This is a genomic window from Pseudoxanthomonas sp. UTMC 1351 (assembly GCF_040948865.1).
Lineage (GTDB): Bacteria > Pseudomonadota > Gammaproteobacteria > Xanthomonadales > Xanthomonadaceae > Pseudoxanthomonas_A.
In genome coordinates this window covers 1-115,343 of sequence record NZ_JAVGJT010000013.1, presented here as the reverse complement: position 1 = coordinate 115,343, position 115,343 = coordinate 1, and the positions used below count along the sequence as shown (strand labels likewise).

The window sequence follows — 115,343 nt, the reverse complement described above, 5'->3', positions numbered from 1 at the left end:
AGGCCGAGTGCAGTGCTGGACTATTGAAGGGACTGGTGCATGAAATCGCACACGCGAAGTTGCTTCGCGACCATCCCGATCTGCATGCCTGCGATTTCTACCTGTGCGGGCCACCGGCGATGTTGTCGGCCACGCGCCAGTTATTGCAGCGGCTTGGCGTGGCTGAGGAGCGGATTGCGTTTGACGATTTCAAGATATAGCAGTGGCGTTCGCATGCACGGCTTTTGTCGTTGTAGGAGCGGCGTCCCGCCGCGAGCTCTTGCTGTCAGACCGTGGCAAAAACGAAGCGATTGAAGCCTGCCGTTCGCCATCTGGACGCGCTGCGGCGCGTTCTGGATCGGGCTCACCGAGCGGCTATCGGGGCGCGGAGCGGCGTCCCGCCGCGAGCTCTTTTCTTCGGATCGCCCCAGAAGCGAAGAGCTCGCGCCGGGACGGCGCTCCTACAGGGTTTCGGCTCAATGCCCGTGATGCGCGTAATCGCTCAACTGGCCTTGCTTGTCGACGGAAGACACCACATACGGCTGCACCCGTCCATCGGGAACTTCCATGCCAGGCGAGCCCAGCGGCATGCCAGGCAGCACCAAACCTTTCACGTCAGGTTTTTCCGCCAACAAACGCTTGACGTCCGCCGCGGGCACGTGGCCTTCCACGAAGTAGCCGCCGACTTCCGCGGTGTGGCAGGACATCATGCTCGGAGTGATCCCCAGGCGCAGTTTCACCGGCTGCAGATCATCGGAATTGCGGACTTCCACCGTGAAACCAGCGGTGCGCAGGTGGTCCACCCAGGCGCCGCAGCAGCCGCAGCTTTCGCTCTTGTGGACGAGCACCTTGGGCAATGGTTTGGATGACTGTGAACGCGAAGTAGAAGGCTTTGCCGATGTGGCGGATGCTGCTTGCGCAGATGCCAGCGGCAACGTTTCGGTGGCGGTCTTCGCGATATCCATTGCGGGATTTGGCGCAGCACCGCAGGCGGACAGCGCGATGGCGGCTGCTGCAATGCTGGCGAGACGAGTAATTCTTCGGGGGAACATATCAGGACTCCTTTTGTGGCTGATTGCGATCGATCTGCATTTGGCGATTTCATATCAGGTGTTCGTTAAATCCAATAATCCCGTCATCCCGGCGCATGCCGGGACCCAGCGCCTTACCTTCCGGATGGTGGCTACCCTGGCTAATTAAACGGCTAGCTAAGTCGCTCGGTCCCGGCATGCGCCGGAGGCGCTCTTCAACAGCCGAATGGCTGGTCATGACGACAGAGAGTTTCATTGGGAACCTAATGCTGGTGACCATCGTCTTCATGACCATCATGAGGTACTGACGAAGTATCTTTCCTTTCTTCCGGCGAACCGGACTCAGCTTTCGCTTCCTCATGCGAATGCGGTGAGGAATCAGTGTGCGGATGAGGGGCTGGCTTTTCGCCACCATGATGATCGGCATCGCCATTCATGCCCTTAGGATCAGGCATCGACTCACCACCCCCATGCGAATGCCCGCCACTTTGCGCCACCATGGCCTTGTATTGTTCAGGATCCAGCTTCGGCAGTTCTTGCAAGAAGGCGGCAAGGTTCCAGATGTATTCGTCCTGCATGCTCTTGCCCCAGGCCGGCATGCCGGACAACTTGATGCCGTGCTTGATCACCCAGAAGGCTTCCGCGGGCGACGTCGCCATCTTGGTCAGGTCGGGCGGTGCAGGGTAGAGGCCTTGGCTGAGCTCAGTCTCTGTCATGCCTGGAGCCAGATGACAGCCTGCGCACATGGCCTGGTAATTTCCGGAGCCTTGCACGACGCGTGCCCGGTCGCTCAGATCCGGGACCTGGATCGAAGCGGCACGTGTCTGGATGGAACGGTCGCGGACGGTTCCGAAGAATGCATAGACCGGACGCGTGTGCGGTGCATCCGCGCCCACGTTGTAAGCACCCGACCAGACGATTCCGGCAGCCGCCAGCACGACTACCACCAGAGTGAACAACACGAGTAACGGTTTACGTTTGGTCGATGACATCGCGACGTCCTCCCTCAGAACCAAATGCGTACGCCCGCGACCACGCGCGTATCGCGCACGTCTTCGCCGGCCGCGCGGTGGTAGTCGGCGGTATCGCCGAAGGCGCGTTCGTGCACGACACCCACGTAGGGCGCGAAGCGACGATTGATTTCATAGCGCAGCCGAAGCCCGGCCTCGATGGTGTTCAGGCCCGATCCGTTGCCGTACTCCGGTTCGTCCTTGGCCGATAGGCGCGCTTCGACCAGCGGCTGCAGGATCAACCGATTGGTCAGCAACAGTTCGTACTCAACTTCCACAGTGGCAGCGATCTGTCCCGATTCGCCGACGTATGCGGTGGCCGACACTTCAAACTTGTAAGGCGCCAACCCTTGCACGCCGAACGCCGCCCAGCTGCGCGAGTCTCCGGGGCGGAACTCATGCTTCACGCCGGTCACCACATCCCACCAGGGAGAAACACTGCGGCCATACAGCACTTCAAGATCGGAAGCTTCGGTTCGTCCGTCCTCGCGTTCGCCTTCGCTGCGTAGCCACAGGCGATTCAAGTCGCTGCCGATCCACGCGCTGCCTTCCCAGGCCTGACCGTTGCCATGATCGGCATCCCATGTTTCCAGGCGGTTGAACAGCACCATGGCGTTGATGCTGGACGCGTGTTCCATTGCGCCATGATTGATCGGTGCAAAAGCCGCGGCGCGGTCGGCATCGGTGATCTGGGGAATCGGCTCAATGGGTTGCTGCGTGGCGCCGCTGCCGTGGCCCATCGCTGCGTGGTCAACCGGAGGATTTTCCGACGTTTGTTGACCATGCTCCATCTGCGAATGATCCATGCCGCTGTGGTCCGTGCCTTTGTCGTCTTTGCCCGAATGGTCCATCTTGGAATGGTCGACCGGCTCGACGGGAGGTGATTCCTGCGCGCCGTGTTGCTCGTGGCCGGTGCTCGTGGATTCTTCCGATTTTGGTGTCGTGGTCTGATGCTGCGAATGGTCGTGTTGCGCCATTGCATTGCCATGGATCGCCAAGACTAGCGCCGCAGTCAGCAGGTTGAGGGAAATTCGAATGGACATGTTCATTCTTCCACCCGCACTTCCCGCATCATTCCGGCTTCCATGTGGTAGAGCAGATGGCAGTGAAAAGCCCAGCGACCCAGCGCGTCCGCGCGCACGCGATAGCTGCGGCGGGTGCCTGGCGGCATGTCGATGGTGTGCTTGCGCAAGTGGAACTCGCCGTTCTCGTCTTCCAGATCGCTCCACATCCCGTGCAGATGGATGGGGTGCTGCATCATGGTGTCGTTGACCAGCACGATGCGCATACGCTCGCCGTAGTTCAGCCGCAATGGCTCGGCGCTGGCAAAGGGAATACCGTCGAAGGACCAAGCGAATTTTTCCATATGCCCGGTCAGGTGCAGCTCCACCGTGCGGCCAGGCTCACGTCCATCCGGGTCGGAGAACAGGCTTTTCATGTCGCCGTAGGTCAGCACTTTGCGGCCGTTGTCGCGCAGACCTATACCGGGATCGGAAAGTTTCGGTTCGCCGGCCCCGGACTGCATGTCGATAAGCGGGTTACCGGTTTCGCTGGCTGGATGCATCGGCGCGGCGGCACCGCCGTGCTCACCGTGGCCGCTGCTCATGCTCGCGCCGCAACTACCTTCGGCCATGCTGGCACCGCAGCTGCCCTCCATGCCTTTGTGTCCACCTGCATGCCCACCGCCGCCCATGTCATGGCCCATGTCGCTCATGGTCAGCAGCGGGCGCGGATCACGTGCTGGAATCGGTGCTTCCAAACCATTCCGCACCGCCAACGTGCCGCGCGCATAGCCCGTGCGGCCCATGTCCTGCGCAAACAGCGTGAAGGCATCCTGTCCACTGGGCTCGACGATAACGTCGAAGGTTTCCGCCACCGCGATACGGAACTCGTCCACGGTCACCGGATGAATGTACTGGCCATCGGCCGCCACCACGGTCATCTTCAGGCCTGGAATGCGCACATCGAAGTAGCTCATCGACGAGCCGTTGATGAAACGCAGCAACACTTTTTCGCCCGGGCGGAAGAGCCCGGTCCAGTTGCCCGATGGCGCAGTGCCGTTCATCAGGTAGGTATAGGTATGCGCGTTGACGTCGGAGATGTCGGTGGGCGTCATCCGCATGCGCCCCCACATGCCGCGGTCGCTCAGCGTTTCGCTCAGTCCGTCACGGCGCACGTCGCGCACGAAGTCGCCCACGGTACGTTTGTAGTAGTTGTCGTACTCGGGCATTTTCTTCAGGCGCCGGAACAGTGCGGCCGGGTCCATGTCGGTCCAGTCCGACAGCAACACCACGTGTTCGCGGTCGTAGCGGTACGGCGGAGGTTCGCGTGGGTCGATGATCAGGGCGCCGTAAAGGCCGGCTTGTTCCTGGAACAGCGAATGGCTGTGGTACCAGTAAGTGCCCGACTGTTTCACTTCGAACTGGTATTGATAGGTCTGACCTGGCGGAATGCCGTTGAAGCTCAATCCCGGCACGCCATCCATGTTGGCCGGCAGCAGGATGCCGTGCCAGTGGATGGATCCATCGGCGTTACGCAGATGATTCGCCACCCGAACGGTAACGGTATCGCCTTCGCGCCAGCGCAGGATCGGCGCGGGTAGGCTGCCGTTGACGGTAATCGCTGGGCGCACGCGACCGGTGAAATCGACCATCGAACTACCGACTGCCAGGTCGAATTCGGTGCCGGTCAACGTCTGCACGGGAAGCGTGGTGGCGTTGGCGGCAAAAGCTGGTACGCGGGCAAGGCCCAGGCCGGCGGCGACACCACCAATAGCCAGGCCAGTGACGAACTGCCGGCGCGAGGGCTTGAACGCCGAATCGGGTCCAAAGCCGAAAGGGTTGGAAGACATTGTTGATTCCATGATTGCCTGTGGGGGTGGCCATACCGCGCAAGACGCGGATTGACCGGCGCCGGAGGCCGCATGACAGCGGATTCCAGCGCATGCGCGTAGAGAGGCCGCTAAGGCGCGGCCAACAGGCTTAGCCGATGGGAGGTCGCTGCAGGTGCGACAAAGCAGGAGACAGATGCTGCGCCGGGCGATACGCCGGGACGTGGCTTCGCGCCAGCGTCGGGGAACGAAGCCAGAAAGCCAGGTTGGTGGCAGGAACATGCTGCGCGCAGACGCAGTCGCACTGGTCGGTCTGGCAGCAGTTGGAATCGTCGTGGCTGTCGTGGCCGGCAATGCCATCTTTCGGCGGAGCGGGGTCCTGGTAGGCCATGTCGCCCTCGGCGTCGTGACAGGGCGGCACGTCGTGCGCGGCCATATCGTGGTTGACGGCGTCGCTGGCGACGGGTGCCCCGGCCATATGCAACTGCGTGGCCGCATACGCATAGCCCGATCCGTTGAAGATCAGGACAACGCTGAGCAGCACGCGCAGAAGGATGACGGGAAGCGACGACATGGTGCGCGTACTTTAACCTGCTGGTCGCTGAAATATGCATTTGGCGGCTGAATGGTGGGTGGAAAACCCTGGACTTGGGGCAGGGTTTAGTCGACAGGACGTACTGCTCTTTTCCTTCTCCCTCTGGGAGAAGGTGGCGCGAAGCGACGGATGAGGGAATGAGGTGTCCGCTTGTAGAAAGTTCCGCTGACAAGTCATTCCCATTACCTCATCCGCCCCCGTATCAAGTACGGAGCAGGCTCTCGCTTCGCGCCCCGGCCCTGCGCAGCACGCAGGGCATTCAGGCATGCACGACCCGATGGGTCGTAAGCCGCATGCCTTCATCCCAAGGGGAGAAAGGAAAAGCAAGCTCTTCCTCGGAGGAAGGAAGCTCCTGTGAACGTAGATCTACCCATCGATGCGACAATACATCGCCCCCATCCACCCACACCCATGTCCACACCCCCCACATCTACGCCCGGCCCAGCACTGTGTACCGAAGAAGAGGTTGCGCGCCTCGTCGACGACTTCTACGCACGCGTACGCCAGGACGAGCAACTGGGACCGATCTTCGATGCGCGCGTTCATGACTGGCCCACGCACTTGGCGCAACTGACGGATTTCTGGTCGGCCGTACTGCGGGGTACGCGCCGCTTCCGCGGAGCGCCGGTGCCCAAGCACATGGCGATACCGGGCTTGTCGGCGGAGTTGTTTCTGCGTTGGCTGGATCTGTTTATGCAGACCACCGCCGAATGCGGAAACCCCGCGATGCGCCGTGAAGCCAACGCGGCGGCCCAGAACATCGCGGACAACCTGTGGCAGCGCTACCAATCCAATCGCGATCCTTTCGCCACACCACAGCCGTTGCGTCCGGTCTCGTTGCTGCCCATCGTTGGCACTTAGCCGGTCAGTTCGCACCTTTCAAACGCTTGTCTCATGCCCCATGCTTTATGGTTAGTGCGATTTGCCCACCAAGTGACGATATGAAGAACTCGACCGCAGTCGCCTCCGCTCGTCCCGTGGGAATGAAGGACATATCCAATACCAGTGAAACAAGCACGGTCATCGCGGCGGATGTGGGGGGTACGTTCGCGCGGTTGGCTTGGGTGACCATGAGTCCGACAGAAGCGCCGGTCGTTCGGAATTTCCGTAAATTCGCCTGCGGTGAATATCCCAGTTTGGCGTCCATCCTGCGCGAGTTCTCCACCGATGCGGCAGCAGATCCTGGCCCGGGTACTTCGCGCAGCGCAGTGGTTGCAATCGCGGGGCTGCTGGAAGGCGATCATCTCCTGAATACCAATCTGCCGTGGCAGGTTTCGGTAGCCAAAACAACGGTGGAATCCGGCCTGGAACACTTGCGCCTGATCAATGATTTTCAGGCGATGGCTTACGCCATTCCGTATGCGGATCCGCAGAAAATGAATCGCCTGGCGGGCTCGGGCGATCCATTGGCCGGGTGGCCCGCGTTGATACTGGGACCGGGTACCGGCCTGGGCGCGGCTCTGCGGTTGGGAGGCGAGCACGCTGCGGTTTTGTCCAGCGAAATCGGGCACTCCGCTTTGGCGGCGGGCAATGAACTGGAACTGGACATCGTGCGTTTGCTGATGCGCCGCTACGGGCACGTGGACAACGAGCGCGTACTGTCTGGCCCGGGATTGGTCAATTTGTACGGTTGTTTGTGCGAACTGCGTGGTGTATCGCCGCGATGGGGAATGCCACAGCAACTGATTGAGGCGGCGCAGTCCGGACAGGACCCCATTGCAGAAGAGAGCCTGCACGTGTTCTGCGAATGGCTGGGCAGCCTGGTGGGCGATTTTGCCATCGCGTTCGGAGCCAAGGCCGTTTACTTGTCAGGCGGCATCACCAGCCATATCGCGGAATTCCTTCACGATGGCCGCTTCCAGCAGCGCTACTTGCGCAAGGGTGCGCTGTCCGACGCGTTGCGGCAGGTGCCGGTATGGCGCGTCGACCACGGGCAACTGGGCGTGATAGGTGCCGCGGCATGGTATGCAGAGCACCGTGTTGATACTCCAACGTTTTAGGTTCGCTGCAATGCCGCATGAAAATCATGACACTTTCATGTAATGCGAATGCGCTGGGTTTCCTTCTCCCCCCGGGAGAAGGTGCCCGAGGGCGGATGAGGGAATGGCAATGACTCGCCGTCTGACCTTATTACAAGCGGATACCTCATGCCCTCATCCGTCGCTGCGCGCCACCTCGCTTTGCGCCCCGGCCCTGCGTAGCACGCAGGGCATTCAGGCATGCACGACCCGATGGGTCGTAAGCCGCATACCTTCATCCCGGTGGGAGAAGGGAAGCCTTCGCATCCTAATTTCCGAATCAATTGACGTCGTTTGTAATCCTCATTCTCAAGTGGATTCTTGAACGAAAACCGCACACCTACGCACGCGTATGGAAAACGATTTGATGAAGATCAAGGTAAAGTAGCGTTTGCGTCGCCATATTGGCGCTTTCCTATCGGTGAATCCCTTGATGACAAAACCTTCGTCGCTCGATCGTGAGCAATTGTTGAGTTGCGCTCGCGGCGAGATGTTCGGCCCTGGCAATGCGCGTTTGCCCGCACCGCCCATGCTGATGTTCGACCGCATCACGCACATCTCGGAAGAGGGCGGAAGCTACGGAAAAGGGGCAATCCACGCCGAACTCGACATCGATCCCTCTCTGTGGTTTTTCGCCTGCCACTTCGAAGGCGACCCGGTGATGCCGGGCTGCCTGGGACTGGATGCCATGTGGCAGTTGGCAGGTTTCTATCTGCCGTGGCTGGGTGGGACCGGGCGCGGACGCGCACTGGGTGTTGGCGAAGTGAAATTCGTCGGGCAAGTGTTGCCCAATGCCAAGGTGGTCCGTTACGAGATCGATGTGCGTCGTGTAGTGCGCGGCAAGATGACACTGGTGCTGGCCGACGGGCGCACCTTGGTCGATGGCCGCGAGATATACACTGCCAAGGATCTGCGCGTGGGTCTGTTCTCTTCGACCGAAGGATTTTGAGATGCGTCGTATAGCCATTACGGGAATGGGTATCGTGTCGTGCCTGGGCAACGATTTGGACAGTGTCTCCAAGTCATTGCGCGAGGGGCGGTCCGGCATCACTTTCCAACCCGACTATGCGCAGATGGGTTTGCGCAGCCAGGTGGCGGGAATTCCGAACATCGATCTGGAAGCGGCGATCGACCGCAAGCAGAAGCGATTCATGGGCGATGCCGCGGCCTACGCGTATGTCGCCACGCGGGACGCGATTGCCGATGCGGGTTTGTCGCCGGAGCAGGTGAGCCATGTCCGCACCGGCGTGATTGCCGGTTCCGGTGGCGGATCGCCGGAATGGCAGATTGAAACAGCCGATCTGATGCGCGCGCGTGGTGTGCGCAAGGTCGGTCCATACATGGTGCCGCGAACCATGTGCTCGACTGTATCGGCGACGTTGGCAACAGCGTTTTCCATCAAGGGCGTGAGCTATTCGCTGTCGGCGGCGTGTGCGACTTCGGCGCATTGCATCGGCGCGGGGGCTGATCTCATTCGTTCCGGTCGCCAGGACATCGTGTTGGCCGGCGGCGGTGAAGAGGTGCACTGGGGCATGACCTGCCAGTTCGACGCGATGGGCGCGCTTTCCACCGGCGCCAATGAGACACCCGAAATCGCTTCTCGCCCCTACGACGCCAACCGCGATGGTTTCGTCATCGCAGGCGGCGGTGGCATGGTGGTGCTGGAGGACCTTGAGCACGCCCAAGCGCGCGGTGCGCGCATCTATGCGGAACTGGTCGGCTACGGCGTAACGTCCGATGGCGCGGAGATGGTGGCGCCTTCCGGCGAAGGCGCCGTGCGCTGCATGCAGATGGCGATGGATGGCGTGTCGGCTCCGATTGATTATCTAAACACCCATGCCACGGCAACGCCGCTGGGCGATGTGACGGAACTGGATGCCGTGCGCACCGTCTTCGGCAACGACATTCCGCCGATCTCATCGACCAAAGCGTTGTCGGGCCATTCGCTCGGCGCGGCCAGCGTGCACGAGGCGATCTATTGCCTGTTGATGATGCGCGATGGCTTTCTCGCAGGGTCGGCCCACATCAGCGAGTTGGATGAACGTGCAGCGGACTATCCGATATTGCGCAGCAGCCGCGATGCGTCGGTGAATACCGTTATGTCGAATAGTTTTGGTTTTGGCGGCAACAACGCAACGTTGGTGTTTTCGCGGGTTTGATCTGAGTCATCGATAGGTCAGAAGAAGGCAATGTAGGAGCGGCGTCTCGCCGCGAGCTCTTTCTGTCAGATCGCGATAGAGGCGAAGAGCTCGCGCCGGGACGGCGCTCCTACATCTACGGCACAATTATTCACCTGCCGTCGCCACAACCGGTGTGGTCCTTGCACCCCACAGCGCATAGAACAAAACATACAGCTCGCAAACCGCGGTAAGCAGAAAAGCCTGCTGCAATCCATAGCGATCGGCCAGCCAACCCTGCACGACAACAAGCGCGCCGCCGGCGATGGCCATCACCAGCAGGCCGGAGCCTTCTTCGGTCAGCGGCCCCAGCCCTTTGATGCCCAGCGTGAAGATGGTCGGGAACATGATCGAGTGGAACAGCCCCACCGCGATCAGCGACCACATCGCTACCGCACCGGTGGTGAACACCGTCAGCAGCATCACTACGAACGCGCCGATCGAGAATATGGCCAGCACGGTTTCGGGTGCCACCCGGCGCATCAGCAGGCTACCGGCGAAACGGCCCACCATCATGCCGCCCCACAACAGGAACAGATAGTTGGATGCCTCCGCGTGGGTAAGGTTGCCGATATGCGGCTGCGAGACGAAGTTGATGAACAGGTTCGACACGCCGATCTCGGCGATCAGGTAGATGAAGATCGCCGGAATGCCAAGCACCAGATTGCGATGGCGCCATAGCGAGTGCAGGGAGCGCTCTTCGCGCGTGGCACGTTGCGTCGCCTGGCCCAATGCAGGCAGCTTGAAGCGGGCGATCACCACCGCCAGCAGCACCAGCGTTATCGCGACGATCAGGTAAGGCAACTGCACCGACTGCGCATCGGCCAGGCGCTCGGCCTGGGTCAGCACCACCTCGCCCTTGGTGGTACCCGACGCGGAGCGGCCGAGAATCAGATAGCCGCCGAACAGCGGTGCCAGCGTAGTGCCGACCGAGTTAAATGCCTGCACCAGGTTGAGACGCGATGATGCCGTCTCCGGTGGGCCGATGACCGCGACATAAGGATTGGCCGCGACCTGCAGCAGGGTGATGCCGCTGGCGATCACAAACAAAGAGGTCAGTGTGATGCCATAGGACGGCAAGCGAGCCGCCGGGATCATGCCCAGTGCGCCAACCGCCATGATGACCAGACCGATCACCAGCGCACGCTGGTAGCCAACCCGTTCAATCAACTTGGCCGACGGCAGCGAGGCGAAGAAGTAAGCGATGAACCACACCGACTCGATCAACGTCGCCTGGGTATAGGACAAGCTGAAGACGCTGCGCAGATGCGGCAGCAACGTGTTGTTGATGACGGTGATGAAGCCCCACATGAAGAACAGCGAGGCCAGTAGCGTCAAGGCTGCGCGATACGAAGGCGAGCTGCCGACATGCGGCGCTTGCGTGGAAGTCCGAGCAGCCGATCCAGCAGGTCCTACCATTCCCAATCCTTCTTTCGACGTCGAATGAGTGCGCACGCCGCCGCAGCGGCCGGCGTGAATCTGCCGTCATGGAGACGCTTGCCAGCAGACCCGGCCATACGTTGTCAGCCGACGCCCGCCGCGATGCGACTCCCCCCAAAGGATAGGCAGGGCAGGGAGCGCCGCACCAATCATTTAAATCGGGCGAGCTATATCGCAATTGCAATGACGCAATGCAGGGGACCGGAACCAGGAATGGGAGGGCAGGAAGCCGGAAACAGGAAGCCGGTGTCAACAAAAACGCAGCTGATCCTTGTAGGAGTGGTGCCGGCATGCTGGCACCGGTAAGTCGCGATGGGGCTTTACCGGTAACGCCTCATCGCGACTCACGCCGCTCCTACAAACACACGTAGCCCGGATAAGCGAAGCGCATCCGGGGTGGGTTACACGGAACCTGCACGTTCCCCGCCCGAATAGCGGTATCTACTCGCTGCGGTTGTTCGCCATCTGGCCGCGCTGCGGCCTTTGGCCTCACCCGGGCTACCTACCTTGTGGGAGTGGTGCCGGCATGCCGGCACCGGTGAGTCGCGACGTTGATGTTTCCTGTCGCGACTCACTGGTGTCGACATAGCGCCATCATCTTTACAAGGAAGCGGCGGGGTAACGCCCCATCGCGACTCACCCGCGCCAGCATGCCGGCACCACTCCTACAAGGAACGGCAACGGTATCCATGTCGGCAATGGTCGATGATCGCATTCGACTAAAGTCGAGCATCCGATGCGCTGGAGTTCGAGAGCCTAAGTTGCCGCCTCATCGAGCACCAGCATCATGCAAGGGATATCGTAAATGATATTGGTAAATGTATTTACCAATCAGTGCGCATCCAACACGTAGATCTTCATCAAGAACGCAAATAGAAAACTCTCAGTTTTCTCTCATTACTATGAACGAAGATCGGTGCTGCACGCATGCAGAACGATGTTGAATCGATGCATGCAGATCGCACGCAAGTGTTTTCTAAAATATTCTAAGTGCGCAATTGCAATTCGAGTCACAGTAATTTTTGTTTTCAGCGGATAGAAATGCACGACCGATTTCATATGCAATAGCGGATATGAAATTCGACAGGGGGAACATGGAAGCTACCAACGTCCTTGATGCCGGATATCCGCCGGCATCTGCCATCAATGAAGTCAGCTCCCAAAGCCGTGGTTGCACGACCACGTGCACGCGGAGGTCGGTAGCCGCTGCCGCGGTTTGCGATCTTGCTTCCTATCCGATGCCCGAAGCTCAGCGGTCGGAACGCCGCCCTGTGTGGGTCGCAACCGCCTTGCGAGCGCATGGCGCTGGAGCAAGGCACCGGCTGGTGCTCCAAACCCTGCACCACTTAACGCGCGTCGATATCAGCCTTCGGTCTGCCGCCGCTTCAGCGCCAGACATCTCTCGGCCAAGCTCCGCCCGCTTACCGCAGTGGATCGAACGCGATTCCACGGTAGTGCTGCGCCCTCAACCAAACGTCACGCGCAGCTCCCGTCCCAAGTGCTGGCGCATGCACGCGCTGCGCCGGATATCGCCGCGTGCGCGATCCGTATCAAAAAAGTCATAAGCAACGCCACATCGTCTTGTCTGCGGACCACCGCATTCGTTTGCCACTAAGGAATAGGTAATGAACAAAATCTACAGCGTGGTATGGAACCGTTCGCTCAATCAGCTGGTGGTCGCTTCCGAGCTGGCCTCGCTTGGAGGAAAGGCGTCGGGTGGTGGACGGAAGGCGTCACGTCCGGCAGTAACGTTGTGCGCCGGGGTCACCGCCGCGTTGTTGACGATGGGTGGATTGGGATGGGCCGGGTCGGCGCAAGCACAGGTGAGCTGCGCTGCGGCGCCGTACAACTACTACAGCGGCAGCACGATGTGCGTGGGTTTCATGTCCCAAGCGACTACAGGCGGAGGCACTGCGGTAGGTTATAACGCCCAAAGTACGGCGCTGAATGCCACGGCTATCGGCTACCAAGCCATTGCCTCTGGGATTAATGCCATTTACCTGGGTCCGCGAACCGGAGGAGCCGGTGCGGCGGGCGACGGTGCCATCGGCATCGGCACCGACGTGATCGCTACTGCTGACGGTACTGTCGCCATAGGTATTCAAGCCAGATCGACGGGCACGGGCGCCTTGGCCATGGGTACCTCATCCAGAGCCTGGGGTAACCAGTCGATCGCATTCGGCCTAGGCGCGAACGCGGGCGTCCAAACCAACACGGCCCTGCCCAATGACATCGCAATCGGTGTCAATACGCAGGCTACCGGTGGTTTCAGCGTCGCGCTGGGCACTGCTGCCACTGCGACCGCGCAAGGCGGCGTTTCGATGGGTAACTCAGCCGATGCCACGGGGATCAATGCCAGCGCATTGGGATCCGGGACAACCGCGAGCGCCACTAATGCGACTGCAGTTGGCGCGTCCGCCGAAGCCGCCGGAGTCGCTGCCAGCGCCCTCGGTTCTTTTGCCAATGCCGGTGGCGGGGGTTCCGCTGCGATAGGTTCTGGCGCCAACGCCAGTGGCGCTAATGCGTTCGCCGGTGGCCGTTCGGCAGAGGCGAGCGACGCCGCTGCCACGGCCGTCGGCAACACCGCTCGCGCGCTAGGAAACAGTTCGCTTGCGCTCGGTACGCAAGCGCTCGCTATCGGAGCAAGCACGGTCGCGGTCGGCCAGGGTTCCGGTGCAGGCTCGACGGCCGCCAATACCGGTTCGATCGCAATGGGTGTCGCCGCCGGAGCGCTGGTCACCGGCGCGCAGAACACCGCCATCGGCGGAGGCATTGCCAGCGTGATGCGCGGCGCGGGTTCGGGCGTCACCGGAACGCGGAACGTCGCCTTCGGCGTCGGCGATGGCACGGTAACCTACGACGGCACGCTGCAGGCTGCGGCCGGCAGCCTGGTGAGCGGCGACGACAATATCGCCATCGGCACCAACGCGGGCATCGGCGTCACGGCCGACGCAACGACGTCGATCGGCGTGAACGCGAATGCCAGCGTGGGCAACGCGATCGCCATCGGTACCCTGGCCAGCGCATCCGCACTGGATGCCGTCGCGCAAGGCAGCAGCGCCAACGCGGGCGGCCGCAACGCGATCGCCATCGGCTTCCAGTCGATCGCGTCGGAAATCAACTCGATCAATCTTGGCGCGCGCACATTGGCAGGATCGGGTGCCACGGCAGCGGGTGCCATCGCCGTCGGCACGGACGTGACCGCATCGCAGGATCGCGCTGTTGCCATGGGCGTCGCAAGCCGGGCAACCGGCGTGGATGCGGTAGCAGTCGGAACCTGGACCAATGCGGCTGCCAACTATGCGACAGCGCTCGGCACAGGTGGTAACGGCGCAGCAACAGCCGTGCGCGCCACGGGTGTCGGCTCGGTCGCCATTGGTGGTAACGCAGCACTAGGCGCTCTCGCGTCGGGCGCCAACGCCATCGCCATCGGCGGTGAATCCGTCGCCAATGCTGATGACGCAGTCGCCATCGGTCACGGCTCCACCGCCACCGGCGGCCGGGCCGTCGCCATCGGCTCAGGCAATGTCGCCAATGGCGACGGTGCAGTCGCCATCGGCGACCCCAACACCGCCACCGGCAACGGTGCGATCGCCTCGGGCCTGGACAACACCGCCACCGGCAACGGTTCGGTCGCGATGGGCAACACCAATATGGTCGGCGGCGGCGGCCAGGCGGTCAGCACGCCGGGCACTGCGGCGCAGGGTGCGGTCGGCATCGGCTTCCAGAATCAGGTGATCGGGCAGGGCAGTGTGGCGATCGGCAGCACCAGCCGCGCGCTGGCGGCTGGCGCGGTCGCCTTTGGCGATACGGCTGTAGCCAACAATGCGCGCGATGTGGCGCTGGGTTCGGGCTCGGTGACGGGTGTGGCGGTGGCGACAGCCAACACCGCAATTGACGGCGTGACCTACAACTTTGCGGGCACCAATCCTACTTCCACTGTGAGCGTGGGCGCAGCCGGTACCGAGCGCACCGTTACCAATGTCGCAGCCGGCAGGATTTCCGGTTCTTCGACCGATGCCATCAATGGCTCCCAGCTGTTCGCGACCAACCAGGCGATCGAGGCCGTCGCCACGACCGCCACTGCCGGTTGGAACATCACCGACGGCACCAATAGCGGCAACATCGCACCGAATGAAACGTTGACGGTGGCGGCGGGCAGCAACGCCACGGTGGTCTACAACGATGCCACCGGGACGATGACCGTGGGCGTGGCGGCTGATCCGAGCTTCAACAGCGTCACCGTGGGCGACACCGTCATCAACGACGGCAGCATCAGCTTCACCAGTGGCGGCCCCAGCATCACCAATGTCGGCATCGATGCCGGCAATACGACCATCACCAACGTGGCAGCGGCAGTCAACAACACCGATGCGGTCAATCTGGAGCAGGTAACCAATCTGGTCGACGGTGCAACAACGCGCTACTACAGCGTCAACGACAACGGCGTGCAGGGCGGCAACTACAACAACGACGGCGCCAGCGGCATCAACGCTATGGCAGCCGGCGTGGGCGCCAGTTCCACGGCCGCGCAGGGTGTGGCACTGGGCAACAACGCCAGCGTGACCATCGATGGAGGCGTAGCGCTGGGCTCGGGTTCGCTGTCGGACCGTGCGCTGGCGCCAGCATCCGGCAATATCATCGCCGGCACCGGCCTGGTGCCGTACAACACCAGCGACAAGACCTTGCTGGGCGCGGTGTCGGTGGGCACCGACACCACCTACCGCCAAGTCACCAACGTGGCCGACGGCACCCAGGCCCAGGATGCGGTGACCGTTCGACAGCTGCAGGGCGCGATCACCTCGGTGACGGCAACCGGTACGCGCTACTTCCACGCCAATTCAGTGGCGGCGGATTCGCTGGCCGTCGGCGCGGAATCGATTGCCGTTGGCCCAACCACTATCGTCAATGGCGACAACGGCATCGGCATGGGCAATGGCGCACTGGTGCAGCAGACGGCGCCGGGCGGTATTGCGATTGGCCAGAATTCGGAAGTCAGCTTCGCCGACGGCATCGCGCTGGGCACCAATGCCACGTCCAACGGCATTCAGTCGCTGGCCTTGGGCGCAGGCTCCACTGCCAACGAACCGGGCAGCGTGGCGTTGGGTGCGGGTTCGGTGACCGCGGTGGCGGTGCAGACATCCAGCACAGTCATCGATGGCGTGACCTACAACTTCGCCGGCACCACGCCGACCAGTACGGTGAGCGTTGGCACGGTCGGCGGCGAACGCACCATCACCAATATGGCGGCCGGTAGGATTTCCGACAGCTCCACCGATGCGATCAACGGCTCGCAGCTGTATGCGACCAATCAGTCGATCGAGAACCTCAGCAACCAGGTTGAAGCGAGCGCCATTCACTACTTCAGCGTCAACGACAATGGCGTGCAGGGCGGCAACTACAACAACGATGGCGCGACCGGGCTGAATTCGATTGCGGTGGGAACGGGTGCGACTTCAGTCGCAGGAACCGGCATCGCCATTGGCAATAATGCCGCCGTCACAAGCGGAACCTCCGTCGGCGGGATTGCAATCGGCGACTCGGCGCGAACCGCAGGCAATCATGCAGTGGCCATTGGTTTGACTGCCAGTGCGGCGTCGAACGCGGTAGCACTCGGCGGCAACGCAACGGGAGCCGCGGCTTACACTGTCGCCATTGGTGGCGCGGGTAGCGTTGGAGGCGCCAACGCAACAGGTCTCGGAGCTATCGCCATCGGTGGTGGCGGCGGAACCGCCGTCACGGGGTCTGCGGCCGTCGCATCTGGATCTCGCGCCGTCGCCATCGGCCAGAACACAACGGCCAATTTTGCGAATTCGGTTGCCTTGGGCTACCAAGCCGTAGTCGGCAGCGCCTCGTCCGTGGCCTTCGGTCATGCCGCTACCACGGGCGCAACCGGCGTGAACGTCGCCATCGGCAACCTGAGCACCGCCAATGCCGGCACCGCTGCCGGCGGCGCGGTGTCGATCGGTCGCGGCAACGTGGCCAACGGCGACGGCGCCGTGGCCATCGGCGATCCCAACACCGCCACCGGCAACGGTGCAGTCGCGCAAGGCATGGACAACACCGCCACCGGCAATGGTTCGGTGGCGATGGGTAACACCAATATGGTGGGCGGTGGCGGCCAGGCGGTGAGCACGCCGGGCGCCGCGGCACAGGGCGCTGTGGGCATCGGCTTCCAGAACACCGTGGTTGGACAGGGCAGTGTGGCGATCGGCAGCACCAGCAGTGCGTTGGCCGCCGGCGCGGTGGCCTTCGGCGACACCGCAGTTGCCAACAACGCGGGCGATGTGGCGCTGGGTTCGGGTTCGGTGACGGGCGTTGCGGTGGCGACCACCAGCACGGTGATCGATGGCGTGAGCTACAACTTCGCGGGCACCAATCCGACCTCCACCGTGAGCGTCGGCGCGTTCGGTACCGAACGCACCATCACGAACGTTGCCGCCGGCCGGATTTCCGACAGCTCCACCGATGCGATCAACGGCTCGCAGTTGTATGCGACCAACCAGGCGATCGAAGCAGTCGCCACGGCCGCCAATACGGGCTGGAACATCACCGACGGCACCAACACCGGCAACATCGGCCCGAATGAAACGCTGACGGTGGCCGCAGGCAACAACGCCACGGTAGCCTATGACGACAGCACCGGCACGATGACCGTGGGCGTGGTGGCCAACCCCAGTTTCACCAGCGTCACCATCGGCAACACGCTGATCGACAACTCCGGCCTGACCATCACCGGCGGCCCCAGCATCACCAATGTCGGAATCGACGCCGGCAACACCACCATCACCAATGTGGGTCCTGCGATCACTGGCACCGATGCGGTCAACCTGGATCAGGTGACCAATCTGGTGGACGGCGCAACGACGCGCTACTACAGCGTCAACGACAATGGCGTGCAGGGTGGCAACTACAACAACGACGGCGCCAGCGGCATCAACGCGATGGCGGCGGGTGTGGGTGCCAGTTCCACGGCGGCGCAAGGCGTGGCGTTGGGCAACAACGCCAGCGTGACCACCGATGGCGGCGTGGCGCTGGGCTCGGGGTCGGTGTCCGACCGCGTGGTGGCGCCGGCAACCGGCAACATCATCGCCGGCACCGGCCTGGTGCCGTACAACACCACCGATAAGACCTTGCTGGGTGCGGTGTCGGTGGGCACCGACACTACTTACCGCCAGATCACCAACGTGGCCGACGGTACCCAAGATCAGGACGCGGTGACGTTGCGCCAGTTGCGCAACGGACTGAGTTCGTTCTCGGTAACGCCCACCATGTACTTCCATGCCAATTCGGCGGCGGACGATTCGCTGGCGGTTGGCGCCGAGTCCGTAGCCATCGGCCCGACTACCGTCGTGAACGGCGACAACGGCATCGGCATGGGCAACGGCGCACTGGTGCAGCAGACGGCACCAGGTGGCATCGCGATTGGCCAGAATTCGGAAGTCAACTTCGCCGACGGTATCGCGCTGGGTACCAATTCCACCTCCAACGGCATCCAGTCCATGGCATTGGGCGCCGGCGCTACCGCCAACGAACCCGGCAGCGTTGCGCTCGGTGCGGGGTCGGTGACGTCGGTGGCGGTCGCAACACCCAGCGTGGTGATTGGCGGAACGACCTATAACTTCGCCGGCGTCACGCCGACCAGCACGATCAGCGTCGGCGCGGTCGGTAGCGAGCGCACCATCACTAACGTCGCGGCCGGTAGGATTTCCGACAGTTCCACCGATGCGATCAACGGTTCGCAGTTGTTCGCTACCAACCAGGCCATCGAAAACCTGACCAACGCCGTCAATGCTTCCGCGACGCACTACTACAGCGTCAACGACGGCGGCGTGCAGGGCGGCAACTACAACAACGATGGCGCCACCGCCACCGGTGCCATTGCATCCGGCATCAACGCCAGCGCGACCGCGACGGATGCGATCGCCATGGGCACTGGCGCTACGTCTGGCTTCGCCAACAGCGTCGCGCTGGGCGCCGGTTCGGTCACGGCCGCCGCGGTGGGCACCGCCAGCGCGACCATCGCGGGCACCACCTACAACTTTGCTGGTGCGACGCCGGCCGGAACGGTCAGCGTGGGCGCTGCCGGTGCAGAGCGCACCGTCACCAATGTCGCGGCGGGACGGATCAGCGACACCAGCACCGATGCAATCAATGGCAGCCAGTTGAACGCTACCAACCGGGCCGTCAACCTGATCGATGGGCGCGTCACCAATCTGGAGAGCTCCATCACCAATATCGTCAACAACGGCTCAACTCCCAATTTCCAGGTGGGCGGCGGCAACACCACGGTGGCGACGGCTAGCGGCAGCAATTCCACGGCGGGCGGTTCCGGTTCAGTGGCTTCCGGCAACAACAGCACGGCGATAGGCGGCAACAGCACGGCGTCGGCCGACAACAGCACCGCGGTGGGCAATGGCGCCACGGTGACCCATGGCAACAGCGTGGCGCTGGGGTCCGGCTCTGCTACCACCGTGGGCGCGCAGAACAACTACAACGGCGCCTATGTAGGCAACAGCAGTTCGACCGGCGAAGTAAACGTGGGCGGGCGCACGATCACCGGCGTGGCGCCGGGTATCGCCGGCACCGACGTGGTCAACGTCAACCAGTTGAACGCGGGTGTGGACCAGGCCGTCACCCGAGCTAATCAGTACACCGATAGCCGCTTGGCCCAATTGGACAACGATGTGTGGACGCTGGAACGCGGCTACCGTGGCGCGACATCGTCGGCGATGGCCATGGCGGGTTTGCCGCAGGCGTACCTGCCGGGCAAGAGCATGGTGTCGGTGGGCTTTGGCGGATATCAAGGCGAATACGGCATGGCGTTCGGTCTGTCTGGCATCACCGAGAACGGCCGCTATGTCTACAAGGCGCAAGCCAGCGGCAACACCACGCGCGATTGGGGCTTCTCGGTGGGTGCGGGAATTCAGTGGTAGTCCTCTGCTCGTCGTCCCGGCGTAGGCCGGGATCTAGCGACTTAGAACCACTGAAAGCGAAAGGCACTGGGTCCCGGCCTACGCCGGAAGCGCTTCTCAACAGCCGAATGGCTGGTCATGACGGCAGATTGTTCAGACCTTCTACCAAAAAAACAGCCACCGATATTCAAAGACGACATTCAAGGGGCAACAAACACATGGACATCAAAAACAACGCCGCGCGCCTCATCCCACTCGCGCTATGCGTCTTTGTCGCGGGCGCCACGCTGACGGGTTGCACCCGACACGTGAGCCGCGGCATTACCCCGGACGCCAAGGTGGAGGAAGTGATCTTTCCGTCCACCGACAACATCGTGCTGAAGGAAGGCACGTTCCCCAACGTGGACAACTTGCGCCAGATTGGCCCGGGCGTTACCAAGGACCAGTTGTACGACTTGATCGGCCGGCCGCATTTTCGAGAAGGCTTCTCCGCCCGCGAGTGGGACTACCTGTTTCATTTCCGCCAGGGCGACAAGATCGTCACCTGTCAGTACAAGGTGATCTTCGACGAGGGTTACCACGGCCAAGCCTTCTATTGGGCGCCGGCGGGATGCGCGGACTTGCTGAAGTCGGAGGCGGGCGCGGACGCTGGGGTTGCCACCAAACCAAAGCGCTTTGAGCTTTCGGCCGACGCATTGTTTGCTTTCGCCGGCTCCGATCTGAAGGATATGCAGCCGCAAGGCCGCACCGAGTTGGCTGCCATCGCCGGCCAGCTGAAGGATTCGAAAGCGGCGATCATTCAGGTGATCGGGCATACCGACCGGATAGGGAGCGAAGCGGACAACCAGGCATTATCGCAACAGCGCGCACAGACGGTGCGCGAGTTCCTGATCCAGAATGGCGTGGCGGCTGACGGTCTTACTGCGCTTGGCGTGGGCGAATCACAACCGGTGAAGCAGTGCTCCGATTCGTTGCCACATGGTGAGCTGGTGGCCTGCCTGCAGCCGAATCGTCGCGTTGAAGTGGTTGTGATGGGGGTTCAGTGACGTTGCCAGAAGCTTTGGTTGCGATGGCTTAGGCTCTTCCCGACCTCATGGGACCGCGTTTTACCCTTCTCCCTTTGGGAGAAGGTGCCCGGAGGGCGGATGAGGGAATGGCAATAACTCGCCATTGGCTTTTATTACAAGCGGACACTCCATTCCCTTATCCGTCGCTGCGCGCCACCCCCGCCTTCGCGAGGGCAGGCTCTTCTCCCGGAGGGAGAAGGGAAAATCCAGCTACTCAAGTAGTACTTCTATATAGGTGTTCCGAATGAAAAAAGTTTTATCCGCTATTGGCCTGATCTTTCTACTGAACGCCGGCATCGCGGCCGCACAACAGCCACCTGCCAGTGCCCGGACAACCGCCAACCCCGCCGCTGGAACCATCGAACCCAATGCCATACGCGATGCCGCCATGCGCGTGGTCATAGCGATTGATGCAGGGCAGGCGGCCAAGCTATGGGACGAAGCATCCACTGTCACCAAGAAGTCAGTGGCACGCGACGCGTTCGTTGCCGGCATAAACAAGGGCCGCCAGCCGCTGGGCAAGATCGCCACCCGCAACTGGCTTTCGGTGCGCCGCCAGTTTGGCGATGGCCAGGCATTGCCATCAGGCCTGTACGCCTCGGCCGAGTTCCTGGCCGAACCCGCAGGCAAGGCGCCGGTGCGCGAGCTGGTGTCGTTCCGCCTGGATGAAGACGGCACCTGGCGCTTCGCTGGATATGCGGTACAGCCGTAGTCGTCACGGAAACCATACTGGCTGAAAAACCATCGTGGCCCGGATACGCGAAGCGCATCCGCGCCCCGATAATGGCTAAGTGGTCGGAAGGATGGCTATGAGTCCGTGTCCTTGAGTTCGATCCAAGCCTGACTGCTTTACCTCCCCCTTGACCCGCCATTCGGCTGTTGAAAAGCGCAAAAAAGGGGGCAAAAGCCGCAACTCATAGGGCGGGCTCAAGCCCGCCGCCGTGGAGTACCGCGATTCCCGTTTGGTGGGCTTGAGCCCACCCTATGGTTTTATCCGTTGCTCACCTGCTCAGACGCCAGCTCATTTTCAACGTCGTCAGACGCCGGCCGCGGGCCATACCGCAGCGCCAGGAACGTGCCCAGCGTCATGGTGACGACCGCGAAGATCGGACCGCCGAGGGCGCCGATGTTGTCGACCAGCAGTCCGCCGCCGATGGCACCGGTGGCGATGGCGACTTGGAACGCGGCCACCAATAATCCGCCGGCGCCTTCGGCCTGGTCAGGCGCCGCGCGCGCGATCCAGATCTGGAAACCGACCGGGAATGCGCCGAAGGCAAAGCCCCAGAGAATAATAGCGATGGCAGTGACGATGGCCGAGTGGCCGGCTAGCAGCAGGCTGGCGGCCAGCAGTGCGATCAACGTGCCGCCGAAGACGATGGCGTAGCGCTCGCTGCGTCCGGCGATGTAACCGCCAACGAAGTTGCCGAAGAATCCGCCGATGCCGTAGCCAAGCAGGATGGCCGAGATAGCGCCGACCGATAGCTGAGTGACGTTTTCCATCAGCGGACGGATGTAGGTGAAACCCGCGAAGTGACCGGAGATCAGCAACAGCACAGCCAATAGCGCCATGCGCACGCCGGGGCGGGTCAACAGTTCACCCAGCACACGCAGGTTGGGATTGGCGATGGGAGGCAGCGACGGCAGCGTAAACAACTGACTGACCAGCGTGATCAAGCTGACCACGCCCGCGGCGATGAACGCGCTGCGCCAGCCCCATAGTTCGCCCATCCATGCACCTATCGGCGCCGCGCAAACGGTCGCCACGGAAACGCCGGTCAGGATCAACGACATCGCACGGGCGAATTGATGCTCAGGTACCAGCCGCATCGCCAATGCTGCTGCCATCGACCAGAATCCGCCCAGTGCGACGCCCAGCATTACGCGCGCGACGAGTAGCGTCCACAGGCTATCGGCTGTGGCCGCCAGAGCATTCGACAGCACCAGCAGCAGCGTCAGCAGGATCATCACGATCTTGCGATCGATGCGCCGCGTGAGCAACGGAATGGACGGCGCAGCCATGGCACCGATCAAGGCGGTAGCGGTGACCGTCTGGCCGGCGACGCCTTCTGTGATGGACAGGTCGGCGGCCATCGCGGTCAGCAGGCTGGCGGGCAGGAACTCGGCCGTCACCAGCCCGAATACGCCCAACGCGAGGGAGACCACGGCGGGCCATTTGGCTGCTGCCGGCAGAGCGACATCAGGGCAGTCGAGACAGGTAGTGGAGGACATGAGAATGGGGAAGGGTTGAATTGGCCCCCTAGCTTAGGGATAAGATGCTGGCGTTTACATGCCGGAAATTCCGAAATGCTTGCTCATTCGTCCGAACTGGCGCTCGCGCCCGCCACCAATCCCTCCGGCGCCGACACGCTGACCCAGGTGCTGCTGGGGCTGCGCCTGGACGGCGTGGAGTACGGCCGCTGCCAGATGCGTGCGCCCTGGGCGATCGCGTTCCCCGCCAAGGAGGAGGCGCGCTTCCACTTTGTTGCCGAAGGAGACTGCTGGTTGCATACGCCGTCATCCGACTGGGCGCATCTGAGTCGCGGTGATGCCGTGCTGCTGCCGCGCGGCAGCTCTCATATTCTGGCCAGCGCGCCCGACTTACCAGCGGTGGATATCGATACGCTGAACCGTGTTCCGGTGTCGGAAAACATTTATCTGGTGCGAGACGAGGTTGGCGATGATGCGTCTGCCGCGCACAGCGTCATTTTCTGCGGCGCCATGCGCTTCAATCTGGACCCGTTGCATCCTTTGCTCGGCATGATGCCGGACGTGATGCGCGCGGGCGATCTGGCCAATCGCGATCCCACCGTTCCTATGTTGTTGGAAGCGATGGAACGCGAAGTTTCGCTCAAGCGCATCGGCGCCTGCAGCATCTTGGCGCGACTGGCGGACGTGCTGGCGGCCAGCATCATCCGTGCCTGGGTGGAGTGCGGCTGCAGCGACTCCACGGGTTGGATCGCCGCTGTGCAATGCCCAAAGATAGGCAAGGTCATCGCGGCGATCCATGCGGATCCGCAGCACGACTGGACCATACCCGCGCTGGCCGAGCTGATGGGAGCATCGCGTTCAAGTTTTGCCGAAGCCTTCACCCGCATTCTTGGTGAGAGCCCCGCCAAGTACGTGACCAAGGTAAAGATGTTCCAAGCGCGAAAATGGATTGCACAGGAAGGCATGCGCATCAGCGTCGCCGCCCATCGATTGGGCTACGACTCGGAAGCGTCATTCAGTCGTGCGTTCAAACGGATTATCGGTCAGCCACCGAGTGCGGTTCGCAGAGCGTCGTAGCCCGGATAAGCGAAGCGCATCCGGGGTGCTTTACACGGAAGAGAAACGTTCCCGGGCGCGCTGCGGTTGTTTGCCGTCTGATCGCGCTGCGGCACGTTCTTCGCCGTGAGTGCCGAGAGGCTATCGGGCGCGGTGACTCGTAGTCTTTCCTTCTCCCTCCGGGGTGAAGGCATGCGGCTTACGAGCCATTGGCTCGTGCATGCCTGAACGGTCTGCGCGCTGCGCAGAGCTGGGGCGCGAAGCGAGGTGGCGCAGCGACGGATGAGGGAATGGCGCATCCGCTTGTAGCGAAGTTTGGATAACGAGTCGCTGCCATTCCCTCATCCGGCCCCGTATCAAGTACGGGGCAGGCTCTTCGGGCACGTGCACTCGCCACATCCATGTGGCTCGCCCTTCGGGCGGCTTCGCCGTGCAAATCGGCAGTCCTGCCGATTTGTCTGCCGGGGGGAGAAGGGAAAGCACACACGGGGCGCTCTACGCGGAATCGGCTCGTTCCCCCGGGCGTACGGTTGTTTGCCATCTGATCGCGCTGCGGCGCGTTCGTCATCGCGGCGCTGAGCGCCTATCGGGGCGCGGTGCGGCCCGTGGCCTTATCCGGGCTACTTGCTTCTTCACGACGGTTTCTTGCTCAACCAAATCCAACCGCGCAACAGAATCGCGTGTGACGAGTTGATGTGGCACCACGTGGTTGACGACGACATGGGTACCTCCGTCTTTACGGCGAATGGTGCACAGCAGGATGTCGATGGCGGTATCGGCCATGGATGCAATCGGCTGATGGATCGTGGTGAGCTCGGGCCACACCATGGTCGCGGCGGACGTATCGTCGAAACCCACCACCGAAAGGTCGCCCGGCACGTTCAAGCCATGGCGATGGGCGACCGACACCACGGCCGAGGCCATGTCGTCGTTGCTGGCGAAGATGGCAGTCGGTGGATTGCGCAACGACAGTAGTTTTTCGGTGGCATCCAGGCCGGACCGGTACGTGAAGTATCCCTGTTGGACCAGTGCTTCCTCCAGCGATATGCCGGCCTCATCCAGCGCCGCTTTGAAACCTTCGAAGCGCTCCGCGCTGGCTGTCTGATTGGGATTGCCCTTGATGTAGCCGATGCGCGTATGGCCATTTGCAATCAGGTGATCGGTGATCTCCTTGCTGGCGTGGAAGTCGTCGATGTGAACGCAGGAAACTTCGTTGCTGAAGCGTCCTGACGCGATGGACACCACCGGAATGCCCGCATCGATGAACTCCATCACCACCGGTTTCGATTCGCATAGCGGAGGCGGCAGGATGACGCCGGCTACGCTCTTGGCCAGCTGGCGCGCGGCATTTCGTTGGGCAGGAGCATCCAGGTTGTCCCACGTGGCGATGACCAGCTGAGCCGCCGTGCGCACGGAACCGCTCAAGGCACCGACCAGCAACTCGCGAAGATAGGTGGAGCTGGGATTGGTGTAGATCAGCGCGATGCAGGTGTGTTGAGCGGTGGCCAGCGTACTGGCGGCCAGATTGGGCCGGTAGCCGAGTTCACGCACCGCGCGCATCACGCGTTCCTTGGTCGCATCGCGCACCACTCCCAAGCCATTGACCACGCGCGAAACCGTCATAGGCGATACGCCAGCCTGCGAAGCCACTTCGTCGATCGTGACGGCACGTCCTTTCCTGCGGACTGACTTCATCGAATCCTCCAATGTTGGTCTTGCATTGGTAGTGCGTTATTCGATCTGCGTTTTCAGATGAAACAGTAACGCGCAATACGAAGATGCAACTACATGCAAATACCTGCGCATACGCCAGCTTGGTAGTGGTATGAAGTGCACCGGAGCTGAGGACTGCACATGGCTGGCGCGACCCTTTCGTATCTGAGAACGTTTTCTGTTGCAGTGCATGGTGACAAGTACTGCCACGCGTGATTAGGCTGCTCTCACTTTATGTTAGCGCTACCAGTTTGGCCACATTCTGGCACGGGTCGTCCGCTAGGAGGTTCGTTGGAAGCGTAGGTTGCCGCACAGGATTTTGATTGCCGGGAAATGCCGAAGCACCGGCATTGGCTGTAACGGGCGTGTCCACGTCTGGTCTGGAAGAGAGCGGGCTGCTGCCTGCGGGGTGCCCTGGGGGAGGGCGATTATTCATCGATCGAAGTGAGAGGGGAGGCTACATGAGAGGGAGTAGTTGTCGGGACCACGCAGTAACGAACGCCTTAGCGGCGGCGGATATTTACAGCCGAACCGCGGGGCAAGCCGTGTCGTACGCCGGAAAAGATGCCGGCTGTTCAATTCCAGACCTGAGGGCATGCTGATGAGTCGTAAGCGAATGAAATTCAAGTCGAAAGCCATTTTTACGTTCGTCGGTGGTGTGCTGATCATCAATCCGGCGTTTGCGCAGGACACCCAAAGCACGCAGACTCAAAGCACGCCTGCTGTCCAGAGCCAAAACCAGCCAGCGTCGACGTCGTCGGACGCGACGACGCTGGATACCGTCATAGTCACCGGCATACGCTCCAGCCTTGATCATGCAATGAACATCAAGCGCGACTCGGCGGGTGTTGTGGATGCGATCTCTGCCGAGGACATCGGTAAGTTCCCCGACACCAATCTGGCCGAGTCGCTGCAACGCATCACCGGTATCTCAATCGAGCGCCGCGACGGCGAAGGCGCCCAGGTCACCGCGCGCGGCTTCGGCCCGGGCTACAACCTGGTCACGCTCAATGGTCGTCAGATTCCTGGTGCGGACGGCTTCGGTGGCGGCGGCCTGGAGGTCGGTGGTGTCGGTTCGGGTACCCGCGGCTTCAACTTCGCGCAATTGGCCGCCGAAGCGGTCAACGGCGTCACGGTGTACAAGACCGGTCGCGCCAATGTGCCTAGCGGCGGCATCGGCGCCACGGTCGACATCCTGACCGCGCGGCCGTTCAACTTCCCGGGTGGCGAGGTCGTGGCGAATGCCGGCGTCAAGGCCGTCTCCGACGACTCGCAGATCTTCGACAGCAGCATCACGCCCGAGATATCCGGCATCTTCAGCTACGCCAACCCGGACAAGACCTGGGGCATCGGCGTCAACGCCAGCTACCAGAAGCGTCGTGGTGGATCGGTGCAGGCAACGGAGAATGGCTGGAACGTCGCGCGCTGGACCGGCACCGATTCGCGCCTGCGCCCGGGTGGCGTGGTCGAGAACGCGCCGCAGATCGGGCAGCTCTACAGCATGCCCAACGATCTGCGTTACGCCTTCCAGGATTTCGAGCGTGAGCGCGTGAATGGCCAGGCGGTGGTGCAGTTCGCGCCGACCGATGCGTTCGCCTTCACCCTGGACTACACCTACTCGACCAACGAGATCTCGCAAAACCGCGGCGAGCAGACGATGTGGCTGCAGAACAGCCTCAGCCACGTGACCTTCGATGGAAACTCCCAGGTGGCCACGCCGGTCTACATCCGCGATATCGCCGGCAGCGCCAAGGACTTCGGCTTCGAGCAGCAGCGCGACGAGCAGAAGTACACGCTCGGATCGCTGGGCCTGAACGCACGCTGGGACGTCAACGACCGCTTCTCGCTGACCTTCGACGCGCACAACACCAAGGTGCGCAGCCGCCCGAACGACCCGATCACCGGCGGCAGCTCGACCGCGTTCAGCCTGGCCGGCCTGGCGCCGGACAGGGTGAACAACAACTGGGGGCAGGAGTACTGGTTCAACAGCGGGCTGCCGATCATGGCCCGCACCCTGTACCCGACCGGCGCCGACGCGCTGGCCAATACCAACGGCGTGGTCAATCCGGACTTCGCGCCCGAACAGCTGGGCTCGCAGATTCTGCGCATCTGGTCGACCCGCCAGGACAGCGAGGTCAAGGAAGGTCGCGTCGATGGTGAGTTCGTTTTTGACGACGGTCGCTTCCAGTTCGGCGTCGCTTCGACGAAGTCGTCAATGCGGCGGTTGAACGTCGACGGTCATGCCCATCTGATGACCCTGGGCAACTGGGGCGTGGACGATGCCGGGCAGGTACCGGGCATGACCGCGCTGTTGAGGCAGATGAGCATCACCGACCAGTTCAAGGACTTCAGCACCGCCGGTGCCGACAGTAACGCCTGGCACGGCAACGCCAGCGAGCTGGCCCAGTGGGCCGAATCGGCCTGCGCCGACGGCACCGCGCCAGCGGTCTGGCCGGACTGCGACAGCATCAGTTCCAGGGTACGTACGGTCTATGACGACAACAACCTGGTCGAGGAGAAGACAGACTCGGTCTACATCCAGTGGGAACAGGACGGCACCCTGGGCGGCTTCCCGACGAACACCGTCATGGGTGTGCGCTACGAAAGGACCGATGTGGAATCGACCTCGCTCATCCAGGTGCCGGGCGCCATCCGTTGGATGTCCAACAACGACTTCGTCATCGAGCGTACGGCTGAACAAATGCCGTTCAGCGAAAAGGCCAGCTACAGCTACGTGCTGCCCAACCTGGACTTCAGCATCGACTTCACCGACGACATCAAGGCCCGTGCTTCGTACGGCAAGACCATCGCGCGCGCGCCCTACGGCAATCTGTACTCCGGCCCGACCGCAGGCGCTCCCGGCGGCTCGGTCCTGTTCGGCGAATCGTTCCGGGCGACCGGCTCAGCGCAGAACCCGAGCCTGCTTCCGCTGGAGTCGGACAACCTGGATCTAGGCGTGGAGTGGTATTTCGCACCGTCCAGCTATGTATCGGTGACCTATTGGCACAAGCAGGTCAAGAACTTCATCGGTAACACTGTTGTGCGCGAGAACCTGTACGACATCACCGATCCGACCTCCGGGCCGGATGCGCAGGCGGCATTGGCGTTCCTCGAAAGCCAGGCTTGCCAGGACCAAGTCACAGCGGCGGGGGAGGACGTAGCAGAAGGCTGCGCAGGCAACTACACGACGCTGTTCACCGCCCTGGCGATGCTGCGCAATGCCGACGCGACCGGCGGACTGGCGGCCTACGACGGCAGCAATACGCAGGCCATCGACATGGAGTCGCGCTTCGACATCCTCGGCGAAGCCGACGACCCGCTGTACATGTTCGACGTGAACAAGCCGTTCAACCAACGTTCCGCCAAGCTGCATGGCTGGGAAATCGGGGGCCAGTACTTCTTCGGTGATACCGGCTTCGGCGTTCTAGCCAACTACACCGTCGTCAAAGGCGATGTGGGCATCGACCGCGCTGGCGATCCGGGCTCGGACCAGTTCGCGCTGCTCGGCCTGAGCGACACCGCCAACGTCGTGATGATGTACGAAAAGTACGGCTGGTCGGCCCGATTGGCGTGGAACTGGCGCGACGAGTACCTGCTGGCGGCCAACCAGAACGGCAACAACCGCAACCCGTACTTCGTCGAGGCATACGACCAGTTCGATCTGAGCGTCGGATACAAGTTCAACGACAATATCTCGGTATCGTTCGAAGCCATCAACCTGACTGGGGAGGACACGCGCTGGCATGCCCGAACCAAGAACCAGATGGTCCGACTGGTCGACAACTCGCCGCGCTACATGCTGGGTCTGCGCTACACCTTCTGAGCCCTCCCACGCCGGTTCCCAGGCCGGCGCCGCATCGGGACCGCTGCGCAAGCAGCGGTCCCGTTTTCTTTCGGGCTTGCCGGTGAGCCTTCGCCTTCGCTCCGAAAGCGCATAACATCCCTGCGTACACCACGCGCCCAGAGTCAACATGCCCCGCTACGAACTGCTGAACAACGTCACGCACAAGGATTTACGCATCGTCACCCGCTTCGGCCGCGAATACGGCGACGAGGTAGGCCTGGTGCCTGCGTTCCCAACCGAATTCGCCGAGCTGCAGCGCGAATATCCGATCTTCCTGCGCAAGGATCGCGACAGTGGCGACTGGCAGGCGGTCGCGCTGCTGGGTTTCGAGTCCAACGAAAACCTGTTCCTGCAAGATGGCCGCTGGAATGCGAACTATTTGCCCGGCTATGTTGCGCGCGGGCCATTCCTGATCGGTTTCCAACAACAAAACATCGACGGTGAACTGCGCACTGAGCCGGTGATCCATGTCGACATGGACCACCCGCGTATCCGCAGCGGAGAAGGCGAGGGAGACGCCGCTCAGGCGGAGGCTTCACAAGCTGTATTCCTGCCGCACGGTGGCAACAGCCCTTATCTGGAACACATCACCGCCGTGCTGCGTGGCATCCGCGATGGCGCGGAGGCCAGCAAGGCGATCTTTGCCGCATTCGACGAGCTGGGCCTGATCCAGCCAATGAACATCGAACTGAAGTTCGACGAAGAGCACGGCGTCAACCTGACCGGGCTGCATGGCATCGATCGCGACCGCCTGGCTGCGCTCGACGGCGAAGCGCTGCACCGCCTGCACCGCAGCGGCTACCTGGAGGGCGCGTACCTGATCCTCGCATCAACGCACAACCTGCGCCGGTTGATGGCGGAAAAGCAGCGCCGTCTGCGCCTGCAGGAAGCCGCGGCGGCCTGATCACGATGGTCGACGCAATCGCCAGCGTGCGCGAGTTGACGGACTGCCCGCCCGGTGCGTTGCCGCTGGACGAACTGCTCGCTGGCGGCCAGCCCGTCGTCCTGCGTGGCATTGCCCGCGACTGGGGCCTGGTCCAGGCTGGCCAGCAGGGCATGGCCGAGGCAATGAACTATCTGCGTCGCCATTACAACGGCCAGCCGGTGACCTATTCATACGGCAGCCCAGAGATCGCCGGACGGCCGTTCTACAACGACGACTTCACGGCGTTGAACATCGAAGTACAGCGCAGTCCGCTTGGCGACGTGCTCGACGCGATCGCCGAGCACATCGGCGACGCTCAACCGCCCACGTACTACGTGGCTTCGCTGCTGGTCGATACGCGCCTGCCGGGATTCCGCGCGCAGAACGATTTCGATTTCGCCGCGCACAACATCCACGCGCCGCCGAGCATCTGGATCGGCAATCGGGTTACCGCTTCGTGCCACTACGATGCGATGGAGAACATTGCCTGTTGCGTTGTCGGCCGTCGCCGCTTCACTGTGTTTCCGCCGGAGCAGGTTGCGAACCTGTATCCGGGGCCGCTGGAGCCGACGCCGGGCGGGCAAGTGGTCAGCGTGGTCGATTTCGCCCATCCGGATTTCGAACGTTACCCGCGTTTCCACGACGCCTTGGCGGCGGCGCAGACCGCGGTGTTGGAACCAGGCGATGCGATCTTCATTCCCAACCTGTGGTGGCACCACGTGCAGGGGCTGGAACCGTTCAACGTGTTGGTCAACTACTGGTGGAATGGCGCGCCAGCGTACATCCCGGCGCCGACGCACGCGCTTTACCATGCGCTTTGGTCACTACGCGACCGGCCCGAAAGTGAAAAACAGGCTTGGCGAGCGATATTCGATTACTACGTGTTCGGCAATGCGCAGCGAGCCGGCGAACACTTGCCGCCGCAGGCGCGAAAGGTGCTGGGCCCGATCGACGAAACGCTGGCACGGCAATTGCGCGCGATGCTGATAAACAAATTGAACCGCTGACAGATAGGGGAACCATGAGCGAGAAAAAAATCCGCAAAGTCGTGATCACCGGTGGAGGCACCGCGGGTTGGGTGGCCGCGTGCGCGTTGACCCATCAGTTCCGCGACTTGCTTGACATCACCTTGGTGGAGTCCGAACAGATCGGCACGGTCGGCGTGGGCGAATCGACCATCCCCACTATCCGCACCTTTCACAAACTGCTGCAGATAGACGAGCGTGAGTTCCTCAGTTCCGTGGCTGGCAGCTTCAAACTTGCGATCTCGTTCGAGAATTGGAAGCACCCCGGCGACCACTACTTCCATCCGTTCGGCACGACCGGCATGAATACCTGGTCGTGCGACTTCCACCAGTTCTGGCTGGAAAGCCTGAGCCGCGGCATGAAGTCCGAATTGGGCGACTACTGCCTGGAGACCGTCGCCGCGCGGGCGAAGCGTTTCGCCCTGTTCGACCAGGGCGGCGCCAGTGCCCAGCAATGGTCGATGCGCTGGGTCCAGTCGCCGACCTCGATGGAGCGCGCCGAGGTCAGCTACGCCTATCACTTCGACGCGGCGTTGTATGCCGCGTTCCTGCGCCGCAAGTGCGAAGGCCGCGGCCTGACCCGCATAGAAGGCAAGATCCGCGAAGTACGGCAGGATCCGGAGAATGGCTACGTCCAGGCGCTTGTGCTGGAGGACGGCCAGGTGGTCGAAGGCGACCTGTTCATCGACTGCACCGGCTTCCGCGGGCTGCTGATCGAGCAGACACTCAAAACCGGCTACGAGGACTGGAACAACTGGCTGCCCTGCGACCGCGCCGTGGCGATGCAGATCGAAACGGATGAGCAGCCAGTGCCCTATACCCGGGCGATCGCCCATGAAGCGGGCTGGCGCTGGCACATCGCCTTGCAGCACCGGGTTGGTTGCGGCTGGGTGTTCTCCAGCGCGCACATGTCCGACGACGAGGCCGCGGCCAAGCTCAAGGCCGCCAACAACAACGCGCCGATGGTCCGCGAGCCGTGGGTGGTGTCGTTCCGTACCGGTCGCAGGCTCAAGGCCTGGAACAAGAATGTGGTTTCGCTTGGACTGGCCAGCAGCTTCATCGAGCCGCTGGAATCGACCAGCATCCACCTGACCTTGAGCGCGGTGACGCGGCTGGTGCAGATGTTCCCGTTCGCCGGCATCGACGATTCGATCGTCGACCGCTACAACGATGTCAGCCGCGACGAACTGGAGCACGTGCGCGACTTCATCATCATGCACTACCACCTCAATCAGCGCGACGAGCCGCTATGGCGCGACTGCCGCGAGATGAAGCTGCCCGATTCCTTGGCCCAGCGCATCGCCGTGTTCCGCGACACAGGCTATGCCTGGCAGGGCGAGGACGAGTTGTTCCGGCTGGATTCGTGGACCCATGTAATGCTGGGGCAGGGCGTGATGCCGCGAGAGCATCATCCATTGACGCGGGGCCTGGGCGATGCGGACATGACCCGTTTGTTCCAGGGCATCCGTGCCCCGATCGACCGCATGGTGGACGCAATGCCGTCGCACGGGGACTTCCTCAAGCGCTATTGCCCCGCCGATCCTTCGGTCTGGAACCTGCGCCGATCGATGCCGGTGGGCTAGGTCAAGGCAATGCTGCTGGAAAAGCATCCCGAGCTGCGCATCAGCAAGTTCGCCATCGGTGCGGAGGGCGCGCCACTGCTGGTCATCGACAATGTGGTGGCCGCACCAGAAAAACTGGTGAACAAGGCGACGCGCAGCCATTTCTCGGCGCATGGCGCTTATTTCCCGGGCATCCGCACGCGTGCGCCCGCATCGTACGAGTATTTCCTCGAAACGCTGCTGCGGCCGCTCGTGCGCGAACACTTCGGCATGGAACCGGGCCGCTTCCAGTTTCCGATGTGCCACTACTCGCTGGTGACGACGCCGCCCGAGCAGCTGGTGTTGCTGCAGCGGGTGCCGCATATCGACTCGGTCGCTGGTAACGGCCTGGCCACGGTGCATTACCTGTTCCACGGCGACTGGGGCGGCACGGCCTTCTATCGACATCGCAGTACCGGCTACGAATACGTGGACGAGGCGCGGCGCGAAACGTACTTCGCCCGTCTGGAACAGGAGAGCCAGGGCGCAGACGCGCCGGAAGCCGGTTATATCGTTGGCGATACCGCGCTGTTCGAGCAGATCGGCCGGGTCGACGGCGTTTACAACCGCATGGCCGTGTACCGGCGCAACTCGCTGCACAGCGGCAGCATCAATGACAATCGTGTCCCGCCGGCCGATCCGCTGAATGGACGGCTGTCGATCAACAGCTTTATCGATGTGGTGTATTGAAGTGCGGGTCCACGGATGATTTGTAGAGCGGAGCTTGCTCCGCTGTTTTAGCCTGCACAGGTCTTCGAGAGCATTCCGCCGAGCAAGCTCGCTCTACGAGAAGTGCCATACGACTACTCGTTATCGCTTGCCGTTGCGACGGCCTCATTGCTACTGATTCGGAGCCATCGCGGGGCGCAGCTCGGCTCTACGAAAGTACGGATGAATTCCTTGTCGCTTCCACAAGATAGCTTTATGTTTTTCCTTCGGCACGAACTCGCCCCAAGAACACCTCGATGAGCGACAACGCCTGCTCAAAATGCGTTTCCAGAAGCCAGTGGCCTGCGCCGTCCAGCAGGTGAAGTTCCGCATCCGGCAGGTCGCGTAGGTAAGCCTGGGCGGAAGTTGCAGGCATATAGCCATCTTCCGGACCCCACACCATCAGCGTGGGCGGCTTGTGCTCGCGCAGATAGGTTTGGAACTTGGGAAACAAATCGGCGTTGGCTTTCCAACGCTCCATCAAGCCCAGCGCGATGGAGCGGCGCTTGGGCGTATCCATGAGCGGCCAATGTAGCTTCCAGAGGTCTGGCGGTACGGTCTCCGCTATCTCAGGTTCTACCTCACCGACGAACTCGTGCCGGAAGCCTTCCTCGTTGATGGCGTCCACAAGAGGTTTGCGTGTCTCTTCCGACGGGTTGGTCCAGAACTTCCGTAGCGTCCCATACTTGGGGCCGAGCGCATCTTCGTAAAGGTCGCCGTTCTGGATGATCAGGCCCGCAATAGCGTCAGGTCGCGACATCGCCAACCGCAAGCCGATCCAGGTTCCATAGTCGTGCAGATAGATTACGTACCGGGAAATGCCCAGCGTTTCCACGAAGCGGATCAGGAAGCGACCGTAGCCGTCGAAGTCGTATTGGAATTCTTCCGGAGTTTCGGTGTAGCCGAAGCCGGGATAGTCGGGCGCCAATGTCCGCCATTGATCGGAAACGGCGGGCATGAGCCGCCGGTACTGATAGGAAGAACACGGATAACCATGCGGGAGCAGAAGAACCGGCGCATCGGCCGGACCGCATTCCCGGTAGAAGGTCCGGATGCCGTCGATGTCTGCCCAGCGGTGTTGGATCGATTGTTTATCCCGCATCGAAATCGCCTCTGCGCTCATGAGATTCAATGGTGCGGGAGTAGGGCGTGAACATCGCGTCCAAACGAGTCGGGGTTAATCAAGCTCATATCTAAAGTGCCGATTCGTATCTTGTGGGAGCGACGTGAGTCGCGACCGTGATGTTTCCGGTCGCGACTCACGTCGCTCCCACAAGAGATGGCGATGTTCGCACCGCCGCGATGACGGTTGACAGTCGACATTAGGATCGCGGCTCTACGCACGCCGCAGTTCCTCCCGTGCCGCCATTCGAAACAGTCAGGCCGACGCGAGCCACAGCGCAGTGAGAATTACGGGCAATACCACGGCCTCCTCGCTCCATTCCACGAACAACCCGATCACCGCAACTAACGCGGGCCATTCCCGGTGGGCGAAATCGGGCATCTCTGTTCATGAACGTAGTCCGCTCGCGCGGCCTGGAGCGGGAATTGCGCGTAGCTCATTAGGCCCCGGAACCGAGGGCAAGCGTCGGTCAGGCGGGTGCAAGGGCTCTATGTGAAGTGAGGAAGCAGCCGGTGCCTGATTCCACGCCGGATCGACCAGGTGGATGCTTCTAAAAGGTAGGCAGCACGCCTTGTTGAACCGGCGTCCCGGCCCCATTTCCGGATGTAACATCGGGTATCGCATAATCGACGCCCGCTCTTCTCCGTATAGACAAGGAAACCCATGTCGCATTGGACCATTGAACAACTGCAGCAGCGCCTGGCCGAGAATTTCGGCGGCGCCAATGTAGCCGTGCTGGAAGATGCCGAGAATGCCCTGCAGGTGGTGCTGGCCGAAGCCGGCGATCTGGAGATCACCCTGGTCCTCAGTGAAGACCAGATCTACGTGTCCACGCCGCTAGTCACGGGCGCGCAGGTTCAGGACCGCGCCGCCTTCAATGACGCCTGCCTGCGTATGAACCCCATCAACCCTTTGTCGAACCTGGGTCTGAGTACGGTGGACGGGCAGGACGTCTACGTGGTGTTTGGTGAGCTGTCGGCCGATTCCACCGAGACGCAGATCGTCCTGGAAATCCGCACGCTGGGCATCAACGCCATCGACGCCATCGAATCCCTCAAGCCCTTTTTGGTGAAAGCATGAGCATCCTGTCCAAGATATTCACCTTGTTCCGCGGCACGGCCACGGAAGCCGGCCAAGCCGTGGTCGACAAGAACGCGATCCGCATCCTCGACCAGGAAATGCGCGACAGCGCCACCGAGCTGGCCAAGTCGAAGGAAGCGCTGACCCGGGTGATGGCGCAGCGCCAGTTGTCGGCTAACCGGGGCAGCGCGTTGCTGGCCAAGCGCAAGGAGTACGAAGGCTATGTGCAGGGCGCGCTGGCCAAGGGTGATGAGAATCTCGCGCGCGAAGTGGCAGCGAAGCTCTCCGACGTGGAGCGCGACCTTCAAAGCGAAGCCGCCAACGTACAAGGGCTGGACACCAGCATCGCTTCGCTGAAGACCGCCATCCGCAATACCGAAACCCAGCTCACCCGGCTCAAGCAGCAGATCAACACCGTCAAGGCCACCGAAGCCGTGCAGCGTGCCCAGTCCGCCGTGGCTGCGCGCCATTCCGGCGCCAACAGCAAGATCGGCACCGCGCTTGATTCGCTGGAGCGCATCAAGCAGCGCCAGGAAGAGCAGAGCGCGCGGATGGAAGCCGCCCAGCAGCTGGAGCACGAATCCGGCGATGGCGACCTGCAGGCGCGGCTGGCGAACGCAGGACTGGTGAATGACCCCGCCAATGTCGACAACATTCTGGAGCGCCTGCGTGGTCCGCAGAGGGCGACGATCGTCGATGCATCGGCGGCAACGCCTGATCAGCAGAAGCTGCTGGCCGCCGAATCGTTGTTCGGCGAGCGCAAATAACCAGTGAGGTTCTTCGACAAGTTGCTGGGCCGCGCGCCGGCCGATGCCGCGTCCGCCTTGCCACATCCGGATGCGTTGCCGCATGCGTTGCCGCTGGGTCTGCGCATTGGCGGGCGCATTCAGTTCGACCGCACCTTGTACAGCATCGCGCCCGGCGCGATGACCGAGGAATTGCCGGCCGGTTACCAGGGCGTGCCGTGCTACGGCCACGTGAACCTGGGCGATGGCTACGCATTGCATCGCTTCTACCTCGATGACGACGCATTCCTGCAGGTCAGCACGGTGGGCGACGATGTCGAGGCCATCAAGGGCTTCGTGTTTCATGAAACGGTGAACCCGCCCACCAAGGATGCGTTCCGCGCGTTCGTGATGGAAAGCGATCACCTGGGTGCGGCCACTATCGAATACGCCGGCCATCGCTGGTGGCGTGTTTCCAACAGCACCGCAGGCGACGAGCGCATTCCCGCGATGGTCTACGACGAAGTACTGTACCGGCATGAACCCGCGCGCCGTGATGACGATCTGACTCACTACGCCATGCTCTACAGCCGCGATGTGCCGGAACTGTCGCGCGAGGAGTTCCTGCTGGTGTCGGCCGAGGATTCCGGGCCCAACGAATTCAGCATTACCTATTCAGTGGGCATGGATCTGACCACGGCCGACATCGACATCACTTGAAAACTTCGTCGGCGCTTGTTCATGGCTGACTGCACCTGAAGCGGTAAATGGTGAGTGGTAAATGGTAAGTAGGGAAGGCTAGGTTTTACCTCCCCCTTTTTAAAGGGGATGACCCGCCATTCGGCGGTTGAAAAGCATCTGGGGGGGATTTGCTTTTTAGCTTTTTCCTCCCCCCACGATCATGCAACGCTAATATCTATCGATCAGCGCCGACCATCCACTTCAAAGGAATATCCATGCAGCAGGCCATCACCCTTGAAAGTTTTCTCGCCTTTTTGACTTATTTCGGCGCCGGCGTGGCGGTCTTGTTCGTCGCGGCGACCATCGTGCTGCTGGTGACGCCGCACAGCGAGATCAAGTTGATTCGTGCCGGCAACAGTGCCGCCGCGGTCGCGTTCGCAGGCAGCTTGATCGGCCTGGCGCTGCCCATCCATTCGGCCATCAGCCACTCGGTGAGTCTGCTTGACGCGCTGATCTGGGGCATGGTGGCGGCGATCGTACAGGTGCTCGCGTTCGTGATAGCACGCATCGCCAGCGGAAAACTATCGAGCCAGATCGACGAGAACGTGATGTCCGCAGGCATCTTCAGCGCGGCCATCGCCGTCAGTGTCGGGCTGGTCAACGCGGCCGCGATCACACCATGAACGAGCACATCCTGAAGGAGCCCATCATGAAGGAGCCCGTCATGCAGGAGCGCGCCATGAAACGTTCCCGCCACCTCAGGCTGACGTTGATGGCTGTCGCCGTGCCGGCTGGGTTGGCAGCGTGCGGTTCGGGGGAACCTACCGGCGTTGTGCTGGATTCGATTGCCGACTGCCAGGCGCAACAGGTCGATGTGGCGCAGTGCGAGGCGGCTTACAACCAGGCCGTCGCGGAACATCAGCGCGTGGCGCCGAGGTTCGACGATGTAGTGCAATGCGAGCAGGACTTCGGCCGGTGCGAGGCAGTGCAGGAAGAAGGCCGCACCAGTTACATCCCACCGATGGGCGGGTTTTTGCTGGGCTATATGCTGGGCAGTGGATTCAATAGCAACAGCGCGTTGCGCGGAGTGTCCGGCGCTGCGCCCCTGTATCGCGACTACCGCGGCCGTTACATCAATCCGAACGGCGACATGGTCAGCCGGCAGCCCGGCACCGTGACTGGCCGACGCGGCAGCATCGCCACGCCAGCGCGGGCCATCACCGTATCGCGTTCGGGTTTTGGTTCCAGCTCCGCGGCACGCAGCGCGTTCGGTTCGCGCGGATTCGGTGGCTGACCTTGCAACGCCTTCCCATTACCCCACGGCCGGATTGGAAAAACCAAGCCGAAAAACTCGGCTTCCAGTTTCACACCATCGACGGCGAACCCTATTGGGACGAGTCGGCCTACTACGCCTTCACTCTGCGCCAGATTGAAGACGACCTGGAGCAGCCCAGCCAGGAACTCCACGACATGGCAATGGCGCTGGTCGATGAGGTGGTTGGCAGCGAGGAACTGCTGACCGCGCTGCATATCCCGCGGCACTACTGGGACTGGATAGCGGCGTCCTGGCGCAACAACGAGCCTCATCTGTACGGCCGCCTGGATCTGGCCTACGACGGCAACGGCCCGGCCAAGCTGTACGAACTGAATTACGACACGCCAACGTCGCTATACGAATCAGCGTATTTCCAATGGCTATGGCTGGAACAGCAGATCGAAGCGAAGGCGCTACCGGCGGGTACCGATCAGTACAACAGCGTGCAGGAAGCACTGTGCGAAACATTCGCCACGCTCGCACTTCAGCAGCGCATCGGCAAGCGCGTGCATTTCGCCGCGGTGCGCGAGTCGGTCGAAGACCAGGCGACGGTGCTATATCTGCGTGACTGCGCGAACCAGGTAGGCATCGACACCGCGCTGGTGGCGGTGGAAGACATCGGCCTGAGTGCCGATGGCTGGTTCACGGATCGCGACGACAACGTGATCCAAACGCTGTTCAAGTTGTACCCGCTCGAATTCATGATGGAAGAGGAATTCGGCCCCAGCCTGATCGCCAACAAGATGCAGCTGTTGGAACCACCGTGGAAAGCCATCCTCAGCAACAAGGGCATCCTGCCGTTGCTCTGGGAACGCCATCGTGGTCATCCCAATCTGCTGGAAGCGTATTTCGAGGCGAGCCCGGGCGCTGAACTGGCGTCGGGATTCGTGCGCAAGCCGCTGTTCTCGCGCGAAGGCGCCAATGTGGATGTGGTGACCGCCGCGGGCGAACGCTTCGGCACATCTGGCCCGTATGGAAACGGCCCGGCGATCGTGCAGGCCTACCATCCGCTGCCGCAGTTCGATGGCAACTATCCCCTGGTAGGCAGCTGGATCGTGGCCGACCGCGCCAGCGGTGTCGGCGTGCGCGAAGACGCCACGCTGATAACCCAGGACACGTCGCGCTTCGTACCGCACGCCATTATCGATTGATGAGGTCGTTGCGAATCGCGGGACGACGGACCAAGACGGTGCAGGGTAGGGCGGAATCAGCCAACGCTGCCTGGGCCGGAGATAGGGGTTGCGCTCCCGGCTGACAGGTGTATGATGCGCGTCATATGAAGCGCACGACGACCCGATCCAAGGAAGCCACGCACGATCGCATCGTCGATGCTGCCGCGCGCGCCATCCGGCGCAATGGCTACGGCGGTGCCGGTGTCGCCGACATTATGAAGGACGCTGGCCTGACGCATGGCGGCTTCTACGCGCACTTTCCGTCGCGCGAGGCAATGCTTGCGGAGGCTGCCGACCGGGCCGGCGGCGAAAGCGTGGCCATGATGGAGCGTATCGTCAGCACTACGCCACCGGACCGAGTGCTCCAGGCGATGATGGAGGCCTACCTTTCCAAGATGCACGTCGAAGCGGTGGAGGCAGGCTGTGCAACGGCCGCGCTAGGCTCGGAAATTCCGCGCCAGACACCCGAAGTGCGGCGCGCCGCCACACGGCGCATCAAGGAAATGATCGACCTCGTGGCCCGCCAATCGCCCGACTGGGGACAGCCAGGCGCGCACGAGCACGCGCTGTTCACCGTCGCTGCGATGGTCGGCGCACTGACGCTGGCGCGTGCCGTCGACGACCCCAAGCTATCCGACGCGCTGCGCGAAGCAACGCTGAAGAATCTCGCTCCAACCGACAGCTGATATCGCTCGACCGTGTGTCCTATACGCTTGCTTTTAAATATGACGAACATCATATAAATGCGCATGAAAGCGCTCAATCCGACTCGGCGAGCACCACACGGCGGTGCTTGCCACCCACTTCATCAAAGGTACTTCCATGAACATCAAAGAATCCATCGCTCTCGTCACAGGCGCCTCATCGGGCATCGGCAAAGCCACCGCGCAGCGGCTCGCAGCTGCGGGCTACAAGGTCTATGGCACCAGCAGACGCGGCGCCCAGTCAGGGCAGCTGTCTTTCGCCATGCTGCCGCTCGATGTGACGAGCGATGAGTCGGTCGAATCCGCAGTGAAGGAACTCATCGCACGGGAAGGCCGCATCGACCTGCTGGTGAACAACGCCGGCTTCGGCGTCGCGCCTGCCGGAGCGGAGGAGAGTTCGATCGAACAAGCCAAGGCGATTTTCGAGACCAATTTCTTTGGGCTTGTTCGGATGACGCGTGCCGTCGTGCCTCATATGCGGCGGCAGGGCCACGGCCGGATCATCAACATCGGCTCGGTGCTTGGCTTTCTTCCCATGCCCTTTGGCGCCCTTTATGCCGCAACGAAACATGCGGTTGAAGGCTATTCGGAATCCCTCGATCATGAGTTGCGCACAAGAGGCATCCGGGTATCGGTTGTCGAGCCCGCTTATACGAAGACGCAGTTCGACGCGAACTTCCTTGCCCCCGATGCGCCACTGGATGAGTATCGCGAAACCCGCGCACTCGTAGACAACGTGATCAGCGAGGTGATGAAAGGTGCCGACGAGCCGGCCGTGGTCGCCGACGTCGTTCTGAAAGCAGCCACCGCCGCCCGGCCAAAGCTACGGTACACGGCAGGCACACTCGCCAATCGCCTGCGACTACTGCGCAGGTTTGCACCTGCCGGCATGTTGGATGCCGGCATTCGGAAAGACATGAGGCTCGACACCATGGCGCCGCCGCCTCGCGTTGTCGGAGCCAGCACGTAACCGCCTGGTGTCCGCTTCGTCTTCTACCGTTCACAAAGGAAACGCCATGAAAGCTTTCGTCATCGACCGCTATGGAAAAAACGAGGTTGTGCGGGCGGGCGAAATGCCGGAGCCGGCGTTGCGCGACAAAGACGTACTGATCCAGATACACGCCGCCAGCGTCAATCCACTCGACCTGAAAATCAGGGACGGAAAGCTGAAAGCCCTGTTGCCCTATCGCTTGCCACTCATCCTGGGCAATGATCTGGCCGGCATGGTCATTCGAATCGGCTCTGGAGTACGGCGATTCAAGCCGGGCGATGAGGTCTACGCGCGACCCGATGCGAATCGGATCGGCACCTTTGCCGAGCTCATCGCCGTGGGAGAAGACGCGGTGGCGAGCAAGCCCGCGCGCCTCACCATGGAAGAGGCGGCTTCCCTTCCGCTGGTCGGCTTGACCGCCTGGCAGGCGCTGGTCGAAAAAGCCAATGTGAAGCCCGGGCAGAAGGTGCTGATCCACGCGGGCTCCGGTGGTGTCGGAAGCATTGCCATCCAGTTGGCGAAGCATCTTGGGGCGACCGTGGCCACGACCACCAGCACGGCGAACCTCGACTGGGTCAAGGACCTGGGCGCGGACATCGTCATCGACTACAGGAAAGAACATTTCGAGACGATCCTGCGTGACTACGACCTGGTTCTGGACACGCAAGGCGGAGAAGTGCTCGAAAAGTCTTTGCGAGTACTGAAGCCTGGCGGAAAGGTCATTTCGATCTCCGGTCCTCCCGATCCAGACTTCGCCAGGGAAACGGGCGCCAACGGCATTTTGCGACTGGCGATGCGTCTGTTGAGCTACCGGATCAGGAAAAGCGCAAGGCGTCTTGGCGTGAATTACTCGTTTCTCTTCATGCGAGCGAGTGGAGAGCAACTACGCGAGATCGGTTCACTTATCGATGCCGAACACATACGACCGGTCGTGGACCGGATATTTCCCTTTGAAGCGACCAAAGAAGCGTTGGCCTACGTCGAAGAGGGACACGCGAGAGGGAAGGTCATCGTCAAGGTTAGGTAGGACTGGTGGGCGAAGGGCGAAGGGGCGAGAGGCCGGAGGTCAGAGGTCAGAGGTCAGAGGTCAGAGGTCCTGCTTTGCCTCCCCCTTTTTAAAGGGGGGATGACCCGCCATTCGGCGGTTGAAAAGCATTTGAGGGGGATTTGCTGTTGCTCTTCAGAAAAGCAACGGCAATGACGAACCCCCAGCGCCTACGCAGCGGCGCAGTGTGCGCAGCGCACGGTGGGGAGGAAAAAATGCCGGTGTATTCGCAGTTACTTCCCGTTTTGTGCCCTGCCGCATCAGCCTACGTCTTGCATAAAGCGGTGCTGTGCTCAATCACGCCGCATCAACAAACGCGCGCGCATCCTCCCGGCTCGGAGAGCGCACGCATCGGTTAGGGGAACTCACTTGGGAATCAGCCACAGGAAGCGGTCGGCCGCCTTGGCTGCGTTTGCTCCGTAGCAAGAATGTCCTGTTCATGCCCGTTCGACGGGCTCAATTGAGGAGGTTCCCGTGATCAAGAATGCTCTGAACGTTCTGGCTCTGGCATGCCTGTTCTCTGCCACCGCGCAAGCCGCCCCCGCTTCTCGCCAGATTGGCGTCAACGTGCTGCTCAATACCGATCCATCGCCTGCGGTCCTGACGCAGCTGAGCGCCCATGGCGCCGTGGGCAAGGTGCTGGGGGAGATTGGCGCGGTCACGTTGCGTACTACGGAGAGTCAGTTGGACGACGTCCGGGCGCTTCCGTTCGTCTTGGCCGCCAATCCTGACGCCGAGCGCAAGGGCTCACCGGTGGACACCGTCAGCGTCCCCAGTTTCGTCAACGGCCTCAGCACGTGGGACCAGGACGCCGTCGACGTCACCAACCTGGGGCAGGGGCGCACTATTCCGTATGACGGCAGCGGCATCTACGTCGCGGTGCTCGACACCGGATTGCTCGATTCATGGCGGCAATACTTCCCGCAGGAACGCATCGCCAGTCAGTTCGCCAAGGCCTTCAACGGCGGCGGCGGAGAAAACGGCAACGTGTCCGAGCCGCCCAACAAGTGGGAACACGACCAGAACTCGCATGGCACTCATGTCACCAGTTCCATCCTGGGCTACAGCCTCAATGGCATCCCTATCAATGGCACCGCACCGTTGGCGACCGTCATCCCGGTCAAGGTACTGAACCAGAACGGCTCAGGCTGGTCATCGGTGGTCGCGGCCGGCATTGTGTACGTCGCCGACCTCAAGGCCAGCGGCGCGCTGGGTGACGCCCCGGTAGTGATCAACATGAGCCTGGGCGGATCGCAACTGGATGCCATTGAAAAAGCCGCGATCGATTACGCGATCAGCGAGGGTGTCATCATCGTTGCATCGGCGGGTAATGAAGGCGAGGCCGGCATGGGCTATCCCGGTGCTTACGAGCCAGTGATCTCGGTCGCCGCATCGGGGTGGAACGGCCAGTGGAAACCGGGCGCGGACGGCAACCCCAACAACTGGTGGAACGCAGACGACGTTCCTAATCCCACTTCAGTTGCCGATTTCCACATCGCCGATTTTTCCAGCCGTGAACTGGCGGGGCAGGACCTGGACGTGGTAGCACCCGGCTCATGGATCGTGGGTCCGTACCAGACGCAGAGCGGCAAGACGTCGTACTTCTATCTCAGCGGCACCTCGATGTCCTCGCCGCACGTGGCAGGCATTGCCGCACTGATGCTGCAGAAAAACCCGACGTTGCTGCAGGCCGACGTTGAGGACATCCTGGAAACCGCGGCACTTCCGATGGGCGAAGGCTGCGCGCTGCTGTCGCTGCCAGGCGGTGCGTCGGAAGAGGTCTGCTGGGACGAGAACGCCACCGGCGAAGGCATCATCACCGCCGCGAATGCACTGACGTTGACGCCGTAAGGCAGCGACTGCGTTTCATCAATGGATTGTACGTAAGTCGCCGGCTATTGCCGGCGACTTACGCATGCCCGATAAAGCGAGGAGCTCGCGCCGGGACGGCGCTCCTACAGGGCCGCGGAGCCTTCGCTTTTGTAGGAGCGGCGTCCCGCCGCGAGCTCTTCCCGTCAGATCGCGATAAAAGCGAGGAGCTCGCGCCGGGACGGCGCTCCTACGAAGGCGAGGAGACGTGGCGGAAGGTGCGTGTTTGTCGGGTAGCTCCCGGGCACTAGCCCTTCAGGACAACTCCTATAATCAGGCATCTTTGGTTACGGATAGAGATCCGTCGGAGTGATGACAATGACCGGCAAGACGACCAAGAAGCCCGCGAAGGTGGCAAAGAAAGCTGCGACGAAGCGTGCCGCCACGAATGCAGCCAAACCGAGCAAAACCGCAGCCAAGTCACCCGCCCGCAAGTCCACGAAGACACCCGCCAAAACGATGAAGAAGCCATCGCGTGCGCGCGCAGCATCGCCCAAGGCTAGCGCAAGCAAGAGCAAGACCCCTGCGGTGGCCGCGAAGAAGCCGGCGCTTCTCTCAGGCGGTAACCCACAGATCCCCAAAGGCTACGGCGACGCGCCCGTGAAGGCGTACATTGCGGCGATGCCGGGCTGGAAAAGTAAAGTCGGGCAACACCTCGACGCGATCATCGCGCGCACTGTTCCCAAAGTGCGCAAGGCGGTCAAATGGAATTCGCCCTTCTATGGCATAGAAGATGACAGCTGGTTCCTCAGCTTTCACTGCTTCGACAAGTACATCAAAGTGGCGTTCTTCCGCGGCGCCTCGCTGGATCCGGCTCCAACTGTCGAGTCCAAGCACAAGGACGTGCGCTATTTCCACATTCACGAAGACGACTCGTTCGACCAGGCTCAGTTCGCCGATTGGGTCAAGCAAGCCAGCCAGTTGCCAGGCGAAAGAATGTGAGCGGCCTGGGTGCGGTTGCATGTGCGCGTGAGCGGAAGCGGGGGCGCGGATTTCGATGAAGGCGCCTGATCCTTTGCCCATGGAAACAGGGCCCGAGCGCAAACAGCTGCCGGGACGGATAAGCCAGGACCCCGAGCTGCTGCGCCGCCTGCTGCGCGCGAAGGACCGGATGGACGCCGCCTCGCACGAGGAGTGGCCCGTCAGCCGGCTGGCGTCGGTGAGCTGTGTCTCCGAGGCCCATTTCGCGAGGTCGTTCAAAGAGGCTTTCGGCGTCCCGCCGCACCGCTACCTGCTCACGCGTCGGCTGGAGCGGGCCAAGGCTCTCCTCCGCGACACCGATATGCCTATTCTTGATATCGCACTGCAGACGGGTTGGAACAGCCTGGGTACGTTCGGGCGCACGTTCCGCGACGTCACCGGCGAAAGCCCCGGTGAGCTGCGTGCGCGCGAAAAAGCCGCCCGGCAGGAACTCGAGCGAGTGCCGGCTTGCTACATCAGCGCCGCCTACCGCCCCGGTCTCACGACCGCAGTTTCGGAGAAGCGGAGGCAGGACGCGGGTGCTACAAAGGCGTCCCAAAACAAATCGGAGGTTTCATGAGCCAGGGTATTGGAGTGATGGGGCTGTACGTTCGCGACCAGGACGAAGCCCTCGAGTTCTATGTCGGCAAGCTGGGATTCCACGTCCATACCGACGCGCGCAATGGCGATTACCGTTGGCTGACGGTGCATCATCCGGACCAGCCGTCTTTCCAGCTGGGCCTGTTCAAACCTCAGGCGCCGGTGCTCGACGCATCGACCGCTCAGACGGTGAATGAAATTGTTGCGAAGGGTGCCATGCCACCGCTCGTCCTCAATGTCGATGACTGCCGCAGCGCTTACGAAAAAATGCGTGCCAGCGGTGTCGAGTTCACGCAGGAACCGGTGGAACGCTATGGCAACGTCGACGCGAACTTTCGCGATCCATCCGGAAATGGGTGGAAGATGGTCGAGGCGCGGCGATGATCGCTTTGGGGCGTTTTCACGGGAGATTCCATTGAACATCTGGATTCGTCGGATCCATCGCTGGCTGGCTGTTGCCTTCACTGCTGGCTTTATCGCCAATTTCTTTGTCGTAGGGCAAGAGCCCTATCCGGTCTGGGCGGGCGTGGCGGCGCTGCTCCCGTTAGGCTTGCTCCTGCTCACGGGGTGGTACATGTTCGTCCTGCCTTATGTCGCCAAGTGGCGCCGTGGCCGAAGTTCCGGCGCACAAGAGTGACGGCAGCCGTCTCGGCGCAGGTCTACATCAATCATGTAAAGGAGCGACACCATGGCCGAACAATTAATAGATTCCCCCTCCAGGCTGATCGACACGAAAATCGGGCGACTGGCCGATTGGCGCGGAGAGATCCTCTCCCGCATCCGCGGCCTCATCAAGCAGGCCGACCCGGAAATCGTCGAAGAAGTGAAGTGGATTAAGCCATCGAACCCGCTGGGGGTTCCGGTGTGGGAGCACGCGGGAATCATCTGCACCGGTGAAACGTACAAGGACAAGGTGAAGATGACTTTCGCCAAGGGCGCCTCCTTGGATGATCCTGCCAACCTCTTCAACTCCAGCCTTGATGGCGGCACACGGCGCGCCATCGACATCCATGAAGACGACAAGATCGATGAGAAAGCCTTCAAGGCGCTCATTCGCGCAGCCGTGGCGTTGAACACATCGAAGAGTACGAAAGGCGCGGTGAAAGCAGCCAAAGCCAAATGAGCCGCGCTACCAGGCGCTGATTCTGAAGTTCAACAGCGCTGGCCTCAACGACCCGGCGGCACCCATGGTTTTTCGGCTTTGTCTGCGGATTCTTCCACGTCCAGAACGGCCGGATCATCTTCCAGCGTGGTTGTTCTGACCCGTTGTCGTTCTTTCGTCTTCAAGGCATTTCCGTTGCATAGAGCTGCCTCGGCGCTTGAACGGGGCCAGATCCGATTTTGTCCGGCTTGAAGCAGTCGTCGGTTTCCCACGACCATGATGTCGAATTCGGGTTTGGTGGATCGTCGTCCCACTACACCCGCGCGGTTCTGCGCCCTTACACACCCAGGAGTCCTTGCCCATGAACGCCCCAGCCAAGATCACCCCATGCCTCTGGTTCGACTTCAATGCCGAGGAGGCGGTGGCGCATTACCTGTCGATCTTCAAGCGCGGCCGCATCCTGGAAGTTTCGCACTACGGTGACGCAGTGCCCTCGCACAAGGGCAAGGTGATGACGATTCAGTTCGAAATCGAGGGACAACCCTTGCTGGCACTCAACGCGGGTCCGGGCTTCCCATTTACCGAGGCGATTTCGCTGATGGTCGCCTGCGAAGAGCAAGCCGAAATCGATGAACTCTGGTCCAAGCTCAGCGCTGGCGGCAGCGAAGGGCCCTGTGGCTGGCTGAAGGACAAGTTCGGCCTGTCATGGCAGATATACCCGCCGCAGGTCATCGAGATGTACAACAGCCGCGACCGGGACGCAGCCACGCGAGCGATGCAGGCGATGATGAAGATGAAGAAGCTCGACATCGCCGCGCTTCACGCCGCGTACGATGGCAGGTGACTTCGCTTGATATCCAGCGGCGATAACTCGCCGTTGGATGTAGTTTGGCGATCCCTGGATTAGCGCGCCAGTTCCGGACCAACGGCCGCCTCGCAGAGCCTTCCAATCACCTGACTGCCTTCGCGGGCTTCCTCGTCATCCGCTGGGGCAAATTCGGTCACGGTAAAGCCGACTACGTCGGCTTCGCGCGCGATACGGCTGAGCAAGGCGATGGCGTCTTCGATTCCCAGGCGGCCATCGGGGTAGGCGACGAAAGGAAATTCACGTGGATCGAGCACGTCCAGGTCGAAATGGATATGCACGGGGCCGTCGATAGGCGTCTGTGAATCCAGTAGTTTCAAATCCATCTCGCGCTGCAGTGCCCAGTCGCCATCGTCCCCGACATGGACGCCGAAATAGTGGAAGCGGGCTGGATCGATCGGCGTGCCCAGGAAGGGACGCATCGGCTCGGGTGCGCGCCCCAGGACCGCGCTTACCGGCATGCCATGGAAGTTGCCGCTAGGGGAGGTTTCAGGCGTGTTGCCGTCGAGGTGGGCATCAATCCAGATCACGCGGAGGTCTGGATGCACGCCGTGCAGATAATCGATCACCGCGACATCGACCGCGCAATCGCCACCGGCGGTTAATACGCGCCGAGCGCCGGAGCGCGCGAGAATGTCCTGGGCGCTGCGAAATTGCGCAAAGATCGCGTCCCAACGATTTACGCCGTGAGCCGTCTCCACGTGGCCATCCGCCAGTGGAACGCTTGCCAAGGGCGCATACCGCGCGCATACCGCAGCGGCCGCTTCAGCACCGCGCGGGAGGTTCTGGTGCCGGCCCGACCCTTGCCATTGCGGATACGAGAGACTGAGATCGAACGACATGGTCTTGCGCTCCTTCTGGTGATCACGGGTCGATGATGCCACCTCCTGCACCACCGCATATCGCGAAGCGTAGGGTTCTTCACCCGCTCACCCATGCACCGACGTGCAAACTATGGAAACTTTCTTCCGACTGCGGCTAGTAGGAGGCATACGGATGTACGTCATCATGGGTGGAACGGGACATGTTGGCTCCGCGACGGCTGAGACGCTGCTCGCTCGTGGCGAGCGGGTGACCATCGTCACGCGCGATGCGAACCGCGCGGATGCGTGGCGTGCGAAAGGAGCCGAGATCGCTGAGGCGGACGTCAACGATGCTGCCTCACTGCGCGCTGCATTCCGGCGCGGGAGCCGCGCTTTTCTACTTAATCCCCCTGCGGACATCACGACTGACACCGATGTGGTCGAGAGACGGACGGTGGCTGGCATTCTCTCTGCGCTGGAAGGTTCAGGGCTGGAGAAAGTCGTCGCGGAATCGACCGGCGGCGCGCAGCCCGGCAGCCGCATCGGCGACTTGAGTGTTCTGTGGGAGCTTGAAGAAGGGCTGCGACGGCTATCGATTCCGGCGGCGATCAATCGCGCGGCTTACTACATGAGTAACTGGGATAGTCTGCTGGACTCTGTCCGAGGGGCGGGCAAGCTGCCGACGATGCTTCCCGCCGACTTGGCCATTCCCATGGCCGCTCCGCGCGACCTGGGTGATGTGGCAGCCCAGAGGCTAACGTCTCCCCTCGACGATATCGGCATCCGCTACGTGGAGGGGCCCCGGCGCTATTCCTCAGTTGACGTGGCGCATGCGTTTTCGGAAGCGCTCGGCCGGCCAGTGGAAGTCGAGGTCACGCCACGCGATAACTGGAAGGAGGCCTACCGTGCCCTCGGTTTCTCCGAGGCTGCGGCAGAGTCGTATGCGCGAATGACCGCAGTCAGTGTCGACAGCGGCTTTGACATGCCCGACGACGCATTGCGGGGCTCGATAACCTTGGAGGCATATATTCGCGACTTGGTCGATAAAGCCGGATAACCAGTGGCAATGGCATGAAGGGAACGCTGGCTGCGGAGAGTGATCCCGGATGCCCTTCACTGCATCCCGGGCTACGCAGTTACTCGGTGGCCAAGCGTCTAAAGATTACGATAGTGTCCGGTCGCGGGTCCGGTTCTAATAAGCCGTTCGGGCGGGCGCGGACCTCTGCCACATGGACCGGTTGCAATGTCGGAGTTTGTGATTCATCCACTGCTGGATACAGGCACCATTTCGGTGAACGACGTCCTGTGCCAGGGTCACTGCCGTCACCGCAGCGCTGAGGAGTGCGCGCGCACCACGCACATTGTGTTTCCCTATCGTGGGTTGTACCTGCGTCATGTAGGTAGCGACCAATCCGTTGCCGACGCTAATCACGTACTGTTCTTCAATGCGGGCGAGGGTTACCAGGTCAGCCACCCGGTGGATGGCGGAGACTCATGTCTCTCGCTCGCCATCGCACCCGAACTGTTGCGCGAACTGGTGCCCGTGGAGTTGTTGAACCGGCCGGAGGAGCCGACCTTGCGCGTGCAGTCGTTGCGCATCGATCCGCGTGCACAAGCTCTGGTGGCACTGCTGCGCCATAGCTTGAGCCATGGAAGCATCGAATCCATGGAAGCGGAGGGCTTGGCGTTGACCTTGATCTGCCGCAGCCTGGGCCCGCGCACGGCTCACGCCACCGGCGCCACGCAGAGCCGGCGAAGGTTGGTAGATCGTGTGAAGGTATTGCTCGCAAACGACCTTGGCCGCCAATGGAAGCTGGCCGATATCGCGGCGGAAATCGGCGGTTCTCCGGTGTATCTGACCCAGGCGTTCCAGCAGGTCGAAGGCATTCCGTTGCATCGGTACCATTTGCGGTTGCGATTGGCGCGTGCTCTCGATCGGCTGGCGCACTGCGAAGACATGTCGACGCTGGCGATGGATCTCGGGTTCTCAAGCCACAGCCATTTCGCGGCCGCTTTCAAGCAGGCCTATGGACGTACGCCAACACAGTTCCGCGCTGAGGCGCTTTCCAAGAGCGCGTAAGCATTCCACCCACGCATTTCGCTAAAGATTTCGACAGCAACAAAGTTAGCGCAATGGTCTCCTGTGCATGCCCGAGCCGAGGGCGAACTGGAGAAGGGAAATGAGCGAGAAAACCTGTGCCGCATGCGATTACCCGCTGGACGACAACGCCATCAAGGTCACCATTGGCGGACGCACCGTTGAAGTCTGCTGCGAGGAATGCGCGCAGAAGCTCGGCGAAGCCGAGGCAAGCAAGTAATGGACGCGCGTGAATTTTTCGGAGAGCGCAAGACCGTGACCACGCCTTCGGGCGTGGTCAGTTACGTCGAACGTGGTAGTGGGCCAACCGCTTTGTTCGTGCATGGCGTGCTGCTCAACGGTTATCTATGGCGCCATCAACTGGCGGAGCTGAGCGACACGCATCGGTGCATTGCGGTGGACCTGCTGGCGCACGGCTATACCGAGGCCAACGACGGGCAGGATGTATCCGTTACCGCCAATGCGACTATGCTGGTGCAGTTCCTGGATGCGCTGGCGATCGACCGGGTGGATATGGTCGGTAACGACAGCGGTGGCGGCATCTGCCAGATCTTCGCGGCGACCCATCCGCACAGGTTGCGCAGTCTGACACTCACCAACTGCGATGCGCATGACAACTGGCCGCCGGAGGCATTCCAGCCCTTTGTCGCGATGGTGGCGGCAGGTGGTCTGGAAGGCACGCTGCGTGCCATGCGCGCCGACAAGGCGGTGTACCGAGACGCGTTGGCGCCCGCGTACGAGCGTCCGCAGGACCTGAGCGACGAGATCATCGAAACCTATATCGGGCCGTTCCTGGACTCCCCCAAGCGTCTCAAGGAACTGGAACGCTTCGTCAATGCTTTCGATTGCCGCCACACGCTGGCTGTCGAGGATGGGCTGCGGCAGCTGCAGACACCCACGCTGATCGCCTGGGGTACCGACGACGTGTACTTCCCGCTGGAATGGTCGCGCTGGCTGCGGCAGACCATTCCTGGAACCCGGCGGTGGGTCGATCTCGAAGGCGCGCGTATCTTCTTCCCGGAGGAGCGTTGGGCGGACTTCAATCGCGAACTGCGTGGACATTTCTCGGCAGTCGATGAGGTTTCGACGCACAGCGTCGTCGCGTAGGGACCGATGTCCGGGGACATAAGCGAGGTGCGCCGCCCGCCATCCGGCATGCCCTGGCTGAGCCGCCTTCCAGGCCTGAATGGACGTCGTCATCGAGGAGCGCCTTCAACATCAGGACACCAGCCTGGAAACCCACTAGAATGCGCCGGCGATGGGCGCTCCGGGCTAGTGGGCTGCTTCTTCTGCCAAAGGGGATCAAACATGCAAATGCACACGTATTGGCTTGCGCTGGGACTGCTGGTGTTCCCATGCTTTGTGGAACCCAGCGTAGTAGGCGTTCATCCGGTGGGCGAATATGACCCCGCTGCGAACCCCGCGGCCTCTTCGACGCAGGGCGTGGACCTGCCACGGGATTCGTCCGCTGAAGACCGGCCGCTCAGCTCCAGCGCGGCGTTCGGCTAGAACCTGTCAGCGGAGCTCAGTGTGCGGCGTTGACCTGGCTAGGGTGCGAGAGCGCATCCGATAGCACATCAACAAGCCTGCGGCCGGCTTCGCCATCCTTGTCCAGATTGGGGTTGTAGACGGTAACCTCGATGCCCAGTGCCTTGCCGCTGGCGAGTGCGATCTCCAATGTTCGCCGTAGTTCCTGGATCGAAAGACCATCGGGCAACCGATATTCCACCGCGGGCATGACATCGTCGTCCAGACAATCGGCGTCGACATGAATGAAGAATCCCTGCAACTCCGGCCGCGTCAAATGCTTTACTGCTGCGGTGGCGGCGGCCTCTACGCCAAGTTCGCGGACCTTGGCCAAATCGTAGGAAAGCAGATCGTCCGGCAACGGCTGGCTGCCGTACTCGGCCTGGTCTTTGGCATCGCGGAAACCGAAAGCAACCGCATCCTCTTCGCGTACCAATGGGCCGAGGCCTTCGATATCGCTTAGCAGGGCAGGGCCGTGTCCCGTCGCGAAGGCCAGGTCCATCGAAGCGGCTTCGCCATAGGGGTCGGCCTCCGGTTGATAAAAATCGGCGTGGCCATCGATGAACATCAGCCCGTAGCGGCCACGACGCTTCAATGCCAATGAGGTTCCAAGCAGGATGGAGCAATCGCCGCCCAGCACGACAGGGAACTCATCCCGATCGAGCACATCGGTGACAGCGTCCGCCAGTTTCGGCGACCAGTCGGCAATCGCCTGCGCATTCAACGTATGCGTGTCCGGATCACGCGCATCGCTGTACCGAGGCACATCAAGCCGGACGGCATGACGAGCCTGCAAGCGTTCAGCCAGCCCGTAGCGCAACAACGCCTGGGGCAATAATTCGACGCCGGTTGGCCTGAGCCCCAGATTGGATGGCGCTTCGATGATGGCGTAGTTGCGATCGTTCATAAGCACGGTCCTTCTGACATTGCCTACGCCCGGTGCGATTTGGTCCCGCGGCATTCGAGCGGGGCCGAGTATCTCCATACGTTGGTAAACGCTGCGTAACGATTCGTAGTGCAGCAGATTTTGTTTGTTCTGTAGGAGCGACGTGAGTCGCGATGGGGCTTTGCCGATAAAGTCTTATCGCGACTTACGTCGCTCCTGCAATGGGTTGGAGCCTGGTCGCCAAATTCAGGCAAGCGAATCGATCACGGGCGGAGCGCGTAAGGTCCGAAGGTCGCGCCGATGAATCCGCCGGCGACGTCGGTGCTTAGCAGGCTGGCATCCAGGTTGGTTGCCAGTGGCTTCCACTGGTCCGGAACCACGGAGTACAAAACGTCCAGACGTGGCCCATCGAGTTGAAAACGTAGCGATACAGGTTGCTTTGACGTTGGCAGGTCGATGCGGGCGAGGCGCTTTCCGGTTATAGGCTGATCTTTTCCGGCACGGCGATACAACGCTACTGCCGTCCCATTCTTATCGCCTTCCAAGCCAACGACGTAGTGGTAGCGCTCGTTCTGCAGCAGCGCCAATCCCACCAACTCGCCCTGCATTGGCTGATAGGGTGCCAGCGTTGTCGATATCGTCGCGCGGTGGTGCTGCAAGCGATGGGCGACGTAGGCGGGTTGTCTGCCGCTGTCCTGCTCGCCCAGCGGTGCGGGCGAGGGGGTGAGTTTCAGTCCATTGCTGCCGGTGCGAAACCACGCGTTTTTCGGCGGGTGGATCGTCATCCATTGCGGTGGCAGTTTGTCGTCGGTGAAGCGCTCGGTCCATTCGATCGGACCGCCGGTCGGTACGGATTGGGGGCTACGCGGCAGTGCGGGCCGTTCCAGCACAACGGGAACAGGTTCGCCGCGCGCCAGGACCATGGGCCAACCATCACGCCAAGTCACCGGTAACAGAAATGTTTCGCGGCCCAGGTTGTACTGATTGCCGCGGTAGGGACGCGTGGCCAGGAATACCGCCCACCACGAGCCGTCCTTCAATTCGACGAACTGGGCATGTCCGGTCGACGTGATCGGATTGGCGCGGGCCGGATTCAGGTCGCGCTGCGTCAGCGACGGATTGCCGGACCAAGGTTCATAGGGACCGCCGACGTGCTTGCTTCGCCAGATCATCTGCGCATGCTGCTCGCCGGTGCCGCCCTCGGCGGCGGTCAGGTAGTAGTACCCGTTGTGCTTGAACAGATGCGGGCCTTCGACATGCTCCGGCTTGCTGGCTGGATCGGCGCCGCCATCGACCAGTACCTTGCGCGGGCCGACCATCTTGTTCGTAGCCACGTCGAAACGCTGCATCCAGATAGCCCGGTGCCCGTCGTAGCGCATCTTGCCCTCGGGGATGCCGTTGTTGAGCATCCAGGCAGTACCGTCATCATCGAAAAACAGCGAGGGGTCGATGCCTTCGAACCCCAGCCACACCGGGTCGGACCATGGGCCGGCGGGATTCTTCGCGGTGACGATGAAGTTGCCGCCATCGCAGTAGAAGCAGGTGTTGGCAATATAGAACGTGCCGTCGTGGTAACTGATGCTGGCGGCGAACAGTCCCCGCGTCAGCTCGTCTTTGCCGTAGTCGATCTGATCGGTGCGGTCGATGGCATTGCCGATCTGGCGCCAGGACACCAGGTCACGGCTATGGAAGACGGGCAGACCGGGAAAGTAGCCGAACGTAGAGGTAACCAGATAGAAATCGTCACCCACGCGAATCGCGGACGGATCCGGATAGAAACCGGCGACAACCGGATTTCGGTACTGCGTTGGGCCGACCAATGGACCGCCGTCATCACCGGTATAGCGCACTTCGGTGAAGACCACATCGGCGGCTATCGCTGGCAATACGGTGAGGCAAGCTGCCAGCGCAAGGATGAATCGGTTCATTCGGCGGCCTATATCGGTGACGTGGAACAACAGTGCGAACGAAGTGTTGCCCAGTCGGTACGGCGCGACCAATGAAGTTTTTGCAGCAGGCGATTCCGTTCGTGAAAGAAGGTCGAGGTAGGTCGGGGCCATCCCCCCGACGCATGGATCTGGTAGTGCGCGCGTCGGCCACGTAGGACCGACTACTACTTCAGCTCATCCATCTTGCAGGATCGGACTTAGGCTGCCATCGTCCTTCCGCCGCCGCGCGGACGGGAACATCAGCGCAATTGCCACCGCGCCCAGTCCCACCGCCATCGAGCCGATGTACAGCCACGTGTAGCTGCCGAAACGGTCGTACAGCCAACCACCTGCCAATGGACCGAACGCCATGCCCAAGCTGGAGAGCAGGGTGGCCGCGCCCAACACCGTGCCCAGAATTTGAGGGCTGAACGCTTCACGCGCCAGTGAGGCGTAGAGCGGCATGGTGCCGCCATAGGCCATGCCAAAAACGATGGCTACCGCATAGAAGCCGTCGAGCTGGTTCACGCGCAGGTAGGCGGCTGCCGCGAACGCCTGTATCAGCAAGCCGGCCACCAACACGCGCTTGGCGCCCACCTTGTCGGCGAGAACGCCGAACAGCAGACGGCCGCCGAGTCCGGCGGCGCCTTCCATGCTGTAGATGGTGACGGCGGCGGTCACACTGAGGCCGCAACCAACCGCGTAACTGACGGTATGAAAGATCGGGCCGGAGTGCGCGGCACAGCACGCGAAGTACGTAACCGCCAATATGATGAAGGGCCTGGATCGCAGCGCTTGTCCGGCGGTCAAGCTTTGGGTCGCGACCTGACTGTCGTCAGCGCTGGTCGCCGTTGCCACGGACGCGGCGCGCACGAACCATACGGCCGGCAAGGTGAGCGCCCAGGCGAGTAACCCGACAATCAGCAACGTGGTGCGCCAGTCGTAGTGGCTGACCAGCCACGCCACCAGCGGGGACATGGTCATGGGTGCTACGCCGACGCCGGCTGACACCAGCGATATCGCCAGGCTGCGACGGCGTTCGAATGATGCTGCGGTGGCTGCGATCACTGGAGCAAAGAAGCTCGCCACGGCGACGCCCATCAATACACCGTAGGCGAGTTGGAACTGCAGCAGATTGCCGGCGCGGCTCGCCAAGACGCAAGCCAAGCCGAGCAACAGCGATCCGCTGAGCACAACCACCCGCGGACCATAGCGGTCGCTCAGCATGCCCCAGCCGAAACCGGCAAAGCCCAGGCTGATAAAGGCCAGGGTCATCGCGCTGGAAAGTCCGGCGCGCGACCAACCGGTGGCGGTGCTCATGGGTTGCAGCAGCACCGCCAACGCGAACACCACGCCCGCGCCCACACAGCCCATCAGCGCCCCCGCCGCAACGAGGGGCCAGTTGCGGTCCATGGGTATGGAAGAAGCGGTCGTAGGGCTATTCATAAATGACGAGTCCTGGGGTTTTCTTTGGGTTATTTCTATTAGACGAAGTAGGGTGCCGGGAATCGACATCGCCATCGCCATCGAATCGTAGCCGCCAGTGGAAGCGAGGAGCCAGAGCGCATGCGCATCGATTGTCCAGAGTCGTCCTCCGTCGTCCCGGCGCAGGCCGGGACCCAGTGTCTTCTGCTTCGGATGGCGAAATTTGATCAGCCATTAAGTCGTTGGCTTTTGCCGGAAAATGGCACAAATGCGCTGGGTCCCAGCCTGCGCCGGAAGCGCTTTTCAATAGCCGAATGGCTGGTCACGACGGATCTGTCGTAAGTTGAAACAAAAACTTACGGCGCCTGTCCATTTCGTTTATCGCCGATGGATTACTGTCGCGCTACAGTTACAACGAATCCCCCTTCAGGCGATCCCCCATGATCCTTAACAAAGCCTTCGTCCTGCTTGCCGCTCTGGCTCCCGTGATGCTCTTTTCCGCATGTTCGCAAGAGCAGCCTTCCCAGGAAACCGAAACCGCCCCGCCGGCAGCTCCTCCTACCGAGAGCGCCGAGACTTCTCAAAGCCCTGACATTTTCCGCTTCAAGATCGGCGCACTGGACGCGGTTGCCCTGAAGGACGGCGATATCAACGCCGCCAACGATGGCAAAACCTTCGGTGTAGGTCGGCCGACCAGTGATGTAGCCGCGGTGCTCGCCGCTGCGGGCCAACCGACCGATGTGCTTCATCTCAGCATCCAGCCGTTGCTGGTCCGGAGCGATTCGCAGGTTTTGTTGTTCGATACCGGAGCGGCTGATGCCTCGTTCGCCAAGGCCGGCCGACTGCCGGCTTCGCTACTTGCCGCCGGCGTCGAGCCATCCCAGGTCACCGATATTTTCATTTCGCATCGCCATCAGGACCACGCGGGAGGTCTGCTACTGGCCGATGGCGCACTTGCTTTCCCAAACGCCACTGTCCATCTCTCGGCACCGGAATGGGAAGCGCTCAAGGCCGATCGCGATTCGTCCAATCTGGTCTCGGCAATCACGCCAAAGGTGGCGACGTTCGAGCCTGGGGCGGCCATCCTGCCCGGCCTGGTCACTGCGGTCGCAGTCAACGGACACACACCCGGCCATAGCGCCTATGAAATTACCTCGGGCGACCAGCGCCTGCTCTACATCGGCGATTCGGCGCACCACTACGTGATTTCGGTCCAGCGCCCCGAGTGGACCATCGCCTATGACGAAAATGCTCCCACCGCCGAAGCGAGCCGTCGCGCACTGCTGCAACGCGCCGCCGATGAGAACCTGCGCATCTACTCCGTCCACTTTCCGTTCCCGGGTCTTGGCCATGTTCGCAAAGAGGGCGAAAGCTTTGTGTGGGCGCCGGAGCAATAAAGCAGACGTCGGCCGGTTGGCCGTAGCCCGGGTAAGGCCAAAGGCCGCACCGCGCCTCGATAGCGGCTCAGCGTCCGCAATGAAGAGCCCGTCGCAGCGCGACCAGATAGCGAACAACCGCAGCGAGTAGATACCGTTATTCAGCCGGGGAACGAGGAATTTCCGCGTGAAGCGTCCCCGGGTGCGCTTCGCTTACCCGGGCTACCCAAACAGACGGATCACACCGAAGTCGCGATATGCTCGCGCAGCCATTGATGCGCGGGATCGCGGTGGCGGCGTTCGTGCCAGAGCATGGACATCTCGTAGCCGGGTATGTCGATGGGTGGCTCGACGATTCGTAACGCACTGGTGTTACGAATCAGGCGCGAAGGCAGCATCGCTACCAGATCGGTGTTTGCCAATACCGACAACAAGAAAAGAAAGTGCGGAACGGAAAGCACCACGCGACGCGCCAAGCCGGCTTCGGTGAGCACTTCATCGGTGATGCCGCGGAAGCCGCCGCCGTCCGGTGACACCACCACATGCTCAAGTTCGCAGAACTGCGAAAGCGTGGGCCGTCGTTTCAAGCGCGGGTGACCCGCGCGCCCGGCCAGGACGTACCGTTCGGTGAAGAGCGCCCGCTGGTGCAATCCGGAAGGAGCGCCATCGGTGGTATGCAAGGCAAGGTCGATCTCGCCCTGTTCGGCCTGTTTGGCGATACGCGCTGGAACCATTTGTACGACAGCTAACCGGGTTCCGGGCGCTGCCGAGCGCAAGCCCGCCAATGCGGGCAACAGAACTGTCGATTCACCATAGTCGGCTGCGGCAACGCGCCACGTATGCCGAGCCTGCGCTGGATCGAATGGACCGGCGGGCGATACTGCTTGTTCAAGTGCTTCTAGCGCCTTTCGCAAAGGTTCGCGCAGCTCATCAGCCTTGGCGGTGGGCCGCATACCTCGCGGTCCGGGTAGCAGTAGCGGATCCCCAAAGATGTCCCTCAGCTTGGCGAGATGGACGCTGACCGAAGGTTGGGAAAAGTTCAGGCGTTCCGCCGCGCGGGTGACGTTATGTTCCGAAAGCAGAACGTCAAGCGTCACCAACAGGTTGAGATCGAGCCGTCGTAGATTATTCACCGCAATACCTGGAATATCGGAAATTCATTTCCAATATACCCGGGCTAGCCTGATTCTGTGTGCATCCAGCAGAGATCTCGCCATGAATGTTCTTATCGTCTATGCCCATCCAGAGCCACGCTCGCTCAATGGTTCTATCAAAGACCTGGCGGTCGAGACGCTGATCGGTCTCGGCCATGAGGTGCGGGTCTCGGACCTGTACGCGATGCAATGGAAGGCGGTTGCCGATGCCGACGACTTCCTGGCCCCGGTCGATGCCAACCGGGTCCGCTATGCGAACGAGTCGAAGCACGGTTACGCAACGAAAACACAGAGTCCGGATATCGAGGCTGAGCAGGAAAAGCTCATCTGGGCCGATGCCATCATTTTCCAGTTCCCGATGTGGTGGTTCTCGGCACCCGCCATCCTGAAAGGATGGGTCGAGCGCGTGTTCGCCTATGGCTTTGCCTATGGCGTAGGCGTGCACGGCGGCGAGCGTTGGGGCGACCGCTATGGCGAGGGCAATCTGTTGGGTCGGCGGGCGATGCTGTCGGTGACGATCGGCGGGCGCGAACCGCATTACTGGCCGCGCGGCGTCAACGGTCCGCTGGACGACCTGTTGTGGCCAATCCAGCACGGCACGCTGTACTACCCTGGTATTTCGGTGCTTCCGCCCTTTGTTCTCTACCAGGCCGATCGACTGACGTCGGACGATTGGCCGGAGATCGCCCAGCGCTATCGCAACAGACTTGAAGGTCTCTTCACCGACGAAGTGATTCCTTATCGCCGCCAGAACGGTGGGCACTACGACCCGCAGCAGGTGCTGAAAGACGGGCTGGGTGCGGGTGAAAATGGCACGCGTATCCATCTTCTTCAAGCAGGTGATCCGCCGCAGGAAGAGCTCACGATGAATGAGGTCCGAGAGTTGGAAGAACTTTGAGAATCCAAAGGAGCCACCCACTGTAAGAGCTGCCTTTTCCCGTAGGAGCGGCGTCCCGCCGCGAGCTCTTTCCGTCAGGTCGCGATGGAAGCAAAAGCAAAAGCTCGCGCCGAGACGGCGCTCCTACAGGTCGTCGTCGTTCGCTTTTGTAGGGGCGGCCTTCCCCATGTAGGAGCGGCGTCCCGCCGCGAGCTCTTTCTGTCAGATCGCGATAGAAGCAAAAGCTCGCGCCGAGACGGCGCTCCTACCGAGTCATTCGACCTGTAGGTGCCCGAATAGCGATTGAAGCCTGCCTGTTCTCCACTCGGACGCGCTGCGGCGCGTTCTTGATCACGCGAGCTGAGTGGCTACCGGGGCGCGGAGCGGCGTCCCGCCGCGAGCTCTTTCCGTCAGATCGCGCTAGAAGCGAAGAGCTCGCGCCGAGACGGCGCTGCTACAGAGTCACGTTGTTCCTACGAACAGCAGAGAGCCCCGCATGCGGGGCTCTCTGACTTCGCAACGTTGCTTCCGGCAGATACTTACTTCCGGAGGAAGTTCAACAGATCCTGATTGAGCCGATCCTTGTGCGTATCGGCCAAGCCATGCGGGGCACCTTCATAGACGATCAACTCGGCACCCTTGATCAGCTTGGCCGAAGCCTTGCCGGATGCATCCAGCGGCACGATCTGGTCGTCGTCGCCATGGACTACCAGCGTCGGCACATCGAACTTCTTCAGGTCTTCGCGGAAGTCGGTGGCCGAGAACGCGGCGATCGAGTCATAAGTGTTCTTGTGACCGGCCTGCATGCCCTGCACCCAGAACGACTGGATCAATCCTTGCGAAGGCTTTGCGCCAGGACGGTTGAAGCCAAAGAACGGACCCGACGCGATATCCAGGTACAGCTGCGAACGGTTGTCCAGCGAAGCCTTGCGCAGGCCGTCGAACACTTCGAGCGGCAGGCCGCCAGGATTGCTGTCCGTCTTGAGCATCAGCGGTGGCACGGCGCTGACCAGTGCGGCTTTCTTGACGCGAGCGGTGCCATGGCGGCCGATATACCGTGCCACTTCGCCGCCGCCGGTCGAGAAGCCGACCAGGGTCACGTCCTTGAGGTCGAGGGTTTCGATCACCGCGGCGAGGTCATCGGCGTAGTGATCCATGTCGTTGCCTTCCCACGGCTGGCTGGAACGGCCATGGCCGCGGCGGTCATGCGCCACGACGCGATAACCCTGTGCGGCCAGGAAGATCATCTGCGATTCCCAGCTGTCCGAGTTCAGCGGCCAGCCATGGCTGAAGGTGACGACCGGGCCGTTCTTCGGGCCCCAGTCCTTGTAGTAAAGCTGCACGCCGTCTTTGGTGGTGATGTAGCTGCCGGTTGCGACGTTGCCTTGCGCGGGCTGTGCGGCCTCGGCGGAGGCGGAAACGGCTGTTGCCAGTACGGCGGTGGCCAGGGTGCGGGATAGAAGGTTCATGGTGTGCTCCTTGGGGATGTTGCGGATCGGGGTGGGTGGGAAGTGCCTGTTGGTAGGACGTACTTTGAAGCATCTGCGGTACGAGATGCGGCATATAATCCGAGAAACATGACCGGGAGTATCAATATGGCCGACCGGCTCGAAGCCTTGTTTGAGCGCTTCTCAGTAAGGGCCCAGATGTTCCATTCGGGGATGCTGTGCGGGATCAATGACCTGGCGCCAGAAGGCGATACCGGCCAACTACATCTGGTCAAGCGCGGTGCCGTGGTGGTGAGTCACCACGGTGCCGAGGACCTACGCATCACCACGCCCAGCTTGCTGCTTTACCCGCGGCCACTGGCGCATCGCTTTGTAACGGATCCAACAGAAGGCGCCGAACTGACCTGCGCCAATCTGCGGTTCGAAGGCGGGAGCACGAATCCGATCGCGGCCACACTGCCTGCGTTTGTGTGCTTGCCGCTGGAGCAGCTCAAAGGATCGGAGGATGTGCTGGCCTTGATATTCGAAGAGGCATTCGAGCAGCGGTGCGGACGCAGGGCGTTGTTGGATCGGTTGTTCGAAGTGGTGCTAATCCAGATCCTGCGTCATCTAATGAATGGTGGACAGACACAGGTCGGGATGCTGGCGGGCTTGGCGCATCCCAAGTTGCGGCTGGCCATGGTCGCCATGCACGAAAAGCCTGCGGAAGACTGGAGCTTGGAAGCGCTGGCGTCGCGCGCGGGCATGTCGCGTAGCGTTTTCGCGAATGCATTTCGGGAAGCCGTGGGCTGCACGCCCGGCGTGTATTTGCAGCGATGGCGAGCTTCGCTCGTGCAGCAGGCGCTCAGGCAAGGACGCTCGCTCAAGATCATCGCCAGCGAGGTCGGCTACGGCAGCGAATCAGCGCTGTCCCGATCCTTCAAGGCAACCTTCGGAATGTCGCCACGGGAATGGAAACAAACCTTGGAAGTCAGGCATTGACCGCACGGCACCCGGCGAGCCGTGTGATTGCCTAACCCACAGCGGTTCCCGTAGCATCGTTGCCCATGCCGCGTCATGCCGCCCGCACCTTGGTCCTTCTGCTTCGCCAATCCACGATGGCGTTGCTGATGCTGGCCGCGTTGGTGAATCCGATCCTGGTAGCGGTAAGCGATTTGCATGATGTCGGCCCGGGATCGAGCCATTCGCACGATGCCGACGAACATGGCTCCGATCTCACGGGTCCTGATTTCGCCGAGCATTTGCTCTCCGGGCATGGTCTGCACGGAGATGAAGGCGATGAGACCGATGATTTCCTGCATGCGTTGATGCATGCCAGTCATTGCTGCGGCCATTTGACCGCGATCTACAACGGCGCCCACGTTCCGGACATCGTTCCGGCGCGTAGCGGCTCGCTGCCGGCGCAGGTCGAGCAGCGGCTTCCACAAGCGTCTTCCGACCATTTTCGTCCCCCGATAGCCGTCTGACGTTTAGAGCCGGCGCCATGCCGGCTACTCGTCATTGACCGGTTTATCTGGAGAATCCCCATGTGGTTGCGTTTGGCGGCAATTGCCGTCTTCGCGGCTGTACCGTGCGTGCAAGCGTCGGCGCAGTCGCTCGAAGTAATGACCCTGGACGACGCATTCGCGCGCGTCGCCCAATCCCACCCCGATCTGCGTTTGATCGAAAGCCAGCGCGGCTTGCTGGCCGCTGAGTCCGAACGCGCGGCACTGCGGCCGCCGCAACTGGTTGGCCTAGAGGTCGAAAACGCCTTGGGCAGCGGCGAAGCCAGCGGTTTCGGCGGCGCTGAAATCAGCCTGACATTGGCCTCAGTACTGGAGCGTGGCGGCAAGCTGGACGCACGGCGCACGCTGGTCCAAACCCGCATCGATGCATTGGCGATGCAGCGGGAAACCAAGCGCCTCGATTTGCTGGCGGAAGTGGCGAGGCGCTATCTGGCCGTCAGCGCCAGCCAACATCAGCGTCGAATCGCGGAACACGATATCGCTCAGCGCCAGCGCACCGTCGCGGCGGCTCAGCGCCGTCTGGCCGCTGGTGCATCGCCGGAATCGGTGGTGCTGACCGCGCAGGCCGCATTGGCGCGCGCGGAATTGGATCGCGAGCGGGCGAGTCAGCGTGCAACGGCGGCGCGTCAGCACTTGGCGGCACTATGGGGCGAGCGTGATCCCGGGTTCGGTGTGGTCGCAGGCGATCCGTTGGCCTTGCCCGCCATCGCCGACTTCACCGCTTTGAGCGAAGCGCTGGCCCAGACGCCCGAGTTGGCCCGCTTCGCTGACGAGCGCCGGATAGGCGAGGCCCGCTTGCAATTGGCACGCAGCCAGGCAGCACCGGATCTGCAATGGCAGGTAGGCGTGCGACGTCTGCAAGCCAGCAGCGACTTCGGCCTGGTCGGCAGCGTTTCGGTGCCGTTGGGTGGCGCTGCTCGCGCGGCACCGGAGATCCGCATGGCGGAAGCCGAACTGGCGATCGTCGAAATCGAACGGGAAGCGCAAGGTTTGGCGTTGTATTCGACGTTGGCAGAAGCGCATGGCCAATATCGCGTCGCGCAATCGGAAGCCGCGCGACTGCATTCGGATGTGCTGCCCAAACTCGCCAAGGCCGAAGCCGCGGCGGAACGCGCCTACCGTGCGGGCGCCATCAGTTATCTGGAATGGGCGCAATTGCAGAGCGAGCGCACCGCTGCGCTCAAGCAACGTCTCGAAGCCGCGCTGGAAGCCCAGCGTGCCCTGATCGAAATCCAGCGGCTCACCGGTCAGGCGTTCGTCGCCGAGCCCGCCGCATCTGTCTCCATAGGAGTTTCCCCGTGAAGCCACAACATCTGTTTGGCACGTTGGCATTGGCTTTCCTGCTGGCGGCGTGCAGCCAATCCGACGATGAGCATGGCCATGAAGAAACCGAAGCGGGCACGGACGCCCATGCACATGATGCCGAGGAAGCGAAGCGGGGCGCACATGGTGGCCGTTTGCTGGAGCAGGACGGTTACACCGTAGAACTCGCTATCGCCGAAGAGGGCACACCGCCGAAATACCAAGCGTGGCTGTACCAGCGCGGCAAGCCGCTGCCTGCTACTGCGGGTAGCGTCGAGGTGCGACTGACCCGCTTGGGCAATGTGGCGGAGAATCACGTCCTGACCCCAAGCCGCGATGGCAGCCTGATGGCAGCCACCGTCGTGGGCGAACCGCACTCCTTCGACGTGGAAGTGCTGGCAAAGATCGGCACGCAATCGCTGCGTTGGCGTTATCCCAGCTACGAAGGGCGTACCCGGATCGATGCGGCCATAGCGCGGGATTCCGGAATTCGCGTCGCGCCCGTGGGCGCAGGCGTGATCGCGGACGAGCATGAAGTGCAAGGCTTGCTGACGCCCATCGAAGGCCGCGCCGCGCACGTGATGGCGCGGTTTCCCGGCCCCATCCGCAGTTTGCGCGCGAACGTGGGCGATCGGGTGCGTGCCGGGCAGCCCTTGGCCACCATCGAAAGCAATCTCAGCCTGACCACTTACACCGTGACCGCGCCCATCTCCGGCGTGGTGCTGGCGCGCAGCGCTTCAGTCGGCGCGGTGGCAAGCGAGGGCATGGCCTTGTTCGAAATCGCCGATCTGTCTTCGCTCTGGGTCGATCTGCATATCTTCGGCGCCGACGCCCAGCACATCGTGCCTGGTGTGCCGGTCGAGGTCACTCGCATGAGCGATGGCGTTACCGCCGAAACGGTGTTGGAGCGAGTGTTGCCCGGCACTGCGACCGCCAGCCAGAGCACGGTGGCACGCGCGACCCTTGCCAATGCCGATGGACTGTGGCGCCCGGGTTCAGCCGTCAAGGCACGCATCACCGTTGAACAACAGCCGGTCGCATTGGCCGTGCCGCTGACGGCGTTGCAGACATTTCGCGACTGGGATGTGGTCTTCATCCGTATCGGCGACACCTATGAAGTGCGTCCGGTGGAACTGGGCAAGCGCGATGGCGAGCGGGTGGAAATCCAGTCCGGCATCAAACCCGGTGACCAAGTAGTCACTGAGCAGAGTTATCTGGTGAAAGCCGACATCGAAAAATCAGGAGCTTCTCATGACCACTGAGAGAACGCTCCCCGATACTCCGGGCGTGCTGGAACGCATCATCCGGTTCGCCATCGCTCATCGATGGCTGATGATGGCGCTCACCTTGGCGCTGACATTCGTGGGTGGGTGGAGCTTCACCCAACTGCCTATCGATGCGACGCCCGACATCACCAATGTCCAGGTCCAGATCAACACCGAGACGACGGGCTATTCGCCGCTGGAATCCGAACAGCGCGTCACCTTCCCTATCGAAACGGCTATGTCGGGTTTGCCCGGACTGGACTACAGCCGCTCGATTTCCCGCTACGGCTTATCGCAGGTCACGGTGGCGTTCAAGGATGGCACCGATCTGTACTTCGCGCGGCAGCAGGTGGCCGAACGTTTGCAGCAGGTCAAATCGCAATTGCCGGCCGGACTGGAGCCGGAGATGGGACCCATTGCGACCGGCCTGGGCGAAATCCTGATGTACACCGTTGAGGCCAAGCCCGACGCGCGTAAAAAAGACGGCTCGCCATGGAACGCCACCGACCTGCGCACACTGCAGGATTGGGTGGTGCGTCCACAGTTGCGCAACACGCCTGGCGTTACCGAGGTCAACACCATTGGCGGCTTCGCGCGGCAGATTCATATCACGCCCGAACCAGCCAAGTTGGTGGCATTGGGTTTCACGCTGCACGACGTGGTCACGGCGGTGGCGGCCAACAACCAGAATGTCGGTGCCGGATACATCGAACGCAACGGACAGCAGTTTCTGGTGCGAGTGCCGGGGCAAGTGGCTGACCTAGATGCGATCGGCGATATCGTGCTGGATCGACGCGACGGCGTGCCGATCCGCGTGCGCGATGTTGCCGGATTGGCGGAGGGACCAGAGTTGCGCAATGGCGCTGCCACGCAGAACGGTCGCGAAGTCGTGCTGGGTACTGTATTCATGCTGGTGGGCGCCAACAGCCGCGAAGTCGCGCAGGCCGCGGCGGCCAAACTGGAAGCGGCCAACGCCAGTTTGCCGGCGGGTGTCAGCGCCAAGCCGGTCTACGACCGCACCACGCTGGTCGACCGCACCATCCAGACCGTCTCCAAGAATCTGATCGAAGGCGCCTTGCTGGTGATCGCGGTGCTGTTCCTGCTGCTGGGCAATTTCCGCGCCGCGCTGATCACCGCGGCCGTCATTCCGCTGGCAATGCTGTTCACCGTGTTCGGCATGGTGCGTGGCGGCGTGTCCGGCAACTTGATGAGCCTGGGTGCGCTGGATTTTGGGCTGATAGTAGATGGCGCGGTGATCATCATCGAGAACTGCCTACGCCGCTTCGGTGAAATGCAACAGCGGTTGGGCAGGCCGATGACCGAGGAAGAGCGCCTCGATACGACCGCCTCGGCCACGGCGGAAGTGATCCGGCCCAGCCTGTTCGGCCTTGGCATCATCACCGCGGTCTATCTGCCGATCTTTGCCCTCAGCGGTATCGAGGGAAAGATGTTTCATCCGATGGCGATCACCGTGGTGCTGGCGTTGACCGGGGCCATGTTGCTGTCGTTGACCTTCGTGCCTGCAGCCGTGGCTTTGTTCCTCGGCGGCAGGGTCGATGAAAAAGAGAACCGCGCGATGCGCTGGGCAAAACGTCGCTATGCACCGTTGCTGGTGTGGGCATTGAAGCGACGGGCATGGGTCATGGGTGGTGCGACGGTGCTGGTGGTGCTTTGCGGATTGCTTGCGACGCGTTTGGGTATGGAGTTCATTCCGACGCTGGACGAGGGCGATATCGCGCTGCACGCGCTGCGGATTCCCGGCACCGGCCTGGATCAAGCGGTGAAGATGCAAGCGACGCTGGAAGCACGAATCCAGCGCTTTCCGGAAGTCGACCAGGTGTTCGGCAAGATCGGCACCGCCGAGGTGGCGACCGATCCGATGCCGCCGTCCGTGGCCGACACCTTCCTGATCATGAAACCGCGCGCGCAGTGGCCGGACCCGCGCAAGCCGAGAGCCAAGCTGATCGCTGAAATCGAGACCGCGGTGAAGGAGCTGCCGGGAAACAATTATGAGTTCACCCAACCCATCCAAATGCGAATGAACGAACTGATCTCCGGCGTTCGCGCCGACGTGGCGATCAAGCTCTACGGAGACGATCTGGACACATTGGTGGAAGTGGGCGAGCGCATCGAAGCCGTCGCAAAAACGGTTTCCGGCGCCGCCGACGTCAAGTTGGAGCAAGCGACCGGTTTGCCGGTGCTGACCGTCATTCCCGATCGCCAGGCGCTGGTGCGCTACGGATTGAATCCCAGCGTGGTGCAGGAAACCGTGGCTACCGCGGTAGGCGGTGAAGTATCCGGGCAGCTCTTCGAAGGCGACCGGCGTTTCGATATCGTCGTGCGACTGCCCGAGCGGCTACGGCGCGATCCGGCCGCGTTGGCGGATCTGCCGATTCCATTGGGCGCCGGCAACAATATCGACGAATCCAGCTTGGTAGGCAGTGGAGCGGGGAGTCTCCCGCGTACTGTGCCGCTGCGCGAAGTGGCGAAGCTGGAAACGGTGTTGGGACCAAACCAGGTCAATCGTGAAAACGGCAAGCGGCGCGTGGTCGTCACCGCCAATGTGCGAGGAAGAGACCTGGGCGGCTTCGTCGAAGAACTGCAGGAAAAGATCGCCACGGAAGTCGAAGTGCCTGCCGGATATTGGGTGGATTACGGCGGTACATTCGAGCAGCTGATCTCGGCAAGCCAACGCCTGTCCATCGTGGTGCCAGTGACGCTGGCCATCATCTTCGGCCTGTTGTTTGCCGCGTTCGGTTCGGCCAAGGACGCGGCCATCGTGTTCAGCGGCGTGCCTTTGGCGCTGACGGGTGGCGTGGCGGCGCTGGCTTTACGGGGGATTCCGTTGTCGATCTCGGCCGGGGTCGGATTCATAGCGCTGTCTGGCGTGGCGGTATTGAACGGACTGGTGATGATCGCCTTCATCCGTAAGTTGCAAGGGCAGGGCGCATCACTCGAAGACGCCATCACCCAAGGCGCACTGGGGCGACTGCGGCCGGTGCTGACGACCGCGTTGGTGGCCTCGCTGGGTTTCCTGCCGATGGCATTCAATGTCGGCGCTGGGTCCGAAGTCCAACGGCCGCTGGCGACTGTCGTGATCGGCGGCATCGTGTCGTCGACATTGCTGACGCTGTTGGTGTTGCCGGCGCTTTATCGGTGGCTGCACAGTGGTTTGGATCAGCGGCCGTGGCGAGCATCAGAGGGCTGAACTTCCTTTACGAAATCGGCCATGTCTAGCCGTTTGCGCGCTGGGCCCTCGTAGAGCGGAGCTTGCTCCGCTGCTGTGGCTGGATCGGGCGCGGATAGGATCAGCCGAGACCAAAGCACCTGTCTCCGCCGCGTCAACGAAATCCACTATCGGGTCCGAGGTACGGGCGCGGTTTCGACCCAGGCGGGTTGAGTGATGTGGTCATTGGCATCTTGATGATCGTCATCGTGCGCAACCCGCTAAACCCGTTCTCGCAGGAGAACGTGGTGGTGGTGGAAAATCCCGGCGAAGCGAACATGCGCATGATCGTCAAGAACGGCGAAGAGCTGACCCGCTACGAATCCACCGGGGAAATGGGCGAGGGCGGCGGGGTACGAGCCGGCATCACGTATCGTCTGGATGATGGACGGATGATCTATGTGCCGGAAGGGGAAGTGGAAAGGCGGGATACTGGCAGATAGCGGCCTGCGATAGCGAATAACCGCTTTAGCGTACTTCTCGTAGAGCGGAGCTTGCTCCGCTGCTTTCGCGTACGAGCTCTGAAGCCATCCGTTAAGAGCAGCGGAGCAAGCTCCGCTCTACGAAGGCGCGAAAAATTCCTTGTGGGAACGACGTAAATCGCGACGTTGATGTTTCCGGTCGCGACTTACGTCGCTCCCACAAGGTTGTTATCCCGACACGGCCACCAATCACGATTGACCGTCGGACATAGGTCTCGGCTCTACAAGCCGGCTTTAGGTTCACCAGGTGAACTCGCCCCTTCATTGAGAACGAGTTGCATTAGCGTTGCTGGAAATCGATAATGCGCGTCCAAATGTAAATGGGGTTACATAAACATGATCGATCGCGCTCCTCGTCGCCGGCTGTTGGCGGTTTCCTTGATGCTGCCGGCTAGCTGGGCGATTCCCGCCGCTTTGGCCCAGGATGCGACGATGCTCGACAAGATAACGGTAGTGGGCGAACGCGCCGTCACCGCGACCAAGACCGATACCGCGTTGGTCGAGACCCCTCAGGCGATCAGCGTGGTGTCAGCCGAGCAAATCCGGGAGCGGGGTGCTCTCAACGTCCAGGAAGTCTTCCGCTATACCGCCGGTGTCACGGCTGAATCCTTTGGTCTGGATACGCGCGGGGACGTTTCCAGTATCCGCGGTCTGGACCCTGTGCAGTATCTGGACGGGATGCGGACCGTGTTCAACTACAGCCCCATCTCCCGCCCGGAGGTCTACACGCTGGACCGAGTGGAAGTGCTGCGTGGGCCGTCTTCGGTACTGTACGGAGCAGGTGGCAGCGGCGGCATCATCAATGCCGTGAGCAAGCGCCCGCAGTTCACGTCCGCGGGCGAAGTGGCGCTGCAGTACGGCAGTTTCGACCGCAAGCAGGTGCAAGTGGATATCACCGGTGCACTGAACGACAACGACACGCTGGCCGGTCGCATCGTCGCCGTCGCTCGCGATAGCGGAATGCAGACCGACAAACTACCGGATGATCGGTTGGTGTTGTCGCCATCGCTGACCTGGCGTCCAACCGATCACACACAGATCACTTTCATTGGATTGTTCCAGAAGGACGAAACCGGCTCCAGCCAACAGTTCCTGCCGGTGGTTTCAACCTTGCAGGCTAGCGGCGCGCGACGATTGGACGTTTCCACCTTTTTGGGCGACGAGAACTACGACCGCCTGGATGCCCGCCTGAATGCCGGTACGTTGCTGATCGAGCATCAGTTCAACGACTCTGTCGCCCTGCGTAGCAATTCGCGCTACACGGATGCCCACACCACGTTCCAGGAACTCTTTCCGGACGTTTACAGCAACCCTTCTGATCCGTTTATCGATGATGCCGACCGCGTCGTCAACCGCAACGCCTACGCAATCAGGCCGGACATCCGAGTCTTCACCACTGACAACAGCGCCGAGTACAACTTCGATACCGGTGCTTTCAATCACCGTTTGTTGACCGGCGTGGATTACAGCGATTTCCGACAGAGCTCGTACTCCGCCTTTGGCATGGTCACACCTATCGATATCTACAATCCGGTGTCGGCCGGTGTCGTGGCACCTGAATATTCTCGCGACCCCAATCAACGTAATACCCAGGTTGGTTTGTATGTGCAGGACCAGATTCGCTATGCGGATCGCATCTCCATGGTGCTGGGCGTCCGCCGCGACCGAGCACGTTCCACGACGGAAGGCTCGGCGGCACAGACCGAAGAGGCCACCACGTTCAAAGTTGGCGTGATTGGTGAAGTCGCCGTGGGCTGGTCACCTTATGTGAGCTATTCGGAATCGTTCCTGCCGGTTCCAGGGCTGGATTTCTACGACAACGCCTTCAAGCCGATTCGCGGAAACCAATACGAGGCCGGCGTGAAATGGGCGCCGAACCGCGATGCTCTGGTGACTGCCAATGTCTATCGCATCAAAGAGAAGAATCGGCAGATCAACGACCCGGACAACGTCCTCAACACCGTGCAGACAGGCGAAATCCGTTCGCAGGGCTTCGAGCTGGAGGGTGCGTTCGCCTTTGAAGGAGAAATTTCCCTCAACGCCAACTACAGCTACAACGACGCCGAGGTAACGCGCAGCAGCTTTGCCGACGAAGTGGGCCAGCGCCTGAGCGACGTTCCGCAGCACTTGGCATCGGTATGGGCGGCCAAGACGTTTGCGTTGAACGATGACAGCAGCTTGCGCGTTGGCTTGGGTGGACGTTATGTGGGCCCGACAGAATCCACCGGCGTTGCAGGCGTCCTCCGCACTCCCAGTTACACCCTGGCCGACGCGCTGGTTTCCTACGACGTCGGTGACTGGTCGCTATCGATCAACGCCAACAATCTCTTTGACAAGCAGTACTTCGCACCCTGTCGCGCGTTCGGCGATTGCTTCACGGGCATGGGCCGCACGCTGGTGGGCACGGTCGCGTACCGTTTTTGATAAGCATGGCCTGATCGCATGAAGCGCAGCACGCTCAAAGCTTGGTTCCTGGTCCACAAGTGGACCAGCCTGGTCTGCACGCTGTTTCTGTTGCTGTTGTTCGCGACCGGCCTGCCGCTGATCTTCTGGGAAGAGATCGCGCATGCCACCGGTGCGGAGCCTGAAGCCGAACCGGTGCCTGCTGGTATGCCGCGCGCCAATGCGGACCAGTTGATCGAAAAAGCACTTGCCCGTTACCCGGGTGAAGTGCCGTTGTTCTTCGGCTGGGACGACCACGGACCGATGGTCTATGTGACCACCGGTGCGCGGCCGGATACGCCGCCGCCGGAAATGCATTCGGTGATCCTGCACGAATACACTGGCGAGATACTGCCGGCACCGTCGTTCAATGAAGGCGTGATGTACTTCATCTACCGCCTGCATACCGATGTATTCGTCGGCCTGGCAGGAACGTTGTTCCTGGGTGCGATGACGTTGCTGTTCGTGATTGCCATTATTTCCGGCGTGGTGTTGTACGCACCGTTCATGCGCAAGCTGTCGTTCGGCACGCTGCGCACCGGCAAAAGCCGGCGCTTGGCGTGGCTGGATTTGCACAATCTGCTGGGTGTCGTCACGGTGGCCTGGGCGCTGGTGGTCGGTTTGACCGGTGCTATCAACACCCTGGCCAAGCCGCTGGAGCAATCGTGGCAGGCACAGCAGTTGGGCGAACTAGGTGATCGCTACCGGAATGCACCCAAGCCGTCCCGCTTCTCGTCGGTTGACGCCGCTATCGCCAAGGCGCGTGCTGCCGAACCCGACATGAAACCGGCGTTCGTCAGTTTCCCCGGCACCGGCTACAGCGGCGAGCATCACTACGGCGTCTTCATGCACGGCAATACACCCATTACCGAACGAATTACAAAGCCGGTGCTGGTCGATGTCGAGACCGGTGAGCTGACCGCGCAACCGGAACTGCCGCTCTACATGAGCATCCTGCTGCTGTCGCAGCCACTGCATTTCGGCGACTACGGCGGACTGCCGTTGAAGTTGTTGTGGGCGCTGCTGGACCTGATCACGCTGTTCGTATTGGTCAGTGGTCTGTATCTGTGGGCAAAGCGGGGCTCTACCGAAACTCGGCTGAAAGAACTCGAGAGCGGGCTGGTGTCTGAAGCTCCCGCTGGGGCAATGCGATGAGTGGGGCGGAGCTTCGCCGTACCTTTGGGATTCCAGCGGTCATCGCGCTAGCCAGCATTGTTGGTTTGGTGAGCGCGCTGATCGGTGATGGCGTTTTCGACGCGATTTCCTGGATGGCGTTGGGGACGGTTATCGGCGTGTTGGTTTTGGCGGTGGTTCAGGCGAAGAGACAGTAGCGATTCTGCTTGCCTGTAGGAGCGACGTAAGCCGCGACCGGAAACATCAACGTCGCGACTTACGTCGCTCCCACAAGGATGCTATGCCGACGCTGCAAGCCTACCCCGTAGAGCGGAGCTCGCTCCGCTGCTGTTGCTGGATCGGCTGCGGACGGGTTCAGCCGAGCAAGCAGTGAACCGACCCTTGTGGGAGCGACGTAAGTCGTGACCGGAAAACATCAACGTCGCGACTTACGTCGCTCCCACACGAACGGTTCTGGTTCGCGGCATCATTCGCGCGACGATTCAGCCGGCTGCATCCGCATTACCTCAATGCGAATCGCGCGGCACCCCTGCGCCGCTGCCGCCGACCAGGATGTCCAGATCAGCGCCCAGGTGCGCCTGCTGCACATGATCGACGTACAGCTTGTACCAGCCGCGGGCAGGGCGGGAAGGCTCCTTCCACTGGGCGCGCCGTGCCGCCATTTCCTCGTCGGTGATTTCCAGATGTATGCGGCGGTTGGGCACGTCCAGTTCGATGATGTCGCCATCGCGGACCAGCGCCAACGGACCGCCGGCAGCGGCCTCGGGCGAGGTGTGCAGTACCACGGTGCCGTAGGCGGTTCCGCTCATGCGCGCATCGGAAATGCGCACCATGTCGGTGATGCCTTTCTTCAGCACTTTGGTGGGCAGCGGCATGTTGCCGACTTCGGCCATACCGGGATAACCACGTGGGCCACAGTTCTGCAGCACCATCACGCAGTTTTCGTCGATATCGAGATTCTCATCGTCAATCCGCGCATTGAAATCCTCGATGCTGTCGAACACCACCGCACGGCCGCGGTGCTGCAGCAGGTGCGGCGAGGCGGCGGAGGGCTTGATGACCGCGCCGTCGGGCGCCAGGTTGCCGCGCAATACCGCGATACCCGCTTCGGGTTTGAACGGCTCGGCCAGTGGCTTGATGACGTCGCGGTTCCAGCATGGCGCGCTGGCGATGTTTGCGCCGATGGTTTTTCCGTTGGCGGTCAATGCGTCCAGATCCAGATGCTCACTGATCTCGCGCAGCACCGCTGGCAGACCGCCAGCGTAGTAATAATCTTCCATCAGGTAGGTGCCGGACGGCTGCAGATTGACCAGGCAGGGGAGCTTGCTGCCCAGCTCGTCCCAGTCGTCGAGCTTCAGGTCCACGCCCATGCGGCCGGCGATGGCCAGCAGGTGGATCACCGCATTGGTCGAACCGCCAATCGCCGCATTGGTGCGTATCGCATTGGCGAATGCCTTGCGCGTCAGTATCCGCGACATGCGCAAATCTTCGTTGACCATTTCCACGATACGTCGCCCAGTCAACTGCGCCAATCGGCTGCGGCGGCTGTCGACGGCCGGGATGGCGGCGTTTTCCGGCAGCGACATGCCTAAGGCTTCGACCATGTTGGCCATGGTGGACGCCGTGCCCATGGTCATACAGTGGCCCTTGGAGCGGTGCATGTTGGATTCGGCTTCGACGAATTCATCCGCACTCATTTCGCCAGCGCGCACCATCTCCGACATCTTCCACACGCCGGTGCCCGAACCCAGATCGCCACCGCGCCATTTACCGCTCAGCATGGGGCCACCGGATAGACCAATCGTCGGCAGATCGCAGCTGGCCGCGCCCATCAGCAGCGCGGGCGTGGTCTTGTCGCAGCCCATCAACAGCACAACACCGTCCAGTGGATTGCCGCGGATGGATTCCTCCACTTCCATGCTGGCCAGGTTGCGGAACAGCATCGCCGTCGGACGCATTTGCGTTTCACCGGGCGACATCACCGGAAATTCCAAAGGGAAACCGCCGGCCTCATAGACGCCGCGTTTGACGAACTCGGCCAGCTCGCGGAAATGCCCGTTGCAGGGTGTCAGTTCCGACCAGGTATTGCAGATGCCGATAACCGGCCGCCCGTCGAACATGTCGTGCGGGTAGCCCTGATTCTTCAGCCAACTGCGGTAAAGAAACCCGCTCTTGCCTTCATGTCCAAACCAGGCCTGACTGCGCCGAGCCGGTTTCTTTGGAGCACCCATGCGAAACCCCGTTTGTATGGTGGATTTCCCCGGCATCCATTCGCGGTGGTGGCTCCGGGTACCGCTTTACGCCGGCCATCGTACCGGGCATATTGATATTGCAAAAATAAATTAATAGAACGCATCGATATTCTTTTGTATATCGGTATGACGACTCGACCCCATCAGGATTTCACTGCATGAGCAACGAAGCATCAAAGTCATCCTCCCCCTCTCCTGACGCTACCTACCGCAGCCTGCACGGACGCCGGATCTTTGTCACCGGCGGGGGTTCCGGCATTGGCGCGGCCTTGGTGGAAGCCTTCGCACGGCAGGGGGCTGCGGTGGCTTTTATCGATATTGCCGAGGACGATAGCGCGGCTCTGGTGGAGCGGTTGGCAATGGAAGGTTTTGCGCGTCCGTGGTGGCGGCGTTGCGATGTCACGGACGTCGTTGCGTTGCAGCAAACATTGATCGAAGCCGCTGCGGCACTGGGCGACTTCCATGTGTTGGTCAACAACGTCGGCAGCGATGACCGCCACGCGCTGGCCGCGGTTACGCCCGAGTATTGGGAACGCTGCGTGGCGATCAACCAGCGTGCCGCTTTTTTCGCCATCCAGGCGGTAGTGCCCGGCATGCGCAAGTTGGGCGGCGGTTCCATCATCAACCTGGGCTCAACGGGTTGGCAGACCAAAACCGCCGGTTATCCGGTGTATGCGACGGCCAAATCGTCAGTCGATGGCCTCACCCGTGGCCTGGCGCGCGAACTGGGCGCCGACCGTATCCGCATCAACATCGTCACGCCCGGCTGGGTAATGACCGAACGCCAGATCCGCCTGTGGCTGGACGAAGCCGGCGAGCGCGAACTCAGGCGCAATCAGTGCCTGCCCGACAAGGTGATGCCTGAAGACATCGCGCGAATGGTGCTGTTCCTGGCCTCCGACGACGCCCGCGCCTGCACCGCGCAGGAATTCGTGGTGGATGCGGGCTGGAGTTGAGGCGTCCTTGATTTTCGCTTTTGTAGGAGCGCCGTCCCGGCGCGAGCTCTTGGCTTCTATCGCGATCTGAAAGGAAGAGCTCGCGCCGGGACGGCGCTCCTACAGATCGCACCGATCACTACACCGGCTGTTCTTCCACCGGGAAACGCACCCCATAAACCGGCGCGGCGGCTTCCTTCAGCGCTTGCAGCATGATCTGCGCACCTGGCGAGAGCAGCCAATCGGTGCGAGTGATGATGCCGAAGGAGTCCATCTTGCAGGACAGTTCCACCGGCAGGATGGCGGCAATGCCGTGGTCGGCGTAATAGCGCGCCACGTCCACGGGTACCACGGCGATGTAGTCGCTCTGCTCCAGCATCTTGGTCAGGAAAACCAGCGCGGAGGTTTCGATTACCCGCAACGGTGGTTCAAGCCCTGCATTCTGGAACATCAGTTCGAAGCGGTGACGCAGGACACTGCCGGCGGGCGGCACGATCCAGCCGGCGGCGGCTAGTTGAGCCAAAGACGGATCCTTGAGCTGCAGGATCGGGTGACGGGAACGGACGATGGCGCAGACCTGTTCCTCCGCCAACGCCTCGTAGTGCAGGTTGCGCTTGTCGTGCCGCGCGAACAGGCGCGCCACCAGGATGTCCAGCTTGTTCTGCGCCAGGCGCTCAAGCAGCACGTCGCTGCTTTCCACCTGCAGCGACACGCGCAACAACGGATATTCCTCGGTGACCCGGGTCATCGCCGCCGGCAGTAGCGTCATCGCAGGGCCGGTGATCGCGCCGACACCCACGCTGCCGATGTAGCCGGCCTTCAACGCGTCGATCTCGGCACCGGCTTCGCCCAGGCTGGACAGCGCGATGCGCGCATGGCGGATCATGATTTCGCCGTACCAGGTAGGCTGCATGCCGCGCGGCAGCCGCTCGAACAACGACACGCCAATCATTTCTTCCAGGTCTTTCAGTAGCTTGGAAGCAGCGGGCTGCGACATGTTGAGAGCGTCGGCGGCCCGGTGGATATTGCCTTCCTCATCCAAGGCCAGCAGCAGCATCAGCTGCCGGGTCTTGAGGCGGGCGCGGACGTACCAGGGCTTGCCTTGCTGCATGAGACACCTTAACGGATACGAATTTCCATATTGATTGTGCCTAAATTTATATTTGTTGCATATCTGTCTTTGGTCGCAGAATGGGATCCTCGCGATCGGCTGCATGCTGGCCGCGACTACATACCATCACCGGGCGGAGCGCATGCGACTGATCCAATTCCTAGATGATTCCGGGGCCCACGGGGTAGGCGTCGTCGATGAAGCGGGTAACCGGATGCGGCGGCTGAACGGGTTCTCCAGCACCTATCAGCTGGCCAATGCCGCCATTGCAACGGGCGAAACCTTGGACGCCACGGCGGCGCGGGCGGAAAGTGAAGAAACCCTGGACTACCGTGCTTTGCTTGCCAAGGGCAGGGTGCTGTCGCCGCTGACCCACCCCGAACCGGCCCGCTGCCTGGTCACTGGCACCGGCCTGACCCATCTGGGTAGCGCCGCGGCTCGCGATGCCATGCATCAGAACTTCAAGCAGCAAGCCGACAAAGGCGCGCTGACCGACTCGATGAAGATGTTCCAGTGGGGCGTGGAAGGCGGCATTCCCAAGGGCGATGCGCCGGGCGCACAGCCGGAATGGTTCTACAAGGGCGACGGCAGCATCGTGGTCGCACCGGGCGCGCCGTTGCCATCGCCGGATTTTGCGCTGGACGGCGGCGAAGAGCCGGAACTGGTCGGCTTGTACCTGATCGGGCCAGACGGCACGCCGCATCGCCTCGGCTTCGCGATAGGTAACGAATTTTCCGACCACGTTACCGAACGCCAAAACTATCTGTATCTGGCGCATTCCAAACTGCGCGCGTGCGCGGTGGGGCCGGAACTGCGCACCGGTGAACTGCCGCGCGACCTGCAAGGTGTCAGCCGTATCCGGCGCGGCGACGCGGTGGTGTGGGAAAAAGCATTCTTGAGCGGCGAGGCCAATATGTGCCACTCGCTGCGCAATCTGGAATACCACCATTTCAAGTACGCCGCTCACCGCCGTCCCGGCGATGTGCATCTGCATTTCTTCGGTACCGCCACTTTGAGTTTCGCCGACGGAATCCGTGCCGAACCCGGCGACTATTTCGAGATAGATTTGCCAGCATTGGGGGCTCCGCTCGTCAATCCATTGCAACGTGTCGATAGCGCCTTCACGCTGGGCGGCGTGCGTTCGCTATAACACTCACTACGAAGAGCAGGGAATCAAACGAATGAATCATCGCTTCCAGAGCTACATCGACGGCCAATGGATCGCCGGCGCGGATATCGCGGCCGACGAGAACCCTTCCGACTTGGGGACACCCGTCGGCGAGTATGGTGCGGTCGATGCGGCGCAGGTACGCGGTGCTATCGCCGCCGCGGCCGCGGCGCAGTCGGCATGGGCGCTGACCTCACCGCAGCAGCGCGCCGATGCGCTGGATTTTGTCGGCAGCGAGATACTTGCCCGCAAAGAAGAATTGGGCCGGTTGTTGGCTTTGGAAGAAGGAAAGACCTTGCCGGAAAGCATCGGCGAAGCCGCCCGCGCCGGTCAGATATTCAAGTTCTTCGCGGGCGAAGCGCTACGCATTCCCGGCGAAAAGCTCGCATCCACGCGTCCCGGCGTGGATGTTGAAATCACCCGCGAGCCGGTCGGCGTGGTCGGCATCATCGCACCGTGGAATTTTCCATTGGCGATCCCCGCTTGGAAGATCGCGCCGGCGCTGGCCTACGGCAACACAGTGGTATTCAAGCCAGCCGAAATCGTGCCCGGCTGCGCGTGGGCGTTGGCCGAGATACTCAGCCGCGCCGGGCTGCCGGCGGGTGTGTTCAATCTGGTCATCGGCAGCGGCCGCGTGGTCGGCCAAGCGCTGATAGAAGATCCTGCTTTGCAGGCGCTCAGCTTTACCGGTTCGGTGCCCACCGGCAATCGCCTGCTGCGCCAAGCTGCAGAGCGCGGGCTGAAGATCCAGCTCGAAATGGGCGGCAAGAACCCGCTGGTGGTATTGGCGGACGCCGACCTGGACAAGGCGGTCGAAATCGCCGTCAACGGTGCGTATTTCTCTACTGGCCAACGCTGCACCGCGTCCAGCCGTTTGATCGTGGAAGCGCCGATCTATGAAGAATTCGTTGCACGTACCCGCAAGCGCCTGGCCTCGCTGAAAATAGGCAACGCGTTGACGCAGGGCGTGGACATCGGGCCGGTCGCCAGCCGCAGCCAGCTGGACACCGATTTGTCGTACCTGGAGATCGCACGCCAGGAAGGTGCGGAGCTGCTGCACGGCGGAGAACTGCTGGAGCTGGATACGAAAGGCCATTACCTCAGCCCGGCGCTGATCGCCGCGCAGCCGCAACACCGTATCGCCCGCGAGGAAGTCTTCGGTCCGGTAGCCGCGGTGATCCGCGCTGACGACTACGAGCACGCGCTGGCGATGGCCAACGATACCGAGTTCGGCCTATGCGCGGGCATCGCGACCACATCGCTGAAGTACGCCACCCATTTCAAACGCCATGCGCAGGCCGGCATGGTGATGGTCAATCTGCCGACGGCGGGCGTGGATCCGCACGTGCCGTTCGGCGGCCGCAAAGCATCGAGTTACGGCCCGCGCGAGCAGGGCCGTTACGCAGTGGAGTTCTACACGACGGTCAAGACTGCCTATACCAGCGCCTGACCGAATAACTGACCTGCACGCCTGCCTGGGAGGGTGGGCGGCGATCGTGGCGCGCTGGCGCCATGACTGCCGCCAGCGTGAAATAAGAGGAGGTGGGAAATGAAGCAATATCTCGCGCTAGCCGCGATGTGCCTGATGGCGACGTTGGCGGCGTGCTCTCTGACAGCATGCTCTGGCGGAGACAAAGCCGCGGGCGGCGCTGACCCCATCGTGCTGGGTTTCAGCCAGGTGGGCGCGGAAAGCGAATGGCGTACCGCCAATACCGAGTCGATCAAGTCGGCGGTGCAGGGCGCCGGTATCCAACTGCGTTTCTCTGACGCGCAACAGAAACAGGAAAACCAGATCAAGGCGTTGCGCTCGTTCATCGCGCAACGCGTGGACGTCATCGCATTCTCACCGGTGGTCGAGTCCGGTTGGGAGACCGTGCTGCGCGAAGCCAAGGCCGCGAATATTCCGGTCATACTGACCGATCGTGCCGTCAAGGTGACGGACGATTCGCTGTACGTCACGTTGATCGGCTCGGACTTCGTCGAGGAAGGCCGCAAGGCCGGCCGTTGGCTGCTGGAACAATCACCGTTGAAAGATGGCACCGAGCCGGTACGCATCGTCGAGTTGCAAGGCACGGTGGGGTCGGCGCCGGCTATCGATCGCATGGAAGGGTTCAAGGAAATCATCGCCAAGAACCCGCGCTTCCAAGTGGTGCGCTCGCAAAGCGGCGACTTCACCCGCGCCAAAGGCAAGGAAGTGATGGAGGCGTTCCTGAAGTCCGAAGGCAGCAACATCGACGTGCTGTTCGCGCACAACGACGACATGGCCATCGGCGCCATTCAGGCCATTGAAGAAGCGGGATTGAAACCCGGCGAGGACATCCTGGTGATTTCCATTGATGCGGTGCGCGGCGCATTCGAGGCCATGATGGCCGGCAAGCTCAACGTTACCGTCGAGTGCAATCCGTTGCTCGGACCACAACTGGTGGATGCGATCAAGGCCGTGCGCGAGGGCCGTCCGCTGCCAAAGCGAATCGTCGTGGAGGAATCCGTATTCACGCGGGAACAGGCCGCGCAGGTCTTCCCGACGCGCCGTTACTGAACATGCGGGTGCAACTGGCGTGAGCACCTTGTCCTCTTTTGGGGATACCTCTCCAGCGGTCTCCTCCCACGTTCTCCAGGCGCGCGGCATCGGCAAGCGTTTTGCCGGCACCAACGCCTTGGAGGACGTGGACCTTTGTTTGCGTGCGGGTGAAGTGCATGCACTGATGGGTCAGAACGGCGCTGGCAAATCCACGCTGATCAAAGTGCTGACGGGCGTGTTGCCGCCCGATGCGGGAAGCATGGAACTAGATGGCCATGGCATCTCGCCGGCCAGTCCCATTCATGCGCAACACCTGGGCATCAGCACGGTCTACCAGGAAGTGAACCTGTGCCCCAACCTGACCGTGGCGGAAAACATCTTCGCCGGCCGCTATCCACGCAAGCGATGGACGGGACTGATCGACTGGACGCAGGTACAGCGTCAATCGCGCGAGGTGCTGGAAGGCCTCGGCCTGCATATCGATCCGGCGAAGCAGCTGTCGGATTATCCGGTTGCCGTGCAGCAGATGGTCGCCATTGCGCGCGCGCTGAGCGTTTCGGCGCGGGTGTTGATCCTTGATGAACCGACCTCAAGCCTGGACGAGGATGAGGTGCGCGAACTGTTCGCGGTGATCCGCCGTCTGCGCGAGCGCGGCATGGCCATCTTGTTCGTTACCCATTTCCTGGATCAGGTCTACGCGGTATCCGATCGCATCACCGTGTTGCGTAATGGCCGTCGTGTCGGCGAATACCTGCCGTCGGAACTGCCGCATGCAGCCTTGGTGGCGGCGATGGTCGGGCGCGAAGTGAGCATGGTGCCCACAGCGCGGCAAACGTCCGAAGCCGCGCCCGCGCAAGCCACCGTGCTGGAAGCGCGGGGCCTTGGCCGGCGCGGGCAGGTGGCGCCCCTCGATATCGAGGTGCGTAGCGGCGAAGTGTTGGGACTCGGCGGGCTGTTGGGTTCCGGCCGCACCGAAGTGGCACGGCTGTTGTTCGGGCTGGACCGTGCCGATCAGGGCGACATGCAAGTGACCGGCACGCAGGCAAACTGGCGCGGACCAGCGGACGCAGTAGCGCGCGGACTGGCGCTGTGCCCGGAAGAACGCAAGAGCGAAGGTCTTGTTGCCGAGTTGTCGGTGCGCGAAAACATCGTGCTGGCGCTACAGGCGAGACAGGGCTTGCGGCGTTCGTTGCCACGCGCGAAACAAGACGAAATCGCCCGTGGCTGGGTGGAGCTGTTGGGCATCAAGACCGCCAGCATGGAAACGCCGGTCGGGCTGTTGTCCGGTGGCAATCAGCAGAAGGTGGTACTGGCGCGCTGGCTGGCCACTCAACCCTTGTTGTTGATCCTGGATGAACCCACCCGCGGCATCGACATCGCCGCCAAGCAGGAAATCATGGGCGAGATCCTACGGCTGGCCCGCGAAGGCATGGCGGTGTTGTTCATCTCTGCGGAAATGGAGGAGCTGGTGCGTGTCTCCGACCGCATCGCGGTGATGCGCGACCGTCGCAAGGTGGGCGAACTGCCTGGCGGATGCGGTGAAGACGCCGTTTTCGACATGATCGCGGGGCAATAGTGATGATGTCATCGACTACTCCGCCTGCAATTCAATCAGTCAGTTGGCTCCGGCGCGTACTGACGCATCCGCTGTTCTGGCCATCCGCCACGTTGCTGCTGTTGCTGATCGGCAACGGCCTACTCAATCCCGGGTTCCTGTCGTTGCAATGGCGTGACGAACACCTGTACGGAAACCTGGTCGATATCGCCAATCGTGCGGCACCGCTCATCCTGGTCTCAATGGGCATGACCTTGGTAATCGCCGCACGGGGATTGGATATTTCCGTGGGCGCGGTGCTGGCCATCGCCGCGACGGTCGCAGCATGGATGATCGGGGGTGGATCAGGTGGAGAAGGCGCCGTCAGCCGATTTCCGATGTGGTTGGCGATAGCGACCGCGTTGGCGGTGTCCGCGGCCTGCGGGCTTTGGAACGGGTTGCTGGTGGTGAAGGTCGGCATGCAGCCCATCGTGGCGACACTGATCCTGATGGTCGCTGGTCGTGGCGTCGCGCAGTTGATCAGCGGCGGCCAGGTTCTGACGCTTTACTACCCGCCGTACTTCTATTTCGGCAACGGGTTCCTGTTCGGCATTCCGTTCTCGCTGTTCGTCGTGGCGGGCGTGTTTCTGGCGCTGCATCTGGCATTGAACAAAACCGCATTGGGACTTTTTATCCGCGCCATTGGTGGCAATCCCCTGGCTGCGCACGTGGCCGGCGTGCCTGCGCGGCTGATCACGATAGGCCTCTATGTTTTCTGCAGTGTTAGCGCGGGCATGGCCGCCATTCTGGTTAGCTCCAACGTCAAGAGCGCGGATGCCAACAATGCGGGGCAGTTGCTGGAGCTGGACGCCATTCTGGCGGTAACGCTGGGCGGCACGCTGCTTACTGGTGGTCGCTTCAGCTTGGCAGGCAGCGCGATCGGCGCGCTGATCATCCAGACGCTGACCACCACCATCTATTCGTTGGGCGTTCCGCCGCAGGTCAATCTGGTGGTCAAGGCGCTGCTGGTGTTCGTGGTGATGCTGCTGCAGTCGGCGGAATTTCGCGCGAGCGTGCGCGGCCTGATGTTCAGGCATCCGGCTGGGGAGGGCGGCGCATGAATGCACTGCCCGATGTTCCCAAGTCTGCGCAGGTTGCTGGAGTGACGCGCCCGAAGACGTGGCGGATAGCACCCCAATTCCTGCCGTTGACGGTAACAGTGGCGTTGTTCCTCGCGATGGCAGGCGCGGGTGGCGCGCTGTACGACGGTTTCCTATCGCCGCAAGTGTTCTTGAATCTGCTGATCGACAATGCATTCCTGTGCATCGTCGCCGTCGGCATGACGTTCGTGATCCTTAGCGGTGGCATCGATTTGTCGGTGGGTGCGGTGATCGCCTTCACCACGGTGCTGGTGGCTGCGTTGATCCAGCGGGCGGGCTGGCACCCACTGGCTGCGATTGCCTTGGCGCTGGTACTCGGCGCGGCGTTCGGCGCCAGCATGGGCGCCTTGATCCAGCGCTTTCGCTTGCAGCCGTTCGTGGTGACGCTGGCGGGAATGTTCCTGGCGCGCGGTGCCAGCTATCTGATCAGCGTGGATTCCATCAGCATCGATCATCCGTTCCACACTACGGTGGCTTATCTGCGCATCCCCGTCGGTGGTGGCTATTCGCTCTCCGTGGCGGCGGTGATTGCTTTGCTGGTCGTCGCCGTCGGCATCGTGATCGCGCACTTCACCCGCTTCGGTCGCGCAGTGTATGCCATCGGCGGCAATGCGCAGTCGGCCATGCTGATGGGTTTGCCGGTGGACTCGACGGTAGTGCGCGTGTATGCACTGAGCGGGTTTTTGTCCGCGCTGGCGGGCGTGGTCCTGACTTTCTACATGTTGTCCGGCTACAGCCTGCACGCACTGGGCCTGGAACTGGACGCCATCGCCGTGGTGGTGATCGGCGGTACGTTGCTGGCCGGTGGTAGCGGCTACATCGTAGGAACCTTGGTGGGTGTGTTGATCCTGGGAATGATCCAGACCTTGATCATCTTCGAGGGCACGCTGAGTTCGTGGTGGACACGCATCGCCATCGGTGTGCTGTTGCTGCTGTTCTGTCTGTTGCAACGTTTGTTCGAAAACATCCGTCGCAAACGTTTGGAAGTCGCCTGATGAAAGAAAGCCGCGGTACGTCGCTCGTATGTTCGCCGCACGACTTTATTTAACTTGGCAGGGTCGTCCGCCGACAATGACGTTAGAAGCACTGGGTAACGGTGGACCGCTGCAGTTGGTGCCGCTGTACAAGATCCGCAACGGACGCTACATAGTCCACAACAGGGTTAGCTCGATATGGGAATGCAATCTGTAGTTCTGAGGTCGCTGGTGGCCGCCGCTTCGAACGCTACAGCGCGCCCGCACGGACGTAGGGTGCCGCGGGGTTGCATACGCGTCATCTTGTCGATGTTGCTGCTCGCGGCAACGCATGCGGTCGCTGCCAAACCCACGCCAGAATTGGGCGAGGTAATGAGTCCGGACGGTAAGATACGTGTGATCGTCTCGTTGGATGCGGAGGGAACACCGCATTACGCGGTCGACCGTGAGGGCAGGGAAGTCTTGCAGCCCGCGCCTCTGGGGTTGGTGCTGAAGGAGGCCGACTTTTCTCGCGGTCTGCGCCTACGCGAAGCCGGGGCAGTGACGACAGTAAAGGATCGCTACGAGCTATTGACCGGCAAACGCCGAAATAACCAGTATTTGGCAAGTCGCCGTGAGTTCCATTGGATCGACGCGAAAGATCGCCGCCTGGATATCGTCTTCCAGGTATCCAACGATGGCGTGGCATTCCGCTATCGGCTCCCCGATGCCGATAAGGATATCCAACACCTACGCGAGGAAGCCACCGCGTTCCGCTTTCCCAAGGAAACGCGCGGCTGGTTGCAGCCGATGTCCGTCGCCAAGACTGGCTTTGCGCAAACCAATCCATCCTACGAAGAGTATTACCTGCAGGATGTCGCGGTCGGGACGCCAACGCCTTTGGGCGCCGGCTGGGTATACCCGGCACTGTTCCGCAACGGTGACACCTGGGTATTGCTGAGCGAAGGCAGCCTTTCGCGTGGCCATGCCGGCAGCCGTTTGCTGGACGGCAAAGTGGCAGGCGAATATCGGGTAGGTTTTCCCGATCCGCGCGAGAACTTCCAGGGCGGCCCCGTCAATCCAGAATTCCCGCTACCCTGGCAATCGCCATGGCGCATGATCGCCATCGGCAACTTGAAGACCATCGCTGAGTCGACGTTAGGTACGGACTTGGCGGATCCACCCGGCCATCCGCCAGTCACACCCGTCGTTCCGGGCAAGGCGTCATGGAGTTGGCCGCTAATGGGCGACGACAAGACCGTTTATGACGTGCAGAAGCGTTTCATCGACTACGCCGCCGACATGGGTTGGCGTTACACCTTGATAGATTCGATGTGGGATAGCCAGATTGGCTACGAGCGCGTACGCGAACTCATCGACTATGCACGCAGCAAGGACGTGGCGATCCTGCTTTGGTACAACTCCGCCGGCAGCTGGAATCAGGCCCATCAGACCCCGCGCGATCGCATGCTGACCCGCGCCAGCCGTCAGCAGGAGTTCGAACGGCTCAAAGCGATGGGCGTAGCGGGATTGAAGATTGACTTCTTCGGCGGCGACGGCCAATCGTTCATCAACTACTACCTGGACATCATGGAAGACGCGGCGCCTTATGGGCTCCTGCTGAACTTCCACGGCGCCACGCTGCCACGCGGGTGGCAACGGACTTACCCCAACCTGATGACGATGGAATCGGTGCGAGGACTGGAATTCATCACTTTCGATCAGCACAACGCCGACCAAGCCCCGACGCATGCGGCGATGCTGCCGTTCACTCGCAACGTATTCGATCCGATGGACTTCACGCCGGTGGTGCTGGATAAGATCAACAAGATCGAACGCCGCACCACGCCGGCATTCGAACTGGCGCAATCGGTGTTGTTCGTATCGGGCATCCAGCATTACGCCGAGATTCCTGAAGGCATGGCCAAGGCGCCGGACTACGTGCGCGATTTCCTGCGCGATGTGCCGTCGATATGGGAAGACAGCCGCTACATCGCCGGTTATCCGGGCAAGCAGGCGGTGTTCGCGCGGCGCGGCGATGGCCACTGGTATGTCGCTGGCATCAATGCCGAAGCCCAAACCAAGTCCTTGGAGCTGGATCTGAGCGAGTTGGGTGCAGTGCGTTCTGGAATATTGATCGCCGATGGCGACGGCCCGCTGTCGTTCCGACGCGAAGAAGTGCGGCTTGGAGAAGATGGAAAGCTGCGGATCGATGTGCCGGCGAGTGGTGGGTTTGTCCTGAAACTCGAGTGATGCTCAGTCTCTAAGGAAGGTCTGAACAACTTGCTTTTGCTGGTCATGACGATAGTTGTTCAGACCTTCCCTAACGTGTAGGAGCGACGATTTTTAGCAGCCGAATGGCTGGTCAAGTCGCGATGAAGCTTTCATGGGAACGCTTCATCGCGACTCACGTCGCTCCTACAAAAAAGCGAACAGCTACGGAGCGTAGCAAACGTCCTCAAAGACTTTCTGCAGTCCGGCCCTGGCGGCGCTTTCATTGGCTTCAAGCGTTTGCGAAAAGACCAGGCAAATCCAATCTTCGCCACAAGGCTTCATCGCATACAATCCGACTTGCTTGGCGTAGGGGCTATCGCTTCCGAAAGCTTTGAATGAGCGCAGCAGCCTGCATGGAACCCCTTCCAATGGCAAATGAGAGGCGAGATGCTCCCACAAGGATTGCTGTTACACAATCTCGCACCGAAGGCGTGGCTGGCTTCTCGCCTTTCGTAGAGTGGAGCTTGCTCCGCTGCTCTTGACGAATCGCCGAATCGGCAAAAAAAGCAGCGGAGCGAGCTCCGCTCTACGAGGGCAGGGCGCGGCATTGCGCCGCGCCATGACTACTCGGATTACTGCAACTGCAGCATCACCACCGACTTCGCCGGCAGGTCGACCTTCAACTGACCGCCTTCCACGCGGGCCCCGCGGAACTCGGTGGGCTTCACTGCTTCCGGCTGTTCGAACGTATTGTGCGAAGTAATCTTCGGTGCGGTAAGTATGCGGCCGGTCACCGTCGAAGCATTCTGTCCCTGCAACCGCACAGACACGGTGGCGTTCCGATTCGCTTCCAGGTTGGTCAGCGCCACATAAGTGTGGCCATCCTTGCCGCGTACCGCCGAACCATGCACGGCCGGTACCGTCGTTTTGCCGTACTTGTACTCAGGAGCGGCGATATCCAGCGGCAGATAGGTGGCGTCCTTGAATGGCTTGTACATTTCGAAGACGTGATAGGTAGGCGTGAGCAGCATCTTCTCGTCTTTGGTCAGGATCATCGCCTGCAGCACGTTGACCATCTGCGCGATATTGGCCATCTTCACCCGGTCGGCATGGCGGGCAAAGATATCGATCGTCAGCGAGGCCACCAGCGCATCGCGCAGCGTGTTCTGCTGGTGCAGGAAGCCTGGATTGACGCCCGGCAGGCCGGCGTGCCAGGTGCCCCATTCGTCCACGTAAAGCGCGACCTTGTTGTCCGGGTCGTGCTTGTCCATGATGGCCTTGTGGCGGGTGATCAGCTCGTCCATTTTCAGCGCGGCCGAGAGGCCTTCGATCCATTCGTCCTCGTTGAATTCGAAGGACGAGCGCTTCGGCGGCCAGCCTCCGGTCACAGCGTAGTAGTGGATCGACATCGCACCCATGTGCTTGCCGGACTCGCGCATCATCACTTCGGTCCAGTGGTAGTCGTCGGAGTTCGCACCCGCGGCCACTTTGACCGTGTTCTGGCCCGGGGCCGGCTTGACGAAGGTCTGGTAGCGGCGATGCAGATCGGCCGCGTACTCGGCGCGCATATTGCCGCCACAGCCCCAAAGCTCATTGCCGATACCAAAGTAGGGCAGCTTCCAGGGCTTGTCGCGGCCGTTCTTGCGGCGCTCCTGCGCCAGGGTCGATTTCGTGTCGGAGGTCATGTACTCGACCCACGACGCCATTTCTTCAGGCGTGCCGTTGCCGACGTTGCCGGAGACATAGGCGTCGGTGCCGATGAGTTCGGCGAAGTCCATGAATTCGTGCGTGCCGAAGGTGTTGGGCTCTTCGACACCGCCCCAATGGGTATTGACGCGCGTCGGCCGCTGGTCGCGCGGGCCGATGCCTTCGCGCCAATGGTACTCATCAGCGAAGCAGCCCCCGGGCCAGCGCACCACCGGCACTTCCAGCTGCTGCAGCGCCTTTACCACATCGTTCCGGTAACCACGGGTGTTGGGGATCTTCGATTTCTCGCCTACCCAGATACCACCGTAGATGCCGAAGCCCAGGTGCTCCGCGAACTGGCCGAAAATGTTGCGGCTGACGACATCTCCAGGTTTGTCGGCGTGCAGCGTCGCCTGCACCTCTGTGGTGTCCGCTGCCTGTGCCATACCGGTCGTTGGCAACAGCATCGCGATGGACAGGGGCAGTACCCGCAATAGTTTCTTCAATCTCATTGGGGAATCTCTGGTAAGTAAAGGGGGAATATCAACCTGCTTCGTTCGGAGCAGTCGCAGATTACAGTCGGAATCGTCTGTCCAGCCAAAGTAGCCCGCGCCAGATACCGCGAGAGGCGGCCGAGAATACCGTGTTCATCGATCGCCCTCTGTTGCGGAGGCGGATGGACGCGCGCGATAGATCGCAGCGCGAGTTGTGGACGTTTGCCTGGCAAGGAGCAGGTAGCCCATGCGTGCCCGTTGGGTCAGGATCTTCATGCAAATAACCCCTCCCGGTTATTGGCTTGAAGGCTGGAGCCGCACCACGGCGGGCTCCCGACTTCCTAGATGGTGAGTGGTGGCAGAGTGCAGCCAATAGTGCGAACCCGAGAATAGTCGGCTTTGCGATAACCGACCAATGAATTAAACGGACTTTGTGATACTTGAATTGTTATGCGCAAGTTTGTCGTAGGCGGGTGGCCCACGGGCTTCATAAAGCGAAGCTGCGCCCCGCGATAAGCCCGAGTCGGTAGGGACGATGCCGTCGCAACGGCAGACGATAATGATGGCTGCTTGGCGCGCTTCTCGTAGAGCGGAGCTGCGCCTCGTGAAAGTGCCGAGTCAGTGGCAATAATGCCGTCGCAACGGCGGGTGATAGCGAATAGCCGCTTTTCAGTCATCAAGGGCGCTTGTCGTAAAGCGGAGCTCCGCTGCTCTTGCGTAGAAGCGGGGTTCCGTACCCGGACCTCTATATGGCAGAACGTCGCTGGGTCCCGGCATTCGCCGGGATGACGAAGTTCATTGATACTCCGATGACAGAAACACCATCCACCATATCTGACTTGACATGGCACTAGCGGCCGAAGCATGGCTATGCTCGACATCGGAACATTAGTTTGGAGCCCCCAGGTGATCGCATCACGACTCTTCGGCCATATCGGCGAAACGCCGGTTCATTCTTTCCATCTCGGCCAACCAGATGGGCTACAGGCCGAAGTGCTGCAATACGGCGGCATTCTGCGGTGCCTCAGCTTTCCCACTCGCACAGGGCGCAAGCAACTGGTGCTGGGTTTGCCCACATTGGAGGATTATCGGCGCGACACCGCCTACTTGGGGGTGATAGCCGGGCGTTTCGCCAATCGCATCGCCGGCGCTCAGTTCGAGCTGGATGGCCAACGCTTCCAACTGACGGCCAACGAAGCTCTCAATCACTTGCATGGTGGCGCGGTCGGTTTTGGGCGGCGCGTTTGGCAAGTATTGGATGCATCGTCCAACGAGCTGTCTTTGGGTTATCGATCACCGGCAGGGGAGGAGGGCTATCCCGGCACGCTGCAGGTCACTGCCAAGTTCCAGATCCAGGCTGATGCGATGGAACTCCACCTTGAGGCGCGCACGGATGCCGCCACACCGGTCAATCTGACCAACCATGCCTATTTCAATCTCTCTGGCGATCCGCAGTTGCCGGTTGCCGAACATCGGCTCACTGTTCCCGCGGATCGCTACCTTCCCGTGATCGACGCAGCGATGATCCCTACCGGTGAAATCGCATCAGTGACGGACACTCCATTCGACTTCCGCACCGGCCGGCCGATCGCCAGCACCGAAAAGTATCTGCAACTCGCATTGGCGGGTGGTTACGATCATTGTCTGGTGATGGCCGCGGGGCATCGCTATACCGCCGAACTGCATTCTCCCGAGAGCGGTATCACCCTGCGCATGATCAGCCCCATGCCGGCTGTCCAGTTCTATGCTGGCCAGAAGCTTTATCAGGGCCATCCCCACCTGGGCCACGGCCTTTGCCTGGAGCCGCAGGGATTTCCCAATGCGCCCAACGAACCGCGATTCCCCAGCACTATTCTGCGGCCGGACGAGGTGTATTCCCACTTGATTCGCTATGAGCTGCGAAGCGACGAGCCAGCATCCTCATAGGGTGGGCCCAGGCCCACCATCACCATCTTGACGTTTGCATATGCCCACGGTGGTGGTGGATGTTTGGTACGACTTCGCTATTTGTCATCGTGAGACCGGGCATGGCAATGGTGGGCCGGGGCCCACCCTACATGGCCGCCGATATCCTGCGAAACCTGCCCGCGGCCAACACCATCAGAAGCCCCGTCAACACAACCAACGCCAGCAGCGGCGCCCAGGGAAGCGAGCCGCCAAACGAGCGCACTTCATACGCTGGCATGTTGTCGAAATCGGCGCGCGTGAAGCGGCGTTCCTGAAACAGATACGGATAGAAATACAGCCGTAGGCGCTTATGGAAAGCGACAATCTGATCCTGGTAGGCCAACTGCGCATGCAAGTCGGTGTCGGCCAGTCGGTGCAGCAGGCTTTGCGTGGCAACGCCGGGCAGCAGCCAACCGGCCCGGTCGGTCCAGACCTGACGCGTTAGCAAGCTATCGCGATATTCGCCGACTTGGCCGGCGACTGCGTCATCACCCGCTTGGTGCATGGCGTAGTACCACTTCCAATGGAAGCGGCCCACCACCGGCGGCGTGCCGCGCCATTCCGGATGCGTTCGGAAGAATCGTTCGAACGTGGCTTCCTTGGGTTGGTCCCAACCCGCATGCACCGACTGGCGTTGCGCCAACATCAAATCCACACCACGGCCAGCGGGCACGGCGCGATTGATGACGGTATTGGCCAGCGTGGGAAGCAGCAGGGTGATGGCGATCCAAACGCCGATCAGCAGCATCGCACTGGTGGCCGAGCCACGCTGCCGCGCCGCAGCCCATGCCGATACCGCGAACCAAAAGGCGACGTACAGGCCAGCCACGACCAGGACTGCAAGCATTTGCCAGCCCCATGCACCCGCGTACGCGGTGCCGGCCAGTAACGGCAGCATCAGCGCCGCTAATACCAACACGCCACGCAGCAGAATCCGGCGACGCCAGACGCCGCCAGCATTGTGGGAAGCGGTCGCCATCAGCAAACGCAGACGCCCGCTTTCGCGTTCTCCGGTAACCAGGTCGTGCATCAGCGCGATCACCACCAGCGGCATCAGATAGACCAGCACGAAGGCGAAGTCGAACGTGCCAGGCAACACCAGTTCCGCGTTGAAGTTTTCCGACTCGTAAAGCTGCGCCTGTAATCCCAGTAGACGAACCCGCAACAGGTACGGCTGGACATCACGTTGCCCCAGCGCGGCAAATGCCAGCGGTGCTGGCGGATCCCATGTGGCATGGAAGGTGTAGTAGCCGGTATCGCCCGCATCCTTGCCTTCACCAGCATGTTGGCCCGCTTGTACTGCCATCTCTTTCGTTTGCGTCTGCAATGCCCGGGCGATAGTCGCCTGCTGCAAAGACGCCGCATGCAGCCCCGCGACAACGGCGGCCGTGCAAACCGTGAACAGTAGCGCCAGGGCCGCGACGGCAATGCGCGAACGCATGATCAAGGCCAGTTCGGTAGGCCAGATACTCATCGCGCACTCCTTCCCAGGCGGTTGCCACGCCACATCAGCAGCGCAAGCAGCGCCAACAGCCAGAGCACAAGTATCGCCAAGGGTGTTATCAATTTTGAAGGTTGCGTCATCGGATCGGTGGGTCGATAAGAAAAGCGCGGCAGCGTTGCCCACTTTTCGTGCGAGATACGGGTGTCCTTGTCGCCTTCGTACGCGACTTCCTCCGCATGCATGCGGTTGAGCTCCTGAATCAGGCCATATCGATAACTTTCCGCCTGGGACAAAAAGTTCTGATGGCTGCTTAAATCGGTACCCGCCAGATACATCGACAGCTGGCGCACGGCGATCACCGGGCTCAGCGAGGCAGCGCCGCCGACCCATCGGTTCTGCGCCGCTTCCAGTGCGAAGGCCTGTTCGGCGTAGCGATCGAACAAGGCACTGGTCAGGCGCTCACCTTCCATCGTGACCAGGCCGGAGTAGTTGACCGGCAAGTCTTCGATGCGGGACACCTTGTAGCGTTGCAACACCTGCTGGCGAAAGGCGTTGAAGTAGGGATCATCAGGATTGTGGCTATCACCTATCGCAGCCAGATCGTGGTGGATGGCGATATCGGTTTCCAGTCGTGTGGGCAAGGGATATTGCTGTTGCGCCAGACTCGGCGCGGTGCGTGGAATCAACATCACGCCGACGATCCAGATGCCGACCAGCAGCAACAGGGCATCACGCCCGCGCTGGGCCCAGGCCGAAATCAGCACGCTGAGCGTCACCCAGCCCAGCAGGTACAGCGCGTAGACCGCGATGGTCCACGCCACCGCCGACAAAGCGGATGCTCCGAATATGGCGCTAACCATCAAAGCAACTGCGGCGGGCAACATCACCGCCAATGCAATGCTGGCATGCCCAATCCACTTGCCGAACAACAGCTGCGCGCCGCTCACGCCTTGCGACAACAAGAGGCGAAGATTGCCGCCCTCGCGCTCGCGCGTCACGGAAGCGAAGGCGAGGAAGACGATCAACAACGGCACCAGTGTTTGCAGGACGAATGCCGGCGAAAGCTGCCCAAACCGCATCAGCAGCGAGGATTGGCGCACGTCGGCGAAGTTGGCGCTGTTCTGCCGATGACCCTCTAAAAACAAGGTGTTGCCGGTATAGGCATCCACACCGAAGTCGAAGAACGCCAGTGGGCTGAGCGGGCGGAACACGAACTGTCCGTAGTGCACCATGCGATGGGGATGACGATCCGGCTGCGCCTTGAATTGTTCGTCGACCATGGTCTGGTAATGCTCGCGGGCCTGGGTCAGCGACCGTCGTTGCTCATGACTCACCAGCGTGGCCGTCAGCACCAGCGCCACCGTCAACAGGCTGGCAGCCAGGGCGACGCGGTTACGCAGCAGCAACCGCCATTCTTCCCGCGCAACGCGCAATGCAATCGAAAGCCACTTCATGACGGCAGGCTTTCCAAGGCGTAACGCTTGTGCAATGCCTGTACGTCGAAGCGCTCGGAGCCTTCGGCGGCCAGTTCTGCGTCCAGCCGGCCCTGGTACAGAAAACCGATGCGGTCGGCCACATCCGCCGCACCCAGCAGATCGTGCGTCACCATCAGAATGGCGACGCCTTGTGACTTCAGCGTGGCCAGTAGTTGGTTGAACTCGGCGGTCGCGCCGGGATCAAGACCGGAGGTGGGTTCGTCAAGCAACAACACCGGAGCGCGTCGCGCCAATGCCAACGCGATCGCCACCTTCTGCCGCATACCTTTGGAGAAGCCAGAAACACGCCGATCCCACGCATCCTGCGGCAGCCAGACAGCCTGCAATGCCGGTTCGACGACGGTTGCCTGATCACGCGGCGCCTGTGCCAACGCCAGGAAATAGTCGATGTTTTCCCGGGCGGTGAGATGGTCATAAAGCGCGACGCTTTCCGGCACGTAGGCCATTTGACGTCGTGCTTGTGCAGCATCGGAATACGGATCGACACCGCACACCGACACCTTGCCTGATGTAGGCGCAATAAAACCGAGGAACAGGCTCAACGCCGTGGATTTGCCAGCGCCGTTACCACCCAGCAACGCATAGATCTCGCCAGCGTGCACCTGGAGATTCAGGCCTTGCAACACCGGGTTGTCACCGTAGCGGTATTCCAATGCATCGGCTTGTAGCGCCGCCGGCGCGGTATGTGCAGCTATTTCCATTGTGGGAACTCCAAGATATCTCGATCAACAAATCAGAATTTGGTTTGCGCGCCCGGCGTGACCATGCGTCCTATGCCGCGACGGAGTTGCGGTAGTAGGTCGCGTTCAAGTTGGGTGACGTCGCCTGTGATATCAGCTGTAGAGGACGGTGCGGATTGCGCCAAAGACGTGGGCCACCAAGGAAGGGACGGGCAGACAGGCAAGAGGGGAGCTAGCCGGATACGAACAGTGATGCTCACGGGGATCTCGGTAGGGGCGGAGTGTTAGCTTTTATCGTTATAACATAACATAAAATGACGATGGCGCTATCACCCTCGGACCGTATACGACCGCTCCAAGCAGCTGGCTGCTGAGTGTGCTGGCAGTTGTTTCGTTCGGTTCTGTTCGGTTCCGGTCCGAAGATGGCGAGCCTCTGATCGCGCGAGCGCGCAGCGCTTTTCGTCGATACCAACGACGAAATCACAATCAAAGTGAGGGGGGCGATATCGCTCCATGGTTGCGCAGCGCTGGCCGCTACACGCAGAGCCGAAGGATGGGTGTTGCCGACGCTCGTTGGTCGGCTATGCAGAAGTATTTGGGAAACCCGTCCGCTATTTTTGCGAGGACTTGCTCGCCGTCAAACTTTTGACGCTAGCCATGCAGCCTCTGCTTGAACTTCGCTGTAGCTTCGATGCTGGAACGGCAGTCGCACAATTTTCGGTCGCGTGACGATGTTCCGACAACGGAGTGTCGCCAATCGAAATCGCTTTGACTCTTTGTCTGCGTGTTCTAGAGCTCTCCGCTAGCAACAACAGACTTGGTAAATGCATTTACAGAAATCGAAAATCCCAGATAGATTCAATGACTTCTTTAGTAACCGCATCCATGTAAATGCATTTACATATGATTACCCATTGAACTCCATTCGACATCGTGGTTATCTACGCGTCGCTAGGAACAAGGGGATCATTGTTCCTGCGATTGTCGATCAAACGGATTTACAGGGGCTCGACTGTGGGAAATCACGAAGCAGGCGCAAGAAGCGCCAAGCTTGGCGTTGCTTTACTCATCATTTTGACTGCGTCAGCAGCGTTGTCATCCTCGCCGGCGGTTGCTCAAGGGAGCAGCAATGCAGGCAATGTGGATGCCAGCACCCCAGCACCTCCGGACCGCAGTGCCGCGAGTGGTGCCGTTGTGTCGCTGAAACGCGGCGGCCTGTCGGAGCTTTCCACCGGGCGACCGCTTTTCTCAGTTGGCGATGTCATCGCCGTGATGCATGCGCGGTGTCCGCATCGGATTCGAGAGGCGCTGACGTTACGCGCCCTCGATCGCCTGTCGATATCGACAGGTACACGCCTCTAACTCGCGACAAATATTCGGACTCCCATCATGCCGTCTCGTTTCGCGAGCTTCTGTGCGTTGCTGATTTCGCCTAAAAGTCGGCCCTTTCAGCTGATGGCAGGAGCGAACAGCAGCTGTGTGCGCTGGTCATGGCTGCCGCGCTTGTGCGCGGCAGTGGTGCTGGGACTGGTCATTCCAGCCTCGGCGATCGCGCAGACCATGGTTTCCGGTTCGATCGAGAGCGACACGAACTGGACAACCGCCGAAAGCCCGTATGTGGTTTCAGGCGAACTGATCGTCAGTAATGCAACGTTGTCGATCGATGCTGGTGTGACGATCTACATGCAAGGCACTGCCAAAGTCACCGTGCAGAGCGGCAGTCTGCAAGCCGTCGGTACCGAAGCCGCGCCGATTCGCGTGCAATCGGACAAAGTGCGGTTGGGCCAAACGCCTGCCGCTGGCGATTTCGGGACTTGGACATTCCAAGCCGGCGCAGTCAGTACTCGCCTGGAGTATGTGGTGTTTGAACATGGTAGTGGCATTGCCGTTCGCGGTTCATCGCCGCTTTTCAACTACGTCGATGTTCGCAACAACCACGGAGCGGCGATCTCGATAGATCTCGCTGCATCGCCGTCGGGTATCGGTAACCGCGCTAGTGGCAACTCACTGGACGGGATCGCCGTTCCCGCGGGCGACATTGTCGGCAGTGTGAAGTGGGGTTTGCGCGGCATTCCCTACTTCGTGCAATCAGGCACGGTATCGGTAGGCACCTCGCCAGCAATCACCACGATTACACCATCGACCATCGAGCGTGGCCAAACGATTACCGCCACGGTCGATGGCGTCCGCTTGACGGGTTTGGCGTCGGCGTCGTTCGATCGCAATGGACTGACGGCAACTCCGTTCGCAGGCGGCACAGCATCGCGACTGAGCATGCAGATCAAAGCGGACGCTACCGCGGAGCTGGGGCAGTCGGCGCTGCGTCTGCTGGTGGATGCAGGCGAAGTGGTGCTGCCGAATGCGTTGACGGTCACGCAGCCGCTACCGTCGGTTTCGTCGATATCGCCGACTACCGTCATCGCAGGCAGCGGCGTCGCCGCAATCACCGTAACCGGCCGAAATTTTACCCAGCAGTCGGAAGTCCTGGTCAATTCCGCCACCATCCCCGCGGAGTACGTCAGCGAAACCGAGTTGCGCGCCAGCTTGCCTAACCAGACCAGTGCCGCGCAGATGCCCGTGCAGGTGCGCAATCCCGATCCGTTGTCGCCAGGCCAGTACCTGGTTTCCACCTCGTCGGCGACATTGACGGTGCAGATGCCGGTGCCGCCAACGGTGAGCTTCGAGCCGACTCCTATCGCCATGCCGCCGGACAACAAGCCGCATGACATCCTCATTCGCCTTTCCAAGGCCGACTTCCGCGACCACGTACTCAATCTGTCGGTCTCTGACACAAGTAAAGCCAGCTTGAATCCGACCACCCTGACCATTGCGGCGGGACAAACCACTGCGCGCGTGTCGATCACGCCATTGGCGCAGGGGTCGGTGACTCTGACGGCACAATCCTCGACGCTGGGCGAGGCCAAGGTTCCGTTGTTCATCACACAGGATTTCCGTGGCGCCAGCACTAGCTACGCGCGGCCGGTGGGCGTGGTCGTAGAGGGCGGCGATATCGGTACGGCGTATGACAGCACTGTCGTACAGCAAGGCGTCGTAGGCGTCAGTATTGGCAGCGTCCTGACCGGCGTGGCGCCGAGTGGATGGCAGGTTGGCTCGACCAGGACCTTTGCCATCCAAGGTGTCGCCATTCCCGCCGGATCGCAGGTTGTGCTGGTACCGGCGGACGGAATCAGTGTTGGCGCGGTGGCGCTCAGCGAGAATGGGAGCACTCTAACTGTGCCGATTACCGCTGAAGCTGACGCACGAATCGGCCCACGTCAGATAGTCGTCCGTGATCCGACCGGTGCATTGTTGACGTTCGCGGGCGCCGACGCGTCAGTGGTCCATCTGACCAGCGGGTCGCCGCATATCGATTCGGTGTCGCCTGCTTTGGCGGTCCCTGGGTCGACGATCACACTGGTCATGCGTGGCCGGAATCTGCAGGGCGCCAAGCTGCAATTGCTGCCAGGCGATGGAATCGAGATCGATGCGCAACCATTGGTCAACAGCGACGGAACGGAGTTGCGGGCCGACATCCAAGTCAAGTCGGATGCACCACTCGGCGACAGAATCGTGCGCATCGCTACAGCTTCTGGTGACAGTACCGAGCAGGCCGGGCCCGGCAACACTCTTCGAATCGTCTCGCGCTTCGGTCCGGACTACCTGACTTCGGCTCCGATGGTCGGGGTAATCGTCGGTGGTCCGGAGTCGCCGGAAGAGATAGCAGTGCCACTCCTTGCGTCGAATATCGGCATCGTGGTCGGTGCGTCGGTCACAGAAGTTTCGCCGAATGCTGGCGTCATCGGTACCACCACGACGGTCACAGTGCGCGGACAGGGACTGCAAGGCGTCACCAGTGTGGCGATCACGCCCTCCACAGGGCTCACACTGGGCACACATGCCGTCAACGCGGAAGGTACCGAGATCACCTTCTCGATCGATGTGGCTGCCGACGCCACATTGGGGCTGCGTAGGTTGGTACTGAACACCGCGATGGGTCCGTTGGCCTTCGCCGACGTAATGGACGGCGCGTTCCTGATCTCAGCTCCGCTGGCGTTGATCGACTCGGTATCGCCGCAAGTCGTGCATCGCGGCGGTGTGGCGCAACGCATCACACTGCGCGGTCAAAATTTCACCAATGCTGCTGAGATCCACTTCGTTCCAGCAGATGGGATCACCACGAACTCTCCATTCACCATTTCGGAGGATGGAACCAAACTCGAAGCAGCCATCATCGTGGACGCAGCGGCCACGACGGGACCGCGCACTGTCGTCCTCACCACCCCAGCAGGCGAGTCCAGCAACGAACGGGCGGCGAGCAACACCCTGACAGTGGCAGACCAGGTTGGCGCCACTTATTCGGCCATCGCGACACCGTTGGTGGGAATCATGGTGGGGCAAGCACAGGGCATTGCTTTCGACGGAACCCTGGCATCGCCGTTGGTTGGGGTCACCATTGAGACGCAGCCGCAACAGGACGCGGTCGATACTCATGCGATAGCACCCGAGATCGGTGTCGTGATCGGCGCCACGGCGATTTCGATGACGCCCGAGGGAATTCTGCAAGGAGGCAGCGGTGCATTGACCGTTCGCGGCATCGGACTGAACGCGATTACATCGGTATCCGCCTTTCCGGACGACGGCGTACTGCTTGACCAGTTCACGGTCAATGCGGAAGGCACGGAATTGGTAGTGCCTCTCTCGGTGGCTGCGGACGCCGCACTGGATACGCGCCGGCTGCGTCTTGCAACCGCCACAGGCGATTTCGTCTGGCGCGATGCAGCCAGCAGCCTGTTCCGTATCGGCAAGCTGCCGATCATGAACTCGACATCGCCCATTCTGCTGGATGCGGGCGCCACAACGACATTGAGCATCCGCGGGACCAATCTCAGTGGCGTCACCAGTGCGCGGCTGTTGCCAATGAACGGCGTGACGATAGGCGCTCAGCCTGTGTGGTCGCAGGATTCGTTCGGCGAACTGTTGCAAGTGGCTGTGTTCATCGACTTGGACGCGGTGCCTGGCGACCGTGTGCTTCAACTCATCGTCCCCGGCGGCGCCACCACGGAAACGCCCAGCGCGGCCAACACGATCAAGGTGGTGCGGCCATGACCTCCCTTTGCTTTCGGATGGCGAACCCGTCAGGAAATCGCTCTGATAGCTCGATCGCGTCCTGCCTGAATGCAAGCGTCGTTTGTCCACGCGATTCCGCTCCACTCTATCCCCGTCCTATGTCATCGCTCTGCGCAGCGATGAGAAGTCAAACCGCTCAAGGAGTTTTGCTATGAAGCAGGTATCTTTCTCCGCTGTCCGCTTGCCGCTCGCAACGGCGCTGTCGGCGATCCTCATGCTTCCGTCAGCCTGGGCGATGGACAGTGGCAGTACCGGGGCCGATGGTGTGTTGAGCCCGACTTCCAACGTGGATATCCAGCTACCGGATTCGGGTGTGCTGAACTACACCACCGTCAACATTCCAGTCGGGGTGACGGTGAAGTTCATAAAGAATTCCGGCAATACACCGGTGTACCTGCTCGCAAGCGGCAACGTGACGGTCGCCGGCATAATCAATATCGCCGGCGCGGACGCCAGGCCGACCGGTACCTATGGCGACGGTGTACAGAACGATGATGGCCGCTCAGGCGAGGGTGGTCCAGGCGGCTATTCGGGTGGGTCCGGCGGGCGCGGCGACGCACAACAGCGTGTTGCGATCATTCGCGGTGGCGCCGGACTGGGACCTGGTGGTGGCCCGGGCGGTTTGGAAGGCGGCAATGGGTGCAGTCCAACCGCTGGCTACTTCAGGTACGTAGGTACAGGCGGCGCGTATGCCCAGAACACGTACAAGTACTACAGCACCTATAACTGCGCAGCAAATTACGGGCCCAGCGGAACAGCGTATGGCTCGGCATTGCTGCAGCCGTTGATCGGTGGTTCCGGCGGCGGCGGCGGCCGCGGAGGCACCACCTATCCTGGTTCCGGCGGCGGCGGCGGCGGCGGCGCCATCCTGATCGCCTCGTCCGGCACGTTGAGCATCACCGGAACGATCGATGCGAATGGCGGAGACGGCGGTGGCATCACTGGCGATGGCATAGGTGGCCAGGGCGCCGGCGGCTCGGGCGGTGCAATCCGATTGATGGCTACGCGGGTCGAAGGGAACGGCAAGCTGTACGCGAATGGCGGCTGTATCAATTACAACAATAGTCGCCGCCAATACTGCACGTATACCGGCCACAATGGCTACGGCGGTTCAGAGGGGCGGATCCGCATCGAGGGTGACGCTATCGCCTTCAACGGAACTTCGCAGCCTGCGCATGTCGCCGATACACCGGGTTCCGTCTTCATCGCCAGCGCCCCCGCTTTGCGAATCGTGTCTGTCGCGGGCACGGCGATTCCGGCAAATCCGACCGGCGTCGCCGACGTCACGTTACCGGCTTCGACCAGCCAGGGACCCATCCAGGTGGGCTTCGAGACGACCAACGTGCCGGTTGGAAACGTGGTGACGCTGCGCGTTACCCCAACACACGGAACACCCGTGGAAGCGATCAGTCCAGCGATAGCCGGATCCACGGCTGCAGGCAGTACTCAAGCGACCATCACGCTGCCTGCTGGTGCAAGCACGCTGCAGGCCACGACCACCTACACGGTCGTGATCGCTGCGTTGCAAGACGAGGCGCTCAGCGAGCGGCTCATGCGGCTGGCTGAGAACGAACGCGTCGAGAAGATCGAGGTGACTGTGGCGCTGGAGGGGGGCGCTACCGCCAGATTGTTCACTGCATCCGGCAAGCATATCGACTTGCCGTACGAGGCCGTTTCCGCTGTTGGTTTTCGCGGTTGATCGTTTTCCTGAGTCCATGTGGCGGCTTCCCGACCACATTTTGAATACGCCATTATTTTCTGGAGCTTCACCATGAGACACGTGCTTCCGCTGTTCTCCCGCGCCGCGCTGCTGGCGACCGTGACGGCTATATCCGGCATTCCGTCCGCCTTGGCGATGGATGCGGGCAGCACCGGCGCTGACGGCGCATTCAATCCGACGGTGAACACAGAAGTGCAGCTGCCGGAGTCGGGCATTCTGAACTACACCACGGTCAACATTCCGGCCGGGATCACAGTCAGATTCAAGAAGAATTCCGCCAATACGCCAGCCTATCTGCTGGCCAGCGGAGACGTAGTTATCGCGGGCAACCTTGATGTCGCAGGCGAAGACGCCAAGCCGACGGGCACATATGGCGACGGCATTCTTGGAGATGACGCTATTCCGGGCAGCGGCGGACCGGGTGGATATACCGGTGGACGCGGTGGGCGCGACGACACGCAGCAGCGCGCTGCGGTCATTCGCGGCGGTGCGGGATTGGGCCCAGGCGGCGGGCCGGGCGGCATCGAGGGAAATGATGGCTGTAGCCCGCTTGGTTACTACAAGTACGTGGGCATCGGTGGAGCCCATGCTGCCAACACTTATAGGTATTCGGGCGGCTGTTCCAATACCCCCTCAGCCTTCGGCAAGAACTATGGCTCTTCCCTGTTGCAGCCGTTGGCGGGCGGCTCTGGCGGCGGTGGCGGCCGTGGCGGTACTGCCTATCCCGGCTCAGGTGGTGGCGGTGGCGGCGGTGCGATCCTGATTGCATCGTCCGGCACGCTGAGGGTCACCGGCGCTATCAATGCACGAGGTGGCGATGGCGGCGGAATTCTGGGCGCCGGCATAGGTGGACAAGGGGCAGGTGGCTCAGGCGGGGCGATCCGCTTGATGGCCACCCGTGTGGAAGGCAACGGTTCCCTTCTTGCCGAAGGCGGGTGCATTCACTACAACAACAACGGCCGTCAACGCTGTACTTACGACGGTGGGAATGGCCAGGGCGGATCGCCAGGCCGTATCCGTATCGAAGCTGAAGCGATCACGTTCAGTGGCACTTCTGCACCGGCGTATGTCCGCGACATTCCTGGTGCGGTATTCATCGCCGGCGCACCAACGCTGCGCATTGTTTCGGTAGGCGGACAAGCGGTTCCTGCCGAAACAACCGGCATTGCCGACGTGGTGCTGCCGGCATCGGCCAGCGAAGGCCCGCTGCAAATCGGGTTCGAGACCAGGAACGTTCCAGTGGGCAACGTGGTGAATCTGCGTGCCGTTCCCGCCTATGGGACCGCCGTCGAAGCGGCGAGTCCGGCAATCGAAGGAACAGCGGCTGTCGGCACGGCCCAGGCATCGATCACCTTGCCCGCCGGTCCCAGCACGTTGCAGGCGACTACTACCTATACGGTGATCGTCGCCGCCCTGAATGACGAAGCGCTGGGCGACCGGCTTTCGCGGCTGGCACAGAACGAGCGCGTTGAGAAGGTCGAGGTGACTGTGTCTATGGATGGAGGCGCCACAGCAAAGCTGATTACCGCATCTGGCAGGAGCTTCGATCTGCCGTACACGGACATTGCCGCCGTCGGTTTCCGCGGCTAAGCACCGGCTACTCACGAGCAACTGGGGATACACGCGGTTAAGGACGCGCGTTCACGATGAGCCATACACCACCACCCGCTAGTGCGCGCTTAAGGCATGGATTCCTTCGACGGGCGACTGTCGGCGCTTTGGCTTTCGCCTTGTTGGCGATTGTCACGCCGCTCACATCGCCGGCGTCAGATCTGACGTTGCAAGACGGTGTGGTGGTGAAGTTTGGTGCCGACGCGCAATTGATCGTGCGCGACAAACTGGTGAGTGGTACGGACGTCATCCTGACTGGCGAGAAGGACGGGCAGGGCGGGGCGACGCCAGCGGCGGGCGACTGGCGTGGCATTCGGATGGAAAAGTCATCGGCGGCTTTCGGCGCGTCGTCTTTCAGCGACTTGATAATTCGCTATGCCGGTGCTGCACCAAACGGGCAGATCGGCGCCGCGTTCACGCTGCGTGGCGTCAGTCCGACATTGCAGTATCTGCAAATCACCGACAGCACAACCGGCATGCGGCTGCTCGACGGTGCCTCGCCGGCCGTCAATGGCTCCAGCTTCCTACGCAACGCCACGGGTATCGAGGCCGATGGCAACAGCAAGCCGGCCATCGGCAGCACCCAGTTCGTGGGAAATGCCAGCCAGGCCATCCTCAACAGGACGCCCGCGACGGTTATTCCCGCCATCGGCAACTGGTGGGGCCATTCCAGCGGACCGCAGGACCCGACCGGCAATCCATCGGGACAGGGCAATTCGGTTTCGGCGGGCGTCGACTACAGAAGCTATCTGACTGCCGTACCGTTGATCAATCCGACGCTGCGTTTGGCAGCGCCGGCCGCTTATTTCGAACAGACGAGCATTGCGCTTGAACTGTCGTGCGTGAACGCCACGGAGTTCCGTGTGGCGGAAAGCGGTGCGTTCAGTGGTGTTGCCTTCCAGCCCATGCCGAACGGGCGCGCGTCCATCGAATTCAATGTTTCTCCGGGCGATGGACGCAAGGCGCTGAGCGCGCAGTTCCGCGACCCCAGCGGCGCTATCGTCACCGCCAACCTCGACGGTGGGATCCTGATCGATACCCAGGCGCCGTCGGTGACGCTGGCCAATCCCGCGGCCGGCAGCCTGATCCGCGAACCGATCACGATAGAAGCCACCGCTTCGGACGCGGTGGGCGTGAAGCAGATGCAGTTCTTCCTCGGTACGCAGTCGCTGGTGATACGCACCGCGGCGCCCTATACCTACAACTGGAACACCGATGCGGTTGCCGACGGCAACTACATCATCAAGGCGGTCGCGACCGACGAAGCCGGCCGCACCGGTGAGCAGGCAGTCTCGATCACTGTGTCGCACAGCACCCCGACGCCGGATATTGAGGGACCGCAGCTATCCAATGTGACTGCCAACGGCGTGCCGCTGGCCGATGGTGTGATCTTCAGCAAGAGCACCAGCCTGACATTCTCGGCGACCGATCGCAGCGCCATCTCTCGGATCGAGATGCTGCTGGATGGCGCGCTGGCGGCTACCGCCAGCGGTAGTTCGCCCTATACGGTGCCGCTCAACCTGGACAACGTAGCCAACGGCGCGCATGCGTTGACGCTACGTGCCGTGGATTCGTTGGGCAATGTCGGCACCACCAACTATTCCATCACCGTCGCCCATGCCGCGCCCAATGCACCGGTGATCAGCCAGCCGGCCAATGGCCTGGTTACCCGCACGGCGAATCTGGCTGTTGCCGGCTCGACCGTTGCCGGCAACACCGTACAGATCGTATTGAATGGCCAGCCTGCGGGCGATCCCATCATCGCAACCAGCGACGGCAGGTTTACCGGCACGGTCACGCTGACTCCGGGCGAGAATCAGATTCAAGCCACGACCACCGATCAATACGGTACCAGTGCACCGTCCGCGGTTGTGCGGGTGACGCTCGATGCCACCGTGCCTGCGGCCCCGAACAATTTGGCGGCGGCAGTCGTCGGCGGCGGCAAGATTCGGTTGAACTGGACCGCGTCCAGTGATCCGAATGTCACCGCCCACGACATCTATCGCGCTACTACCGAGTTCGCTGCAATCGCTGAAGCGCAGAAGATCATCCGCGTGGCCAAGACGGCGACCGTTTACGAAGATTCTCCAGCGAGCGATGGCAGGTACTTCTATCGTGTCGTCGCGGTGAATTCCGCCGACACGCCCAGCGTGCCGACCAATGTCGCCAACGCGACGATCGACAGAACGGCGCCATTCGCCGAGAAGATCGAGTACGTGTCGCAGGGCGCTTACGACCCCACCACCCAGACATACGGTCAGGGCACCGTGCAGGTCGCGGTCGAGGTCAACGAGCCGCTGCTGGGTACGCCTTATCTGAGTGTTGTGCCCGAGGGTGGGCTACCGATCCCGGTAGACCTGATCAAGCAGGACGACACGCACTACACCGGTGTGTTGACGCTGCGGTCGGGCGCGGGTGCGGGAATTGCGAACGTGCTGTTCTCCGCGCGCGATGCGGTGGGCAACCGTGGCGACCAGATCAAGCAGGGCGGAACGCTGGCGATCGACACGATGGGCCCGGCGCTGATCATGATTACCTTGGACCCGGGTGCACCGATCGACGCGGAAGCGTCGCGCGATGTGCGCGCCACCTTTGCGTTCGACGAAGCCACCGCCAATGCCACTCCGCCGGTCGTGCAGTATCGACTGTCCGGCGCTGCACGTACACCGGTCGTGCTGAGCGGGCTACAGCAGCTGGCAGGTAACAGCTGGCGTGCTGACTTCCAATTGCCGCAGGACGCAGGTGCTGCTGCGGTGGAGTTGCTGAGCTTCGAATTCGTCGCGTCGGATGCGCTCGGCAACAGCGGATCGCAGGTGAGCGTGGCGAATCGATTCCAGGTCTACCAGGGTGATCTGCCTGCGCTCGATGTGCCGCTGGGCCTGAAGGCCACTGCATTGCCGGGCGGGCAGGTCAAGCTGGAATGGCAGCCTGTCGATGGTGCCACCGCATATCAGATATACCGCCAAGCACCCGGCGAGCCGCAACGTTCCACACTGGCACGCAGCGACAAGGCCGAGTACACCGATGCAACGCCGCAGGATGGCTTGTATCGCTATACGGTCGCGTCGGTGCGCAGCGGCAACGGCGCCGAAGCCATCAGTGGTGAGTCGCCGGTGGCGGAAATCGGCAGCAGCCGCACCGCACCGGGTGCGCCGCAGAATCTTCAGTTGAGCCTGACCAGCCAAGGCGTGCTGGCGTCGTGGCAGCCGCCGGTCGGCACCGCGCCGGCAAGTTATCGGCTTTACCGGGCTGCCAATTCGCCGATCACCTCGGTGACGGGCCTGACCCCGATCAAGCAAGGCATCCGGACCAGCCAAGCGGTCGATGCGTCGCCTTCGCAATCCGAACATGCTTATGTCGTCACCGCCATCGACAGCGCGGGCAACGAGTCGGCTATTTCCAATTCGGCCTATCTGAACTTCAGTCTGCTGCCGGTACGCAAGCTGGAAGTCGAGCAGGTGGGTACCGCGCTGCCGAAGCTGCGCTGGACGCCAAGCGGCAGCGGTGCAGTCGGCTACGACGTTTACGTGGGCGAAGGCGAAGCGCGATTCAAGCTCACGCCGGCGCCGATCACCGCCAACGAGCTGACCGACACCGGCTTCACCAGCGGCGAGCGCCGCTACACCGTGGAAGCCGTGGACGAGAACGGCCAGCGTCAGGCCCGCAGTCTGCTGCTGCCCAACCTGAGCACGCAGGTGGTTACCGGGCTGCCGCTGAAGCGCAACGTGATGAATCGCCTGGGTGTGCAGGTATCCAATCTGTCGGCCGGCAATCTGTCAGCTGCGCGTGTGGTGGTCACCATCGGTACGCGCCGCTTCCAATCCGAAGAGTTCACCCTGGCCGGCAACGCCACCAAGGTGATGCCGGTAATTGTGGGCGGCTATCCAGACCTGGCCAGTCCAGCCAACCTGGTGGTGGCGGTGGAAGACGTGCCCAATGAAGGCGAGCACGTGCGCTTGGGCGTGGAGCGGCAGGCCACCGTGGTCGACAGCGCGCTGGTAGTGGGCCTGGAGACCGAGAACTTCGTGCGCGGCGCGTCCGGTCAAGTGCGGCTCACCGTGGAGAACACTTCCGATGTGCAGATCGAACTGCTGACTGCCCGCAACAACGGCCGCGACGCCTCCAACGAGCTACGCCTGAAGTTGTTGGATGCCGACGGCAATCTGCTCAGTGCCACGCCCTATAAGCAGGTCACCGGCGCCGGCGTGATCACCTTGGCCAACGGCCATACGGTGGCACGCATCGCACCTGGCCAGCGCTATGTGTCGGATGCCTTCCTGATGCCGGTACCCAGCAGCAGCCCCGATCACGTCAGGTTGCGGCTGGAAGTGGATGCGCTGCGCTACAACACCGGTGAGCCCGAGCAGGTCTCCATCCCGGGCATGGGCAGTGAGCGTTCGTTGGCGCTGACCAACACGCCGTACTTTGGTGAAGTCACCAGCGTCAGTCCGGTGATCTCGTTCGGCACGCAGGACATCACCGTGCAAGGCCGCGCCATCGATCGTCAAAGCGGCGAGCCGGTTCCCAACGCGCCGCTGCGCATCGCGATCAATCAGGAAGGCTTCGAGCGTCTGGCCGATGTCACCAGCGACGAGACCGGCGCGTTCCGCTATGTGTTCAAATCCACGGTCACCGATTCGGGGCTGTACAACGTCGGTGCGATTCATCCGGACATGACCGACCGGCCGAAGCAGGGCCAGTTCACCATCAACCGTGTCGCGGTGACGCCGGGCACCTTCAAGGTGAACGTGCCGCGCAACTACGCCTACCGCATCGATTTCCGCGCCAGTACCGGCGTAGGTGCGCAAGCCAACAATCTGCGGGTGGTGTACGCATCGGAGTACCAGCAGAGCGGCGCGCTGATTCCGGGCATCAAAGTCGAATCGAACACGGTGTTGAACATCGGACCGAAGCAGAACCTGGCGCTGCCGGTTTCCGTGTCCGGCGACAACTCCGCGCCGCCCAGTGGCCGGCTGTTCCTGGCAGTAATGGCCGACGGAAACGATCAGCCGCTGTCGTTGTTGACGGTGGACTACACGTTGACCGAGGCGGTGCCGGCGTTGTTCGCCAGTCCGAATTATGTGGAGGCGGGCCTGTCGCGAGGCCAAAGCGTCATCGAGAACGTGGTCATCGAAAACAAGGGCTTCGTCGCCATGAGCGATGTCACCGCCGCCTTGGTCGATGCAGCGGGTAACCCGGCACCAGCGTGGATCGCCCTGGCCTCCAGTCCCAATCTCGGTGCGATCGCCATTGGCGAAAAACGCAGCCTGGACATTAGCGTAGCGCCGACCGCGGATGTAGCCGAGGGCGTCCACGAGTTCAAGTTGCGCGTGTCCGGCAGCAATCTGCCGCCGGAAAACATCAACGTGTTCGTGTCGGTCACCCAATCCGGACAAGGCAGTGTGCTGTTCAAGGCCGCCGACATCTATACCGCCACCCGCGACAAGAACGGCAACCTGATTCCGGGCCTGGCCGGTGCGCGCCTGGTGCTGCAGAACGAAGCGGTGATCAGTCAGAGCTACGAACTGACCACCGATGCCTTCGGCGAAGCGTTCTTCCAGGACCTTCCGGCCGGCAGCTACAAGTTCAAGGCCAGCGCCACCAACCACCAGGAAGCTTCCGGCCGATTCGTGATCAAACCGGGCTTGACCATCAACCAGTCGGTATTCCTGGAGTACACGCTGATCTCGGTGGAATGGTCGGTGCGCGAGATCACCATCGAAGACCGCTACGAGATCATTCTCGACGCCACCTTCGAAACCGACGTGCCCGCACCGGTGGTGGTCATCCAACCCACCAGCATCAACCTGCCGAAGATGGTGCCGGGCGAGGTCTATCAAGGCGAGTTGATCGTGACCAACTACGGGCTGGTCCGCGCCGATGGCGTGCTGCCGGAACTGCCGACCAGCGACGACTACTTCAAGTTCGAGTTCCTTGCACAGCCGCCGACCAGCCTGGAAGCCAAGCAGCGCGTGCGCCTGCCGTACCGGGTGATCGCCTTGCGCCGCTATGGTGAGGCGCCACCGCCGCCGGAAAGCGGTGCGCCGGCCACGCTGTCGTTGCCCGCGGGCCAGGAAGCAATGTTGATGAGCGCAAACACATCACCCGTGCCGGCCAGCGCCGCAAGCAGTCTGATGTCGACCACATCTTCGGCAAGCGGCACGGCAGGTTGCTATACCTACACCAATCGCTATCGCTTGCCCTGCAAGTACATCTGCGCCAATGGCGTTGAAAGTACCAACTGCGGATCGAACGCGACCTGGTTCTACGTTGAAACCACGCACTGCCCGACAGGTACCAACCCCGTCACCGGTGGTTCGGGCGGTGCAGGCGGTGGTGGATGGGGCGGCTCTGGTGGGCCCACCTATTCCGGTATGCCCGGTGTGCCGATATGCGCCAAGGGTAGCGGCGACTGTTACGAACCATCCAATAAGCAATCCGGTAGCGGAAACGAGGGCGGGGAATGAGGGCTTTATTCGTAGGGACGCGATCTCATGGAAGGCATGACATGACCTCCTCTGGTTTTTGTATCGGCCGCTGGCGGATCGCCTTGGCACTGTTGCTGATCCCGTTGTGGGCATCGGCGCAAGTGGTGTATCCGTTGGGCAGCAGCGGAAGCATGGGGTTGGGCAGTCCCAATGGCGAATTCACCGTGGCGCAGGACGATCTACGGGTAAAGGTGCCCGGCGGCTATGTCCGGGTTAATCGCGATTTCGATGGCACCCAGTGGGTATTCAACCGGCAATGGTCGGGCTTGGGTAATCCCTCCTATTACCAAGGAAGCTACCGCTCCATCGGCTCCTTCTTCACTTGTACGATTGTCGATGGCATCAGTAGCTGCGATACGACCGCGTCAGGGTCGGTGGCCGCCGGGTATTCGATGCAGCCGATTGTCCATGGCGTTCGCGTCCCCAATGATCCGAATTTCGGGCGCGAGGCCGATGGCCGCCCCAAGCTGCAAAGCAGTATCGAGGCCGTCGCGCGCAAGGGCGTAGGGTTCAGCCGCAGCAGCGACGGCACGTCCTACTTCAGCAGCAAGCATCCGCGCTTCCTTGTTCGTCTGCGCCAAGTTCCGGTGTTGGCGGCGAGTACGGGTCCGGACGCACATCCGAGTGCAGGCAAGCCCGGGCAGGGCGGCGCCGCTACCACCTTGATCGAGGGATATCGCTGGGTCGACCGCAGCGGCGAGTGGATCGAGTACGACAACTTCGGCCGCATCAGTAGCTACGGCGATCGCAACGACGTGCGCGTCTGGTTCCAGTATGGACGCCACGGCCAGATCGAGCGGGTGCTCGACGACAACGGCCGTACCGTATTCACCTTCCTCTACAAGGACGACGGCCAGTTCATCACTGAGGTACGTGACCATACGCCGATCGACGGTGTCATCCGTCGTGTCCAGTACCACTACACCGACAACGGTTACTTGAGCAGAGTGGTCGATGCGCGTGGCGGCGAGACACGGTTCGAGTACGGCCGCTCAACGGGAAGCATGCTGCCGGGCGGCAACGAACTTCCGGGTTCGGGCAATCCCGTGTACTCGATCACCAAGGTAACCGATGCGGAGGGCCGCGAGCTCAAGGTCGAATTTGGCGCCACCGAGCGCATCTCGAAGATCACCGCGCCGGATGGGGGAAAGACCGAGATCGAGTACGCCTACGACAAGCTGAAGAAAGAGTTCAGTACGACGGTCAAGTATCCCGAAACGTCCTCGGGACGCAGGGTCGAAACCCGGCGCTACGATGCCGAAGGCCGGCTCGTCTACCGTGATGTCAACGGCAAGACATTGTTGACTGCCCAGGGCGGTGGAAGCTCGATGAGCTACACCGATGAACGCGGCAGCACCGTCACCGTCAATCGTGACAACTTCGACGCGGTCACCCGTAAGACCAACTCCGACGGCACGACGATCAGCTACACCTATGACAGCGGGTCGCTAGACCTGAAAGAGGCCATCGACGAAGCGGGTGTGGCGACCCGCCTCAACTACGATGCCAAGGGTAACCTGACCAAGCTGCAAGCCGCGACCGGAAAGCCGGAAGAGCAAGTTACTGAGTATGAGGTCAACGCTAGGGGCGAGGCCGAAGTTGTGCGCCGGAAGGGTGGCCAGAATTCCGACGGCAGCACAAGCCAGGACGCCGAAATAGGCCTCAGTTACGACGCCAACGGCAATGTCAGCGAACTTGTAGATGGTGAAGGCAAGACTTGGGAGTACGAATACGATTCGCTGGGTAACCTGGTCCGCGCCTTGAATCCGCTGAATCATGAGTGGCGCTACACCTATGACGCCCACGGCAATCGCCTAACGGCTACTGACCCCAACGATCTGGTAACGCGCTACACCTACGATAGTACCGACCGCCTTCTGACGGTTACCGACCCGCGTGAGAAAATCTACCGATTGGAATACGACGCGGCCGGTCGGCCGCAGAAGGTCATCGACCCGACAGGCGCGGCTCTGACGCAGGAATACGATCCTGCTGGCCGGGTGATCAGTAGCTACGATTCGTTGAATCAGAAAGTACAGATTGCCTATGATGCGACGGATCGAGTGGTCGCGGTGACTGACGGGCAAGACAACATCACCCGCTTCGACTATTCGGATATCGATGGCACGGACCGTGGCAGCGATCTGGTAAGCCGGATCAACTATCCGACGTTGCAACGCCTACTCCGTTACAACAGCCGCCAAGGTGTGACGCAGATGGTCGAGGCCGTCGATGGCGACACGCGAACCACGACAGCGACATACGACCCGCGTGGCGCCGTTACTTCAACCGTAAATGCCTACACCAAGACCCAAAGCGCTAAGTACGATGCTTTTGGACGTCCTACCACTGGCACGAATGAGCTAGGGCATACGGTTAGTCTGGCCTACGACCATCGAGGCAACCTGATAAGCGCGACAGATGAGCTGGGGCATACGGTACGATTGGAATTTGATCGCCGCGACAAGCTGGTCAAGGAAACCAATGCCGAAGGCGAATCCACAAGCTATCGCTACGACGATGCCGGCCGCCTCCAAGAACTACAACGCCCCAACGGCACGCGGTTGACCTTTGAGTTCGATAGCGGCGGCCGGCTACAGACCCGCAAATCCTATCGGGCCGACGGAAGCTTAGAGCTTAGCGATGGGTTTACTTGGGATGACGGGAATCGCCTGACGGGATGGACCACCAACGCCGCCAGCAGCACCTCTACCTACGATGACGCCAATCGCCTACTTGGCGAGACCGTCACCATCGATGGTGTAGCGTTGACTCGTAGCTACACGTATCACCCTAACGGACAGGTCAAGACCTACACAGGGCCTGATGGGGCCACCATTACATATAGCTACGATGGCAATGGCGATCTGTCTCGAGTTGATATCCCCGGCGAAGGTTCAATGAGCGTGACCGAACGCCAGTGGACGGAGGCCAGGAAAGTGGTTCTTCCGGGCGGCACTGTGCAGGAAATTGAACGTAATGGTCTGCTGAGTCCTACTCAATTGCGGGTTAAACGCGCAAATCAGGTAGTCGTGTTCGACCAGCAAAGCAGCTACGGAAAGCTGGAGGAGTTGGTCAGTCGCACTACGCAAGGACACGAGATCGATTACACCTATGACGACGCCATGCGGCTGCGTGAGGCCGACCCGGCAAGCGGCGCCACTGAGGCCTTTGTACTGGATGCAGCGGGTAACCGCCTCAGCGACAACGTCGTGACGGATACTTGGCAGTACGACGACGCCAATCGACTGATTCAGCGCGGCAACGTCAGCTATCAGTATGATGCAGCGGGCAATCTGATCCGTAAGACCGATGCTTCGGCTGCGGAACCGCGACGTACTACACACTACGCTTACGATGGCTACAACCGCCTGGTTGAAGTCCGCGACGGAGCAGATCAGGTGGTGTCCCGTTACGCCTACAACCCGTTCGGCTATCGTCTGAGCAAGGAAGTTACCACCATAGGCGCGACAAACAGTGGAGCCATCGCGGGCAAGCGCTTGTTCTTGCAAGCGGAGGAGGGACTGCTAGCGGAAATTGCGGCAACCGGCGCTGTTCTGCAGACCTACGGTTGGCAACCAGATAGGAGCTATAGCACTTCACCATTATTCACACGTGTCTCTGGGACGTACTACTACTATCAGAACGATCCTTTGGGGCAGCCGCGACAGCTGATTGATCGTTCCGGTAATGTGGCATGGTCAGCCACCCGGATCAGTGCTTTTGGTGAGGTGACAACTGCTTCGGGAACGGCTGTCGAACAACCGTGGCGTTTTCCTGGACAGTACTACGATGCGGAAACTGGACTGCACTACAACGTGCATCGCTATTACGACGCAGATGTTGGCCGATATATCACAGCCGACCCGATAGGACTTACCGGAGGGTTGAATTTCTATGTTTATGGAAACGCAATGCCAACAGGACTCGTGGATCCATATGGCCTATGGGTCGAGTTTCCGAATACCGGAAGCTGGCTCGCCGATGCCACATTCGGTAGTGTTTACTGGGTTACGAATGGATGGTCGCCGTCTGATGCACTTGTTAACGGAGTTGCTGGATATGGCGATACCTTATCTTTCGGTGGTTCGCGGCTGATTCGTGAATGGGCCGATATTGGAGATGTGGATTACTGTTCAACGGCTTACGCGGTCGGCGAGGGTGCCGGCTTGGTGCATAGCCTCGCTTTTGGAGGCGCTCATCTGGGAAGGAACGCGTTGAATCAGATGGGAAAAAAAGGACTTACGCAGGGGCTGGATAGGTTGTTTAGTGATCCTCGTACTTGGGGGAGCGTGAGGGACACATGGAGTTTGGCTGCCGGAAACGGGAGCCGATGGTTACAGGCGAATGGGCAAAGTCTTCATCACTGGTTGGTGCCTCAACGATGGGGGAGCGTCAATGCTGGCTTTAACTATTTACCGATATCGGCGAAGTTTAATAGCTGGATGAACAATTCCACTGCAACGCGAAGCTTTGTCGAATGGGGCTTCAGGGCATCTGTACTAGGCATATATGGCGCACTTCCAACAACTATAGGTACAAAAATGACGGATTATGGCCCATCTGGCGATTGTGAATGCTAGTTAGAATGTTTGATGGAAAATATATCCGAGCAAGCAACTCATGAAGATTCAGACCCGAATTCGACAATCTGAGAACGCTGCACGCAGTGGCATGAAGCTGGTGCTTTTCTTTCTACTGCTTTCCGCTGGTGCCTTTCTTCTTGACATCTATTGGTTAGCGAAGTTGCTTTGTGGATTAGCCATTTTCTTCACAGTTGTGGCCCTATTTGAGCGCTGGAACGCACGGAGATTGAAGAAAGGAATGAGATGATTTTTCCTCCAGGTGTTAACGCTTTAGCGAACTCACCAGCGCACGTTACGGTTGCGCTCGCTGCGCGTATTTTTAGAAATCGTGAGAACTCGACCAACACGCTCTAATGAATACGCGAGGCTTAGATGAGAAACAGGATATTTGGTGACATCGGGATACTGTGGGGCGGCGGCATCGTGCTGACGCGGCTGCTTTCCAGTTCGCCGTCGGCGGATGCTGGCGCCTATCAAACGGGTCAGTCCGCGGCGTTCTGGTTCGGAGTGGTGATGCTTGGATTGGGGCTGTTCTACTTCTTTAAGAAGTCGCCTTGACGAGGTTGACGGGAGCTACGCAGGGGTCTGAGCGACCGCGTTGCTTTTGGACTTCAGCGATACGGATTTGCGAAACAGAGCAATTGAGGGTAATTGGCGGATTTCTGAGTTTGAGCGGAGGCGCTGAAGAGGTTTTGGTAGTTTGCGGCGTCCACATTCGTCGTTACAGAGCGGCATAAACATTGCACATGGTGGTCGGGTGTCGCGTTGTTCTTCGATGCGAAGTGCCAGGGGATTCAAGGCGTTCTGGGAAGAACGCGATCAGGGGTAAGGGATGGTTGGGGGCATAGAGAAGTACATCAGATCCGGGGTGGCGGCGTTGTGCCTGCTGGGGATATCGATTGCGCCGTTGGCGGCGCAGGAGTCCGTGTGCGCGCGCGTGAAGATCGAGATCAAGCAGGAGTTG

At 61.4% G+C, this 115,343-nt stretch carries 84 protein-coding genes (1 of these 84 running past the window's edge); 62 read left to right on the top strand and 22 right to left on the bottom strand.

Annotation, left to right across the window (positions count from 1 at the left end; genetic code table 11):
* Nucleotides 1–200, top strand: the final stretch of a protein-coding gene (locus AB6O04_RS10385; RefSeq protein ID WP_368563802.1) for a 2Fe-2S iron-sulfur cluster-binding protein. The gene continues 1,609 nt to the left of window position 1, outside the view; the window shows 200 of its 1,809 coding nt (coding positions 1,610–1,809); the start codon falls outside the window, past its left edge; it ends in the stop codon at nt 198–200.
* A gap of 255 nt (nt 201–455) precedes the next feature.
* Here the strand turns inward: AB6O04_RS10385 and AB6O04_RS10380 are convergent, their stop codons facing one another.
* Complete coding sequence (locus AB6O04_RS10380; RefSeq protein ID WP_368563958.1) at nt 456–944, bottom strand: DUF411 domain-containing protein; 489 nt, start codon at nt 942–944, stop codon at nt 456–458.
* Between AB6O04_RS10380 and AB6O04_RS10375 the strand changes: the two genes are divergently transcribed.
* Complete coding sequence (locus tag AB6O04_RS10375; protein ID WP_368563971.1) at nt 829–1,179, top strand: hypothetical protein; 351 nt, start codon at nt 829–831, stop codon at nt 1,177–1,179. The genes AB6O04_RS10380 and AB6O04_RS10375 overlap by 116 nt on opposite strands.
* Before the next feature lie 94 nt (nt 1,180–1,273).
* Here AB6O04_RS10375 and AB6O04_RS10370 read toward each other — a convergent pair whose 3' ends face one another.
* The 4 genes from AB6O04_RS10370 to AB6O04_RS10355 all read right to left on the bottom strand — a co-directional run bounded on the left by AB6O04_RS10370 (nt 1,274) and on the right by AB6O04_RS10355 (nt 5,424).
* On the bottom strand, nt 1,274–2,002 hold the full coding sequence (locus AB6O04_RS10370; RefSeq protein ID WP_368563801.1) for a cytochrome c: 729 nt from the start codon (nt 2,000–2,002) through the stop codon (nt 1,274–1,276).
* Nucleotides 2,003–2,016: 14 nt separating this feature from the next.
* On the bottom strand, nt 2,017–3,069 hold the full coding sequence (locus AB6O04_RS10365) for a copper resistance protein B (protein WP_368563800.1): 1,053 nt from the start codon (nt 3,067–3,069) through the stop codon (nt 2,017–2,019).
* Nucleotides 3,066–4,871, bottom strand: coding sequence for a copper resistance system multicopper oxidase (locus AB6O04_RS10360; protein WP_368563799.1), 1,806 nt, complete (start codon nt 4,869–4,871; stop codon nt 3,066–3,068). The genes AB6O04_RS10365 and AB6O04_RS10360 overlap by 4 nt, the downstream gene beginning before the upstream one ends.
* Nucleotides 4,872–5,001: 130 nt before the next feature.
* Complete coding sequence (locus AB6O04_RS10355) at nt 5,002–5,424, bottom strand: CopL family metal-binding regulatory protein (RefSeq protein WP_368563798.1); 423 nt, start codon at nt 5,422–5,424, stop codon at nt 5,002–5,004.
* 432 nt (nt 5,425–5,856) lie between these two features.
* On the opposite strand from AB6O04_RS10355, the gene AB6O04_RS10350 reads away from it, so the two are divergent.
* The 4 genes from AB6O04_RS10350 (at nt 5,857) to fabB (ending at nt 9,622) form a co-directional block, all read left to right on the top strand.
* Nucleotides 5,857–6,306 carry a group III truncated hemoglobin gene (locus AB6O04_RS10350; protein ID WP_368563797.1) on the top strand — a complete coding sequence of 150 codons (450 nt, stop codon included), beginning with the start codon at nt 5,857–5,859 and terminating at the stop codon, nt 6,304–6,306.
* An 80-nt stretch (nt 6,307–6,386) separates the two neighbouring features.
* On the top strand, nt 6,387–7,445 hold the full coding sequence (locus tag AB6O04_RS10345; protein ID WP_368563796.1) for a glucokinase: 1,059 nt from the start codon (nt 6,387–6,389) through the stop codon (nt 7,443–7,445).
* Between the two features lie 451 nt (nt 7,446–7,896).
* Entirely contained in the window at nt 7,897–8,412 is a 516-nt protein-coding gene (fabA, locus tag AB6O04_RS10340; protein ID WP_368563795.1) for a 3-hydroxyacyl-[acyl-carrier-protein] dehydratase FabA, read from the top strand.
* Nucleotide 8,413: 1 nt separating this feature from the next.
* Nucleotides 8,414–9,622 carry a beta-ketoacyl-ACP synthase I gene (gene fabB, locus AB6O04_RS10335; RefSeq protein ID WP_368563793.1) on the top strand — a complete coding sequence of 403 codons (1,209 nt, stop codon included), beginning with the start codon at nt 8,414–8,416 and terminating at the stop codon, nt 9,620–9,622.
* Nucleotides 9,623–9,748: 126 nt separating this feature from the next.
* Here fabB and AB6O04_RS10330 read toward each other — a convergent pair whose 3' ends face one another.
* Nucleotides 9,749–11,059 (bottom strand): sugar MFS transporter, encoded by a 1,311-nt coding sequence (locus AB6O04_RS10330; protein ID WP_368563792.1) that lies wholly within the window; start codon nt 11,057–11,059, stop codon nt 9,749–9,751.
* A gap of 1,646 nt (nt 11,060–12,705) precedes the next feature.
* On the opposite strand from AB6O04_RS10330, the gene AB6O04_RS10325 reads away from it, so the two are divergent.
* From AB6O04_RS10325 to AB6O04_RS10315, 3 genes are all read left to right on the top strand, one after another.
* Nucleotides 12,706–20,016: an ESPR-type extended signal peptide-containing protein gene (locus AB6O04_RS10325; protein WP_368563791.1), complete on the top strand. Its 7,311-nt coding sequence runs from the start codon at nt 12,706–12,708 to the stop codon at nt 20,014–20,016.
* A 107-nt stretch (nt 20,017–20,123) separates the two neighbouring features.
* Nucleotides 20,124–21,041, top strand: coding sequence for an OmpA family protein (locus tag AB6O04_RS10320; RefSeq protein ID WP_368563790.1), 918 nt, complete (start codon nt 20,124–20,126; stop codon nt 21,039–21,041).
* 265 nt (nt 21,042–21,306) lie between these two features.
* Nucleotides 21,307–21,774: a DUF4019 domain-containing protein gene (locus AB6O04_RS10315; protein ID WP_368563788.1), complete on the top strand. Its 468-nt coding sequence runs from the start codon at nt 21,307–21,309 to the stop codon at nt 21,772–21,774.
* 278 nt (nt 21,775–22,052) lie between these two features.
* Here the strand turns inward: AB6O04_RS10315 and AB6O04_RS10310 are convergent, their stop codons facing one another.
* Complete coding sequence (locus tag AB6O04_RS10310; RefSeq protein WP_368563787.1) at nt 22,053–23,291, bottom strand: MFS transporter; 1,239 nt, start codon at nt 23,289–23,291, stop codon at nt 22,053–22,055.
* Between the two features lie 75 nt (nt 23,292–23,366).
* On the opposite strand from AB6O04_RS10310, the gene AB6O04_RS10305 reads away from it, so the two are divergent.
* On the top strand, nt 23,367–24,347 hold the full coding sequence (locus AB6O04_RS10305; RefSeq protein WP_368563786.1) for an AraC family transcriptional regulator: 981 nt from the start codon (nt 23,367–23,369) through the stop codon (nt 24,345–24,347).
* Between the two features lie 543 nt (nt 24,348–24,890).
* Here the strand turns inward: AB6O04_RS10305 and AB6O04_RS10300 are convergent.
* The gene (locus tag AB6O04_RS10300) at nt 24,891–26,033 is read right to left on the bottom strand and encodes a LacI family DNA-binding transcriptional regulator (protein WP_368563785.1); all 1,143 of its coding nucleotides are present in this window, start codon (nt 26,031–26,033) and stop codon (nt 24,891–24,893) included.
* A gap of 607 nt (nt 26,034–26,640) precedes the next feature.
* On the opposite strand from AB6O04_RS10300, the gene AB6O04_RS10295 reads away from it, so the two are divergent.
* From AB6O04_RS10295 to AB6O04_RS10275, 5 genes are all read left to right on the top strand, one after another.
* Nucleotides 26,641–29,862 (top strand): TonB-dependent receptor, encoded by a 3,222-nt coding sequence (locus tag AB6O04_RS10295; protein ID WP_368563783.1) that lies wholly within the window; start codon nt 26,641–26,643, stop codon nt 29,860–29,862.
* Nucleotides 29,863–30,010: 148 nt separating this feature from the next.
* Nucleotides 30,011–30,787, top strand: coding sequence for a SapC family protein (locus AB6O04_RS10290; protein ID WP_368563782.1), 777 nt, complete (start codon nt 30,011–30,013; stop codon nt 30,785–30,787).
* 5 nt (nt 30,788–30,792) lie between these two features.
* Nucleotides 30,793–31,815, top strand: coding sequence for a cupin-like domain-containing protein (locus AB6O04_RS10285; protein ID WP_368563781.1), 1,023 nt, complete (start codon nt 30,793–30,795; stop codon nt 31,813–31,815).
* Nucleotides 31,816–31,829: 14 nt separating this feature from the next.
* Nucleotides 31,830–33,416: a tryptophan halogenase family protein gene (locus tag AB6O04_RS10280; protein WP_368563780.1), complete on the top strand. Its 1,587-nt coding sequence runs from the start codon at nt 31,830–31,832 to the stop codon at nt 33,414–33,416.
* Between the two features lie 9 nt (nt 33,417–33,425).
* The gene (locus AB6O04_RS10275; protein ID WP_368563779.1) at nt 33,426–34,124 is read left to right on the top strand and encodes a DUF6445 family protein; all 699 of its coding nucleotides are present in this window, start codon (nt 33,426–33,428) and stop codon (nt 34,122–34,124) included.
* A 232-nt stretch (nt 34,125–34,356) separates the two neighbouring features.
* On the opposite strand, the gene AB6O04_RS10270 is transcribed toward AB6O04_RS10275, so the two are convergent.
* Nucleotides 34,357–35,244, bottom strand: coding sequence for an alpha/beta fold hydrolase (locus AB6O04_RS10270; RefSeq protein WP_368563778.1), 888 nt, complete (start codon nt 35,242–35,244; stop codon nt 34,357–34,359).
* 276 nt (nt 35,245–35,520) lie between these two features.
* On the bottom strand, nt 35,521–35,646 hold the full coding sequence (locus AB6O04_RS10265) for a hypothetical protein (RefSeq protein ID WP_368563777.1): 126 nt from the start codon (nt 35,644–35,646) through the stop codon (nt 35,521–35,523).
* 282 nt (nt 35,647–35,928) lie between these two features.
* Here AB6O04_RS10265 and AB6O04_RS10260 point away from each other — a divergent pair, with 282 nt between their 5' ends.
* From AB6O04_RS10260 to AB6O04_RS10185, 16 genes are all read left to right on the top strand, one after another.
* Complete coding sequence (locus tag AB6O04_RS10260) at nt 35,929–36,345, top strand: YjfI family protein (RefSeq protein WP_368563776.1); 417 nt, start codon at nt 35,929–35,931, stop codon at nt 36,343–36,345.
* Nucleotides 36,342–37,112, top strand: coding sequence for a PspA/IM30 family protein (locus tag AB6O04_RS10255; RefSeq protein ID WP_368563775.1), 771 nt, complete (start codon nt 36,342–36,344; stop codon nt 37,110–37,112). The genes AB6O04_RS10260 and AB6O04_RS10255 overlap by 4 nt, the downstream gene beginning before the upstream one ends.
* A gap of 21 nt (nt 37,113–37,133) precedes the next feature.
* Complete coding sequence (locus AB6O04_RS10250; RefSeq protein ID WP_368563957.1) at nt 37,134–37,790, top strand: DUF2491 family protein; 657 nt, start codon at nt 37,134–37,136, stop codon at nt 37,788–37,790.
* A gap of 236 nt (nt 37,791–38,026) precedes the next feature.
* The gene (locus tag AB6O04_RS10245; RefSeq protein ID WP_368563774.1) at nt 38,027–38,434 is read left to right on the top strand and encodes a DUF350 domain-containing protein; all 408 of its coding nucleotides are present in this window, start codon (nt 38,027–38,029) and stop codon (nt 38,432–38,434) included.
* Between the two features lie 56 nt (nt 38,435–38,490).
* On the top strand, nt 38,491–39,045 hold the full coding sequence (locus AB6O04_RS10240; protein ID WP_368563772.1) for a DUF1190 domain-containing protein: 555 nt from the start codon (nt 38,491–38,493) through the stop codon (nt 39,043–39,045).
* 2 nt (nt 39,046–39,047) lie between these two features.
* Complete coding sequence (locus tag AB6O04_RS10235; RefSeq protein WP_368563771.1) at nt 39,048–40,217, top strand: glutathionylspermidine synthase family protein; 1,170 nt, start codon at nt 39,048–39,050, stop codon at nt 40,215–40,217.
* Between the two features lie 125 nt (nt 40,218–40,342).
* Nucleotides 40,343–40,924, top strand: a complete 582-nt coding sequence (locus tag AB6O04_RS10230; protein ID WP_368563770.1) for a TetR/AcrR family transcriptional regulator — start codon at nt 40,343–40,345, stop codon at nt 40,922–40,924.
* A 136-nt stretch (nt 40,925–41,060) separates the two neighbouring features.
* Nucleotides 41,061–41,912, top strand: coding sequence for an oxidoreductase (locus tag AB6O04_RS10225; protein WP_368563769.1), 852 nt, complete (start codon nt 41,061–41,063; stop codon nt 41,910–41,912).
* Nucleotides 41,913–41,958: 46 nt separating this feature from the next.
* The gene (locus tag AB6O04_RS10220) at nt 41,959–42,960 is read left to right on the top strand and encodes an NADP-dependent oxidoreductase (protein WP_368563768.1); all 1,002 of its coding nucleotides are present in this window, start codon (nt 41,959–41,961) and stop codon (nt 42,958–42,960) included.
* A 492-nt stretch (nt 42,961–43,452) separates the two neighbouring features.
* Nucleotides 43,453–44,829: a S8 family serine peptidase gene (locus AB6O04_RS10215; RefSeq protein WP_368563767.1), complete on the top strand. Its 1,377-nt coding sequence runs from the start codon at nt 43,453–43,455 to the stop codon at nt 44,827–44,829.
* A 336-nt stretch (nt 44,830–45,165) separates the two neighbouring features.
* A complete protein-coding gene (locus AB6O04_RS10210; protein ID WP_368563766.1) occupies nt 45,166–45,789 on the top strand; it encodes a DUF1801 domain-containing protein in 624 nt (207 codons plus the stop codon).
* Nucleotides 45,790–45,907: 118 nt separating this feature from the next.
* Entirely contained in the window at nt 45,908–46,387 is a 480-nt protein-coding gene (locus AB6O04_RS10205) for a helix-turn-helix domain-containing protein (protein ID WP_368563956.1), read from the top strand.
* The gene (locus AB6O04_RS10200; protein ID WP_368563765.1) at nt 46,384–46,791 is read left to right on the top strand and encodes a VOC family protein; all 408 of its coding nucleotides are present in this window, start codon (nt 46,384–46,386) and stop codon (nt 46,789–46,791) included. The genes AB6O04_RS10205 and AB6O04_RS10200 overlap by 4 nt, the downstream gene beginning before the upstream one ends.
* A 31-nt stretch (nt 46,792–46,822) precedes the next feature.
* Nucleotides 46,823–47,044: a hypothetical protein gene (locus AB6O04_RS10195; RefSeq protein WP_368563764.1), complete on the top strand. Its 222-nt coding sequence runs from the start codon at nt 46,823–46,825 to the stop codon at nt 47,042–47,044.
* A 51-nt stretch (nt 47,045–47,095) separates the two neighbouring features.
* Nucleotides 47,096–47,530, top strand: a complete 435-nt coding sequence (locus AB6O04_RS10190) for a DUF1801 domain-containing protein (RefSeq protein WP_368563763.1) — start codon at nt 47,096–47,098, stop codon at nt 47,528–47,530.
* 340 nt (nt 47,531–47,870) lie between these two features.
* Nucleotides 47,871–48,353, top strand: a complete 483-nt coding sequence (locus AB6O04_RS10185; protein WP_368563761.1) for a VOC family protein — start codon at nt 47,871–47,873, stop codon at nt 48,351–48,353.
* A 59-nt stretch (nt 48,354–48,412) separates the two neighbouring features.
* Here AB6O04_RS10185 and AB6O04_RS10180 read toward each other — a convergent pair whose 3' ends face one another.
* A complete protein-coding gene (locus AB6O04_RS10180) occupies nt 48,413–49,216 on the bottom strand; it encodes an arginase family protein (protein WP_368563760.1) in 804 nt (267 codons plus the stop codon).
* 154 nt (nt 49,217–49,370) lie between these two features.
* On the opposite strand from AB6O04_RS10180, the gene AB6O04_RS10175 reads away from it, so the two are divergent.
* From AB6O04_RS10175 to AB6O04_RS10155, 5 genes are all read left to right on the top strand, one after another.
* Nucleotides 49,371–50,234 (top strand): NmrA family NAD(P)-binding protein, encoded by an 864-nt coding sequence (locus AB6O04_RS10175; protein WP_368563758.1) that lies wholly within the window; start codon nt 49,371–49,373, stop codon nt 50,232–50,234.
* Between the two features lie 186 nt (nt 50,235–50,420).
* On the top strand, nt 50,421–51,257 hold the full coding sequence (locus AB6O04_RS10170) for a helix-turn-helix transcriptional regulator (RefSeq protein ID WP_368563757.1): 837 nt from the start codon (nt 50,421–50,423) through the stop codon (nt 51,255–51,257).
* Between the two features lie 100 nt (nt 51,258–51,357).
* On the top strand, nt 51,358–51,495 hold the full coding sequence (locus AB6O04_RS10165; RefSeq protein WP_368563756.1) for a hypothetical protein: 138 nt from the start codon (nt 51,358–51,360) through the stop codon (nt 51,493–51,495).
* Between the two features lie 35 nt (nt 51,496–51,530).
* Nucleotides 51,531–52,382 carry an alpha/beta fold hydrolase gene (locus AB6O04_RS10160; protein ID WP_368563755.1) on the top strand — a complete coding sequence of 284 codons (852 nt, stop codon included), beginning with the start codon at nt 51,531–51,533 and terminating at the stop codon, nt 52,380–52,382.
* Nucleotides 52,383–52,583: 201 nt separating this feature from the next.
* Nucleotides 52,584–52,784 carry a hypothetical protein gene (locus AB6O04_RS10155; RefSeq protein WP_368563754.1) on the top strand — a complete coding sequence of 67 codons (201 nt, stop codon included), beginning with the start codon at nt 52,584–52,586 and terminating at the stop codon, nt 52,782–52,784.
* A 16-nt stretch (nt 52,785–52,800) separates the two neighbouring features.
* Here AB6O04_RS10155 and AB6O04_RS10150 read toward each other — a convergent pair whose 3' ends face one another.
* The 3 genes from AB6O04_RS10150 to AB6O04_RS10140 form a co-directional block, all read right to left on the bottom strand.
* Nucleotides 52,801–53,709 carry an arginase family protein gene (locus tag AB6O04_RS10150; RefSeq protein ID WP_368563753.1) on the bottom strand — a complete coding sequence of 303 codons (909 nt, stop codon included), beginning with the start codon at nt 53,707–53,709 and terminating at the stop codon, nt 52,801–52,803.
* Between the two features lie 242 nt (nt 53,710–53,951).
* Entirely contained in the window at nt 53,952–55,616 is a 1,665-nt protein-coding gene (locus AB6O04_RS10145; RefSeq protein WP_368563955.1) for a glycoside hydrolase family 43 protein, read from the bottom strand.
* Nucleotides 55,617–55,811: 195 nt separating this feature from the next.
* Entirely contained in the window at nt 55,812–57,062 is a 1,251-nt protein-coding gene (locus AB6O04_RS10140; RefSeq protein ID WP_368563752.1) for an MFS transporter, read from the bottom strand.
* 419 nt (nt 57,063–57,481) lie between these two features.
* Between AB6O04_RS10140 and AB6O04_RS10135 the strand changes: the two genes are divergently transcribed.
* The gene (locus AB6O04_RS10135; RefSeq protein WP_368563750.1) at nt 57,482–58,438 is read left to right on the top strand and encodes an MBL fold metallo-hydrolase; all 957 of its coding nucleotides are present in this window, start codon (nt 57,482–57,484) and stop codon (nt 58,436–58,438) included.
* Nucleotides 58,439–58,656: 218 nt separating this feature from the next.
* Here the strand turns inward: AB6O04_RS10135 and AB6O04_RS10130 are convergent, their stop codons facing one another.
* Nucleotides 58,657–59,550: a LysR family transcriptional regulator gene (locus tag AB6O04_RS10130; protein WP_368563749.1), complete on the bottom strand. Its 894-nt coding sequence runs from the start codon at nt 59,548–59,550 to the stop codon at nt 58,657–58,659.
* A gap of 82 nt (nt 59,551–59,632) precedes the next feature.
* On the opposite strand from AB6O04_RS10130, the gene AB6O04_RS10125 reads away from it, so the two are divergent.
* Nucleotides 59,633–60,469: an NAD(P)H-dependent oxidoreductase gene (locus AB6O04_RS10125; protein ID WP_368563748.1), complete on the top strand. Its 837-nt coding sequence runs from the start codon at nt 59,633–59,635 to the stop codon at nt 60,467–60,469.
* Nucleotides 60,470–60,987: 518 nt separating this feature from the next.
* Here the strand turns inward: AB6O04_RS10125 and AB6O04_RS10120 are convergent.
* Nucleotides 60,988–61,917: an alpha/beta fold hydrolase gene (locus AB6O04_RS10120; protein ID WP_368563747.1), complete on the bottom strand. Its 930-nt coding sequence runs from the start codon at nt 61,915–61,917 to the stop codon at nt 60,988–60,990.
* 126 nt (nt 61,918–62,043) lie between these two features.
* Between AB6O04_RS10120 and AB6O04_RS10115 the strand changes: the two genes are divergently transcribed.
* From AB6O04_RS10115 to AB6O04_RS10080, 8 genes are all read left to right on the top strand, one after another.
* On the top strand, nt 62,044–62,877 hold the full coding sequence (locus AB6O04_RS10115) for a cupin domain-containing protein (RefSeq protein ID WP_368563746.1): 834 nt from the start codon (nt 62,044–62,046) through the stop codon (nt 62,875–62,877).
* A gap of 65 nt (nt 62,878–62,942) precedes the next feature.
* Nucleotides 62,943–63,362 (top strand): hypothetical protein, encoded by a 420-nt coding sequence (locus AB6O04_RS10110; RefSeq protein WP_368563744.1) that lies wholly within the window; start codon nt 62,943–62,945, stop codon nt 63,360–63,362.
* A gap of 60 nt (nt 63,363–63,422) precedes the next feature.
* The gene (locus tag AB6O04_RS10105) at nt 63,423–64,703 is read left to right on the top strand and encodes a TolC family protein (protein ID WP_368563743.1); all 1,281 of its coding nucleotides are present in this window, start codon (nt 63,423–63,425) and stop codon (nt 64,701–64,703) included.
* A gap of 29 nt (nt 64,704–64,732) precedes the next feature.
* Entirely contained in the window at nt 64,733–65,965 is a 1,233-nt protein-coding gene (locus AB6O04_RS10100; protein WP_368563954.1) for an efflux RND transporter periplasmic adaptor subunit, read from the top strand.
* 25 nt (nt 65,966–65,990) lie between these two features.
* Nucleotides 65,991–69,176, top strand: a complete 3,186-nt coding sequence (locus AB6O04_RS10095) for an efflux RND transporter permease subunit (RefSeq protein ID WP_368563952.1) — start codon at nt 65,991–65,993, stop codon at nt 69,174–69,176.
* A 197-nt stretch (nt 69,177–69,373) separates the two neighbouring features.
* Nucleotides 69,374–69,637, top strand: coding sequence for a DUF2149 domain-containing protein (locus tag AB6O04_RS10090; protein ID WP_368563742.1), 264 nt, complete (start codon nt 69,374–69,376; stop codon nt 69,635–69,637).
* A gap of 375 nt (nt 69,638–70,012) precedes the next feature.
* Complete coding sequence (locus tag AB6O04_RS10085) at nt 70,013–72,100, top strand: TonB-dependent siderophore receptor (RefSeq protein ID WP_368563741.1); 2,088 nt, start codon at nt 70,013–70,015, stop codon at nt 72,098–72,100.
* Nucleotides 72,101–72,118: 18 nt separating this feature from the next.
* Nucleotides 72,119–73,273, top strand: coding sequence for a PepSY-associated TM helix domain-containing protein (locus AB6O04_RS10080; protein WP_368563740.1), 1,155 nt, complete (start codon nt 72,119–72,121; stop codon nt 73,271–73,273).
* A gap of 485 nt (nt 73,274–73,758) precedes the next feature.
* Here the strand turns inward: AB6O04_RS10080 and AB6O04_RS10075 are convergent, their stop codons facing one another.
* Nucleotides 73,759–75,483: an IlvD/Edd family dehydratase gene (locus AB6O04_RS10075; protein WP_368563739.1), complete on the bottom strand. Its 1,725-nt coding sequence runs from the start codon at nt 75,481–75,483 to the stop codon at nt 73,759–73,761.
* Nucleotides 75,484–75,662: 179 nt separating this feature from the next.
* On the opposite strand from AB6O04_RS10075, the gene AB6O04_RS10070 reads away from it, so the two are divergent.
* Nucleotides 75,663–76,460, top strand: coding sequence for an SDR family NAD(P)-dependent oxidoreductase (locus AB6O04_RS10070; protein ID WP_368563738.1), 798 nt, complete (start codon nt 75,663–75,665; stop codon nt 76,458–76,460).
* Nucleotides 76,461–76,578: 118 nt separating this feature from the next.
* On the opposite strand, the gene AB6O04_RS10065 is transcribed toward AB6O04_RS10070, so the two are convergent.
* Nucleotides 76,579–77,550 (bottom strand): LysR family transcriptional regulator, encoded by a 972-nt coding sequence (locus tag AB6O04_RS10065; RefSeq protein ID WP_368563737.1) that lies wholly within the window; start codon nt 77,548–77,550, stop codon nt 76,579–76,581.
* Nucleotides 77,551–77,692: 142 nt separating this feature from the next.
* Here AB6O04_RS10065 and araD1 point away from each other — a divergent pair, with 142 nt between their 5' ends.
* The 7 genes from araD1 to AB6O04_RS10030 all read left to right on the top strand — a co-directional run bounded on the left by araD1 (nt 77,693) and on the right by AB6O04_RS10030 (nt 87,139).
* Entirely contained in the window at nt 77,693–78,700 is a 1,008-nt protein-coding gene (gene araD1 / locus AB6O04_RS10060) for an AraD1 family protein (protein ID WP_368563736.1), read from the top strand.
* A 31-nt stretch (nt 78,701–78,731) separates the two neighbouring features.
* On the top strand, nt 78,732–80,168 hold the full coding sequence (locus AB6O04_RS10055; RefSeq protein WP_368563735.1) for an aldehyde dehydrogenase family protein: 1,437 nt from the start codon (nt 78,732–78,734) through the stop codon (nt 80,166–80,168).
* A 99-nt stretch (nt 80,169–80,267) separates the two neighbouring features.
* The gene (locus tag AB6O04_RS10050) at nt 80,268–81,257 is read left to right on the top strand and encodes an ABC transporter substrate-binding protein (RefSeq protein ID WP_368563734.1); all 990 of its coding nucleotides are present in this window, start codon (nt 80,268–80,270) and stop codon (nt 81,255–81,257) included.
* A 19-nt stretch (nt 81,258–81,276) separates the two neighbouring features.
* The gene (locus AB6O04_RS10045) at nt 81,277–82,815 is read left to right on the top strand and encodes a sugar ABC transporter ATP-binding protein (protein WP_368563733.1); all 1,539 of its coding nucleotides are present in this window, start codon (nt 81,277–81,279) and stop codon (nt 82,813–82,815) included.
* A gap of 5 nt (nt 82,816–82,820) precedes the next feature.
* A complete protein-coding gene (locus AB6O04_RS10040; RefSeq protein WP_368563951.1) occupies nt 82,821–83,894 on the top strand; it encodes an ABC transporter permease in 1,074 nt (357 codons plus the stop codon).
* Nucleotides 83,891–84,928, top strand: coding sequence for a galactofuranose ABC transporter, permease protein YjfF (gene yjfF / locus AB6O04_RS10035; RefSeq protein WP_368563732.1), 1,038 nt, complete (start codon nt 83,891–83,893; stop codon nt 84,926–84,928). Before AB6O04_RS10040 ends, yjfF begins: the two co-directional genes overlap by 4 nt.
* A gap of 183 nt (nt 84,929–85,111) precedes the next feature.
* Nucleotides 85,112–87,139, top strand: a complete 2,028-nt coding sequence (locus tag AB6O04_RS10030; protein WP_368563731.1) for a glycoside hydrolase family 97 catalytic domain-containing protein — start codon at nt 85,112–85,114, stop codon at nt 87,137–87,139.
* 593 nt (nt 87,140–87,732) lie between these two features.
* On the opposite strand, the gene AB6O04_RS10025 is transcribed toward AB6O04_RS10030, so the two are convergent.
* Nucleotides 87,733–89,298, bottom strand: coding sequence for an alpha-N-arabinofuranosidase (locus AB6O04_RS10025; RefSeq protein WP_368563730.1), 1,566 nt, complete (start codon nt 89,296–89,298; stop codon nt 87,733–87,735).
* Nucleotides 89,299–90,186: 888 nt separating this feature from the next.
* Here AB6O04_RS10025 and AB6O04_RS10020 point away from each other — a divergent pair.
* Nucleotides 90,187–91,206 (top strand): aldose epimerase family protein, encoded by a 1,020-nt coding sequence (locus AB6O04_RS10020; RefSeq protein ID WP_368563729.1) that lies wholly within the window; start codon nt 90,187–90,189, stop codon nt 91,204–91,206.
* Between the two features lie 127 nt (nt 91,207–91,333).
* Here the strand turns inward: AB6O04_RS10020 and AB6O04_RS10015 are convergent, their stop codons facing one another.
* Genes AB6O04_RS10015 through AB6O04_RS10005 form a run of 3 tightly spaced genes read right to left on the bottom strand, consistent with a single transcriptional unit; the run spans nt 91,334 to nt 94,868 of the window.
* The gene (locus tag AB6O04_RS10015; RefSeq protein WP_368563728.1) at nt 91,334–92,701 is read right to left on the bottom strand and encodes an ABC transporter permease; all 1,368 of its coding nucleotides are present in this window, start codon (nt 92,699–92,701) and stop codon (nt 91,334–91,336) included.
* On the bottom strand, nt 92,698–94,125 hold the full coding sequence (locus AB6O04_RS10010; RefSeq protein WP_368563727.1) for an ABC transporter permease: 1,428 nt from the start codon (nt 94,123–94,125) through the stop codon (nt 92,698–92,700). The genes AB6O04_RS10015 and AB6O04_RS10010 overlap by 4 nt, the downstream gene beginning before the upstream one ends.
* Complete coding sequence (locus AB6O04_RS10005) at nt 94,122–94,868, bottom strand: ABC transporter ATP-binding protein (protein WP_368563725.1); 747 nt, start codon at nt 94,866–94,868, stop codon at nt 94,122–94,124. Before AB6O04_RS10005 ends, AB6O04_RS10010 begins: the two co-directional genes overlap by 4 nt.
* 1,458 nt (nt 94,869–96,326) lie before the next feature.
* On the opposite strand from AB6O04_RS10005, the gene AB6O04_RS10000 reads away from it, so the two are divergent.
* The 7 genes from AB6O04_RS10000 to AB6O04_RS09970 all read left to right on the top strand — a co-directional run bounded on the left by AB6O04_RS10000 (nt 96,327) and on the right by AB6O04_RS09970 (nt 114,937).
* Nucleotides 96,327–99,953, top strand: coding sequence for an IPT/TIG domain-containing protein (locus AB6O04_RS10000; protein WP_368563724.1), 3,627 nt, complete (start codon nt 96,327–96,329; stop codon nt 99,951–99,953).
* Nucleotides 99,954–100,125: 172 nt separating this feature from the next.
* The gene (locus tag AB6O04_RS09995) at nt 100,126–101,673 is read left to right on the top strand and encodes a hypothetical protein (RefSeq protein ID WP_368563723.1); all 1,548 of its coding nucleotides are present in this window, start codon (nt 100,126–100,128) and stop codon (nt 101,671–101,673) included.
* 72 nt (nt 101,674–101,745) lie between these two features.
* Nucleotides 101,746–103,284 carry a hypothetical protein gene (locus AB6O04_RS09990; RefSeq protein ID WP_368563722.1) on the top strand — a complete coding sequence of 513 codons (1,539 nt, stop codon included), beginning with the start codon at nt 101,746–101,748 and terminating at the stop codon, nt 103,282–103,284.
* Nucleotides 103,285–103,424: 140 nt separating this feature from the next.
* Nucleotides 103,425–109,772 (top strand): Ig-like domain-containing protein, encoded by a 6,348-nt coding sequence (locus AB6O04_RS09985; RefSeq protein WP_368563721.1) that lies wholly within the window; start codon nt 103,425–103,427, stop codon nt 109,770–109,772.
* A 41-nt stretch (nt 109,773–109,813) separates the two neighbouring features.
* Nucleotides 109,814–114,376 carry an RHS repeat-associated core domain-containing protein gene (locus AB6O04_RS09980; RefSeq protein WP_368563720.1) on the top strand — a complete coding sequence of 1,521 codons (4,563 nt, stop codon included), beginning with the start codon at nt 109,814–109,816 and terminating at the stop codon, nt 114,374–114,376.
* A 40-nt stretch (nt 114,377–114,416) separates the two neighbouring features.
* Nucleotides 114,417–114,626 (top strand): hypothetical protein, encoded by a 210-nt coding sequence (locus AB6O04_RS09975; RefSeq protein ID WP_368563719.1) that lies wholly within the window; start codon nt 114,417–114,419, stop codon nt 114,624–114,626.
* A gap of 125 nt (nt 114,627–114,751) precedes the next feature.
* Nucleotides 114,752–114,937: an LPXTG cell wall anchor domain-containing protein gene (locus AB6O04_RS09970; protein ID WP_368563718.1), complete on the top strand. Its 186-nt coding sequence runs from the start codon at nt 114,752–114,754 to the stop codon at nt 114,935–114,937.
* The last annotated feature ends 406 nt before the right edge of the window (nt 114,938–115,343 follow it).

What these genes read in the sequence shown, in the direction of transcription:
- AB6O04_RS10380 (WP_368563958.1), bottom strand. Translation starts at nt 944, where the DNA reads ATGGATATCGCGAAGACCGCCACCGAAACGTTGCCGCTGGCATCTGCG.
- AB6O04_RS10370 (WP_368563801.1), bottom strand. Translation starts at nt 2,002, where the DNA reads ATGTCATCGACCAAACGTAAACCGTTACTCGTGTTGTTCACTCTGGTG.
- AB6O04_RS10365 (WP_368563800.1), bottom strand. Translation starts at nt 3,069, where the DNA reads ATGAACATGTCCATTCGAATTTCCCTCAACCTGCTGACTGCGGCGCTA.
- AB6O04_RS10360 (WP_368563799.1), bottom strand. Translation starts at nt 4,871, where the DNA reads ATGTCTTCCAACCCTTTCGGCTTTGGACCCGATTCGGCGTTCAAGCCC.
- AB6O04_RS10355 (WP_368563798.1), bottom strand. Translation starts at nt 5,424, where the DNA reads ATGTCGTCGCTTCCCGTCATCCTTCTGCGCGTGCTGCTCAGCGTTGTC.
- AB6O04_RS10350 (WP_368563797.1), top strand. Translation starts at nt 5,857, where the DNA reads ATGTCCACACCCCCCACATCTACGCCCGGCCCAGCACTGTGTACCGAA.
- AB6O04_RS10345 (WP_368563796.1), top strand. Translation starts at nt 6,387, where the DNA reads ATGAAGAACTCGACCGCAGTCGCCTCCGCTCGTCCCGTGGGAATGAAG.
- fabA (WP_368563795.1), top strand. Translation starts at nt 7,897, where the DNA reads ATGACAAAACCTTCGTCGCTCGATCGTGAGCAATTGTTGAGTTGCGCT.
- fabB (WP_368563793.1), top strand. Translation starts at nt 8,414, where the DNA reads ATGCGTCGTATAGCCATTACGGGAATGGGTATCGTGTCGTGCCTGGGC.
- AB6O04_RS10330 (WP_368563792.1), bottom strand. Translation starts at nt 11,059, where the DNA reads ATGGTAGGACCTGCTGGATCGGCTGCTCGGACTTCCACGCAAGCGCCG.
- AB6O04_RS10325 (WP_368563791.1), top strand. Translation starts at nt 12,706, where the DNA reads ATGAACAAAATCTACAGCGTGGTATGGAACCGTTCGCTCAATCAGCTG.
- AB6O04_RS10320 (WP_368563790.1), top strand. Translation starts at nt 20,124, where the DNA reads ATGGCTGGTCATGACGGCAGATTGTTCAGACCTTCTACCAAAAAAACA.
- AB6O04_RS10315 (WP_368563788.1), top strand. Translation starts at nt 21,307, where the DNA reads ATGAAAAAAGTTTTATCCGCTATTGGCCTGATCTTTCTACTGAACGCC.
- AB6O04_RS10310 (WP_368563787.1), bottom strand. Translation starts at nt 23,291, where the DNA reads ATGTCCTCCACTACCTGTCTCGACTGCCCTGATGTCGCTCTGCCGGCA.
- AB6O04_RS10305 (WP_368563786.1), top strand. Translation starts at nt 23,367, where the DNA reads ATGCTTGCTCATTCGTCCGAACTGGCGCTCGCGCCCGCCACCAATCCC.
- AB6O04_RS10295 (WP_368563783.1), top strand. Translation starts at nt 26,641, where the DNA reads ATGAGTCGTAAGCGAATGAAATTCAAGTCGAAAGCCATTTTTACGTTC.
- AB6O04_RS10290 (WP_368563782.1), top strand. Translation starts at nt 30,011, where the DNA reads ATGCCCCGCTACGAACTGCTGAACAACGTCACGCACAAGGATTTACGC.
- AB6O04_RS10285 (WP_368563781.1), top strand. Translation starts at nt 30,793, where the DNA reads ATGGTCGACGCAATCGCCAGCGTGCGCGAGTTGACGGACTGCCCGCCC.
- AB6O04_RS10280 (WP_368563780.1), top strand. Translation starts at nt 31,830, where the DNA reads ATGAGCGAGAAAAAAATCCGCAAAGTCGTGATCACCGGTGGAGGCACC.
- AB6O04_RS10275 (WP_368563779.1), top strand. Translation starts at nt 33,426, where the DNA reads ATGCTGCTGGAAAAGCATCCCGAGCTGCGCATCAGCAAGTTCGCCATC.
- AB6O04_RS10270 (WP_368563778.1), bottom strand. Translation starts at nt 35,244, where the DNA reads ATGCGGGATAAACAATCGATCCAACACCGCTGGGCAGACATCGACGGC.
- AB6O04_RS10265 (WP_368563777.1), bottom strand. Translation starts at nt 35,646, where the DNA reads ATGCCCGATTTCGCCCACCGGGAATGGCCCGCGTTAGTTGCGGTGATC.
- AB6O04_RS10260 (WP_368563776.1), top strand. Translation starts at nt 35,929, where the DNA reads ATGTCGCATTGGACCATTGAACAACTGCAGCAGCGCCTGGCCGAGAAT.
- AB6O04_RS10255 (WP_368563775.1), top strand. Translation starts at nt 36,342, where the DNA reads ATGAGCATCCTGTCCAAGATATTCACCTTGTTCCGCGGCACGGCCACG.
- AB6O04_RS10245 (WP_368563774.1), top strand. Translation starts at nt 38,027, where the DNA reads ATGCAGCAGGCCATCACCCTTGAAAGTTTTCTCGCCTTTTTGACTTAT.
- AB6O04_RS10240 (WP_368563772.1), top strand. Translation starts at nt 38,491, where the DNA reads ATGAAACGTTCCCGCCACCTCAGGCTGACGTTGATGGCTGTCGCCGTG.
- AB6O04_RS10230 (WP_368563770.1), top strand. Translation starts at nt 40,343, where the DNA reads ATGAAGCGCACGACGACCCGATCCAAGGAAGCCACGCACGATCGCATC.
- AB6O04_RS10225 (WP_368563769.1), top strand. Translation starts at nt 41,061, where the DNA reads ATGAACATCAAAGAATCCATCGCTCTCGTCACAGGCGCCTCATCGGGC.
- AB6O04_RS10220 (WP_368563768.1), top strand. Translation starts at nt 41,959, where the DNA reads ATGAAAGCTTTCGTCATCGACCGCTATGGAAAAAACGAGGTTGTGCGG.
- AB6O04_RS10210 (WP_368563766.1), top strand. Translation starts at nt 45,166, where the DNA reads ATGACCGGCAAGACGACCAAGAAGCCCGCGAAGGTGGCAAAGAAAGCT.
- AB6O04_RS10200 (WP_368563765.1), top strand. Translation starts at nt 46,384, where the DNA reads ATGAGCCAGGGTATTGGAGTGATGGGGCTGTACGTTCGCGACCAGGAC.
- AB6O04_RS10190 (WP_368563763.1), top strand. Translation starts at nt 47,096, where the DNA reads ATGGCCGAACAATTAATAGATTCCCCCTCCAGGCTGATCGACACGAAA.
- AB6O04_RS10185 (WP_368563761.1), top strand. Translation starts at nt 47,871, where the DNA reads ATGAACGCCCCAGCCAAGATCACCCCATGCCTCTGGTTCGACTTCAAT.
- AB6O04_RS10180 (WP_368563760.1), bottom strand. Translation starts at nt 49,216, where the DNA reads ATGTCGTTCGATCTCAGTCTCTCGTATCCGCAATGGCAAGGGTCGGGC.
- AB6O04_RS10175 (WP_368563758.1), top strand. Translation starts at nt 49,371, where the DNA reads ATGTACGTCATCATGGGTGGAACGGGACATGTTGGCTCCGCGACGGCT.
- AB6O04_RS10170 (WP_368563757.1), top strand. Translation starts at nt 50,421, where the DNA reads ATGTCGGAGTTTGTGATTCATCCACTGCTGGATACAGGCACCATTTCG.
- AB6O04_RS10165 (WP_368563756.1), top strand. Translation starts at nt 51,358, where the DNA reads ATGAGCGAGAAAACCTGTGCCGCATGCGATTACCCGCTGGACGACAAC.
- AB6O04_RS10155 (WP_368563754.1), top strand. Translation starts at nt 52,584, where the DNA reads ATGCAAATGCACACGTATTGGCTTGCGCTGGGACTGCTGGTGTTCCCA.
- AB6O04_RS10150 (WP_368563753.1), bottom strand. Translation starts at nt 53,709, where the DNA reads ATGAACGATCGCAACTACGCCATCATCGAAGCGCCATCCAATCTGGGG.
- AB6O04_RS10145 (WP_368563955.1), bottom strand. Translation starts at nt 55,616, where the DNA reads ATGAACCGATTCATCCTTGCGCTGGCAGCTTGCCTCACCGTATTGCCA.
- AB6O04_RS10140 (WP_368563752.1), bottom strand. Translation starts at nt 57,062, where the DNA reads ATGAATAGCCCTACGACCGCTTCTTCCATACCCATGGACCGCAACTGG.
- AB6O04_RS10135 (WP_368563750.1), top strand. Translation starts at nt 57,482, where the DNA reads ATGATCCTTAACAAAGCCTTCGTCCTGCTTGCCGCTCTGGCTCCCGTG.
- AB6O04_RS10125 (WP_368563748.1), top strand. Translation starts at nt 59,633, where the DNA reads ATGAATGTTCTTATCGTCTATGCCCATCCAGAGCCACGCTCGCTCAAT.
- AB6O04_RS10120 (WP_368563747.1), bottom strand. Translation starts at nt 61,917, where the DNA reads ATGAACCTTCTATCCCGCACCCTGGCCACCGCCGTACTGGCAACAGCC.
- AB6O04_RS10115 (WP_368563746.1), top strand. Translation starts at nt 62,044, where the DNA reads ATGGCCGACCGGCTCGAAGCCTTGTTTGAGCGCTTCTCAGTAAGGGCC.
- AB6O04_RS10110 (WP_368563744.1), top strand. Translation starts at nt 62,943, where the DNA reads ATGCCGCGTCATGCCGCCCGCACCTTGGTCCTTCTGCTTCGCCAATCC.
- AB6O04_RS10105 (WP_368563743.1), top strand. Translation starts at nt 63,423, where the DNA reads ATGTGGTTGCGTTTGGCGGCAATTGCCGTCTTCGCGGCTGTACCGTGC.
- AB6O04_RS10085 (WP_368563741.1), top strand. Translation starts at nt 70,013, where the DNA reads ATGATCGATCGCGCTCCTCGTCGCCGGCTGTTGGCGGTTTCCTTGATG.
- AB6O04_RS10080 (WP_368563740.1), top strand. Translation starts at nt 72,119, where the DNA reads ATGAAGCGCAGCACGCTCAAAGCTTGGTTCCTGGTCCACAAGTGGACC.
- AB6O04_RS10075 (WP_368563739.1), bottom strand. Translation starts at nt 75,483, where the DNA reads ATGGGTGCTCCAAAGAAACCGGCTCGGCGCAGTCAGGCCTGGTTTGGA.
- AB6O04_RS10070 (WP_368563738.1), top strand. Translation starts at nt 75,663, where the DNA reads ATGAGCAACGAAGCATCAAAGTCATCCTCCCCCTCTCCTGACGCTACC.
- AB6O04_RS10065 (WP_368563737.1), bottom strand. Translation starts at nt 77,550, where the DNA reads ATGCAGCAAGGCAAGCCCTGGTACGTCCGCGCCCGCCTCAAGACCCGG.
- araD1 (WP_368563736.1), top strand. Translation starts at nt 77,693, where the DNA reads ATGCGACTGATCCAATTCCTAGATGATTCCGGGGCCCACGGGGTAGGC.
- AB6O04_RS10055 (WP_368563735.1), top strand. Translation starts at nt 78,732, where the DNA reads ATGAATCATCGCTTCCAGAGCTACATCGACGGCCAATGGATCGCCGGC.
- AB6O04_RS10050 (WP_368563734.1), top strand. Translation starts at nt 80,268, where the DNA reads ATGAAGCAATATCTCGCGCTAGCCGCGATGTGCCTGATGGCGACGTTG.
- AB6O04_RS10040 (WP_368563951.1), top strand. Translation starts at nt 82,821, where the DNA reads ATGTCATCGACTACTCCGCCTGCAATTCAATCAGTCAGTTGGCTCCGG.
- yjfF (WP_368563732.1), top strand. Translation starts at nt 83,891, where the DNA reads ATGAATGCACTGCCCGATGTTCCCAAGTCTGCGCAGGTTGCTGGAGTG.
- AB6O04_RS10030 (WP_368563731.1), top strand. Translation starts at nt 85,112, where the DNA reads ATGCAATCTGTAGTTCTGAGGTCGCTGGTGGCCGCCGCTTCGAACGCT.
- AB6O04_RS10025 (WP_368563730.1), bottom strand. Translation starts at nt 89,298, where the DNA reads ATGAGATTGAAGAAACTATTGCGGGTACTGCCCCTGTCCATCGCGATG.
- AB6O04_RS10015 (WP_368563728.1), bottom strand. Translation starts at nt 92,701, where the DNA reads ATGAGTATCTGGCCTACCGAACTGGCCTTGATCATGCGTTCGCGCATT.
- AB6O04_RS10010 (WP_368563727.1), bottom strand. Translation starts at nt 94,125, where the DNA reads ATGAAGTGGCTTTCGATTGCATTGCGCGTTGCGCGGGAAGAATGGCGG.
- AB6O04_RS10005 (WP_368563725.1), bottom strand. Translation starts at nt 94,868, where the DNA reads ATGGAAATAGCTGCACATACCGCGCCGGCGGCGCTACAAGCCGATGCA.
- AB6O04_RS09995 (WP_368563723.1), top strand. Translation starts at nt 100,126, where the DNA reads ATGAAGCAGGTATCTTTCTCCGCTGTCCGCTTGCCGCTCGCAACGGCG.
- AB6O04_RS09990 (WP_368563722.1), top strand. Translation starts at nt 101,746, where the DNA reads ATGAGACACGTGCTTCCGCTGTTCTCCCGCGCCGCGCTGCTGGCGACC.
- AB6O04_RS09980 (WP_368563720.1), top strand. Translation starts at nt 109,814, where the DNA reads ATGACCTCCTCTGGTTTTTGTATCGGCCGCTGGCGGATCGCCTTGGCA.
- AB6O04_RS09975 (WP_368563719.1), top strand. Translation starts at nt 114,417, where the DNA reads ATGAAGATTCAGACCCGAATTCGACAATCTGAGAACGCTGCACGCAGT.
- AB6O04_RS09970 (WP_368563718.1), top strand. Translation starts at nt 114,752, where the DNA reads ATGAGAAACAGGATATTTGGTGACATCGGGATACTGTGGGGCGGCGGC.